The following is a 115,343-nucleotide window of genomic DNA, read 5'->3' on the forward strand; positions in this document are numbered from 1 at the left end:
TAAGTCTTGCTGAGGCTTTCGGACGTTATTGGGTTGCCCGACAAAAAGCTCTGCTTTCACCCGGGAAGGCGGGGCAATGGCTGGACGAGTGTTCAACCTCGATGCTTAACGTGAACGATTTCATGGCGGAAAATTTGCCCCAATTTTCTGAAATGCAACGGTTGTTCGGGCCTTCTGATCCGGTAAATAGTAAAGCTTACCCGATGCTGGCGTTGGGGGATACGCTCGTGAAGAAAATATTAATCCTGATGCAAGGGCAAAACGTGATACAGATAAAAAATCATGCTTTGTTATCGAAAAATCGGGAATTGATGGATTATGCGCTTGCTTTATGGGATAAATTGCCGGAGAAAAACCGGATAGGAGAACGGGAGGTATTCGAGTTGGAGTTTTTATTAGCGATAGATGATACGAAAAAGTACGTGAGTCAAGCGACTCGTTTCCTCGACCGTTTGATGAAGAATGTATCCCGGGAAAGTTTGTTAGAATTGGGGAAACGGGAGACGGGACAGATGGCGGCATGGGGAATTAAAGAGGAGTGGAAGGAGCGTTTCGAGGAAATGTATTGCGATCTTTATTTCAATTACGTGGAAACTATTGTCCGGCAGTGCATGGCGCTTTGCAAAAACAAAAAGCAATTACCGAATATCATGCGTTGGGCTGAATATGGAGAACAATTGAAACCGGGCACAGCCAGTGCGAAACAATTCAGTTCGGACGTGAGAAATTGGAAATGATCATCAAGTTCATATAAAATTAGGCTTTTCTGTAATGGATCGGGAGGGAAGATCGGTGCGTGCTTTCCCCCGATTCTAATTTAAGTAATTGTGAAATAAGATTTAATTAGATATGTATTATATGAAAAGATTGTTTAATTTGTTATTGGCTTGTGTCTGTGTTGTTTCCGTTTCTTGTGGCAACGTTGACACGAAAATTTTTACTTTGTCGGCAGAAATTGAGGGATTGAAAGGAGAGGGGGAGATGTACCTATTTGCCACGGGTGGAGGAGGGCGACTGGAACGAGCTTTCGCTTTTGCCCCGGTAAAAGACGGAAAGTTTGTTTTACGGGATTCGATTGATAGTCCCCGTTATTGTAATATGGAAATTCGTGTTGGGGGAAAAATACTTTCTCGTTCTTTGATTTTGGGTAACGAACTGATCACGATTCGAGGTAAAGTATCTAAAGATGAGAACGCGAATTTTATTTGGGATGAATGTTGTATCGAGGATTCTCGATTGAATCAACTTTTACCAGCCAAATTGGCTTTTTGGACAGATTATCAAGAGAAGTTGAAAAAGGCGAGGAATAAGTATAACGAGATCTTGTTATCATTGAATAATAGGCAGTTGACGAGAGATGAAATCGATTCTGTAACAAGAACTCAGGAATTTGTCCGTGTGGCAGAAGAAATGCGACAAATGGAAAAGGAGTGTGGCGAGAATGTAAATCGTGTGGCAAAGCAAGTCGTGTTGCGAGATAAAGATACATTTTGGGGACCGCTTATTATGGCGATTTGCGGGGATGCCTTTTTATGGGAGGAAAGTTTAGAGATATTCGATCAATTTTCGGAAGAAGCAAAAGCAAGTTATTACGGAAGGCTCTTGCGGGAGCGCTTTTATCCGGATTCTTCCTCCAGGGATATGTTGCCAGATTTTTCGGCAAAGAATCGGGAGGGAGAAATGTACGCGATAGAGGAGGCTCGAAAAGGGAAAAAATGCATTATCATTGATTTTTGGGGAACTCACTGTGCTCCGTGCATTCAGGCTATTCCACACCTGAAATCCCTGTATGCCGAATACGCGTCAAAAGGTCTGGAAATAGTAAGTATCTCGATTGATTTGAAAGAAGCGATGTGGAAAAATTCGTTGGATAAATTGCAAATGCCTTGGATAAATTTGTTGGATACAAGAGCCGTTTTCAACGAAAAATTCAATGGAATGGCTATACCGTACGTTTTAGTCGTGGACGCCAGTGGTAAAATCGTGGCGCGGAATCTGAAAGGGGATGATTTGCGGGACAAAGTAAAGGAAGTGTTGGGGATAGAATAAAATTGTAAGTTATTTTACTTTCAATAGTATAAATACCTGCCGGGAGGCCTGTTTCTCGGGACATAATATGATAATATTATGGAACAGAAACAAAATAATGAAGGAATGGAAAATAGCCTCCCGGCAGGTAATGCCGTAGTGGTAAATGATCGTTACCGTCACGATCGGTTTTTCGTCTGGTACAATGACGCGTACCGGATGGTCTTGTGCTCGAGGATTGCTTGGTTGCAGGCGGATCGTGATTATTGTTTTATTCATTTCAAAGATGGTACTAAAATGATCGTGGTCCACACGTTGAAAGAGGTGCTGCAAGCGCTTCCTCCCGATCAATTTGCCCGGGTTCACCGCAGCTACGCTGTCTGCCTGGATCTTGTGGACCGCTTGGTTGGGAACACGCTCTACATCGGCAAGCAGGATTTTCCGGTGAATCCCGCTTACAGGGAGAACGTTTATTCCCGTTTCCAATTTTTAGGAAAGGTGAAAGGCTTTTATAAATATAAAATTGTGAAAAATAGCAAGTAAACATATATAACCCGTCCTGGGAGACGGTCTTCCGGGCAGGTTTGAATATTTTATGTTGTAGAGCGTTTTATTACCACCCTGCCAATGGGATTTTTCGTGTCGGAGCGGGGAATACCATATCCAAATCATGTAGATCTGCCTCTGTCAAGTCGATGGAAAGACTTCGAAAATTATCTTCCACGTGGGCTATATTGCTGGCTTTGGGAATGGCGATGATTCCGGGTTTGCGAATTGTCCATGCCAATGCGATTTGTGCGGGCGAGGCATTATGCCGTTGGGCGATTTCCACTAATTTATGGTGGCGCAGAAGCCGTCCTTCTCCAATTGGAGAATAGGCCATGAGCGGCATTCTGCGAGTAGCACACCACGGCACGAGATCGAACTCCACGCCACGGTCGCCGAGATTATAGAGTACCTGATCGGTAGCGCAGCCATTCCCACCGGGCAGCGAAACAATTCGTTCCATGTCGGCAGTATCCAGATTACTGACGCCCCACATGCGGATTTTTCCCTCCTGCTGCAATTCAGTCATCGCCCGCACGGTTTCATCGTAGGGATGGCGTCCTTTCCAGTGCAACAGATAAAGGTCGATATACTCTGTACCGAGGCGCTGCAAACTGCGTTCACAAGCGAGCTTCGTGCCCCGATAGCTCGCGTTATTCGGTAAAACTTTGCTCACGAGAAATACCCGTTCTCTGTAAGGACGGACAGCTTCGCCTACCAGTTCTTCATTGTCGTACATTTCTGCCGTATCGACGAGGTTCATGCCCAACTCGATGCCATGTCGTAATGCCTGTATTTCTTCCTGCCGCCGTGCGGCGGATTGTCCCATTTTCCACGTGCCTTGTCCCAACGGGCATACAATCTGCCCATTCGGGAAAGCGGTTGCCGGTCGTTCCGATGTTTTCATATTGACGATATGATGTATTTTTCACGATTCATCAGATTGTTTCTGATGATAATGCTTATAATCCCGATAATAAGGAATATCACGGCTCCTAACGGGGATGAATGTGTACCCCATGCGGTTATGAACACGCCGCATATTGCCGTTCCCAGCGTCGTGCCGAGATTCGCGGCGGTCAGGAATAGACCGTTGGCAAAATCGGGGGCTTCGGTCGCGGAAGTGGAAACCATGAATTGATTACCATTGTTGGCGATACCTGCGAATATTCCCAATACCAGAATGACGATTGTCGTCGGTAGGGTAAATTCCCCAAGGCCGTAAAGAGCGAGATAAAGTATCGTCATAATGATAGGTGCGTATTTCAACGTGGCGAAAGGACGTTGTGCCAACAATTTCCCGGCTGCGATATTGCCGACGATATTTGCCATACCGTAAACGAATAGCAGGATGCTTATCACTTTGAAGGAGACATTCGTGACCGTTATCAGGTAATCGGACAAATAGCTGTAAAAGCCGAACATGGCCGCATTCATCAACAACGCCGCAAGGAAAGAATTCCATAATACAGGCTTTTTCAATACGCCGAGTTGCGTGCCATACGATAACCGTTCCTTAACGGGCATGGACGGTATCAGGAAAAGGGTTGCAAGCAGTACCGCCGCATTGATAACGGTAAAAAATACCATTGCCGCCGAAAACGAAAATTCGCTGGCGATATAACTTGTTACAGGTACTCCGAGCACCATTCCCGCCGATACTCCGGCGAAGATTTTGGAAACGGCTTTCGGGGCATCCTCCCGACTGACGGACGAGGCGGCAGTTGAAAAAGCGATGGATACGTACAGCGGATGAAAGAATGCCGGAACGGCACGGGTTATCAGCAGTACGGTAAAATTTGTCGTGAAGACCGAAACAAGGTTGGATATCACGAATACGGACAAGGCAAGTATCATGACCGTTTTGCGGTTTACCCGTGAAAAAAGCAATGGCACGACGGGAGCCGAGAAGGCGATGATCAGCGCGAAGAGACTGACCGTCCAACCTGCATCCGGAACCGTAACACCGAAAGTGTCCGCTATGATAGGAATAATGCCTACCACACCCATTTCGGTATTCAGAATTCCGAACACTCCGAGCGTGAGGATAAACATTAACAAGCTGTTGTGATTTTTTTTAGTCGATATACTCATATTTTAGTCGATATTTGGAAAAACAGGCAGGGCATTTCACCTGCCTGTTTCCCGATTTCGTATCATCAAATGATTCTTTCAATTCATTCTTGAATCTTTTTTTTCTGTTATTCTTCTTGTGTGCCCTTCGTAAGAGAAATAGGCTATTAATATTTTCTTATCCATTGTTTCTAATTATTGAAGTTTAATTTGAAAAATGTTTCCAGCTTGTCGAATGGGATGACCGTCAAATTGTCGTAAAGGTCTGTATGGCTGGCGCCGGGAATGATCATCAGTTCCTTGTTATCGCCTTTCAGTTTCTTGAACGCATCTTCACCAAAGTAGCGGGAGTGCGCCTTTTCGCCGTGAATGATAAGCACGGCATTCTCGATTTCGTCCGCACGGCTCATAAGCGGGAAGTTGATGAACGGGATGGCTTCAGTTGCATTCCGTCCCTGATTGGAGTTGAGCGAGCGTTTGTGATAACCGCGCGGGGTCTTGTAATAGGCATGGTAATCCTTGAAGAACTGCGGGGCATCGGCTGGCAATTCATCAGGGACACCGCCGCCCGGTTTCGGGAAACCGTTACGGAAATCCTCGGTACGCTGTGCCGCCAATACCTTGCGGAGCGCATTGCGGGTTTCGGCGTTGTCGTTGGCATCGAAATAGCCGTTGGCACTGACACGGCTCATGTCGTACATCGTCGAAGCTACGGTCGCCTTGATGCGCGGGTCGGCAGCTGCGGCATTGATGGCCAGTCCGCCCCAGCCGCAAATGCCGATGATACCGATTCGCTCGGGATCTACCTTGTCATTGGTCGCAAGAAAATCGACGGCTGCCGAAAAATCCTCTGTATTGATGTCGGGCGATACCACGTAGCGAGGTTCTCCGCCGCTCTCTCCGGTGTAGGAGGGGTCGAAAGCGATGGTTAGGAAACCACGCTCGGCCATTGTCTGGGCATAAAGTCCGGCAGCCTGTTCCTTGACAGCACCGAACGGCCCGCAGACGGCAATGGCGGGGAGTGTGCCAGAAACATCTTTCGGCACATACATGTCGGCGGCAAGCGTGATCCCATAACGGTTGGTAAATGTTACTTTGCTGTGGTTCACTTTGTCGCTCTGGGGAAACGTCTTGTCCCATGCTTGCGTAAGATTCAATGTTTTCATATCACTTGTTTTTTGATTTGTTGTACTGTTCGTGCAGCTAGTAAGCAGTCCTATCCCGAATAAGGCTGTAATGGCTGCGGTTTTCAGATTCGTCGTTTTCATTCTATCTATTATTACTTAAATGGTCATTATTTTATAATGCAAAGTTAAAGAGAAAGCCTCTCGGAAAAATTACTGAGAGGCTCAAATAGCTTTATTGGAAAGCTCAAAAAGTTGTGCTTCTAATTTATACGGATGCGGCAGTCGGAGATATGCCGTATTGTTTTTTGAAAGCTGTCGAGAAATGCGACGGATTCTTGAATCCTACCTCCGCGTAAACATCCACGACTTTTTTACCGCCTTCCTTCATTTTGGAATAGGCCACTTCGAGCCGTTTTCGGATAAGCCATTTTTCGGGTGTCAGGTCGCTGATTTTTTTGAAATCCCGTTTGAACGTGGCAAGACTGCGTCCCGTGTAATGCGCCATTTCTTCCATCGTGAACTCGTACATATAATTCTCGTTCATAAATTCCATGATGTCTATTTTCCACGGTTCGTTGAAGTCGAAGAGTGTCGGGGCAAACCGCTTGTCGATATGCAGAAGCGCAAGCAGCCCCTCTTGTAATTTCAGGTTCATGAAATCGTCTCTGGGTTTTACTTCCGGGTCGAAGTAAGGGGTCATGGAAGCAAACAGGCTGGCGAGTTCTACCGTTTTCGGTAGTTTTATTACGCCGGAATCGAGTTTGGGGGTGTTAACTGGTACCTTGCCTTGCTCCAACTTGCCATACATTTCCCGTAAGAAGCGGCGTGTGAACATCAGAAAGATGCCACAGTAGCGTTCCCCGTCCTTTGTTTTCTTATACATCGTGATGTGATGGTCGCGCGGGATGAAGACGCATTCGCCTTTCCCTACATGGATTTGTTCTTTTCCATTGTCGAGAAGCATCTCGCCCGAATAGACATAATTGATGGCATATTCGCGGGAACGATGTATGCAACCACTGAGGTCATCGTAGAAGAAACTGTAAAATACATCGTTGTAATTGAAAATGAGTTTCATTGGACCTAGTTGTTCTTCTGTCATATTTTTATATTTTTGTTTTCGACTACAAATATAGCCAAACTATATTATTTCCGTACGGCTCGTTTTTCTTTTTTTCGGGCGGTTTTTCCGCAAGATAGTTGTTGGGGTTGGGGAAGCTATGAAGAGTATTTTTTGTGTTTTATTATGGAGTTCAACGAAAGAAGGCGTTTGCCGGGAGTGATGATCTCCTGTGCTTGGACAATAAACTTGTGTTTGGCTGTACCGTGCTTTACTTTTGGGGTGTAATTAAAAAATAGAGTTATGAGATTATTGACAAGGCTTCCCGGTGAACAAGTATGTTTGTCGCCGGGAAAAGGAAAAGAAAGGGAAAAGAAGAGGGTGAGAACGGGATACAACTCCAGAGATGCTCCCGAGTGCTATTTGGCCAACACCGGACACGGCTATTGTAAAACGGTTCTTGTAGTGATAGAGTGTCCCTGGCGGATCTTTATTATCGCTCTATTTCCTGCCATGTGCGTGGGAAATGGGATGGAAACCGAGGATTATTCATTTAAAAACGTGGCGTGATGGCAGAAGTAAGTAGTATTTTCAAGATCAGGGGACGAATCGGTAACACGATTTTCGTCGGGTTAAATGGCAAGTGTTATGCCCGCTCGGTGGCGACAAGGGTGACGAACCCGAATACACCGAAGCAACAAATGGTGCGTGCCAGGTTCCGGGTGGCACTTCGTTTTTACCAGCGATTGAAGGATACTCCGCTGGGGGAGATCTGGAGGTTGGCGGGGAAGAAAGCGAAGCTCACGGGGTACACGTTGTTCATGAAGGAGAACTTGAGCGTGTTCGACCACGAGGGAAAGATCGTTGATTTCGACAGGTTGCGTTTGGCGGTGGGAAATCGTTGTGATGCACGTGCTTTCGCGGTATCCCAGGATGGCACGGGGCAAGTGGTGATTCGCTGGGAGAATGATGACGAGGAGGTTTGCCTGGGTGAGAACGACCGGTTGGTGGTGGCTTTGCTTTACGGGGATCGTTTGTTTTCACCAGAGGTGGTGGAGGAGTTGGAAGCCGTGAGGCGTGATGGCGTGGCGACGTTTCGCCTGGCGAGAAGCAAGGACGTGGATGTCCATTTGTATTGTTTTTTTGTTTCTCCCGGGGGAGAGTATATCTCGGATTCACAACATTTGTTGCTATGAATAAGGTGAAGGGTGTTGTTAGCGCGGTCAACGAGTTGGTTGATCGTCTGACCCTCCCGTCGAGGGAGAAGCGGCAGTTGAAAACCGATTTGTTGAAAGTTTTCATGGAGTGGGAACAGCGGGTGATGGAAGCCCGGTCGGTTGTGTTGACGGAAGAAGCCCGGGGAAATTGGCTGCAACGTTCGTGGCGACCGCTGGTGATGTTGGTTTTTACTTCGATCGTGCTTGTCGGGACATTCACGAACTTGCCGATTCTTGCCGACACGTCCCGTTTATGGGATTTGTTGGAAGTCGGGATTGGCGGTTACGTGGTAGGGAGAAGTGGTGAGAAAATCCTGCAACTCTTTGTGCGAAAACGACTTTGACCCAGTGATTCCGGCCGAGTGGTCGACGTTCTCCCGTGATCACAAAATCATGGAACCGGCAATTACAGTATGATTTATTTTAAACTTAAAACTATTAAAATGTCATTTCCAATTTTCAAATCCCCGTCTTTAATTGTAAACCATCGTTTGATGGATGGCGGGGTGGTTCATCTGGTATGCGCAAAGAATACCAGACCGTTAGAGAAACCGGACACGATCGTGTTGCATTACACGGCAGGCAGAAGTGGTGAATCATCGGCGATTTACCTGACCCGACCGGACGTGGGAGCTTCTGCCCACCTGGTGATCGGGCGGGACGGGAAGGTTTTTCAGCTTGTGCCGTTTAATATCGAGGCGTGGCACGCCGGGAGGAGTTTTTACAGGGGGCGTGCCGAGTTTAATCATTTCTCGATCGGTATAGAGCTCGATAATCTCGGGAAACTGGCTCGGGAGGGGAAACGGTTCGTGGCAGAGTGCGGGGTGGAGGTTGACCCGCGGGAGGTTTATGCGGATGAGGCGAGAGGAAAAATCTCTTACTGGCACAAGTACACGGACGGGCAAATACGAGTATTGCGTGACGTGTGTCGGTTGCTGGTATCGGAATACCCGATTTACAACATCCTGCGCCATTCGGATATCACTCCCCGTAAGGTAGATCCGGGACCGGCACTCCCGGAGATCACGTTGGAAAGTTTGTTACTCGCTTCTGGCGAGTAACAAGTTACAGGTTGCAAGTTGCATTTGCTTTTGGCAAGTGACAGGTTTAATATTAGGAAATTTTCAATTTTTCATTTTCAATTATCAAGTTATGGCAGAATTTAATTCTTATTTGTTAGGTAAAGCGAAAAGATCAGTAGGTAACATCACGTTGTGTTACACGAGAAGGAAGAATATCGCGAAGGCGAAGATTTTTTCAAGGAAGGATAACCCGACGCCGGAAATGTTGGCGCAGCGGGCAAGGATGAAGGCGTTGGTGCAATTGTCACGAAGTCTTTTGCCCGTGATTCGAAAGGGATTCCTAGGAATCGGGAACGGGTCGACGTCGAATGCGTTCGTGGTGCGAAACATGAAGGCGGTGACTGTGGACGAGAGGAACGAGGTTACGGTCAATTTTGAACAATTGTTGGTGGCTGCCGGAATATTGAATTCGCCGAAGGTGACGGCAACATACAGCGAGGAAAGCCAGAAGTTTTTGTTCGAGCAGGAGATGCAGGAAGAAGAAGACGGTTATGCTTTTGCCGATGATCAGGTGTATGCCGTGTTGTATGAAACAGAGCGGGGCAGATCGAGATTGGTGGAATTGAGGACGCGTGGAGAGAGTGGTAGCACCACTTACGCCCTTCCCGAGGAATGGGATAACACGAAGGTGAAGGTATATTGTTTTGCCATGTTGAAGAGGGGTAAGGAAGTGTCGAATAGTAGGTTGATCCTCTAGGCGGGAGAGTTGTGGCGTGAAGAATCATTGTGGAGAAAGGGCAAATTCCCTTTCTCCTTTTCTTGTATTTTCCACTAAAATTAGTATCTTTGTAAAGATTGCATTGTTTAACGTGTAAATAGTCATGGTAAATCGAGGCAAGCAAACATGTAAAATCTTGAACGATATTCGTAAACAGATTACGGAAGTGAATGCTTGTGTCAGAAATATAACTTTAAATGCTATGTGGCAGATGAGTGATTTGGAATTATCACCCAAAGTTATCGGAATTGCTCGTCACCGTCTTCAAACGGATGGCGAAGGAGTTTCTACGTTGGTGGCGTTTCACGGCTGCCCGTTGCGTTGTCGGCATTGCTTGAACCCCCAATCGAGGGACAAGGGAAGGCAATGGAAACGGTATGATTGTGCCGCGTTGTATGACGAGGTGAAGGTGGATGCCCTTTATTTTCTGGCAACTCGTGGAGGGGTGACTTTCGGGGGAGGGGAGCCGTGCTTACAGTGTGAATTTATCCGGGAGTTCCGGGAGCTTTGCGGGAGGGAGTGGCTGTTGACCTTGGAAACTTCGTTGAACGTGGAGCGGGAGCGTATAGAGCGTTTGCTTCCGGTGGTAGATCGTTTTATTATTGATATTAAAGATATGAATCCCGTTATTTACAAGCGATACACGGGGATGGATAACGAGGCTGTCATCCGTAATCTCTGTTTATTGATCGAACGGGGACGGGCGGGAGATATGATTGTACGCGTACCCCTTATTCCCGGTTATAATACCGATAGTGACCGGATGGAGAGTTGCCGGCAGTTGGAAGGGATGGGGGTAAAGCATTTTGATCTTTTCACGTATATAATAGACAGGTATGATGACTCCAGGAAAACAAACATGTAGAATCTTGAAAGAGATCCGCAAACAAATTGCTGAGGCGAACGACATAGAGTATATCGTTTCGGGATGCCAGTATAAAGGGGATTGTTTGGGTACTTGTCCCAAATGCGAGGAGGAGGTGCGTTATCTGACGCAAGCCTTGGAACACAGGCGTTTGGCGGGTAAGGTAGTCTCGTTGGTCGGGTTGTCCGTGGGGTTGTTGGGGCTTCCGCAAGCGGTGTGTGCTGCGGGAGAGGGGGATGTTGTCGGGGTGGAAACGGTTCACGTGAGAGCGGGGAAGGTACTCGTGAAAGGTCGGGTCACGGATAGCGTGGGGAATCCGTTGGAGAATGCGCATATCGTGGAAAAAGGAACTGCGAGGGGAACTTGCAGCGATAAGGATGGATATTTCACGCTGTGCGTGTCGGGATCGTTGCCGATATGTGTTTCGTTTGTCGGGTTTCAAACGAAGGAGATTTGGGTGCCGAGAGGGGGTATTCCTGATTTGCGGGTGGTGTTGAGTGATGAGGTTGTTCCATTGAATGAAATCGATGCGATAAGTTTCTTGTATAATATGAATCATTACACAGTTTCTGGTAGTACTACTGTTCTTTGTGGTGGTATTGGAGTAGAACGTCAAGGTGGGTTCTATGTTGATGGTTGTGTTGTGGACGAGAACGGGATTCCCTTGTCGGGGGTCGAGATTTATCGGAAACGGTGTAGAAAGGAGATTCACGTGCAATATGTTTATCACCAAGGATTGTTTAATTTTTGGCAAAAAAGACGTAAAAAACTTTGGTTCTTCAAGGAGGGGTATTTGCCACAAAGGGTGAAAGTCAAGAAAAAGAATGCGAAAGGACTGCAAGTGGTGTTGAAAAGAGAAATCCAAGATAAAAAACGTAGTGTAAAGTAGCGATCAATTTAGAATGATTTCGTATCTTTGCATCATATTTTTCGTAAATAGTGGTATGAAAGTTTTCATGAAATATTGTATTCTGCTCATTTTAGCGGTAGTCTATCTCGGACAACAGATGGATACCTCTCGCTATGTGGAAAAGGCGGTGAGGCAGGAGCGGCTTGTTTCTAATGAAAAGGAGGCTTTCGAACGGTTAGCTATGCTGACGGCGATGAACGGGAACGCATTACCGGTGAACGTGGCACATGACGTTTCAAACGTACAGCCTACTTGCCGTTATTTGCAGAGGAATAGTTTCTCGCTTCAGGTCGAGGAATATAGAAAAATACTTACGCCTTATTTCAGGTATGTCGAAAATGATTATCTCGACTCTTTCGCGTTAAGACAAGACGGGGGATACTATGTCTTTGCCTTACGTGAAATCATTGTATGATTCAATTTTATTTTGTGGGAAAACTTTGCTCGCTCGTGAACGGGTAAAGAATGTTTTCGTGTGTCGCTATCGAATACACGGGACGGGACTGGTCTAAAGGAGTGTTGCCAGTATTCTGAATAAAATAATCATACATAGAATTAATATCATGGAAACTAAATTTGACTATATTGATGATGTCATCCTAAAAGTAGATGAAGGAAAAGTAGAGAAAAAGAAAAAATCACCCGTGAAACCTTTAGGGTTGTTGCTCGTGGGAGCAGCCATTCTTTGGGTTGGCGCAAATCATATTAATACGGCACAGAGCGATACGCTTTCTTCCATCATTATTATGATTGGGTTGGCTGTTGTAGGTTGGGGAATTATGGCATTTATTATCAAGAAAGAACGTTACGTGTACAAGCCGACGGGAAAAGCCATGAAGAAGCACAAAGTGTACGTGGCCGCGAACCAATCTTCTCAGTTGTACAATATTATCGAGCAAAACAAGTTTGATGATCTCCAGTCATTGAGCCGTGCCGACCAATCTAATTTGAGCCTGGAAGTTTTTTGTAGTGAAGACGAACAATACGCTTTATTGCAGGTGATGGAGTTTATTCCTTACAATGATGTGCCGAGGACTGAGGTGAAAGTTTACGAGGGAACTCCAGCAAAACAAATAGCTTACTTCTTAAAATAGAAAATGGGGATAACCCCATTTTCTATTGTTTCTGAATTCCCAATTCGGCAGCTACCTTGAACATATATTCACGGGCTTCCGTGGGATCATTACCTATAATGCCGTCGAGGATAGCTTCCTTGATGGCATTTTTTATATCACCGATAGCTTTGCATGGTGGTAAATTGAAGGTTTCCATGATTTCCTCGCCGCTTACCGGAGGTTGGAAGTTACGAATGGCATCTTTTTCTTCCACCTCTTTCAGTTTCTGGCGAACGATTTGAAAATTCTGCATGAAACGACGGACTTTTACTTCGTTTTTGGAAGTAATATCGGCTTCCGCGAGAGTCATCAGGTCGTCGATGTCGTCCCCGGCGTCAAATAGAAGACGGCGGACAGCCGAGTCAGTTACGATCTCTTCCGATAAAACAATCGGGCGCATATGCAGGGATACGAGTTTTTGCACGTATTTCATCTTCTCGTTCTGGGGAAGTTTAAGCCGATTGAATAGTTTGCCTACCATGCGCTCGCCGACATGGTTGTGCCCGTAGAATGTCCATCCCTGTCCCGGTATAAATTTCTTGGTCACTGGCTTGGCTATATCGTGGAGCAAGGCAGCCCAACGGAGCCACAGGTCGTCGGACACCCGGCTGACGGAGTCCAGTACGGTCAGCGTGTGATAGAAATTGTCTTTATGACCGATCCCGTCCACGGATTCCACGCCTTTGAGAGCCGTTAGCTCGGGAAAGAATACATCCAGCAATCCGGTTTGTTCCAATAACTTCAAGCCTACAGAAGGACGGGGAGATGCCATGATCTTATTGAATTCGTCCATGATACGCTCTTTTGACACGATTTTCAGGCGCTCTTTATTAGCGATGATGCCTTTAAAAGTAATAGCCTCGATCGTGAAATTCAATTGTGAGGCAAAACGTACCGCCCGCATCATACGTAACGGATCGTCCGAAAACGTGATGACGGGATCGAGAGGGGTTCGTAATATCCCGTCTTCCAGGTCTTGCATCCCGCCGAACGGATCGACTAATTGTCCGTAGGTTTCTTGGTTCAGGGAAATAGCCAAAGCGTTTATCGTGAAATCCCTGCGTTTCTGGTCGTCATCGACCGTACCTTCTTCCACGATCGGTTTGCGGGAATCCCTTTGATAAGATTCTTTGCGTGCACCGACGAATTCAATCTCCATTCCTTTGTAACGGAACATAGCTGTCCCGAAATTCTTGAAAACGGAAACATTGAGATTGCCGAGTTGTTTTGCCGCGGTTTCAGCCAATTCAATGCCACTACCCAAAACCACAATATCAATGTCCTTGGAAGGACGTCTTAATATAAGGTCGCGTACATAGCCTCCAATCACGTATATTTCCAACCCCTTTGCTGTCGCTATTTCGGATAAGACTTTAAAAATCGGATGAGTTAATTGCATATTTTATAGATAAACTTTATAAAGTTGTTCGCGTACAAAATTACCAAGTTATCCCTTACAGACCAAATAATTTGGTTTAGATTTACGGGAGGACTACTTTTTCGATATATTCGCGAATATTTTTAAGATTATGATGGGTAGAGAAAGACGATTGGTTGCATTATTTGATATGGATGGGGTGGTGCTTGATACGGAAGGGCAATACGACCTTTTTTGGATAGAACAAGGAAAGCGTTATCACCCCGGAATGTCTGATTTTTACAAGAAGATCAAAGGGATGACGACGGAGAAGATTTTGGAGGATTATTTCGGGGGTGATATGGATTTGCAGCAACAAATTTCTCGGGAATTGGACGAGTTCGAGAAGAAAATGAGTTATCCTTACGTGCCTGGGGTGGAGAATTTTATCCGGGTATTGTTGGATCATGGCGTGAGGATTGCTTTGGTGACTAGTTCCAATAACATGAAAATGTCATACGCTTTGAAGGCTCACCCGGAGTTTACCGGGTATTTCGAACGAATAATTACGGCGGATAAGGTCACGAAATCCAAACCGGATCCGGAATGTTTCTTGTTGGCAGCGAAAGAGTTGCAGATGGAAACGGATGTTTGTTGCGTTTTTGAAGATTCTTTTGCCGGTATTGAAGCCGGACGCAATGCCCGCATGAAAGTTGTCGGATTGGCTACCACGAACCCGGCAGAAAAAATTCAAGGAATGGTGGATTGGGTACTCCCGGATTTCACGGGATACACGTATGATGAATTTGAAGATTTATGGTTATTCAAATAAAAAACGGCAGTTTTCGGGCTGCCGTTTTTTATTTGAATAATCACATCATTTTTATTTTACGATTCCGGAGAATCCCATAAATGCCAGGGCTAATAATCCGGCTGTGACTAATGCGATAGGAGTGCCTTTCATGCCTTTCGGAATAGAGGTCAGTTCCAACTGTTCGCGGATACCGGCAAAGATAGTTAGGGCAAGCCCGAAACCGATAGCGGTAGAGGCAGCGAAAACCACGGATTCCAATAAATTATAGTTCTTTTGAATCACCATGATAGCAACACCCAATACAGCACAGTTTGTGGTGATCAGGGGAAGAAATACCCCTAGAGCCTGATAAAGTGACGGGCTCACTTTTTTCAAGATGATTTCCACCATTTGCACGAGAGCCGCGATAATTAGGATAAACACGATGGTCTGCATGAAGCCTATTTCGAAGGGATCCAGTATTGTTTTTTGCACGATAAAGGTTACCAGCGTGGCTAAAATCATCACGAAAGTCACGGCTCCCGTCATACCGAGTGCCGTGGGAACACTCTTGGAAACCCCGAGGAACGGGCAGATTCCCAAGAACTGTGCCAATACGATATTATTGACAAATACTGCGGCTATGAATATAAATATGTATTCCATAATAATTTACGATTTAAGATGGATGATTTTTTAATTGGTTTTTCTTATTCTGTTGATAAAGGCGATCAGGTAGCCTAGTGCGATGAAAGCCCCAGGGGCTAACACGAAAACGATCATCCCGTAGTTTTCACTGTACAGGGTGATGTTGAAAAGCTTTCCACTACCCAATATTTCACGAATACTGCCTAATATGGTTAATGCCATGGCGAATCCGAGCCCGATACCTAAACCGTCCAACATGGAAGGAATCGCCTTGTTCTTGGAGGCGAATGATTCGGCACGTCCCAACACGATACAGTTTACCACGATCAACGGGATGAATAATCCTAATGATTCGTGCAAGCTGGGCAGATAGGCTGCCATACACATGTCAACCACGGTAACGAATGCCGCGATGATAACGATAAAACCGGGGATACGGATTTTATCGGGGATAGAATTTGCCACGAGTGAAATAGCGAGATTGGATAACACGAGCACGAAAGCGGTAGCCAATCCCATTCCCAATCCGTTGATTGCCGAAGTCGTGACCCCTAGCGTGGGGCACATCCCGAGCAACAGTACAAAGGTCGGATTTTCTTTAAAGAACCCTTTGGTAAAGTTTTGCCAGTTGTTCATATCTTTATTTTTTCGATTGTTCTACTTTTGCTTGGAATCTTTGTCTAGCGCTCGGGCGGCACGGTTTACCGCGTCCAAGAAGGCTCGGGATGAAATGGTTGCTGCCGTGATAGCATCCACGTCACCCCCGTCTTTTGAAACCTGCAATCCTTTTGTTCCCGGGTTTTTACCGATAATGTTGCCTTTCGCGCCTTTCACGAACCAAGAATCCATTTTGGAACCCAATCCCGGTGTTTCCTTGTGACTCAACACGGAATAATTGTAAATCACGCCGTCCGGGGTGAAACCGACCATCAATTCTATTTTTCCACCAAACCCGTCGTTCGTGTAAGTTTTGATGGCGGTACCCACTAATTCTCCATTTTGTTTGGCAGGGTAAAACTCGACCGCTTCTTCGTTGTCAGAAGCTTTCACCATGTATTTGTCTGTCATCGGGTCATTATCGAAAGCCGGAACCACGGCACGTATTGCCTGTGTCTGTTTTTCGATTTGTACCTTTTCTATTAATCTTGCCGTGAGTGAGTTGACAACTCCTACGGCAGCGGAGGATATTAGTGTTACCAGAAATAACACCAGTACCATATTCTTAAAGCTCGATTCTAATTTCTTTCCCATCTGTTAAATCGTTAAATCGTCAATTATGCAAATCTCGCGGGTTTACAATATCTGTTGATTAGCGGCGTGAATCCGTTCATGATCAATATGGCAAATGACATTCCTTCCGGATAGGCTCCGAATACGCGGATAATCACGGTTAATAACCCGATACCTACACCGTAGATAATCATACCTTTATGCGTCATGGGGGATGTCACGTAATCCGTTGCCATAAAGATCGCTCCTAACATCATACCTCCCGTGAAAAGATGGAACAGGGGATCGGCAAAATGCACGGGATTTGCCAAATGCAATATGCCGGCAAACACGATAACCGTGGCGAAGATGGTCACGGGGATATGCCAAGTGATGATCTTGCGGATCAGCATATAGGCAAAACCGAGCAGAAGGCCGATGGCGGCAACTTCTCCCAAGCTACCTCCCATGTTACCGATAATCATGTTACTGGATGAAAGTCCGGTAGAAGCAAGTGCGTCTGTCACGGACTGCCCGTTTTTCACGGCTTCTTTCACAATCGCTAACGGGGTTGCTCCCGTCACCGCATCCACGGTGGAGAATCCATTAGGTACAGGCCATGAAGTCATTTGCACTGGGAACGAAATCAACAGGAATACACGTCCCACGAGTGCCGGGTTGAAGATATTGTTTCCTAATCCCCCGAAACTCATTTTACCGATACCGATAGCGACTAGTGCCCCGATAATCACGATCCACAAGGGAAGAGAGGAGGGGAGGTTAAATGCTAACAATACTCCCGTGATGATTGCCGAACCGTCCCAAACCGTGGGGCGTTGCTTCATCAGGTATTTTTGGATAATAAATTCAAAGATCAGACAGGCTACCACGGAGGTCAGCGTTACCAGTATGGCTCCTATCCCGAAAAACACGATAGAAAAGATGAAAGCGGGGATCAAGGCAATCAATACTCCGTACATATTTTTTTCTATCGAATCCCCGCTATGGATGTGAGGGGAGGGTGATATGGTGAAATTACTCATACTTTATAAATTATTTAATTTTTACGTGCACGTATCATTTGTCCTGTTCTGGCTTTACCCAAGCGAATCACGTCGAGTAACGGGCGATTTGCCGGACAGGTATAGCTACATGAACCACATTCGATGCAGTCCATCACTTTCTCGGCTTCCAGGGCTTCCAGTTTGTTGTGTTCCCCGAGAAGCATCAAATGATAAGGTTCCAGTCCCATCGGACACACGCTGACACATTTAGTGCAACGGATGCAATTGCGATATTCTTTTCGAGAGGATTCTTCCTGGCGCATGAGTAATACACCACTTGTCCCTTTCGTGATAGACACGTTGGTTGTCGTCAAGGCTTTCCCCATCATCGGACCTCCGCCGATCACTTTTCCCGTGTCCTCGGGGAGTCCTCCAGCTGCCTCAATCAATTGAGCAAGTGGGGTCCCGATGCGGCAAAGGTAATTACCCGGTTCTTTCAGTGATTTCCCGGTTACGGTAACCACCCGCTCGAACAGAGGTTTGCGTTTCATGACAGCCTCGTAGACGGCATATACTGTCCCGACATTCTGGACGACAGCTCCCACGGCGATGGGAAGTGCCCCGGAGGGAACAAATTTTCCCGTGGTGGCTTGTATTAATTGTTTTTCACCTCCTTGCGGGTATTGTATTTTTAACGGGCAGATTTCAATGCCGTCAGCTAGTTTCGCGTGTTTCCCGAGTTCCTCGATTGCGTCTTTCTTGTTGTTCTCGATACCCACGATGGTACGTTTCACCCCGAGGGCTTTCATCAGTAACTCGATTCCGGCGATAAGTTCTTTCCCGTGTTCCAGCATTAGGCGATGGTCTGCCGTGAGGTACGGTTCACACTCGACTCCGTTGATGATTAGTACTTCTGCGGTACTTCCGGGAGGCGGGGATAGTTTCACGTGTGTGGGGAAGGTGGCACCACCCATACCTACGATACCGGCGGCGTTGATTGCCGCTATGATTTCTTCTTTCGTGAATGTGTTGGGATGTTGAGAGAGAGGTTCTTTCAATATTTTCTCGTCCCATTCATCCCCTTCAACTTTTATCGTGATGGCAGGTCGGGGATAACCGCTTGCATCAATCACGGGATCGACACTCGTGACGGTTCCAGACACGGAACTGTGAATGTTGGCAGAGATAAATCCTGCCGCCTGACCGATAAGTTGTCCTACTTTTACTGTATCACCTTTTTTCACCGTGGGTGCGGCAGGTGCCCCGATATGTTGAGATAATGGAATAATAACTTGTTCGGGGAGGGGAAGCGTGATGATTTCCCCTTGTGCTGATAATTTATTTTCGGGTGGATGTACACCCCCTATTTTAAATGTCTTTAGCACGGCGTATTAATTTTAGATTTACGATTTTAAATTTAAGATCTTATGGATTCAGTGATTTATAATCACATAATCATTGAATCGACAATCACTGAATGGATTCGTCGTTTTTCGCTTCCGTGGTTGCCGGTTCCGTGATCTTTCGCGGCGGGAAGTTTACCTCGTGGATAGCGTGTGTCGGGCATACGCTCACACACTTGCGGCAAAGTTTGCACTTGCGGAAATCGATGTAGGCCAAGTTGTTTTCCAGGGTGATAGCCTCGAATGGACATTCTTTGACGCATTTTCCACAACCGATGCAAGCGACTGTACAAGCCTTGCGGGCGATATTCCCCTTGTCCTTGTTCACGCAGCACACGAAAACACGGCGGTCTTTCGGACCTTTGTTCCGCAATTCGATGATGTTTCTCGGGCAGGCTTTCACGCAGGCACCGCAGGCAACACATTTCTCGTCGGAAACGACGGGCAGACCGTTGGCATCCATGTGTATGGCATCGAATGCGCAAACGTTGACGCAATCGCCGCAACCAAGACATCCGTAAGTACAATCCGTTTCACCCCGGTAGAGGGAATGCTCGATCGCACATGAACGGTACCCGTCGTAGGTACTCGTGCGTTGACGATGGTCACAAGTGCCGTTACATCTCACGACCGCTATCTGCGGTGTTTGTGCCGATACTTCCATACCTAGCGCGGAGGCGACTTTCGCCATAGTTTCCGCTCCTCCCACCGGACAAAACAGTCCATCCAATGAAGTGGCTTTTACCGTGGCTTCCGCGAAACCCCTACACCCGGGTTTGCCGCATCCCCCGCAATTTGCCCCAGGCAGAATGCTTTCCACGATATCAATTCTCGGGTCTTCCTCGACCTTGAACTTTTGCGCGACAAAATAAAGAATCACTGCCGATGCGATCCCTATGGCGCATAAAAAAATGATGGTGTAAATAATGGTAGTAGTCATCATAAGGTGTTTGTTTTGTCTCCTCTAGTTCTGTTATAACGCCCGTAAAGTTATTATTTTTTTTCTAGGTTATGCTATTTTAACCTTAAATTTTATTTTCCGGGCAAAGCTATTTCTGCAAAAATACAGTATGGTAAAGTAAACTGCGACGGCTAGGAGAACAAGAGAGGCGGCAACGATTTCACTCGTCCCCCATAAAGTTAGCAGGGCGAGTAACGCGATAATCAAGACAGAGGGAAGAATATAGGCGAAAACGACTGATAACGTGGCGTTCCGGGTGCTGGCGGTGACGATGACTTTATCACCGACAGCCACGGGAATGTCAGGTCGTTCCGCCGTGATATTTTTTTGCACGACTTCCGATAGACCACAAGCGCTTTTGGAATGGCAGGATGCACACGCCGATTGATTCTGTATTGCCACGATGATAGAGGATTCCTCTACTTTTATAACAATCCCGTCGTGTTCTATCGTGTCTTTTGCCATCTCTGCCTTCCCTTTCTTATTTTTTACGCATAAACACGTTGATCGGAACCCCGGTGAAATTCCAGTGCTCCCGGATTTTGTTTTCCAGGAAACGCTTGTACGGGTCTTTCACGTATTGCGGTAAGTTGCAGTAGAATGCGAAAGACGGCGTCTTCGTGGGTAATTGCGTTACGTATTTAATGCGGATATATTTTCCTTTTAAACTTGGCGGGGGATAGTTTTCTATCTCTTCCAGCATAATCCGGTTCAATTCCGAGGTCTTGAGTTTCTGTTTCCGGCTTTCGTAAGTTGCTATGGCGGCTTCCAGTGCTTTCAGCAAGCGCTGTTTCGTGAGGGCGGAGGTGAAAATGATCTCCACGTCGTTGAAAGGAGCCATTTTAGCCCGCAGGTCTTTCTCGAAATTGATAGTGGTCTTGTTGTCCTTCTCGATTAAGTCCCACTTGTTCACTAGAACCACGATTCCTTTCTGGTTACGCTCGATCAGGTGAAATATGGTCAAGTCCTGGGCTTCCATGCCCCGGGTGGCATCAATCAATAGCATACACACGTCGCAATCCTCGATGGCACGTACGGAACGCATCACGGAATAGAATTCCACGTCCTCGTTTACTTTGGCTTTCTTGCGCAGTCCGGCTGTATCTACGAGCAGGAAGTCGTGCCCGAAGCGGTTGTAACGGGTGGTCAACGTGTCGCGTGTTGTTCCCGCTATTTCGGTAACGATATTTCGCTCTTCCCCGATCAGGGCGTTGATCGTGGAGGATTTTCCCACGTTGGGGCGTCCCACGATAGCAATTTTCGGCAGCTCGTCTTCTTCTTCCAGCGGTTCGTCGGTAAAGTGGGATACCAGTTTATCAAGCAATTCTCCCGTTCCCGATCCGTTGATGGATGAGATGGGAAATATTTCTTCCCCGACACCTAGTTTGTAGAATTCGTGAACGTCGTAAAGTCGTTCACCGTTATCCACTTTGTTGGCAACAAGGTAGATTGGTTTCGTTACTTTCCGCAACATGCGGGCGAAACTATAATCCAGGTCGGTGATGCCTAGTTCCACGTCGCACACGAACAGGATCACGTCCGCTTCGTCCATGGCTAGTAGCACCTGTTTGTTGATTTCTTCCTCGAAAATATCAGAACTGTTGGAAACGTACCCTCCCGTGTCGATAACGGAAAAGTCTTTTCCGTTCCACACTGATTTACCGTAGTTCCGGTCACGGGTCACACCGCTTTCCTCGTTCACGATGGCTACACGTCCACCGACCAAGCGATTGAAAAGTGTTGATTTTCCCACGTTGGGGCGTCCTACTATGGCAACAATATTACTCATCTTATGAATTGAAAATTGAAAATTGAAAATTGAAAATGATGATTTGCAATCTCAATTTTAGTTATTAATGTTATAATTGTTTGTAACCGAAGCGTTTCAAGTCATTTTCCTTGTTGCGCCAGTCTTTCAGGACTTTGACGTACAGGTTGAGGAAAACTTTTTTACTGAAAAAAGCTTCGATGTCGGCACGGGCTTCCGTTCCGACTTTTTTCAAGGCAGTGCCTTGGTGCCCGATGATGATGCCTTTTTGGGAATCGCGTTCGACGTTGATAACCGCCATGATGTTGATTCGTTTGGCATCTTCTTTGAATTCTTCGATGACCACCTCTACGGAGTAAGGAATTTCTTTGTCATAGTTCAACAAAATCTTTTCCCGGATAATTTCCGTCACGAAGAAACGGGCGGGCATATCCGTCATTTCTTCCTTGTCAAAGTAAGGTTCCCCGACGGGAAGCAATTCCAGAATCCGTTTGTACAGGTTGTCAACGTTGAAGTTCTCGGTTGCCGAGATTGGAAATATCTCCGCTTGCGGAATGATTTCCTTCCATTTCGTGAATAGTGCATCCAGCTTATCCGGCGTGGTCAGATCGATTTTGTTCAATACCAACAGGATGGGAACTTCGCTTTTCTTTACCTTCTCGATAAAGTCGGCATTCTTCTCGAAATTCTCCACCACGTCAGTAACGTAGAGGATGATGTCCGCATCGATGATGGCAGTCTTCGAGAAGTCCAGCATATATTCCTGCATCTTGTAACTTGGCTTCACGACTCCCGGGGTGTCTGAAAACACGATTTGAAAATCCTCTCCGTTCACGATACCTTTGATGCGGTGGCGTGTGGTTTGGGATTTAGACGTGATAATCGATAATTTTTCCCCGACTAATCGATTCATCAAGGTGGATTTTCCCACGTTGGGATTTCCTAAAATATTGACAAAACCTGCTTTATGCTCCATGTACTCAAAAATTTATTGGGTACAAAAGTACAATTAAAAATTGGATTTGAGAAATCAACTCTTATCAATCTCCAATCTATCCTCTATCGGGATAGATTTAGGATAGCCTTTTGTTTGCAATTAGAAAAAAATTGTTATAAATCAACTTGCAGGTATGTTTATTATTGACTTCCGACAGGGGTAGTTCCTCTCCGTTATCTCGGCTTTATCTTTTTAGGAAATGGAACAAGAAAAGTTATTTATGCTATATGACTCGCTTGGCTGGACGAGCAGATTGAAAAATGGTAATACCCCGCCGTTTGCACGTGGCGGGGTAAATGCTTGTATCTGCGGTATGACCGGGATTGGTGGAATTGTTACTTGTATATGTATTCTATCTTTTCCGAGTTGGCGGGATTTTGCGGGTCGGTTTTGACAATCCATGCTCCCGTGTTGTCGTACTCGTACTTGTAACGAGGATCGGTCTGGTTGCCGAATTCATCGTAATGGATGGTCGTGTTGCCCGTGATCTTCTCGTTTTGCAGGTTTTCTTTCTCGTAGGATATGGCGGTGAGGTAACCGTAAGGGTTGTAACCGTAGCGCGACGTTTGTTTTGTGATCGGGTTATGGATGTCCGGTTTCAGGTTTATTTTGATTTCTTGCATCAGGCGTCCTTTGTTGTCATATGTCAGATCGGTCTGGGCGTATATTTGCCCGTTGGCGTATTCTTGTATTTGAATGATTTGTCCTTCGTTGTTATAGGTTTCTATACGGTTCCTGTCGTTATGCCATTTCGTGTTTTTCATGCTGATATGCCCTTGTATGTTGTACTGGCAATTGACTTGGCACAGGATGTTCTTGGAAAGGGAATCCACTGTTTCCTCCTCGAAGCATTTGCCGAGGTCGTTGTATTTGAAGGTCGTGACGACCGTGGACAGGGTGGAATCTTTTACCCGTGTCGTGGTGACGGATTCCAATAAATAGCCGTGATCATTGTATTTATAGCAAACATTGGTAGTGGTATCTCCCGTCACGAGGGTTTCACAAGTGATTTTGTTGCCCCTGTGATATTTCGTGCACGAGGGGGTAGACCATATCATGGAGTCCACGAATTGTTCTCTTAACTGGTATGCCTTGTCCCTGAATGGCTTGTACTTGTGGTTTTGCAGGTATTTTTTCACGAGAGGGAGTCGTGCGGACGAGTCAATTTGGGCGATCAGGATCACGAGATCGACGCTGTCATTCGTGTATTCTACTTCCGGCAGGAAGTTTCTCGGGCAGCCGCTGAGATACGGGCAGTTCAGGTAGGCGTTGATGGCAGTTTTCATTTCTTCCGGGTTGTGGGCGTTCTTGATTTCGCCGTGCAAATGTATGTCGTACATTTTTTCCACGTCTGCTTTATAGGGACGAGGTTCTTTCGTGCCCGAGTAGAATGTTTTCAGCACGGGGTTGTTGAAGAAAGCCAGTATGCTCGAGTCGGTGGTACAAGTACAAGCACCGTCGTAAAGTAGTTTGTTGTAAATGGTGGCTACTGCGGGATAGTTGTACAAGGTGTCGAAATCCGTGAAGTAGGTTTCGCATTTGCCCAAGGTCGGTTGTGATTTCAGATCGGCGAATTGTACCTTTTCTTTCAGTACGATGATCGAGTTGAATATTTTCGGGGTTATCGCGTATTTGTATTTTGCCAGCAGACCGAGCAAGGTGCGCGAATCTTTCAGTTGAGAGTCGGAATACGCCAGAATGGCGTAGATCGTGGAGTCGGCTTTCCAAACGAAAGTTTCGTAGTTCAGCCCAGCATCCCGGCAGATGGAACGGACACGAGCCCCGTCGTCCTGTTGATTTTCTTCCATGCTGGTTTTCAAGTAAGGTTCGACAGCCCCGAGGCTAGAGTCGAAAAGAAGTGTTTCCAGAGCATCGGCAAGAGCGATTTCATGTTTATACGTTTCGGCACTCTTGAGGTCAATCCTCTCTTTTACCCTTGCGTATTTATCCCGTTCCACTCTTGCGATGTGCTCGTATAGTTTTTCAATCCTGTTTTGCTTCTGCGCGAAAAGGTCGTTGGTGAAGCCCCCCGTGAAAAGCGTACAAATGATAATCGTTGGTAATAATTTTTTCATATCGTTCTCAAATTTAGCGTAGTATCTACGTAAAAATAGGGATAAAGTTCGATGTGGATAACAGTTTTAGCTATAATTATCTATCTTTGTTAGGTAATTTTAAATACGAGTTATGATTATTGATGTGATTGGCAATACGGAAAAAATAGAAGGATTAAATCCTTGGTTTAAAGTTGTTTTTGAGTATATAAGAACGCATGATCTCGTGAATATGCCCGTGGGGAGGATCGATGTGGCGGGGGATGATGCTTATATCAAGATCGAGGATGCCCGGGGACGAAGTGTCGGGGAGGCTGTGTATGAACGGCATGATAAATATATCGATATTCAGATGCCTCTGTCCGGGCAGGAATCTTACGGGTGGAAGGCAAAAAGCCGGTTGGGCGAGGAGTCTGCTCCCTATAACAAAGAGGGAGATTATACGTTTTATAAAGATCGGGTGGAGGATGTATTATTTACGCTTTCTCCCGGTGAATTCGTGATCTTCTTCCCGGAGGATGCCCACGCGCCTTGTATTGGCGAGGGAGTAATCCGGAAGATGGTGGCGAAAGTGAAAAATTCTGTAATTTAGTGATTTTCGATTGTCGATTTATGATTGGCTGTCGTGAACCTAGGAGAAAATTATAAATTGAGTTATTATGAAGAAATGGCATAAAATTGTATTGGGGATCGTGGCGGTTTTGGTGATCGCTTATTTTTGTTTGCCTTACTATGCCCGGCAGGCTCTGTTGTACTGGTATCCTTCCATTGACGATTTGTCGATGTTTGACAGGCACACGGTGCGGAAAGCCGATTCTACCTGGAATTGGGCTCAGGCAAGGGATTACAATACTTACGAGATGAGTTCGGAGGATGATGCTTACCTGGATGATTTTCGCACGGTGTCGTTTCTCGTGATTCAGAATGACAGTATCGTGTACGAGGAATATCGTTCCGGGTGGAATGACACAAAGACATCGAATATATTTTCTTCGACGAAGAGTATCGTGGGGTTGTTGGTCGGGGCGGCTTATGACGAGGGGAAGATCGAGAGTTTGGACGATCCCGTGTGGAAATATGTTCCCGAGTTCAAGGAGGGGGAGAAGAAGAAGATCACGATTCGCGATTTGTTGACAATGAGTGGCGGGTTGAACTGGGACGAGGCTTATGCTTCCTTGTTTTCCGTGACGACACACGGGTATTACGGGAATGATTTGTACGAGTTGGTAACCGGGTTGGACGTGATCGAGGAGCCGGGAAAGCGGTTCTCTTACCGGAGTGGCGACACGCAGATATTGGCGTTTGTTGTGGAGAAGGCGACGGGGAAGACGATCAGCGATTACGCGGAGGAGAAGCTGTGGCGACCGATGCAGGCGGGGCAGGATGCTTACTGGTTGCTGGATAAGAAGGACGGGGACGAGAAATCGTTCTGTTGTTTCCATACCACCGCCCGTGAGGTGGCTCGCTTTGCCCGCCTGATGTTGCATCACGGCAATTGGAACGGGAAGCAATTGATCTCGGAAGAGTATATCAACGAGGCTATGAGTCCGGCGAGATACCTGAAAGACGAGTGGGGCAAGGATTCCCTGGATTATTACGGTTTCCAGATTTGGATTATGAATTATCACGGTCAGCGTAACCCGTATTTCCGGGGAATGCTGGGACAGTATATTATTGCCATACCGGAACGGAACGCTATTATTGTCCGGCTGGGACATAAAAAAGATGAAAAACGTATTCGGGAAACTACCCGTGACGTGTACCGCTATATGGATATCGGGATGAAGATTTTGGATAATAGACAATAGAGTGTTTTGTAGATTTTAAAAGAAAAATCTATATTTGTATATTCAACAAGGGTTGATTTACATGGATATGGATGAAATACGTTCAGATGAAATCTTCGAGGCTATAAAGCGGAGGGAGCATGGTGTCTTTAAGCAACTTTTTGAAACTTATTTCAAGAAGATGACGCTTTTTGCCGAATATTTTCTTCTGGACAGGGATGAGGCGGAGGATATTGCGCAGGAGATTTTCGTGGATTTGTGGAATAATGCACCGACGCTTCCGGGAATTGCAAATTTGAAGTCTTATCTTTTCGTGCAAGTCCGGAATAAATGTTTGAATCGGTTGAAGCATCTTCACGTGGAAGACCATTATAAGCAATGGTTAGCGGAAGCACAAGCATATGCGGAGATCCCGGAGGTGGAGATTGACCCGGAATTGTTGCAGCGGGTGTATGAGGTGATCGAGGAGTTGCCCGATCAATCCCGCCTTGTTTTTAAAAGTTGTGTGTTGGAAGGGAAAAAGTATAAGGACGTGGCGGAAGAAATGGGAATTTCAGTCAACACGGTGAATACCCAGATGAAACGGGCGTATAAATATATTCGAACCCGTTTGGGAGTTTCTTTTTTGATTATTCTTGCTGTTGTCTAGGTCGGATAATCAGTGTTTTACAAAAAAAATAAAAATTCTTCGGATTTTTGTCACTGTGTTTTTCCTTGAAGTTGTCTTATATATGATTACAGCAAATAAATGCTATGCAAAAAATAGATTGGTACATATTGAAACGATCGATAAAAGGCGATTTGACGGACGAGGAAAAGCAGACTCTAGGTGTTTGGCTGAATGAATCGGAGGAGAATAGAGGCTATTATCGGAAAATGCAGAGTTTCTTTGCCTACGGAGAGGAGGATAAAGAGATTGATGTTTTGAAGAATTTCAGGCAATTTGAACGGAAAACATATGGTAAACGGCGACGTTTGATTTTTGGTGTATTAAAATATGCTGCTGTGCTGGTTGTGTTGGTCGGGAGTGTTGTCCTGTGGCGAGGATTGGGTACTGATTCCCGGGAAACGGGTACGAGACAATTCGCTTTAGCACCGGGTATGGAGAAAGCTATATTATACACGGGGACGGGAGAGCGGATTGTGCTGGAAGCACAAGTGAGGAGAAATATCGTGGTTGCCGATAGTTTCCGGGTACAGCAAGATAGCAACGTGTTGAATTATGCAGCGATGAATGCGGAAGGAAAGGTCATCAACGAAATGCACATGATGCGGGTGCCCCGGGGCGGAGAGTTCTCCATGAAGTTGAGTGACGGTACGATGGTGTACCTCAACGCGGAAACCGACTTGCGTTATCCCGTGCAGTTTAACGATGACGAAAGACGTGTAGTTCTCATGGGCGAGGCGTATTTCGACGTGACGAAGTCGGGTAAGCCGTTTGTCGTAGAAGTAAACGGATTCGAGGTGAGGGTGTTGGGTACTCGTTTTAATGTGCATGCTTACAAGGGAGAAACTCGTTTTGAAACGACCTTGGAGCAGGGAAGCGTGGAAGTAAAGACCAAAGATCATTTTTTGCTTCTGGAACCGGGAGAACAAGCGGTGTTGACCGACGAGGGTAGATTAAGCAAGCAGAAAGTAGATGTCCATCGCTACACGGCATGGAAGGATGGGCATTTTGTCTTTGATGACGAGCGGCTGGAAGACGTGATGAACACGGTAGCCCGGTGGTATGATATAAAAGTGTTCTATCATAACCAGGACGTGAAAGATGTTCGAATAAACGGGAATATTAGCCGGTACAGGGATTTTTCCGTGTTATTGGAGAAAATAGAAAAATTGGATGTGGCACAATTTGAAATAAAAGAGAATACAATCATAGTGAAAAGTAGATAAAAGGAAGAGGAGTGTCCCCACACTCCCCGTTCCTGATTACAAAATTAGTCTTATTCAAACACTACAAAGTTATGACAAAAAAATGGAAAGATGACTTTCTCTACCCGAGAAAGTGTACTCAAATTATGCGATTTATGAAAATTTATGTATTACTGATGGTGGTGGGTATGCTTTACGCGTATGGAAGTGTACATTCACAGAATCTGACACTTAAGGTGAAAGATGTCACGTTAAAGGAGGTTTTTAAAGAGATCGAGAAAAGCTCGGAGTATCGCTTCTTGTTTAAATCGGACGATGTGGCGAACGTCAAGGGATTGACGCTGTCTGTTTCTATGGCTGACATTGACGAGGTGTTGGCATTGTGCCTGAAAGGGACGAACTTGGTGTACGAGAAAGATGGTTCTTTAATCATAGTAAAGCGAGGAACAGACGAGGAGAAACCCCAGAAAAGACTGATAAAAGGAAAGATATTGGATGAAAACGGGGCAACTCTACCCGGGGCAACGATCGTGTTGAAAGGTACGGCTTTGGGGGGAGTGGCTAACGTGAAGGGTGAGTTTGCTCTTGAGATTCCTTACCGGGATTCCGTCGTGTTGTTGATTACTTTCGTGGGGTACGAGATGCAAGAGGTCGCTTTAGGCAAAGAGGATAATAAGGAGTTGGTTATCCGTTTGAAACCGGATGTGACGGAAATCGAGGAAGTGGTGATCACGGGATACGGGAAAGTGGATAAGCGATTGTCCGCCAGTGCGACCACTACGATAAAGATGGATGACATCCGTATTCCGAACGTGGCTTCGGTTGATGCAATGTTGCAGGGACGTGTGCCGGGATTGATGGTGATGACAAGTTCCGGTAGTCCGAACGCGACGCCTCGCATGAGAATCCGTGGTTCTTCCACTATTCATGGGAATGCTGCCCCGGTATGGGTGGTCGACGGAATTATCCAGGAAGATCCGGTAGAATTGTCTAACGACGAGATCAATAACGTGATCGCCGGTACGGATGCCACGTTGCGGGGACAATTGAACGATAACGCTAGTTTCAGTTTGCTGGGAAACGCTATTTCCGGTTTGAACCCGAGCGATATTGAAACGATGACATTCTTGAAGGATGCTTCCGCCACGGCTATTTACGGAACACGTGCGGCGAACGGGGTAATCGTGGTTACAACTAAAAAAGGACGGGTAGGTAAGCCTTCGGTTAATTTTTCTTCTTCTTTTGGTTTCACGGCTCGCCCGAGATACGAGGATTATAAATTGATGAATTCCAAAGAGCGGGTCGGGGTTTCCCGGGAAGTGGCGGAGAGTGGCTATCTGTATTCGGTAATGCCTTTTTCTACCGGTTACGAGGGGGCGTTGTTTGACTACTATGACGGAAAGATCACTAAAAGTGAATTTGATGCACGTGTGGCTTCACTGGAAACGATGAATACGGACTGGTTCAAAATCTTGTTTCGGAATGCTTTCAATCAGGATTACGCTTTGAGTGTATCCGGGGGAACGGAAAATACCCGTTATTATCTTTCTGTCGGTTTTAATGATAGCAAGGGAAGTACCAAGGGCGACGATTTGCGGCGGTATAACGTGAACATGAATATCAATACTAAAATTGGTCGTTTCGTGGATGTCGAGGGGAAGTTGAGTTTTTCAGACCGGAAATCGGATGGTTTTTACATGGTGAATCCTTTGGATTACGCTTTGAAAGCCTCCCGGGCGATCAGTAAAGACGAGTTTTACACGACACAGTTGACAACGGTAGCGGGAATATCATCCAATTTCCCGTTGACCTATAATATTCTGAACGAGATCAAGCATACAGGCAACGAGGCAAAGGTTCGCCAAACGAACGCGAGCGTGGGTATCAATGCCAAGATTTTACCCGAGTTGACTTTGAATACACTTTTCGGGGTGACTTATGCCAATACCTTGAACTCGAAGTGGGCGGGTGAACGTTCAAATTATATTACTCAGATTCGAGGATATGATTACGGGAGTGTGGCGCCGAATAGTGCGGAGGAGAAGGCTTCCCGCTTGCCCAAGGGTGGTATTTTGATCTACGAGAACAAGAATAACACGACATTCACGGCTCGGGCTTCCATGAATTATAACAAAGTATTTTCCGAGGATCACGTGATTAATGCCATGTTGGGGTACGAGATTCGTTCTATCAAGTATGACGGTTTCAACACGACGGAATGGGGTTATTTCCCGGATCGGGGATTGGGTATCAGCTACGAGTACGACACGGGGACTTCCGGAAGTACATCATTAACCGGTAATTCTTCACTGGAAAAACACACGTCGAAGTTGACGAATACGGTATCTAACACGGTGTCGGGGTATGCGACTTTGGTGTATGCTTTCAAGAATCGCTACGTGCTGAATGCCAATATCCGTATGGATGCTTCCAATCGTTTCGGGCAATACACGAACAACAAGGCTCTGCCCGTGTGGAGCTTGGCGGGACGTTGGAGCGTATCGGAGGAACCCTGGTTCCGGCAGTTGGGCGAACAGGCGGAATTGAGTTTGCGCGCTTCTTTCGGTCGTCAGGGAAACGTGCCGTCTTCCGTGGGACCGAATTTGGTGGTAAAGTACCCGCAGACGGTAATCAATCGTTGGTCTGGAGAGTACGTGTTGAATATTAGTCGTTTGCCTTACCCGAATCTGCGTTGGGAGAAAACGAACACAATCAACTTGGGATTGGATTTCTCTTTCTTGAAAGGACGTATCAGCGGTACGGTGGATTATTATTACAAGAAAGGAAACGATATTATATTTAGCTTGGATGTGCCTGCCGAGTTTGGTGTGGCTAAGACTTATAAAAACGGGGCGGATATCAAAAATACCGGTTTCGAGTTGGCGTTGACTTTCGTGCCCGTGCGGACAAAGGATATCACGTGGACAATATCCCCGATATATTCAAAGAATAGTAACAACGTGGACAATACCGGAAAGAGTGAATACACGTACTTGGACTATTTGGCAGGAAATGCTTTCGAGAGCGGTAAGCCGGTGAATGCCATTTATTCGTGGAAATTCACGGGATTAGACCCGCAATACGGTTATGCTACTTTCGCGAATACTTCGCGAGTACAAAGTGAGGTGGTGAAAATGGATGACCCGAAAGAATATTTGGTGTATTCCGGTCAGAAAGATCCGAAGATCAGCGGAGGTTTTACTACTAGCTTGCGGTACAAAAACTTGACGTTGAATGCGAATTTCGCTTATAGTTTCGGAAACGTGAAACGTTTGAATTTCTTGTATGATGGCAAGTTCATGATGCCGTCGCCGCAGGATAATCTGCATTCCGATTTGCTGAAGCGTTGGAAAAAACCGGGTGACGAGGCGAAGACTAATATTCCGGGATTCGTGCTTGATGGTACCAGCGAGTATAATTTATACGTGCCGATTCCGTCAACCGTATCGTTGAATTCTTATGATATGTACAATTACTCGGATATCCGGGTTGTTAAGGGTGATTTCTTGAGATGTCGTAATTTGTCGTTATCTTACGTGGTCCCCCCGAAGTTTATTCAGGATTTGGGTTTATCCTCGGCGTCCTGCACGTTCAACGTGACGAACCCGTTGACGATTTGCAGCAGCAAGTTCCGCGGACAGGATCCGGAACAGGAAGGAACGGGAGGTACGGCACTACCGATAATCCAGACTTACACGTTTTCTTTAAACATCAGTTTTTAATCTTTCAAAACGAGTGAACTATGATTTCTAAATTGAATATAATCTTATTAACCGTACTCGTTTTCGCGAGTGTTTCTTGCGGGGACTTTCTGAAAGAAGTTTCGCAGGATGAGTTCGAGCCTTCAACAACCACCGCTTACACGGAATTGTTGAATGGAGAAGGGTATAATTATAGCGTGGTGGATGCACTTACTTGGTACATGGACGATGATGTGGACGGATGCGTGTCCTATACGCCTTCCGATGCACAAATGGCTTACAAGGATGTTTTCACGTGGCAATATTATATGGATCAGTCTTTGAAAGAGGCTTATTCGCAAGATCAGAGCACGTACGAGAATTTTTATTCCAAGATCATGGCGTGCAACGTGGTGATCGATAACGTGGAATCTTCTTTGGGAACAGAGTCGGAAATCGCTAACGTGTTGGGAGAGGCATTGACCTTGCGGGCGTACTATTATTTCCACCTGGTGAATATTTTCGCTACCCCGTACAATGATGCTCGCTCGGCTCCCGAGCAGAGATTAGGTGTGTCTTTGGTGACAAAATCCGAGATATTGGACGAAGGATACGCCCGTAATACGGTGGCAGAAGTGTACAAACAGATAACAGAGGATATCGAGAGGGCGATTGTTTTGCTGGAAAAGGATAAGGTCGATAATGGACGTTTCCGGGTGAACTACGTGGCAGCCCATTTGATCGCTTCCCGGATTTACCTTTACATGGAAGAGTGGGACCAAGTGATAGACCATGCCACGAAAGCTATAGCAGGGGCTCCGGGATTGGTGTATTTGCCGGGGTATACGTTTAGTGTACCTAATTATCCGGAGAACTCCACGAATCCGGTTGTTTCATCTAATTTCCCGGAAACGATATTCGTGTATGGTTCGATGCCGTCGACGATGGGATTTGCCGGAACTCCGGTTTGTTTATCCGATGCCGTTGTCAATAGCTATACGGATAATGGTGACAGCCGGGTCGGGGCGTATTTCAAGAGGACAGCAAGTTATCTGAATTATCCTTACATGGAATTGAAGCACGGGAGAGCGGAACGGGGTTATGTGTGGCGTACCGCCGAATTGTACCTGAACAGGGCAGAGGCATATATGCAGAAATACAAGGAAGGGGAATCTTCTGCCGGGCAGTTGGCGGTGGATGATTTGAATGAATTGAGGAGCAACCGGATCACGAATTACACGAACTACCAGTTGAGTACGGCGGAGGATTTGGAAACGCTGTGCAAGCTGGAACGTCGTCGTGAATTGATTTTCGAGGGACACCGTTGGTTTGATTTGCGCCGTTACGGGATGCCACAGATTCAGCACAAGTGGATTGCCGATGAGGGAAGAACTACCACGTACACGTTAAGCGAGAAAGACCCGGGATACACGGTACCTATCCCCCAAGCCGTGTTGGATAGGAATAAGAAGTTGGTGCAAAATGAATTGGCTCCGGATAGACAAGGTTATTAACTGATAAAACACGAGAAAGATGAAAAATATATTATTTCTGTTATTGCTGATGGCTGGTATCATCGTGGCTTGCGATGAGGATAAGTTGACCCCGTCGGAACCTCAGGAGTTTTATGAGTTCCCGCAAGGTGATTCTGATTACGACCGGGAATTTGTAACTTTTTACGAGAAGTATAACACGCAATTCCTGTATAGATATAATGAATCTGATTTCCGCTGGAACGTGACGAGTTATATTCCTTTTTATTCAGTACCGGCGGATGAGGCATACGTGGAGAAAGCTTATCATTTTATAAAAGAGAGATGTTTGGACACGTGGGGAGAGAGCTTTTACAAGAATATATTACCGATGCGAATATTGTTGTCATCCAAAATCTATAGTGTGGCACAGAAATATGGTTCCATCTGGAATGAAGAAACGCAACAGTGGGAGTATAAAAGTTATTATGACACTACTTATCATGCTTCCACTTACGGTCTGAATCATATCGCTTTTGGTTACACGAGCGAGAAGTTTGATGAGTTGACGCCGGCGGAACAATTAAATGCAGTGGGAGAGTTGAATAAATCCTTGATCGGGTATGCGGCTTCCCGGGATAAAATTGTCATACCGGCAGAGTTTGTCGAATGGTATGATAAATATAGAAACAGTGTTTGGGAGGGTGCCGAGAATCGTTACGGTTTCCTTGAGTACTACAAGGATATGGATGTCGCTTATGATTTCGGGCTTTACGTGAAGTACCTGACCACGATGAGTGAAGAAGCGTTCAAGGCATGGGCGTTGTCAGATGATGTCGATACGAGTCAGGATTGGGATCAAGCGTCCGGTACGTACAAGCGGACTTACGCGATTACTAATAAATACAAGATCGTGTTGGAGTATTTCAAGACCGAGTTTAATATCGATCTTCATGCTATCGGAAATCAAGCTAATTAAATGATAGATATTGCCGATGATTACTTCATCGGCAATAAAGAATGATAAAATAATCACTATGAAAAATAAGTTCGTAATTATTGTAATGCTGTTATGTGGTCTTGCCGTCAACGTGTTCGGGCAAGAGGAAAGCGTGGTTCAAGACCAGCAAGAGATTTCACGGTTGACGTTAAATCCGGAAGTTCCCCTGGTCGGGCGATCACTAGAATTGACCTATAACCCGGCGGGGGGACCGTTGGAGGGGAAGACAGATTTGGTCGGGATTGTCTATATGTATAATTTTTATCGTTGGGAGATTGGTGATGTACAACTGAAGCAGGAGGGGAAACTTTGGAAAGGAACGTTTGAAATGCCGGAGAATTGTGCATTTGTGGCTTTTAAATTCCAATCGACTTTTACTTTGCAACCGGATACAACGGATAACAACGGGGATAAAGGATTTATGTTCATTCCGAAAGATGCTACCGGGAATTATCTGCCGGGAAGGTATCTGGCTTGGGGGGTATTTCGTATGCCTTCGTTGGGCGAAGGGACGGGAAGTTATTTCACTGGGAATTACAAAGAGATTTCCGACGACGCGATTATGCTTTGGATAGATCAGGAGGCGAAGCATTATCCCCAGTACGGGCGTCTTTTTTTCGGGGTGATGAAGTCTGCTTTGAGAAAAATTCATGGAGATAATGCTAGTCGGGGGATTGCGCATTTGCTTAAAGTGATGGAGAATCAAGAAAATCTGACGGAAAATGAATACATGGAGATAAGTCATACTTACCGGTATGATTTAAAGAATAAAGAGAAAGCGGACAGTCTGGATCAAGTTATTCTTAAACTGTTCCCGCGTGGCGGATTGGCAAGGTTCAATCGTTCTTTGATCATGAATACAGTTCCGGCTGAAGAATATTTTGTCGCTGCCGATCAGTTTAGAAAAGATTTCCCGATAGCAGAATGGCGGAAGAATCCGGATTCAAGAGGATTCGTGTATGGTAATTTCTACCGGGAGTTAGCCACTAGATATTATAAAGCGGGAGATTACGGCAAATTGGAGGAAATATTACCGGAGATGAGTATGGTTATGCTGAATGATGTTTTTCGGAAAAGCGTGGAATTTGCGATTCGGAAAACTCCCACGCCGGCAGAAACTTTTGTCGATATATCCAAAAAGTTTATCGACCAGATGATCGTGAAAGTGGGTGATGGTTCGTATATGCAGGGAATGCAGTATTCTCCCCGTCAGGCGGAGGATCTGGCTCGTTTGTGGTTATATTATTACATTGGGGTTCATGCCCAGGTGGCAGAGAAGAGCGGTCGTTACGAGGAAGCCGTGAACTCGATGAACTTGATAGAAGAAGACCAACGTTATCTGTTCTATCCGGCGGGGAACGAGGCATATATTACAAGTTTGGAGAAATTGGGACGTCAGGCAGAGGCTTTCGAAGCGATGAAAGGAGCGGCTGGAGCAGGACAGATGACCCCGGTTATCTATGATAAGTTACGGGAGTATTATACGAGTTTGGAGAAGAAACCGGCAACTTTTGAAGCTTGGGTCGCGTCATTAAAACCTCGGAGTGAAGTAGAGAAAATAAAAAATAAACTTCGGGCAAAGATGATCGATATACCTTTTGAATCTTTTGTTTTGGAATCGCATCTTGGTGGTAAGGTGAAATCTGCCGGTTTCAAGAAGAATGAAATTGTGATACTTGATTTTTGGGCGTTGTGGTGTGCCCCGTGTATTGCCGCTTTGGATGGGATGCAGATGGCTGTGGATCTCTATGCGGACGATCCGAGTGTAAAATTCTATTTTATTATCACGCAGGACGAACCTAATAAGGTGAAGATCGATGCCTTGTGGAAAAAGAATAATTTCCATAACATGGAAGTGCTTTATGATGCTAACCGGGATGGAAAAAAATCTCGTGATGCCGTGTATAAATCCATGTTCCCCGGAACCTCGGGTATTCCCCAGAAAGCGATCCTTAAAAACGGTCGTATCCGTTATCTTGCAGAGGGATACGGGGGTAGTCCCAGTGGTTTGATGGATGAAATTTCTTACGTGGTTGAAATGCTAAAAGAAGAGAAATGATGATGTTGAAAAATAGTTTTATTGTCCTGTTGCTTGCGGCAACGGGACTCTTTTGCTCCTGTGGGAACGGGAATAATTACACGCTTACCGGTAGTTTGCCGATACGTTATGATGGTTGCCGTGTCTTCATGTCGCCCGCTACATATTATTTCTCTCCGGAAAAGCCTGCTCCGGTGGATAGTGGTGTGATCCGGAATGGAGAGTTTCAGTTCAGGGGAACGATTCAAGAACCTGCGGTGTTTGTCCTGACAGTCGAGGATGTGCGTGACAATGAAATTCCGGGAATGTATTCCACCCCGGTGATTATCGAACGGGGGAATATTAAAATTCTTTATGACACGGCAGGAATCACTTTATCCGGAACCCCTATCAACGATCGCTATATGGCAACTGTCGGGAAGGGACGGCTGGAGGAAAGGCGTAAACGACAAATATTGTTTCACGAGAGGGATAGTGTGCTGCGTTTATCGGGACACGCCGGCAATGAGGTGAATAATTACTATAATACGCGAAGTCAAATCCTTTTTAGAGAAATCATGATTCCTGCAGCGGAAGAATTTATTCGAACGTATGCCGGAACAAGCGTAGGAGATTATTTCTTCTTTGATTGTTGTGCAAAAGATCTTTATAGTGAAGCTTTTGTCGAGGCTGTCTATCCAACGATCCAGCCGAAACTACGGGATCAGTATGAAACGTTAATTAGGACACGTCAGGAAAAGCAGAATTATTTTTCCAGTTCTCAGAAAGCGACGGAAGAGGGAATGCCTTTTCGTGAGATTGCGGCTCAAACCATCGAGGGGCAGGAAATCCGTTTGTCAGAATGCGTGAAAAAAGGAGGACTCGTGTTGTTGGATTTTTGGGGGTCATGGTGTATTCCCTGCATTCAGGAAATGCCTTTGCTGAAGGAATTACACGAGAAATACAGGAAGAAAGGTTTGGTGATAATAGGTATTTCGCTAGATAAAGATCGGGAAAAATGGCAAAATTCTCTCGAGAAATATAAGCCGACAGGTATTCAGGTTTCCGAGTTGAAGGGATGGGAAAGTGCTTCCCGTAATGATTACGGGGTTCAAGCGATACCGTTTACACTATTGATAGACGGTTCCGGGAAAATTATAGCCCGCAACCCGCATGGTCCGAAATTAGTTGAAGCCATTGAGCAATATTTTGGTCATAAATCAAAATAGGGATTGTAATTAAAACCGTGGCGGCAAAGACTGGATAATTCTAATCTTGCCGCCACGGTTTTAATCATTTGTGTTCTTCACAACTGCCGCATCCTTTGCAATCCTGTTTTTCGTTCTTTACAGCCGGATTGTCTTGCCCGCCTCGTTGACCGTGGTGATTCATGCCTTCCTTGCGGCGTTTTTCCATTTCTTGTTTTCTCTTTTCCAGGTTGGTTTGATAAATTTTATATTGCTCTTCCGTCAAAATTTTCTTTAAGGATAAATTCTGTTGGTCTTCAATTTTCTTGTTGTAGAACATCACGGAATCACGTTGTCCTTGGTATTTTTTCATGAGTTCGCCTCTTTTCTTGAAGTTTTCCGTGAACAACTCTTTCACTTGTTTTTCTTGTTTCTCGTCGAGTTTCAGTTCGGTCTTCATTTGTTCGACCATCTTTTTGACCATTTCTTCGGGATTCATGTGACCTCTTGGTCCGCGGTGTTGTTGCCCACGTTCTTGTGCGTTCAGATTAACAGTCATTAAAATGAATAATGACGAAATGATAAGGGTTAAAGTTTTCATGTTTTTATTCTTTAATTGTTTATAATTGCACGGGATTTAGGGGAAAAGAATATCCGTAAATCTCATGCTCGTTATTAAAATAGTTCTGCTTCTAAGACAAAACGGGAAAGAAAAGGTTTATCTGTATATATTTCATTTTCAAAAAAATCTTTAGGCGTGCGTCCAAAAAGGCTTTGTCTGCTTGCTATACAATTTAGAAATAAAATGAAGTGGAAAAAGTTTTGTTTCTACGGTTTTCTTCATAAGTTTGTGGTGTTTGACACATATGTCAGATTTGATCGTCAATCATAGGTCTATTTGTTATGAATGTTTATAAAGTTGGTCTTGATATTGGTTCTACCACGGCTAAGATAGTCGTATTGGATAAGAACGGAACGGATGTCCTTTTTTATAAGTATGAAAGGCATCAGGCAAAAGTGCAGGAATGTTTGTCCGGCTTTTTCCGGGAATTGGGAGAATTGGTCGGGGATGCCCCGTTGGCTGTTCAGGTTACCGGTTCTGTCGGTATGGGAGTTGCCGAGAAATGTGGCTTGCCATTCGTGCAGGAGGTCGTGGCAGCCACGAACTACATTCGTCAGCATCACCCCGGTGTTGCCAGTATGATTGACATCGGGGGAGAAGACGCCAAGGTCGTGTTCTTTCAGGATCATCAGGCTACCGACTTGCGGATGAACGGGAATTGTGCCGGAGGGACGGGAGCGTTCATCGATCAGATGGCAATACTGCTGGGTGTATCGGTTGAAGAATTGAACGAATTAGGATGCCGGGCGACACAAGTCTACCCGATAGCCTCCCGGTGTGGCGTGTTTAGCAAGACGGACGTGCAGAATTTAATCGCTAAAAACATATCGAAGGAGAATATCGCTGTTTCTATTTTTCACGCGGTAGCCGTGCAGACGGTTGTTACTCTTGCCCGCGGGTGTGATATAACAGCCCCGGTATTGTTTTGTGGCGGACCTTTGACTTTTATTCCGGCTCTTCGGAAAGCCTTTGCCGATTATTTGAATTTGTCTTTGGAAAAGGATTTCGTCCTGCCGGAGAAAGGTAATCTGATCCCGGCTTGGGGTGCCGCTTTAGCCATGACACCCCATGACATAAGTTTGTCCGCTTTACTCCGACTTTTGGAAACCCGCTTGGGCAATATATCATGTTCGGGTAGTAGCCTTCCGCCTATTTTCAAAGATCAATCGGAATATTCACGATGGAAAGAACGATTGGTACGGCACGGGATACAACGTGCAGAATTGAAAGCGGGAGTACAGCAGGTTGTTATCGGGATAGATTCCGGTTCCACCACGACAAAAATCGTGGTACTCGATGCGGATGACCGGATGGTTTATTCCTATTACCACGATAATAACGGAAATCCGATAAAAGCCGTGAAAGACGGGTTGCGGGAATTGTATGAAGAATGCCAAAGAAAAGGAACGACCTTGAAAATCAAGGGTGGTTGCTCTACCGGGTATGGAGAAGAATTAATCAAGGCGGCATTCCAGATGGACGCCGGTATTATCGAAACCATAGCCCACTATACTGCCGCCAAGCATATAGATAAGGACGTGTCTTTTATTTTGGATATTGGCGGGCAGGACATGAAGGCGATTTGCATCCACGACGGGGTAATTAACCGGATAGAAATCAATGAAGCCTGTTCGTCCGGTTGTGGTTCTTTCATCAGTACCTTTGCGCAATCCTTGGATTACGGGATTGACGATTTCGCCAAAGCTGCTTGTCATTCGCGAGCCCCGAGTGATCTGGGTACGCGTTGTACCGTTTTCATGAACTCCAAGGTGAAACAGGTACTCCGGGAAGGTGCTTCCGTGGCGGATATTGCGGCGGGATTGTCGTATTCGGTGGTTAAAAACTGCCTTTACAAGGTCTTGCAATTGAAAAACACGGACGAGCTTGGCGAGCATATCGTTGTGCAAGGGGGTACAATGCGCAATGACTCTATCGTGCGGGGACTGGAAATACTCACGGGACGGGAAGTTGCTCGTGGTGATTGTCCCGAATTGATGGGAGCCTTGGGATGTGCTTTGTATGCGCGACATATTGAACAAGCCCGAGAAATGGATTTGCGGGATATGATACATCTTGCCCGGTTCACTTCCAGCCAGTTGCAATGCCGGGGATGCGAGAATCAATGCGCTGTTACCCGTTACACGTTTGATAACAAGAACAGTTATTTTTCCGGAAACCGGTGCGAGAAGGCGTACACGAACAAGGGAAACATCTCGGGCGAGGGAGTGAACGTGTACGAGAGAAAGATCAAGTTACTGTTCGACCGGGAGGCGCCCGTCGCTCGTCCTTTGCTGACCATCGGTATTCCCCGTTGCCTGAATATGTATGAAGAATATCCTTTTTGGCATACCCTGTTTTCCCGTTGCGGCATTCAGGTCAGCCTGTCATCCCCTTCCACCTTTGACAAGTATGAAACGGCAGCCAATAGGGTGATGTCAGACAACATCTGTTTCCCGGCGAAGTTGGTACACGGTCACGTCCAAGATCTTGTAGAACGTCGTGTCGACCGGATATTCATGCCGTTTGTCGTGTTCGAGAAAATGGACAAGCAACAGCAGAATAGTTACAATTGCCCCATCGTGTCCGGTTACTCGGAAGTGATCAAGAGTGTACAGTCCGAGGATATACCGGTTGATGCCCCAGCTATCACGTTTAAAGACCAAGCCTTGTTGTACAAGCAATGCGCTGAATACCTCGGGGCATTGGGTGTTCCCGGGCACACGTTTCGGGCGGCATTCGAGCGGGCATTGAAAGAACAGGATGCTTTCGAGCGGGAGATTGCCGTCTATGCCCGTGAGGTCATGGAAGAAGGGCGTTGGAAGCATAAGCTGGTGATCCTGCTTGCCGGGCGTCCTTATCATTCCGATCCGCTGATACAGCATAAGGTGTCGAATATGATTGCCGCGATGGGAGTGTACGTGATCACGGATGATATTGTCCGTCAACAAAAAATCTCGTTGGAAGGAGTAAATTTTCTCCCTCAATGGGCGTTCACGAACCGTATCTTGAAAGCGGCGAAATGGGCTGCCGGGCAAGGCAACGAGATACAGTATATGCAATTGACCTCCTTCGGTTGCGGACCGGACGCATTCCTGACCGACGAAGTCCGCGCTTTATTGAAACAGTACGGGAAAAATCTTACCCTGCTGAAAATAGACGACGTTAGCAATATCGGTTCCATCAAATTGCGGGTACGTTCTTTGGTGGAGAGCCTGCATATCAGTCTGCGTCAGTCCGCTGACGGGTCAAAACGGATCGTTTCTACTCGCCCTTTCGTGAAAGAAGACAAAAAGAAGAAGATCATCGTTCCTTTCTTCACGCCTTTTATTTCACCGCTCATCCCGCCGCTCATGAAAGTAGCGGGGTATGATGCCGAGAATCTGCCGATAAGCGATACCCGTTCGTGTGATTGGGGGTTAAAGTATTCCAATAACGAGGTGTGTTACCCGGCTACCCTGATCGTGGGCGACATCGTGAAGGCTTTCAAGGACGGGCTTTATGACCCGGACAACACTTGTGTTGCCATTACCCAGACGGGTGGTCAGTGTCGTGCCAGCAATTACATTTCTCTGATCAAAAAGGCATTGATCGAGAATGGATACGTCAATACCCCGGTCGTGTCGCTTGCCCTCGGAAGCGGGATCAGTAACGATCAACCCGGGTTCAGCATCAATTGGTCTAAGATCGTGCCGATAGCCCTTGCTGCGGTATTGTACAGTGATTGTATCGCGAAATTCTATTACGCCTCTGTCGTTCGGGAGAGGGAGCAAGGGCAAGCAGCCGGGTTTAGGGATCTGTATCTGGAAAAGGCAAAAGCGGCTATTTTACGGAAAAGCATGGGCGATTTGTACCGTGATCTCTCGTTGGCAGCCCGCGATTTCGACAGGATTTGCCAGCAAAAGTCCACACCTAAAGTCGGTGTCGTGGGAGAGATATTCTTGAAATTCAATCCTTTCGCTCAAAAGAACGTCATGTCGTGGCTTGTCGATAAACAGATCGAGGTGATCCCGCCGTTGATGTCCGATTTCTTCATGCAGAGTTTTGTCAATTTGAAAGCGATGCAAGACAGCCATTTGAAACGCAAGTATGTACCGGATGTCGTGATCGACTGGCTGTACGGCAAGGTGCGGAAGCAAATCAACCGGATCAACGAGATCGGGAAAGAGTTTAAATACTTTCTTCCGTTCGAGAGTATTTACGAGAAAGCGGAAAATGCCAAGCGGGTGATCTCCCTGAACGCCCAGTTCGGCGAGGGATGGTTGATTGCCGGGGAGATGGTGTCGTTTGCCGCCCGGGGGATCAATCATGTCATTAGTTTGCAACCTTTCGGCTGTATAGCTAACCATATCGTGGAAAAAGGAATAGAAAAACGGATAAAATCTTTTTATCCGCGAGTGAATATACTATCTTTAGACTTTGATAGTAGTGTCAGTGATGTGAATATTGTCAATCGAATGTTATTGTTCATTGACAACATAAAAAAGTGAAACATGGGAGCATTAGAAAACAACGAGTTAGAGCAACAAATAATAGAAACGGCGAAGCGGCTTTTTGTGGAAAAAGGGTTTGTCGAAACCAGCATGAGTGATATTGCGGCAACCGTCGGGATAAACCGTCCCACGTTACATTACTATTTTAGGACGAAAGACCGGATGTTTCAGGCGGTGTTCAGTTCGATCGTCATGTCCTTGTTGCCGCGGGTACGGGAAATCATGAAACGGGATATCCCGTTTATGGAACGGGTGAGTATGGTACTGGATGAATATTTGGCACGTTTTATCGAGAATCCCTATATTCCTAAATTTATATGCGAGGAAGTACAACGGGATGTGAATCATCTACTTGCGACTGCCAAGGAAATGCAATTTGAGGAAACTTTTGCCATCATCAAGGAGGGATTACAGTCCGAGATGGAGGCGGGACGATTGAAAACCGTGCCCCTGCATATTTTATTCCTGACGTTTTATGGTTTACTTCTTTTCCCACTTTTGTCGAAAAATTTGGTGGTCACCCTGTTCTTGAAAGAGGATTCCGAATTTGAACTTTTGTTGTGGGAGTGGAAACAATATATCCTTCTCCATTTGAAGAATTTGTTGTGTGTCGATGGATAAATGGAAATTAAAAAATTACCCAAAAAGAAATGGGAGTAGTATCTTTTGTCGTATTTTTGCGGGGAAATAGGTGATGAGAGTCAAAGAGGTATTCAAAAAATAACTTTCATAATGGTGGTAATTTGGGAAACGAAGAAGTAGATATTATTCTTGAATTTGCCCGTGGGGAGGAGAAAGCGTTCCGCGTGCTGTATGACAGGTATGCGGTTGCCTTGCGTTATTTTGCGGCGAAGTACGTGAGCGATGAGAATGTGATCGAGGATATCCTGCAGGATGCTTTCGTGGCATTGTGGGAGAAAAGAACGGAATTTCGCGTGGAAAATGCCGTGAAGGCTTATCTTTATAAGGTCGTGCGGCACGATTGCCTGAATCTGATCCGACACAAACAGGTCGAAAATAAGTACGCAGAGAAGATATTGCAAGAGGGGGATGAGGCGGAGTCTTTTCTCGACCAAATACTGGAATCCGAGATATTCCAAGTATTGCTTACCGTGTTCGATGAATTATCTCCCGCCTGTAAAGAGGTTTACCGGATGAGTTTGAATGGGGACAGTCACGAGGAGATTGCCCGAAAGTTGAATATCTCTATCAATACCGTGAAAAAACACAAGAATAACGCTAACCATTATATGAAGGAGCGTTTGAAAAATGTGTTGTCCATCTTGTTGTGGATTTCCTGAAAAAGGGGATGTTTCAAGACAAATTCTAGCGTGTTAAGTGTGAAATAATATCAATGAAAGATATTTTATAGTAATCATTTTCGTATTTTCTTGGTAGCCTCTCCCATTCATCTCCCATTCTTTCCCTATTCATAGCCTATTTTAATAGTAAAAATATAGGATTTTTATATAATTTATATGGTATAAAATTCCTTATTGATATATAAAATATTCGAGATATATAAGGAGCATTGGTATAAATTGTATAGGACTTCGGTGGAAAAATAAAAAAAGTGCGGTTTGCTATTACACCAAATGGTACTTTGCGTGCTTTAGTATAAAACTAAAGAATGAAAGTATGCGAATGCGAGATGATAATAGGATAAAACAGTTGATCGTGGACCACGTGAAAGGAGTGTTGGACGACGTGGGGGAACGGGAGTTGTGGGTTTGGCGGAAAATGAGCGTGGAGCACGAGGAGATGTTTCAGCGGTTGGTATCCATGCAGCGTTTGGAAGAAGGATTCCGTCGGTTCGTGAAGTCGCCGGAGGCGGAGAATCGGGCATGGGAAAGGATATTGAACCGAACGACACGTAAGGGACAGCGTGTAAGGAAATTATCGTGGCTTAAGTATGCGGCGATATTCGCTTTGCCGTTATTGATAGGAGGAATGATTTATTTTGCCTTGAACCGTGAGGACAAGAAGGTGCCGTTGGCTGTCGTGACAGAGATTATGCCGGGTAAGGCAAAGGCTGAACTTGTTTTGCCGGGAGGAGATAAAGTTTTGTTGGCAGACGGGACAAGACGGACGGTACGGGATGGAGTAAGCAATACGGGCGATACATTGCGTTACGAGCGAACGGAAAGTGAACTGTCGGGCGGAGTGGAGGAATATCACTTGTTGCGGGTGCCGCGGGGTGGGGAATACACGCTCGTGTTAGCGGATGGGACGACGGTGTACCTGAATGCCGAATCGGAGTTGAGGTATCCCGTGAAGTTCTCGGGCGAGAGGCGGAAGGTGTACTTGCAGGGGGAGGCTTATTTCGATGTGGCACGTGATGAACGGAAGCCTTTCACGGTGGAGGCGCAAGGGATGGAAGTGCTGGTGTTGGGAACTTCTTTCGGGGTACGGGCATACGGGAGTGAGGAAAACGTGCTGGCTACACTCGTGCAGGGACGAGTAGATATCTTGGTCGATGGGCAACGTGCCGAATTGGTACCCGGGCAACAGGCTGATTTTAACCGGAAGAGCGATCGGTTGACAGTGGCGGAAGTGGATGTCGAGTTGTATGTCGGTTGGAAGGATGGTCGGTTGGTGTTTGATAATCAACCGTTGTCCGTGATCTTGAACGAGCTGGGACGCTGGTATTCGTTCGACGTGGTTTACACGAACAAAGAGTTGAAGCGGATACCCTATTCGTTGAATATCAAGAAGCATGAGGATATAGCCCACGTGTTGAAGTTTATTGAACGGACGGGGAAAGTGAAATTTGAAATTAACAAGAATATGATTATCGTGAAATAAAAATAAAAGAGCAGTGCTGCGAACACTGCCCTTTGTCAAACTTTTCAATCCTGCTGCGAACAGGAGTTGAAATATTGTTCAATCATAAACACAAAGTTATGGAAAAAAGATGTTATGCCTATATGGATAGGCGTAGAAAAGTAATGAAGTTTATTTTAATGATGAAAGCGACGTTTATTTTATCGGTTTTATTCGTGCTGCAAGTGCACGCGGGGGTGTATTCCCAGCAGATTCGGATGAGTATGACGTTGGACAAGGCGTCACTTAAGCAGATTATTGGGGAGATCAAGAAAAACACGGAATTTAGTTTCGTGTATAGTGATGCGGATATTGCCGGGGTGGTGCGAGAGCATGTATCATTTAAGGATGAAACGGTGGAAAAGATTCTGGAGGTTTGCCTGAAAGGGACAGGGTTGCACTTCTCTATCGAGGAAAAAACGATTGTTATCCGGAAGGAGAATCCGTCGGAACAACATGTGGTTGAAAAAAAAGTGGTGAAAGGTTTGGTGACGGACGAGAAGGGGGTGCCGCTTCCTGGCGTGACTGTGTTATTGAAGGGAACGACGATGGGGGTGACGACCGATGTGAAGGGGAAATTTTCTATTTTGATTTCAGATACGACAAAGACCGAATTGGTTTTTCGTTTCGTGGGGATGAAAACCCTGACACTCAAGTATCAGGATCGCCCGAAAAAGGGAGAGTGGACGATACAGATGGAAGAGGATTTAGTGGCAATGGATGAGGTAGTCGTGGTGAGCACCGGTTATGGAGATGTGGATCGTCGTCGTTTGACGAGTGCCGTGACTTCTTTGAAGATGGACGATATCATGGTTGCGGGATTAAATTCCGTGGATCAGATGTTAGAAGGACGTATCCCGGGAATGATTTTCATGCAAAATTCTGGACAAGTGGGTGCTACCCCGAAGGTGAGAATCAGGGGGAATTCCACGGTGATTGGTAATAGGGAACCCTTGTGGGTGGTGGACGGTATCGTGCAGAGTGATCCCGTGAATGTGGATCCTGCACAGTTGAATGACTTGGATTTCGTGAATTTGTTAGGTAACGCGATTGCCGGGTTGAACCCGGAGGATATCGAACGGATCGACGTGTTGAAGGACGCTGCCGCCACGGCAATTTACGGAACCCGGGCGGCTAACGGGGTAATTGTGATTACGACGAAGAAAGGTAAGATGGGACCTCCGACTGTTTCTTATGCTTTCACGGGAACGTTTACTCGTCGTCCCCATTACACGGATGATGCGATCTATATGATGAATTCTAAGCAGCGCGTGGAGGCTTCTAGGGAGTTGTTCGACCGGCAGATTGGTTACGAAAATGTTTACAATTTCGTGGGATTTGAGAAAGCTGTATTGGATTATAATGCCGGACGCATTGATTACAAGGAGCTTTCCCGATTGACCGATTACTACGAGACGTTGAACACGGACTGGTTCGATATCCTTTGCCGGAATTCATTTTCAAACAAGCATACTTTGAGTTTGAACGGAGGGTCCGAGAATATTCACTATTATGCTTCCGTGGGGTATAATGACCAGCAGGGTGTGATTAAAAAGGAAGAGTATAAACAAATGACCGCGAATTTGAAGTTGAACGGGACATTTAATAAGTTGCAATTCCAATTCAGCACGAATTTCAATACTTTGAAGAAACATTATACCCCAAGTGTGGATGGGGTCAGCGTGACACAATATGCTTACGAAACGAACCGGGCATTGCCTGCTTATAATCCTGATGGTAGCCGGGCTTTTTACCAAAAGAGCGAGGTCGGGTTGAACAAGGAGTTGTTGTTCAATATGGAGAACGAGATGGATAAAACCTACCAGAAGATCGAGGGCAATACGGTGAATCTTACCGGATTGGTGAAATACATGTTTTGGGATGTTTTGACCGTGGAGGGGACGGCTTCGTATTCTTCCAGCGTGACGAACCAGGATGATATTTACGAGGAGGGCTCCTATTATATCGGAAAATTGCGAGGAACAACTGATAATAAATATAATCTGTGTCCTGTTGGTGGCGAGTGGAATAATATGAATACGCGGCAAAATTCATGGTTAGCCCGTTTGCAACTAAATTATATAAAGGAATTCGGAGAAAATAATGAGCATTACGTGGTAGGAACTTTAGGAGGGGAGCTTTCGTCTAAAAAGTACAACACGGTAAAGATGACTCAAAGAGGGTATTACCCGGATAGGGGATTGAGTTTCGGGAATGTGGATAGTAAGGATTTGCTTGATAACGGTCTGGACGGGTATACTGAGTTCCGTAATTGGTTGGCCTCTAATGAGCCGAAACTCACGGAAATGAAGACGAATTTAGGTTCATTGTATTTCTCTGCCAGTTACACGTATAATAATTTGTACACGATTAATTTCAATACCCGTATGGATGTTTCGAATCAATTCGGTAGCCGTAGCCGGGAAAAGTTGTTGCCTATCTGGTCCGTGTCCGGGCGTTGGGATATCGGGCGCCAGTTTTGGAAAGATAATGATAACGTGAATGAATTGGCGTTAAAGTTGTCTTATGGGCACCAGGGGAATATGATTGACGGGCAGACTAGTAGAATGATTATTAATAAAGATGCTCCTGATGAGTATTTCGGAAAATTTGTTTCCACGTTAAATGCGTTCCCGAATCCGGATTTGAAATGGGAAACGACTTCTTCTTATAATGCCGAGTTGACGTTTTCGTTGCTGAAGAATAAAATCTCGGGTTCCGTGGGTTATTTCTACAAGAAGACGAGCAATGCTTTCTTGAATAAAACGATTTCTACGGTGAACGGGCGTAAAACTTACGTGGTAAACGAAGGAACTTTGGAGAATCAGGGAGTGGAAGTTACCTTGAGTTTTATGCCGTTTAATCAACAAGTTGGGGCTAACGGTAAGCGGGGATTCGTGTGGCGTTTCGATCCGCAAATCGGTCAGGTCGTGAATAATTTGATCAATAAGGCTATTAATAATGATAATAACGTGTTGCGCAATGACGTGACTTACGAAGATTTCTTAAACGGTGATGCGGAAGTGTCCGGGAAACCGTTGGAAACTTTTTATTCATATCGGTTTAAGGGATTAAGTCCAGAGGATGGTAGTCCCTTGTTTTATGGGCTTGAAGCGGATCGGGCAGAAGAGTTGGCCGAGAAATATAGTAAGATGTCGAACGAGAACGTGATTTTGGAGGTGATGGAGTCTAGTGGAACCCGTGTGCCGGTGTTGCAAGGTGGTTTCTCGAACTATTTCGGGTATCGTCAATTCGGGTTGTCGTTTAATTTTACATACAGTTTGGGAAACAAGATTCGTATGTTGAAGTTGTGCGAAGATTTTAATATTCGTCCTTATCCGCATAAAAATATGCGTCGCGAGTTCGTGAATCGTTGGCGGCGTCCGGGTGATGAGGCAAAAACCAATATCCCGGGATTGGTTACCGGTGATAAAGCGGGTAGAGGTTCTAGCTGGTGGAATAATACAAGTTATACGTTTGAGTTTGCGGATAGAGCTGATTCTTATTACTCTTTATATGATTATTCAGATGTCCGCGTGATAAAAGGTGATTATTTGAAGCTGCAATCCCTTTCGTTACGTTATAACGTGGATGACAGGCTTTGCCAGAAATTGGGGGTGAAGTCTGCTTATGTTAGTTTGTCGGGAACGAACCTTTTCACTTGGCAAAGTAAAAAAGCAAAGGGAATGGACGTGACTTCGCAGTCAGGAAGCGCATCGGTGATTAATTTGTCCGTTCGTCCGAGTTATTCATTATCCTTAAATGTAACTTTTTAATTGAACTATCATGAAGATATTGAAATTGTTGTTTGTCGGAATCATAATCATTCCTACGCTTTGTGCATGTGGTGATTTCTTCGAGGAAGATTCACAAAATCAGGCTTACGTGAGTAGTGTCGCGGATTTGGATGAATTGTTGATGGGGGAGGCATATATTAATGTGCCCGGTTTTGCAATCAGCTTAAAAGCTCATCAAAGTCAATTACTTACTCACACGGATAAATATTTTCCATGGATTCATTTACAAGATGACGATATCACGGAGTTTGCAGAGGGATATGATAGTTCAATCGATAGTTGGATACGTTCGAATACGGCTTCCGCTTACCGGTGGCAGGAGAATCCGTTTTGGAATAAAGAGCATGTGGAGTATAAACCGGATGATTGGGAAAAGGCGTATAAACGAATTGCTATATTGAATTCCATTCTTTCAGAGTTGGATAATGTGCGGGAAGGGGAGTCGGATACGTTAGCTAACCGGGTGGCTGGAGAAGCATATTTCTTGCGGGCGTATAATTATTATTGGCTGGTGAACGTTTATGCCCAACCTTATGCCTTGAACTCGGCGGATAAGGAGTTGGGAGTTCCTTTAAAAATTGTAGGAGAGGTGGAGGACAAACACTTCTCTAGGGCTTCGGTGCAAGCTGTTTATACGCAAATCCGGAGTGATTTGGCAAATAGTGTCGCAGCCTTTCGGGAGATTCCCAAGTACAGTCGTCCGATCAGGGCGGATTACACGGCGGCTTGTATCTTGATGAGTAGGGTGTGTCTTTACATGGAGGATTACGAGGAGGCTGTTGCTTACGCGGACTCCGCTATTCTACGAGAGAGTCATTCTATTTTGGATTTAAATAGTTTAGAAGAAGGGGACAGTTTTACTTACGAGGGGTCGCCGGAAACGGTGTTTACTCAAGGAGGGTATATTATGGCTCAAATACATACGTCTGATGCTTGCTGGTGGAATTCTTCCAGTACGGCTTCTTCTTATAAAACTTCGGATGATTTGTTGAATTGTTACGGGGAGAATGATTTGCGTCGTAAGATTTTTTTCACGCACCCACCATTCTCCACGGATGCTTGGCGTTGTTTGAAGTTTCGTGAAGAATCCGGGCGTATCGGGGATTACATGTTGTTCCGTTTCCCCGAGGCTTATTTGAATAAGGCTGAGGCACAGGCGATACTTGGAGATGAAGCGGGGGCAGAGAGTACTTTGAACGTGTTGCGAGAAAAACGTTTCCTCGTGGGAGAAATGCCCGCGATCGAGGAGGAGATGGCAAGGAGTGGAGAGAATTTAGTGAACTTTATCCGGAGTGAACGCCGCCGAGAGTTCTGTTACGAGGGACAACGTTGGTTTGATTTACGCCGTTATGCGGTAAATAGCAAGTATCCGTTTAGTAAACCGATTCGCCATGAGGTAAGAGAGCGGCAAGGAGGAGAAGGGGTAGAGGGACATTACGTGACGGTCGGATATTACGAGTTGAAACCTTATACCGAGGATCGGGCTGCTTACGTGTTCCCGTTGCCTTCCAGCGAAATTATCTTTAACAAGGGAACTTTGGTGCAAAACGAGGACCGTCCGGCAAGAAAAATGGTTCGTTATTAATTTTTAGAAATGATAGTTATGAGGAATATATATATTATTGGATTATTGATAAGCCTCTTTTTAACAATCGCTTGCGAGAAAGAGGATGCCTTGAGTCCTTCCGGTTACGGGAGAGATTGGAAAATTATTGAAGAGCCGACGACGGATGATCCCGTGGATTGGGTGCGTTATGAAATCTATAAGAATTACGGTATTTCCACGTATTATAATGATACGTTAGGTTTCGAGAAACGGACAGATATGTCGGGTAACGATTATATATTTTACGAAATATTGAAAGTGTATTATATGCCGGGAAGTAGTAAACCGGACGGGATCTTCGATTTACTGGAGGATCATTCCGTTTTGGAACCGATACTTACGTATTTTTCCAAACATGTATTTCCCCGTTTTGGCAATGCTGATTTGTTACCTTCTTTTTTATTCGTGGACAAGATATGGAGTGATAAGTGGCGTGATTCAGAATTGAATGATTATTTCGGCTATAATACAATGGTTTTCAAAGCTGTGAATGGTTTTGCCTCTTTGCCTGCCGAAGAGCAACAAGCATACGCCAATTCTTTCATATCTGCTTATTTTGGTAATATGTTGGCTTCATCCACTCATGCCGCCTGGCGAGATAAGTTTTTAGGAATTAGTAAGGCATTGAATCCTAATAAACCGGATTTGTATTCGACGGAATTAAATTATGGAACACTGTTGAATGCTTATCAGGCTTTTAAAGGGACGAATTTCACGGAAAAGGAACAATTGGGATTTATCGCGTCTGTCAAGAATTCGAGAGGGCAGGATATCACCCCGACAATAGCGCTTGATTTGGGTTCTTATGTTGAAGCCGTGTTGACTTGTACCCAAGCCGAATTTGAGGCTATGTACGGGAAATATGATGGAGTGATGAAGAAATTCAAGATGATGCGGGAGCAGTTGAAGGCATTGAAGTTTGTATTGGAAGATTGATATAGACAATTTAAAAATCATTTAAATTTTTAACAGTAATCATGATGAAAAAGAGTATTGTATTACTAGCACTGATATTGTTTGTTTTACCATTTTTTGAGGTTACGGAAGCGTGTGCAAAAGAAAAAAAGAAAGGGAAAAAAGGAGAGGTTGAAAAGGTGGAGAAGGATAAAACTCAAAGCAAGTATGATAAATTATTGAAAAAGCCGGAAACGCAAACGGTTGCCGGTAAGTTTATCACGTTGCATCGGGTGGGGAATAAATTGTATTTTGAATACCCTGTGAAATTTTTGGGGCGTGAATTGTTGATCGCTTCCACAATTACGGAAACCAGTAATCCTCAACTTTGTACGGTGGGTTACAAACCGTCTGATCCGTTACATGTTCGTTTTGATTTGATTGATAGTAATCTGTATATGCGTTCGGTAAATTCCGTCGTGGATTTTGATAAGGCGGATGCCAATATCGGAGAGGCTGTCCAGTTGAATTATATTGATCCGTATATGAAGAAATATTCAATTGCCGCTTATAATGCGGATAGTTCGGCTGTCGTTTTTGATGTGACACCGTTATTTGCCGCAAATGAGCCGGATTTGGCACCCGTGGGGGAAATGGATATGGGAATGATTTCACTGAGTTCGACTCCTAAAACGGAATTATTCTTTTTAGGAGAGATGAAAGCTTTTGACGATAACGTGTCTATCCAAACTACGATGACCCATAGTGTAAAAGCATCAATACTTTTTTTCTCGATGGATTTGGGAGACGTTTCTAACAAGATGACCCGTACGGTGTTGTTATTGCCTGAGGACAAGGATCGGATGAAACCGAGAATCTCGGATTCGCGTGTCGGTATTTTCTTGACGGGGAAACAATATATTTCCACGGAAGAAGACGGTATTCAAGCGTACACTTACGCGAATCGTTGGAGAGTAGAGCCGAAAGACGCACGGGCTTGGGAACGCGGTGAGTTGGTTGAAGCGGTAAAACCGATCGTATGGTACGTGGATAATACTTTCCCGGAAGATTGGAAAGGTGCGATTCGTAAGGGGATTTTAAGATGGAACCAAGCTTTTGAGAAAATCGGTTTAAAAAATGCCGTTCAGGTACGTGATTTCCCGACGAAAGAGGAGGACCCTGAATTTGATCCGGATAATTTGAAATATTCTTGCGTTCGTTATTCTCCCGTGAGAACGATGAATGCTTTCGGTCCGAGTTGGGTAGACCCGAAAACCGGAGAGATTATTAGTGCTTCCGTGGTTATATATAATGATGTGGTGAAGTTGAATAACATGTGGCGTTTCACGCAAACAGCGCAGATCGATCCTCGCGTAAGAGCTAAAAAGATGCCTAAAGAGGTGATGGATGAATCGTTGGAATATGTTGTCGCTCACGAGATCGGTCACACGTTGGGTTTGATGCATAATATGGCGGCTTCCAGTGCCTTTCCTGTTGACTCTTTACGGTCGGCTTCTTTCACGCAAAAATATGGAACTACAGCTTCTATTATGGATTATGCTCGATTTAATTATGTAGCACAACCCGGGGATAAAAATATTAAATTGACTCCTCCTGTACTTGGTTGTTATGATGAGTATGCTATTAAATGGTTGTATTCTCCGATAGCCGGAAATTTGAGTGTCAAGGAGGAAGCGAAAATCTTGGAATCTTGGGTAGATGAAAAGGCCGGAGATCCGTATTATCGTTACGGGAAACAGCAAATAGCTTCTCGCTACGATCCGAGTTCTGTGGAGGAAGATTTGGGTGATGATCCGTTGAAAGCCGGTGAATATGGTATTAAGAATTTGAAATATATAATGGCTCATTTGAACGAGTGGGTACCGGATGATGCTTCTACCGCTCACCGTCAATTTTTGCACCAGGGGATTATAACACAGTATTACCGCTATTTAATGAACGTGTTATACAATGTGGGTGGTATTTATTTGACAGAGGTAAAAGATGGTACTCCAGGTGCTCGTTTTCAACCTGTAGATGCCAAGTGTCAGAGCGCTTCCTTGAAATGGTTTATAAAGCAATTGAGTGATAATGAATGGTTGGATGATGAAAAGGTGCTTTCTAAATTTGGCTTCTCCGCAACTGGAACGAGTATGAAATTGTATACCAAATTGATTGAGTCGGCATTTAAAGCAGGTGTAAAGGTGAATGTGGCTTCTCAACTTGCCGGTAGCGATTATACACAGAAAGATTTTTATGATGATTTGTATGCTGCGGTATTCGCTAATACAATAAAAGGTAATAAGTTGACGAGAATTGATAAGGCTATGCAGCGTGAGATCGTGAAGCAAGTTGCTCTCCGCATGAAGGCTGCGGGAGCAGACGCAAAGAGCAAATTGACAGATGTTGCTCCTTATACTCCTTCTTTTGATGAAGTATTGGCGTATGGGTTGGATGAAAGTGGTTTTCTTGCTTATTTTAAAGAGCAATTGCAAGAGATTGAAAGTAAAGAGGGAATTGGAACGGTAATGTCTCAAATGAAACAGCAACAGTTTGGTGATGTCTATGGGTATGGTTTCTTGCGTGAAGTGAATGCGGGGTTGTATGATGAAACGGCGACTCATTACGTGTCGATGTATGCTAAAGTACTTTCTTTGTTAAAGTCAAAGATTGATACAGCTCATAAAGACGACCGTTCACATTATCAAGCAATGATTGTTGCTTTGCAAGCAGTGCAGAATAAATAGTATTATATGTTTGTATAAGTAGGGGGAGTCCATGGAGTTCATGGCTCCCTTTTCCTTGACGTCGTCACTCAAAAAATGCTAATTTTATAAATTCCTTATAATTAATTATTTGTAGTTTTGCATACCCTGATTTTGGGGTACGCAAAGTGTTTTCATAAGAAAATTGTTATAGGACACTTGTATACAATGTATCACTAGTACAACTTTCACATAGAAGTTATACCATGTAATCGTTCTAAATAGTGGTCAATCATTGATCGTTATTTGGAACGATTTTATCTTTATTAATTTTCTCGTTACAAATATCAAAATTATAAATAGTAATTTAAATAAATCAAACATTTTTGCCGCAAAGTACTATATAAATACCAAAACTATTGCAAAAGCGCTAGCTTCAAGTGCAGGTCGAGCAAGGAACCGCAAAAACGCAACTCCGTCGTCTTCGGCATGGTGACCGGTATGGAACGCTGGCTACTCAAAATTATCCGCATCGAGTTCCCCGGTCACAACGATTACCCGAAAGGAGCCAATGGCTTCGCCACGAGTGCTTCCGGGAAAGAAGCTTCCGACTCGATATGCTTGCGGGAACCCTGCGGACAACCTGCTTGACCAAGAAACCACCGAACAACAAGCATACAAATATTTAAAATTTCACTTCTTTATTTCCTATTTTTCAAATAGCTTTGCATAGATACAACATATTTTTGTACGGATGTGTGTGAAACGAATGATATGAAAACAGGGAATAAATACAGTAACCCGGAAGAGGAAGAATACCTCTCCGAACCGGAAGAGGAAGAGCATCAAGAGAATAATCGGGATATATCCCGCGACCTTAAACCCGATATCCGCCTCAGGAAGATCGGCAAGAAATACGCGGGCATCCCGGAAGAAGATTTCTATCAATTCATGCTTTACAAGTTCCGTCAGGATGACATGGATTTCATCATGGACATTTTCGAGGGAGCGGATTTCCTCGGACCATCAATATTGAAAGCCTACAAGAAAGATTACCGGGGGGAATTGACGTTCAGGGAACTGATGGATGAACTTTACCTTCACCTGAAAGAAAATGACTGGAAGGCTCTCTCGGATTTCAGGGGGGAATGCAGCCTGGTCATCTGGTTACGCTCGATCGCCTCCAATTTCTTCAAGAGATTTTACAAGCAAAATCACTTGAATCATCCAACTTCCCCGAAAGAACAATTCAACATCGAATCGCCTTATGCCACGGAGTATGACGTGGTCAATCTCATCAACCGGATCAGCGAGGAAAAAGAAAAAAATCTACTTTTTTTGAAATACGTTCAGAGAATTCCCGACGAGGAGACTCTTATAAAAATGAAGCTGAAGGATAACAAGAGCCTCGAACGCCTCCACCGCTTGGCGATCGAACGGGCCGGAAGGATGGCCGCCCAAGACGAATTTCTGAGCGCGATCTTTTTCGAGCAAGTCAACGGGGGAGTGGCAACGGTCCCGTTATCCGCGGTAAATTTAAACCATCACCACGGGTTGCTTGAAGAGCCCGAATGGAGTTATAATTTAACGACAGAGCAAATGAAAGATATTGTAAGAAATACGATTTCAAAATGGAAAACGGAAACCTATCGACGGGTCATCGAACTCCGGCTTTTGGAAGGGAAATCGACCGAGGAAACGGCCGAGGAAATGGGAGTTACACCCGGTAAAGTGTATAATTACCTGAACATCGCTTACAAGCGATTGCTGACGGAGATTCAAAACAATAAAAATAAATACTATGCCTGAAAGATCGAAACAAACGAAGAAAATCACTCTTGACCAGATAGAGAAAATTCTTGACGGCAGTGCCTCGGCGGAAGAATCGCTTGCCGGATTAAGCGCGGCCGTCGCTAACGAAGAGGTGGGAGAACTACTGACCTCGGAGACCCCGGAAAACGACAAGCAAGACATCCGTTTCTTCAACAATATGTTCGCGAAATATGAAGACGAGATCAAACGTTTTATAGAGAAACGAGAAAAGGGTAAAGTCGTTAACGTTGATTTTAAACTGGGTAACATCGGAATAGCCGCGGCCCTGCCCCCAATCCCATCAAAAAAAAAGAAAAAGAAATAAATATTACCGATCATGAATGAATTCAATCAGTTGTGGGACGAAGTCTCGATCATGGTAGATTTCGAGGCCAAAAGAATTAAAAACAGTTCAGGCAAAGTGAACGTGCAACAAATTGAGAACTACTATAAAATCGAGATTATTGATAAACTATGGTTCAATTTCACGTTTCCCAACAAATACAACAAGTGGGTATGTGATTATTACGGAGAAAAACCTGCCGTTCAACAAGCGATCAGGAAAGAGATGGACCATTTTTCTCCCGCCTCCCGGGGGAAACGGGCTATCGGATTACTCGCGACCGGAATCGTGATTCTCATTCTGGGACTTCTATCTTACGCGATCCCGGATATAAAAAACGTTGTCCCGCTCGGCCTGACGTTAATCGGGATCGTTCTCACGATAGGCGGGACGGTCAAAAACGGTAACTCCCGAAAATATTGTGATCTGGCAAGCCTGACCGGAGAATTAAACCGAATAAAGAATCAAGTAAACACCCTCATACATGAGCATGCAAATATTTGACAACACGTATCTTTCCCTTTCCGAATACATGGAGAAAGAGGTACAAGGGTTCAAGAAATTTATCGAACCCCCGTTGTACGTGACCGAACAGGAAAAGGAGTTTCTGGACAGTATCGCCAAGTTTAACGAGGTGGCACCGGGATTTATCAAATACACGTTCAACGAGAGTAATATGCTGCGTATTCAAGTTCTTCGGAGCGTGCTTGACAGACAACCTGTTAACGTGAACAATAATTCTCGTCTTTTTGATATTATCACGACGCTGTGCAAAAATCTGGGCATCCCGATGCCGTTGGTATATGTGTATTCGGACGAGGATATATACCGGATGGAACGGGCTTTGGAGGAAACGAGTCTGAAAGGACAAGAGCTTTTCCAAAGCAACAACGCTTTTACCTGCGGGTCGAAGGAGATGTTGTATGTCTTTATTTCCGAAGAATTGATGGCAAAGACGGAATACACGGACTTGGAGATCATGGCCCTGATCGGACACGAAATCGGACACGCTTTGGCGAATCACCCGATTAAAGGCAGTATCATGGCAACAGATTTGTCAACGATAACCAACCCGCAGGTGATTACCCGGATCAAGCAGTTGCAACAAAATAATCAATATTCCCGGTTGCAGGAGATCACGGCAGACCGGGCGGCGGTGATCGCTTGTCGCGACGCCGCGGCAGCTCAATCCATGATCAAGAAAATGAATAATCTGGACGAGGCTCTTTGGGACTATGATCATTCGGAAGCAAGCCATCCTAACGGAAAGACCCGCGCGCGGGCGATCGAACTTTTCGGGAAATCGCTTCTCTATGCCCGTTGTATCGAGTTGATTGATCACACGACCGTTGACAAGAGTGCTTATCTTTTGTCTGCCCGTGATTTGCAAGCAGAAATCATGAAAATCATCTAAACCTATAAACCCGTTATGAGTGACAAAAATGATATATTGATTCCGGATCTACCCGGAGAGATCGGTTCGAAAGTGCAGGAGATGGTTGATCTCATTCCCTCTTCCGAGAAACAAGTATGTATTGCGTGTAGTCGGGATATTGAAGCCGAGGTCTGCTCGCTGTTCTCGGGGATGCTTCATTCCGGGATGTTTGAAGATTACACGTTTGAATTTTCTTCTATCGGCAACGACGAGGATATTTCCCGAAATGCACCTGTAAACCGGGCGGCACGTAATGTACTCGTGATGGATGCACAACACCTTCTGAAAGGTTCAGATGTAGCCTTACTTGATTACATCGCGGCACACGACGCGCTCCGGGCCGGGCTGGCGATCGTGCTTCTTCACGCTCACTTGCTCCCTTCCGTGACAGAGGCGGTAACCACCGTGGAAAAGGTGTTGGAAGTAAAAGGGATCACGGCTCCCGTACACGTGGAGGGCAAAGGGAATACCGGGGTGTGGCTCGTGCAGCATTTCATATCAAATCCGGTTAACCTGGATGATGTGGCTCGCGAGAAAGCACATGATATAGACGTTTTCGTGCAGACTTCTTTGGAAGAACAGTTAGCCCGGGTGGAGGGCAAGCTGGAAACTCTCGAACAGGCTATCGCTCGTTTCAAAGAGCGGCGGGAATCGTTCGAGGTATACGCGAAACAGCTTGACCTGACGTTATGGGTGAAGATTCAGAATTACTGCTCGACTCATTTTGACGAGGATATCACGAAGTTCGCCCGAGAAGCTCGCTTGCTGATTGACAAGGAATTGCATGCGATAGATGTTCAGAAAATACAATTTTATTTCAGCCCTTATCTCAACTACCTGTGGGGAGAGTTCTTGTGCAACGAGATCAGGAAGACGATGGACGTGGTGCGTGATGACATGGAATACAAATTGGCTTCGTTGACAGCGAAGTACAAGAGCTATTTCGGGAAAGAGATGGATGTTTTGCATCTGGAAGCGGACGGGGTTCGTGTGGGAAATCAACCGATCAGTTTCGACACGGTCGATTTGTATAACAATTCAATCAAGAATGCGGTTGAAGGCGTGATTCGTAACGTGCTCGTGTTCGTGGCTAGTTTTCATGGCGGATTCTGGGGATATTTGCTGGGAGAGGTCGTGACGAATATTCTCATGAAGCTTTTTGGCGGCTTGCTGAAGATTAAACGCAGTAACACGGAACTCGTGCAACTTTACTCGGAGGCATTGACCCAGCAGTTTCAAGAAGGGCTTGAACACATCAAAACGCAACTCAAAGAGACGCTGATGCCCTTGCTGGAGAGAAATTTCAAAAATTCTATTCGCGAGATCAAGGAGATGTTCCTGAAAAATATCGACGAGATCGGACAACAATACGAGGGGGAAAGGACAAACCTTCTGGCTCGTCAGGCGGAGTTGAAGAATTTGTTAAATAAGATGATTTGAGTGTTATAAAAACAGTTGGTTATACAAAAATAATCTTTAAGATTGTATGAACATAAAAGAATTTAACGAGACGGTTAACGTTTGCAACAAGTCTCTTCAAGATGTATTATTTAATATCGGTCATGAAGCACCCGCGTTGCAGTCCGCAGCCACGATCGAATACGCCGAAGCTATAGCGAAAGAATCCGTACGTAATAACATGGGACTTGTACGGGTGCTGTTCTTGGGAGCATCGAATTCGGGTAAGAGTGCGCTGATCAACAATTTGGCACGTAAGATTATTGTCCCGGAGGTGATTCATACCTCGACGCTCATGCCTACCTGGATCGGACGCACGGAGGATTACGCGAACGAGGGGGTTACGGTGAACTATTTTGATATTGACAAGGAAGGACGCCGGAAAGGTAGTTTGAAATCCAAACGGGAGACGATTGATGATTTCCGCTGTTATTATTGTTACACGGAGAAAGATTTGGCCGATCGTGATCGTCTCGTGAAACCCGATCGCTTTAAAAGTATGGAACTGAACGAGGCTTATATCTCGCTTCACGAGGTGGAGGGTGCCTGTAAAGATTACGCCCTCGTGCTTGTCGATACTTTGGGGAACGGGGCTTCAAGCGTGGATGACGAGAAGGCCCAACACAACATGAAGAATTGCGATTTCGCTTTCGTGTTAGTTGATTCCCTTGGGAATCTCACGGATCAGGATATTGACTTTTTCGGTTCCACGCTTTTTAACCCGAAGGTTTCCAATATCAAGCCGGAGCATATTATTTTTGTCATCAACAAGATCGACCTGTCTCCCTCTCGGCATGGTTCAATCGAGAATTGCAAGAACAATATCGCGGCCCTGTTGAAAAAAGCCTATTCCGGCAAGGTACCCGAGAAACTTTATGAACGATTGTGTTCGCAGATCGTGACTTACTCCGCTTTATATAATCGTCTGGCATTTTGCGGCGTGTATCCCTACAAGGAGGATGCCATTAAAATCAATGGCCTGAATCGAAAAGAGTTGGAAACTTCGGGGGAGAAAAAGGTGGAGACCATTCGCACGATCGTGAAGGAGAAGGAAGAATTTGAAGAGGAAAAATCCTATCTGCCCAAGGAAATGTTACTTAAAAAGGGGTATTACGAGGATTTTAACGCCATCTTGGGCAAGGTGATCGGCAACATGTTCGCCGACGGCACGATCTATGATAATCACCTGAACGGCACGAAAGAGATGGCGATGAATATTCGGCTGGCGATTCAGAATAGGATCAACGCCCTCGCGTCAAATGCCGAGGCGATCGAGGCAAAGATAGCGGCATTCCAGAAAGCGAAAGAGACGATCCAGACCCTTTCCGGCAATTACGAACAGGAGAGCGAAACGATCGCCCGCAACTTCCCGTCGGAAGTCGACACGTATATCAAGCATCATTCCCAGCAATTGCTTATTAGCGCAACCGTGGGGATCAACAAGATGATTGACGGGATCAAAATAGATGTCCCTCATGGTAATTACACGCCGAAGTCTTTGAAGGAGCTGACTTCCATCGAGATTGAAAATGACTTTTTACCTTCCCTGCTTAAACCGGTTCCCAAGATTGTCGATTTGATATGCAACACGATTAGTGCAAATATATTCACGCCCGTACAAACAACCCGGCAAACCCCGTATCGCCAGATCGTGGACAAGTTATCACAATCCATGAATAACTATATCACGTCTGTATTGGATGAGATTCGCGCTATCAATTCGGATAACAAATTTAAGGTTACCGTGGTGAACAAATCTATTTTCGAGAAAAAGATCAGCGACAGCCTGTACGAGATGAGCGTGCTTCTGATTATTATCATCCAGAAACAGATTGACGAGATCATCAACACGTCAATTTCTTCGACGGTCAGGAAATCGTTACACGGGTGGTGGACTAGCGTGAAGATATTTTTCGGAGGCGGTAACGTGGATAAGATGTTCGAGAAGATGGAGGAAGCGGCTCGTACAGAGTTGCGGAACAAGATAAATTCGGATATTGCCGGACGTTTGATCCGTTCGGAAGGTTTTCTGGGCAAGGATGCGACCCTGAATTTGTATAGCCTTCTCTCGAAAGCCACCCGCGAATGTGATAATATGGTCAAACTTTATCTCAGCAATATCGAACACGAGCTTAACGCTCTTCGCGATCACCTGCAGGAGAATCAGGGGCGTATAGAGTTCTATCGTGATTTTGCCACGGAGAAGGTAAATAAACCCCTGGATCACGTGATCGAGGAAATTGACCGGTTGCGGGCGGACGTGATCGCTAACGGGATAGATACGATAAATTAGTGCCATGGCAACTCTTGATATAGAAGAAATAACCGAGATTCAGAAGCACCTGCTACTTTGTAAATCTTTATCTTTCCGCCGTAAGTTGGCCCTTGATTTAGGACTGTACAAGGTGGTAGTGGCAGGGACTTCGAATTCCGGGAAAAGTACGCTTGTCAATGCTCTCTCGGGTCGGGAATTACTCCCGGAATCCATGTCTACGAGCACGAAAATCACGACTTATATCGGGCGTTCGTGTCTCGGGGCCAGCTATGATGTTATCGTTATGGGAGGTCAGGACAGGACACGGCAACACATGGAATATGACGCTTTTCTTCGCGAGTATGTTTATGGTTTGAAAGAAATTTATCAGGGGGAGCAAAGTGCCGAGAATTTAATGTCGGGATTCGTCAATTGTTCCCATGATTTGGCGGATCACGGGGTGTGCCTGATTGACACGATCGGTATCGGGATTAATGACTACGACGTGAAACGCACGGCTGAGATTATGCGGGAGGCTGATGTTGTCGTGTTCCTTTATGACGGTTCCAAGCATGGAAATCTCACCAGTGACGAGATCGATTTTCTCAAAGCAACGTTGTTCAAAGACAAGAAACGGCCGTTGTTGCCTTACGAGCGAGTAATTTTCGCCCCTAACAAGATGGATTGTGTCGCCTCGACGGCTCAGATCAAACAGATATTAAGTTATGATCTTGGTAATTTCGTCCCGTCGGGTTCCGGGGAATGGCAGCAACTCGTGAAGAATATTTTCCCGATTTCAGCCCGCTATCACCGTTTGGCTCAAGTGGGAATCGCGAATTACTCGGCCGTGAAGGATTCAATGACCAGAGCCGAATTGATGAACAATGATTTTGAAATTATACAAAACGCCAGTTTTCGAAGCGGTGATTATAAAAATTACCTGAAAGAACGGTCGGGAGTGAACCTTTTAGTTGATCGTATCGTTGATATATTAGGAGATATCGACATAGACGATATTATAGATAAATATATTTAAATGCAACTTGTTATGGAAGCGTATTTAGTAGATCAGTTCAAGACTCTATGGGACGAGGTAAAGGTCATGGTGGATTTCGAGACCAAACGGTTGGTAGGGATGCACGATCAGAATATCGTGAAAAAACTCAACGGGTATTACGTTTATGAAATTCTTCGCGGCTTGTGGTTCTCCGAATCATTTCCCAACAAGTATAATGCCTGGTATGCCGCTCTCGCCGAGGCTGACCATCTCCGTGCGGAGAAAGTTGAAAAGATTTTGATGAAAAATAATGCTCTTCTGGATGATAATGATGAAGATCGGCTTGTGCGTAACGTGATCACGGGAGGATTGACGGGAACCGGATTGTTCGCCGCTCTTGCCAAGAAGCCCAAATTGGCATTGTTTATGCTTGGAGCAGCTTTGATTACCTTCTTTTTCACGGGCAATGAAAACAAGATTATCGCCGAAGCCCAGTCGCTCGTATCCAAACGATTATCCGAGATTGAAAACGAGATTCTCTCTATTCTCGTGGAACCGTAAATCCTACGTTATAGACCGATAGAAAGCAAGTGCGACAAAAAAATGTCGCACTTGCTTTTTTATTTCAGAGATTTTCTTCGAGGATGTCTCTATTGTATTTAGAAAGCGAATAATAATACAAATAACATGAACGATTTTGTAAATACATTTGTACATCCGGAAGATGCCGCTGCCCTTAAATTGATGAAATCAATTCCCGGCTTTGATCTGGTGGTGAAGAAGGTTCTCGACCTGAGCTACGAAACTCTCTTGTACGGGATCAACATGGCCTCGAAAATCAGGCTCTCGGAAAAGCAAATGCCCAAGTTATATTATCGCCTTGTCATCATATGCAAACGACTGGGCATTGATGTTCCCGAGTTCTACCTCGAAATGAATCCCTGTCCCAACGCCTACACATTCGGAGATACCCGGATATTTCTGGTTATCACCTCCGGCTTGCTTCAATACCTCAAAGAAGATGAGGTCGATTCCGTGTTAGCCCACGAATGCGGACACATTCTATGCCGTCACGTGCTATATACCACGATGGCCAACCTGCTGAAAACAGGCGGGGATGCCTTGGGACTTCTCGGACCTTTCCTAGTCCCGCTTCAATACGCCATGCTATACTGGTCACGCAAGAGCGAGCTATCGGCAGACCGTGTGGGAGCGATTATCAGCGGCAAGGATACGATCGTGAAAACTCAATTGCGACTGGCCGGCGGACCGGAAGAGGTTACCGGCGAGGTTAACGTGGAAGAGTGGGCGAAACAGGCCGACAGTTACGAGGAAATCCGGGACGGGAAGACATGGGACAAATTCCTCCAGATCGTGGCAACCGCAAATCTTGATCACCCGTTCGCCGCCGTCCGGGTGAGAGAAATCATGAAATGGTGTGACACTCCCGATTTTCAGGATGCCCGAAAATATATTCATGAACATTACGCGATCAAAAATCGCTGTCCCCGTTGCGGGGCCAAAGTCGAGGAAAACTGGACCCATTGTATCTATTGTAACACGAAACTTTAAACGCTCTTGTTTCATAAGTTCTAATCCAATAAATCATTTATCATGAAAAAAGAAAAGACAATCAAGCATTCCTCCCTCCGGGAGAAACTGTTAGAATATTCGAGAAAAGTGGGAAGGGCAAGCGCTCGCCCGGTACTACTCATGTACCAAGTCATGAAAAGTCCGAAAACCCCGAAGGGCGACAAACTTCTGATCTTTGCCGCGCTCTCCTACCTGTTACTACCCATGGACATTATCCCGGTAAAACGGTTGCCCCTTCTCGGCTGGTTCGACGAGATATTCTCGCTAACCGTAGTTTACCAAAAAGTCTGCAAGTATATCACCCCGGAAATAGAATACAAGGTTAATTGTACCCTGGACAAGTGGTTCCCGGAATACTCCAAATACGAGGTATTAACCCAATAACAAAGAACACCCGCATGAACAGAGAATTACGATATGCTTTACAGGGGACAGCCCGACACACTATCTTCGAGGGTGAAACATGGGTCTGTGATCTATTGGCCGACCTCACGGAAGAAAACGCGCGACACCAGATCTCCCAAAGATTTGACGACCGTTTTTCATACACCTGGTTCGGGATTTTGTTCCAGCGAGGCCGAGCAAGCTGGGCCGAGAAATACGGGCTATTGTCGTTATTCAACAAGGGAAGTCACTTCATGTACATGCCGATTCACAAGAAACAATTCCGAGATCCCATCTGGGATAACTATCTGCCGGAACGTCTGAAAATGCTAAAGAAAGGGCATGTTCTGGCAGAACTCTCCTGGATTTCGGAAGACGAGATCGAACTCAACAAATGCATCCGAAAATATACCGATTGCGACAACGAGGAGTACGATGAACTGGAAATCCGGATGAAAGGATTTTATAACAGGAACGGTCATTTGAAAGCCCCGTTTACTATTGAAAAAGTTGAAATATATTAAATTAAAATACAAGACCATGAAATATTACGAAGTATGGGGACAGGACACATTTGCCGGAGAAGACTACTTTTGCGGGCGGTATCTTACCCGTCAGGAAGCTGTTGAAGCACTCCTGCAAAAAGAGAAAGAAGTCGAGAAAACACAAGACGAAGAAATACGAGATACATATTCCATTACTGTCATTACCGAAAACGAAATCGAAGAACGGGAAAAAGAACAAAACCGGATTAATATCGAGAAAGCAGCCGAAGCGTCCTTCAACGTAAAACACTTGACCCTCCACATTCGCGAACTTTTAAGGCTATTCAAGAATGCATGGGAAAAAACCGATCCAATAGATTTATTAAGAAAAAACGAAGAAGAAAACAAGTTAATCCAAGAAGTAACATGCAATAATGAAGAAGATTGTTTCTCTCAAATAGGATTCAGCACATTTCACAGCAACGGGTGGCTCATCGTCAGCATTAATGTCACGGTACGAAGCGGAAAATATTTCCACGGAGGCCGCATCACGTCCAACCACGTGTTTATAAACTCCCGACGGGCTATGTTGGAATGGGCCGATACGAAGGAAGCCCTGGACGATTGCACGAACAAGATAAAAGAATTAATAAAAACTTTTTACAAAGACTAGTCTGAATAAAAAAAAGAAAGCTATGAAAAGATTGAAAAACATGACCATATTCTGGAAAATCATTGCCGGGAGCCTAACCGCTTGTATTTTGATTTTCACGCTGGCATTCTGCTATTTTTTCTACGAGAAAGAAATAAAAGATGACTTGTTTTATACATCCGAGTATTATGATACACAAATATCAAGGCATATATGGTACCACAAAAGCAGTTATGACGGCAAGGGATATATTTTCAACTGTGAAACCGGGAAGAAAACATTGAAAGATGTTAGCTGGATTACCCTCTCGGAAGAAGGAGATCCTCTTGCTGTCTTCTCCACGGGAGAGAAAAGAGGATATTTCAATATCCACACCGGGAAAGTATCCTTACCCGCCCAGTATTCCAAAGCCTGGATATTCTCGGAAGGTGTTGCAGCCGTGTCAACGAATGACAGCCTATTTTTTATAGACCACACGGGAGAGAAAATATTCGAGCATGGTTTCATCCTCCCGCAAGAAACAAGGGATTACTGTTTCCACAACGGTTATTGTCTGTTGGCAAACGAGAAAGGACAAATGGGATTGATTGACAAAAGCGGTAATTGGGCTCTTGCTCCAGAATACGATAACCTGATACGTGAAGGACGCAATTACTGGTCCGCTTGCAAGGATGGACGTTGGGGTGTTTATTCTGATTCTCTGGTAGAGATTCTCGCTTGTGAATATGAAATGGTTACCGTGTCGGAAGACCGTGGGATTTACATCTCCCAAAGCGATCACATCCAAAAACGTTGCGACTACGACGGAACGATCCTCGACGATTTTATTTGCGGAAGTATCTATCAACTCAGTTACGACACGGGAATATATAACGAAAACGGAGAGACCATGATGGCCACGGCTCAATGCTGGATGTATGCGGTGGAAACCGGATATTACGGGTTAATAAGTCCCGAGGGTAAACTTATCACCCCTCCTCGTTATAAAAACATCGAGGCTCTTGGCAACGATATTTATCTCTGTTCATACGATTATAACGGAATATTCAGCCTTCTCCTTGACAGCAAGGGAAATATTATTCATCCACAATCGAGCAACCATTAACCGGAACATGATGAAATTCAAAATTCATAAAGCGACAATCTACCAAGATGCTTTCGACAAAGAAATCGGGACCAGTATCACCGCATATATCGAAAATGGGATTCTCTCGATCATTCAAGTCGATTGGGGCGGCATTACCCACGAATACTCTCGCGACGGCGAGATCGAAAGCTTTCTGATCTTCGATCTACCGAACATGAAGAAATTTGCCGGTACCTTACATGCCAAAGGAGATGAAATGCTTGCAAAGAAAATCGCAGAACATTTCGGACGACACAAGAGTTTTGCCAAGTACGAGATCCAAAAATACTGTGACAAACGGGAGATCATGTATAAAACTCACGTGTATTACTAGCGGATAATTTCTCCCGTTCTTTCTTGGTAAGGCCGTTGACTACAATATCGTAAGATTTTTTCACAAGTTCCCGGATCTTGTTATCCGGGACATCCTGGTTGAAATGGACGCTAATCCAATATTTCTTGTTCATGTGCCAGCCGGGGGGTATCCCGACGTACCGGGCCCGTAATTCTACCGATTCGTCGGGATCACACTTGATACAACAAAAATCGAACACCTCGATATTCATTTTATCTGACTTTTTCCGATTCCGGTTTTACCCGCACCCAAATATAAAGAATTCTAAAGAGTATGATTGTGTACAAAATAAAGAGAATGAGTTATATGTTCAAAGTCCGTCTTGTATTTATGAATTACTAAAAAAAGAATATCTCATGGCTATCTTGTAACGTATTTCAATAAAAACTTGTCCTGTGTTTACTTTATTTTAATCTTTTTCCCTTTCGACTCGTTGTGGAAGCGGTCGATGGCGGTAATCACGTAACGGTATTTTGTTCGGGAGACGGGGAGATAACATTCCGTGTAACGCGTGATGGCGGCGATTTTGGTAGGATCGTTGAGGTTGATCTTTTCTTTCGGGGCAAAGCGGTAGATCACGAAATATTGGGGATTGCGCGGATCTTCGCGGTCGCCGATAGAGAACCATTTCACGGTGTAGCCTTTGTCCGTGCGTTCGGTTCGGGGTTTGGCGATTTTCTTGGGGTGTCCGTTGTGCATATGCGTGTATGCGGGAATCAATGCCGGGTAGCGGTGGTAATGTTCCCGGAGGCTGTCGGCGACGCCCTTGTTATTCCACAATATCTCGTTGGCAGGCCAAAAGCAATTGCCTTTCACGTGGCGTAGGGAACGGGCGGTTTCCATTTTGGTCGTCAGGTCGCCGGCTTTCATCGTTCGAGCCACGTCTTGCCCGAGGTAAAGGTGGATGTCGTGAGCGTTTTTGTTCCACCATTGGGCAAGGGTGATATAGTCTGCTGCCGGGTGTCCGATTTCCCAGTATACCTGGGGGATGTTGTAATCGATCCATTTCTTTTTAACCCACAGCGTCACGTCTGCGTACAGGTTGTCGTAGTTCTGCAACCCGTTGGTATTGCTGCCGCTACCGTCCGGGGTGCTTTGTTTGTTGCGGTATATCCCGAAGGGGCTGATACCGAAACGTACCCAAGGCTTGGTTTGCACGATTGTTCGTTTCAGATCCCGGATGAGTTGGTTCACGTTCTCTCGGCGCCAGTCATCCCGCTCGTCGGGTGAATATCCTTTCGCCTGCCCGTAAGTATGGAAACTATTGTCGTCGGGGAAAGGCATCCCGTTCATGGGATACGGGTAAAAGTAGTCGTCCATGTGAATGGCGTCCACGTCATAGCGGCTTACGATGTCTTCCACTACCCGACAGATGTATTCCCGGCAGGCGGGGATGCCCGGGTCAAAAAGCAATTGCTTGTTATAGGTGACGAACCACTCTGGATGCTCATGATAGACGTGGGAATCCGACAAGGTGGCGGTTCCCGAGGTACACGCCCGGAAGGGGTTCAACCAGGCGTGAAATTCCATGTTCCGGCGGTGGCATTCTCGGATGAGGAAAGCCATCGGGTCAAAGAACGGCTCCGGGGCAACTCCTTGTTTGCCGGTGCAGAAACGGCTCCACGGTTCGATCTCCGAGTGATACCATGCGTCGGCTTCCGGTCGTACCTGGAAGACGATAGCGTTTATCCCGCATTCCTGCAAATAATTCAATTTGCGGATAAAGTCAGCTTTCATCTCGTCCGGTGACATCTTGGCGTATTCGCTCTGGAACACGGTTTGTATCCATGCCCCGCGAAATTCGTGTTTCGGGTATTCCTGTGCCGAGAGGTGTGCCGTGCCGAGAAGTGCTAGAAAAATGAACGATAGAATATATTTCATGTTTTGGGTCTTTGATTTTGATTGTCGCGAATATACGGATTTATAGGTATAAAAGAAAAGGGAGACTTAGAATGTCTCCCCAAAGTGATGGATTTAGATGTACTATGGTGTGAATGGACCAGGACGGTCCTAGGTGGGCTTTTTTAATGGATACTTCTGATGAGTGACTCCATTTGCTTTTTCATTTCCTGTGTTTCTTTTGATTCTTTTTTCGTTTTTTGCGTGATTACTTGTTGGGCGCATTGCAGGGTTTCGTCGTGCAGTCCCATTTCGTGGTAAAGGTTTGCCAGCAAATAATTGGAGTACACGAGGCTGGGGGTCATGTAATGAGCCCTTCGGAAATTCTGTTCGGCAAGCTTGTACTCACCCATGGCCTGATAATTTTTCCCGATAATATTGTATATCATCGGGTCGGATACAGATTGTGACACTTCTTGGAGAACAGTGATACTATCTTCATATCGACCTATTTGGGAGAGTGCTTGCCCGTATTCAAACAAGAAATTAGGATGTTTCAATGTTTTCGTCAACGGGGTATATATATTGACCGCCACCGCGTATATTTTCATGTCGTAATAGCGTTTGCCGTTAGCCCACGAGCGATAGGTTTTGTATTCTTCCAATCGGGGGTACGTGCACATGATGGCAATTCCTGCCAGCACGAGGTAGATCAGGTTGAAACTTAGTTTGGTTTTTTCGTTGCGGACAGCCCGGGGAGTGCATAAGACTAGTAAAAGTGTCAGAACGATAGCCAATGGTAACGATTTGAGAGGGGATGATAAGATCCCTGCCAACGAGAACGTGACCAAAGCCCCGAGGATAGCCAGTTTCTCCGGATGTCCTTTTAAATCCCGGAAGCCTTTCACGAGAATGGTACCGATAAGCCCAAGGATGAGCAGGAGCCCGAGGAACCCGGTTGCGGCAGTAATCCGGATAATATCACTGATAGGGTGTTTGGGCGTGTTTGCTAACGAGAGTTCCCGCTCGTCGTGATCGCCGTGTGCAAAATAGTCGGATTGGGCGTCACCGAATGCTTTTTGGAAGTTTCCGATGCCAATGCCGAATAACGGGTTTTCGGACAGCACGTTCATGGATATTTTCCACGACAGCAATTGTTCGTCCACGGCGTCTTTCCGGAGTTTATAATAGCCTCCCAATGAGCAACAAGCGATCAGAAAAACGATTAATGGGAAAATGATTCTTTGTTTTCGAGTTTGCAGGTAACGACTTTTGATTCTCGTGTAAATATTCAATTTGAAGTACAGGATAAGCCCGCACCCGCAAGCGGCAGTGAACCAGGCAATCCATTTCCCGGTGAAGGGGAGAATGGTGGCAATCCCGATAAGCCCGAGAGCGGATAGCAAAAATAACATGATCTCGTCGATGGTTTCAGACCTGCTTTGCTCGGAATAGGAGGGTGTCGCAAGTTTTTGGATTAATCCCTGGTAAAGCGTGATTGTCCAGTAGAGGGCAATGGGGGCGACTGTTGCCAAGAATAGGGCATAAGCGTATGCGCTGTTGAACGATCCCCGGAGTCGGAAATCCGTTTGCAATTCCGGGATATAGACGTACAATTGACAATAGCCCCAAATGACTTCTAGCAGGGCGAAGCCGACCAGTATGAAGTGAAATCTATTGATAGCCTTTATGTTGTGATGGAAATAGATGTCGAAGAAAAAAAAGGAAATGACTACTAGCAGAAATATTTCCGCGTTCATCATTTCCCATCTGGAGTTGCGGGATATGCCAATAATCACTACAGTCAGTATCCCTAGTATGATAGTTTTGATCTCATCGACACGTGTTGTCGACGTCTTATAAAAAGCCAAAATGATAGACAGAACGCCTGTCACGCACATGAAAATATAGAACCAGAAACGTTTGGCAACAGCAATCCCGTTCATGCTCTCGGCATCGATCACCACGATCGTGGCAAGGAGCAGGAGAAGTCCTATGAAGGACACGGAATTTACTATGTTACTGATCCATTTTGTCATGTGTCGTTTTTTCAATTTGTTGTTTGTATAGTTTCCACAACGAGTTGTTTCTCGCCGGATTACCAATTAACACGACCTTTTGCTCCCGATCGAGGAGGAATGCTTGCAATTCGGGGCAGTCCGGCAGGTTCGGGTTTGCCTTCCATAGGGCATTGTCCGTGTCGTAGAATATCAAGTGGTCGAACTTGTTCTTCACGGCAAATGCCGATACCGCCTCATAGTTTTTAGCGTGGACGACAAAGATGAAGTTGACTTTATCTTGTTGCCCGGCTATATCTTTTACGCGTAGGTGCCAATCATGCAATTTCATGTTGCACTCCGTACACCCGGTTGAATCAAAAAAAGCAAGAACGCAATATTCTTTATCCAGTAGTTCCGTGATCGTGACGGTGGTATCTCTCCCGAGGATTTTTGCCTCCGGCGAGTCGGGGAACGTGACCGTTTTCCCGTACCACTCTTCGATTGCTTTTCGGGCTTTGTAATCCTTGGAATGACATCCCCCGAGGAGGATGAACATCCCAAGGCACAAAACTCTCACACGGAAATTAATCCAATGCATATTTAATCAACACTGAATTCGGATGGTTTGTCAAGCCATAAATGGCATTTTCTTTTTTACAAAAGGAGATAGAGGTGAACGGATTGCCTAACAAGTAGGTGTGAACGTGATTGCCCTCCCAGTCGAACACAACAATCCGCTCACCGTAACCTATCTGATCTTTGTATTTGCTGTAGCTTCTTCCTGAATACAAAGCGTATATGTATTCGTCGGAAACTTCAACATCCAAGAATCCTAAAAGGTTGTCTGTGGAATACGCGACGGGCTTTCTCCTGGTACTCTTGACCGTGGCTTTTGGAGAATAGAGATTTTGCTCGGTGATGCGAGTGATGGTGTTGCAAGGTATGAGAGAGCAAACATCTATTACACCGCTCTGCATATTCGCACAGACAAATTTCGTTCCATCTGGTTTTATCTTTATTATATTACTTGCAAATAAAATGCTTTGTTCCGTGGTTTTATTGTCGCGGAAAGACGGAATCTTCGGGTAATCGAGGAAGAATTCTTCTTTGCCGTTTTCCAATAGTCCGTAACGTTTGTCGAACATTCCCGTGGACACGATTGTGTTGCCCGATTTAGCCGCACACAAGTGCCTTTTGTCTGTGGGGACGGGCGTAAAGGTCGGACCAAATCCGGCTTGTCCCAATTGTTTCAAGTCAAACTCTACCATCCGGTTGTTTCCGAAATCATAAGCAGACAGGATATCCTTTTCGTCAAGATGCATGGTCAGGATATATAGACCATTGTTTTCTCCTAATCCCGTCGGGAGATACTTCCCGATCTGAGTTCCATCCTTTTTGTAGAAAGAAATTTTGTTTAAACCATCCCGGTCAAGTACGATAAGTAAGGAATCTTTTTTGATTACTTTGGTCGGGTTGTAAATTCCGATTTCCTTCAAATTGATTTTTGTATCCAATTTGTTTAATGAAACGGCACGACTCATGCTAAACAATGGATTTTGCTCTTTCGGTTTTGTATTACGAACTTCATCAGAACAACTGTAACCGAATGCGATAACGAGTAATATGGATAGTATCTTTTTCATAGTCATATTTTTTATATATCAAGGGCTAGTCCCGGGCAAAATATAGGGTTACCTTGGGTGTCGTAATATATACAAAGAGTGCCGATTACGTAACACTGATCCGGACCACCCGGTTCATTTTCTCCTAACGCTTCGATATTTTTTAATTTTATATCTATATTCGTGTCATCTTTCCTAAGGGTAACATTAACTAATGTTAGCCCAAGGGTGATAGTTATGAACAGAATACTAAAAATTATTTTCTTCATAATTGTTATGAGTTTTGATGTGCTACAAAAATATAATGAAAAGTTGAGACAAATTGTACCACAATTGTACCGATTTGTCTTAAATTTTTCTTAAAATTGCAGTACGAGGGAATGGGGTAAAATGATGAAATTATTATATATTTATGTGTGATTTTTAATTGATGTTTATGAGTATAAGAATCCATGTAGCCTCCGCTATTTCTATGTTTGCGATAGCCTGTCTGTTGACATTTCAGGCGTTTTGGTTGTATCGTACAGTCAAATATAAAGAGGCTGAATTCATAACTAATGTTAATGAAATTTTGGCAATGGCAGTGGAGACAGGTTTCGAGGAATATTTGGTCGGAAATCAAACTTTACGACAAAATTATCCTCGGGTGAGTTTTAATATAGACCAGGAATTGGTCACGTTTGTAAATAGAGGTGACACAACTGCTTTAGACTTTAATAAAGGTGGAGGTTATTCGGGGCTATTTAGAAAAATCTGCTATGATGTGATTAATCGACAATCGGCAGAAAATATGCTTGCGCTAGATAGTATTTGTCAAACCTATTTTAAACGTAATGGCATTACAGATAATTTTATCCTCGAATTAATTGATATAGAAAGTGGTCAGATTATAGCGACCACGGAAAATGGTTCTTCTCGTGTTGATAAGCGTATTATTTCCAATGTGATAGAACTTGGTCTGAAAAGTCATCACGGATTGATGGCTTATTTTGATATGCCTTATAAGATGTTCTTTTTCCAGATGGCAGGTGCAATTGCAAGCTCGTTTCTTATGTTGATATTTATAGTTGTTTGTTTCATATACCAATGGAAAACAATATCCTTCCAATTTGATGTGGCGAAGATCAGGGAAGAGTTTATGACGAGTATGGTGCATGAGTTGAAGTTGCCTTTGGCGATTATTCAAAAGGGTTTTCTTGATTTGAAGTTGGAAAATGTTGAGGGATTGAAGAAAGAGCAGCTGGAACAATTGAATGCCGTTTCGTTCCGGGTGCAGAGATTGGCTAATTTTGTGCATAAATTATTAAATGTTTGGAAGCAGGGGTTCAAAATAACGTGGAAAAAGCTAAATTTGCGTGCTACAATTGATGAACTTGTCCAACAGTTTGATTCCGTCTTCGACGAGAAAAAGGTTTCGATCAAGGTTGATTATCAATTGGGAGTTGACGTTGTTGAAGCCGATACGCTCCATTTTCCCAACGCAATCAGTAATTTGATCGAGAATGCGATCAAGTATTCTGGAGATACGCCGGAAATTGAAGTTTTGTGCAGGAGAGAGGGGAAAATGCTACTCGTGGCGGTGAAAGACCACGGGATTGGTATCCCGGAAAAACTTAGAGAGAAGATATTCGATCGTTATTTCCGGATTTCAAAAGGTCGTTCCGCTGACGTGCACGGTTTCGGTATCGGGTTAAGTTACGTGAAACAGGTAATAGAAGGACATAATGGCGTGATTCGGGTAGAGGACACGGAAGGAGGCGGAACCACGTTTATCGTGATGATTCCTTTAATAGTAGATGAAAACGATTAATATTTGACAAAACGGGAATGGCTAAGATTTTGTATGCTGAAGACGAGGCAGAATGGTGGGTAGGTTGTATTGATTTCTTGAAAAAGAAAGGTTACACGGTTTATCATGCCGAGGATGGCGAGCAGGCTCTGAAAATGTACAAGCAGGTGAAGCCGGATTTGGTGTTGCTTGATATGATGATGCCGAAGATGACCGGCTTGGAAGTGGCACAAGCTATCCGAAAGGACGACCTTTTGATTCCGATCCTATTTTTGAGTACACTCGGCGAAACGATGAACGTGGTAATCGGGTTGAAGACTGGTGCGAACGATTATATCCGGAAAGAAGTTAGCAACGAGGAATTGGCTGCCCGCATCGAAGTGGGATTGAGGTTAGTCGGTTTTCGAGAACGCAGCGAAAAAGTCATTGAAATAAACGATAAGGATTATCTTGATTTAGTAAATCGTGAACTTGTCGTGAACAACCAAGTGATTCCGCTTACCCCGTTAGAAATTAAGATTATGATCGAATTGTGCATGAACAAAAATTGCTATATACCAAAGAAAGCACTGGTGGAAGCGGTGTGGGGCAACAAGTTCAAGGAAACAGTCCGTTATCTGGACAGGCATCTGGTGAATTTGAGAAAAGCGATCCCGAAAGGTTGCTCTATCTCTATTGCCTCCTCGTGGGGTACGGGAGTTGGATTGATGGTGAAGGAGAAATAAAGGTTTACTTCCGTTTGGAATGATATTGAAAGTCTTGTATCAAGCCCTCGCTAATCCAATTTGCCAAGGCTTGGCGGTTGTCGTTGAGAAGAAAACGTTGTTGATCCCGGCTGTTTTGGATGTTTCCCAGTTCAAGGAAAACGGCGACGGGCAGGGTTTGTTTGATGACGTATAGGTCACGGGTATTTACGGTGCCGGAGAATCCCCTGTTGGGTTGGTGTTTATCGTATTTTTTGTTGAATACTTCTTGTAGCGTGTTGGCTAGGTGTTGCCCCTTGGCGCTTCCCTCGTAATGGTAGAAAAAGACGTCGATCTGTTTGCTCTCGCTTCGGCTGTCCAGGTGGATAAAGATTGCCCGGCGGTAGGCTTCTTTGTCTTTGCGGAAGAGGGTGTTGATCTTATCGCAGCGTTGTTTGAGGCGTTGTACCTGATTCAAGGGAATCGGGTCGTCCATACAGGTTTCCCGATCACTGGTGGCAAGGAATTTATCGTCCCGGATGCCATCCACGGCGTCTTGAATGATGATGTGTACTTTGGCGCCCTTCGATAGGAGAACACGAGCCAGTCGAAGCGTGATGTCATAGGCATACTCGTCCTCGTGTAACTGGTGTCCCCGTAATACCCCGATGGCGCCGGGATCGGGTCCGCCATGACCGGAAACCAGATAAAAACAGGCTCCGTTGAGTTCGTCGGATTCTATTGTGTATTTTTCTAGCGGGCTACCGAACAAAGGTTCGACTCCCTCCCGGTTCATCGGGGGAAGGGTGTATTTTACTCCCAGGCGAAGCCCGTTATTTTTATCTAATTTGCTTTTGTTCAGTTCTAGAAATTGTGCGTGATGCTCCGGTTTCGTACGATCGAAACGTTTCAGGAATTGAAGCACGCCTTCCCCTTTTCTCGGGGTGGCGGTTTCTTGTGCGAAACCGGGAGTGGCGAAAAGGATAAATACAATGCCCGTGTATATAATAAGTATATATTTCATGGTTGATTTCTGCCTGAGTTTAAAATGTCATTGCAAATATAGTTTTTTTCGTTAGTACCCGAAAGATATTGTTACAAAGAAGGATATAACAGGTAAAATAGCGGTGGGAAAATAATAAATTTAGACAAACGAAAATTAAAAAATACAATAATTCAACCACTTGACGCAACGAAAGGGAAATAATGGCATCTTATAAGTAAACGTTAAAAAAACAGCTATGAAAAGTAAGACATGGAAAATTGCATTAATGTTGTCGTTATTTGTTGCCGTGTTTGCGGCGTGTGACGACGATGACGAGTATTATTACGTGAGCGGTGGAAGCTCGTGGATCAGTTACGGGAATCTCGAGAAGATAGATAACGGCACATGTTCTAAATTCGCGATCCGTCGGGATGACGGTAGTCGCCTGATCGTATCCGAGGGAGCGGCGATTAATTCTTCCGATGCAGAGGAAGGTTTGCGGGTATTCGCCAATTACTCTATCCTGGGAAGCGAGAGAGATGAAACCGGATTGGAGGGGAATATGAATTATTATATCCGTTTGTACCGTGCAACCGAGGTGTTGACGAAAGATCCCGTGAAGCTTTCTTTTATCAAAGAAAACGAGGAAGTACGTCAAGACAGTATCGGTAATGACCCGATCAACGTGTCGGAAGCATGGTTCGGTGGGAAATACCTGAACGTGGAATTTAGAATTCCCGTGAAGTCCGGTTCTTCGACCAAGCATTTTATTAACCTGGTAGAGGACGACGTGGAGGTTCACCATGACACCGTGTACGTTACCTTGCGTCACAATGCTTACGGGGAAGCTCCTAAAGAAGGCGACCGGGGTACGGGTTCTCACGTGTGGAGCCGTGGCAGAGTGTCGTTTGACTTGACTTCTATTGTCCCCGAGGGACAGAAATCCGTACCGGTGAAACTAATCTGGACGGAATACAAGAAAGATTCATCCGAAACCGTTACCCGTGAAGATAGCGGAACCTTCACTTTGTCCGAAACCAACGAGCCGGAAGTAACCAACGGTTTGAATCAAAACAATAACGAGCGGAAATTGGTTACCAGCGAGGATGTTGTAGGGGAGATTAACTAAGATATTAAATTCAAGTAATAAAACTACTCTGATAAAAATATTTTCTACCAAATGGTATTATACCTTTGGGTGAAGAATTGAAATGAGAATCCCGTGGAGCTTTAGATTTGGGCTCCACGGGATATTAAGGAAGGTAATCTTGATCTGTTTTTTAGAATATACCAAATTTAATTCCGGCGAAATAGGTTCTCGGGAGACCGGGACCGTAGATGTAACCGGAATCCCGGAATTCACCCTTGTCGAAATCGTTCTGGTAGCTGTCGAACACGTTTTGCACGCCACCATTGACTTGTATCGTGTAGCCGCTGCCGATCTTGATGTCATAAGCCAGTTTCAGGGTTCCGTCAAAGAAAGAGGATGTTTTCTTCAATACGTCTTTCTCGATATATCCGGCGAAATGCCCCACGTACATGGAACCCGTGTAGGTTCCCGATAGGGCGGCAGAGAAATTCTTGAAGGGGAGCAAGCTCAACGTGATGTAGCCGTATTCGTCCGGGGAACGTAGTAATTTACGGCAGGGTGCCACCTCCGGGTCATTGCTCCAAGCCACGGGATCGGCGTATTTGCTGCTTTGCAGGGTGGCGCCGAATTGGATCTGTGCGGATTTGTGCGGGGCGATTCTTCCCTCGATGTTGATGCCTTTTACTTTGGCATCCGAACCGTTCCGGCGTTCCAGTATTTTGTTTTCCTCATCTTCGGTTTCAATTTCTTCCAGTACAAAAGGATTTCTTAATCGGGTGTAGAATCCCTCCACGAGCAAATTGATCTGCACGGGACCCAGCGTGGTGTAATAATCGACGGAAGCACTGTAACTGCGGGACTTTTCTGTTTTCAGGTCTTCGGCAACTTGGATCAGGGTAACTTCTCCACCGACGGCTGCGACGTGTAAGTCCTCGTCGTAAGTCTGGGGAGCCCGGAATCCTTCCGAGTAGCTGGCCCGGAAACTAAGGTCTGTGACCGGGTTGTAGCGGATGTTTACGCGGGGGCTGAATATCGGGGCGTCCACGTTGCTGTTCTTGTCAAGTCGTCCGCCTAACAAGAAACTGAAACGGGCTGTTTTCCATTCATTTTGCAGGTAAGCGCTGTAAACGTTTACTTCCTGGTTGATCTCCCGGTTGTAACCGAGCATCTTGTCATGTAACTTATTGTGCGAAAATTCAATCCCCATGGTTAGCACGGAAGGCATGAATAGCAAATTGTCGAAATCATAAGCGTATTGCGCTCCGCCCACGACGGTGAAGTCCTTGGTTCGCCCGTAAGCGTTCGGGTCTTGTCCGGCGCCGTAATAAGATTTCCGCTCAATGTTTTGCAAGGAGGTGTACGCGTTGAAACGATGCTTGTAGTCTTTGGACGATAGCGTGTAATTTAGTCCTCCCCCGTGGATATTATGGTCGGCTTGTTCCGCCACGTCTGCCTCATGAGGGGGAAGGTCTAAATTGTTTCCTCCCCGGCGGAATTCCTTGATGTGGTGGTATTCCATCGAGAGCTTGCTGAAATGCGTGGGTTTGTAGTAAGTGCGAAACCCTAGCGTGGTGCTGTTGATTTCTCCCAATTCGGAGTATCCGTCGCTGTCATGGTCGTAAGGTTGACGGTCACGTACCATGCCGAAAAGATGAATCCCGGCGTTGCGTTGCTCGCTGACGATAGCCCCGTTGAATGAGGTCACGTTGTCGAAACTATCGCCGTTAATGGCAGAGATGGTGTGTCCTATCTGAAAATAATTGTATAACGGTTCTTTGGTGATGATGTTGATCGTTCCGGCGATTGCGTTTGCCCCGAATAACGCGGAACCGCCCCCTCGAAGGATTTCTACCCGTTCGATCATGTTTGCCGGGATTTGTTCCAGACCGTAAACTCCGGCGAGGGAGCTGCACATGGGGCGGCTGTCAATCAATATTTGCGAGTACGGACCGTCCAATCCGTTAATGCGTACTTGTTGAAATCCACAGTTCTGGCAATTGTTCTCTACCCGTAAGCCCGGTTGGAAATTCAAACCTTGCGATAGGCATACCGAATTTGTGTTCTCGAATATTTTGGGTGACAGGACATTTACCACCACGGGTGCTTCCCGGCGATCCGTTTCATTTCGGTTGGCGGTAATCACGGCTCCTTCAAGCATGACAACGTCTTCCTCTAGTTCGAAGTTAACCTCTAGTGTTTTGCCTTTTACAATATTGATTTCTTTCTCGATGCTTTTGTAGCCTACACCCTGCACCCGTAGTGTGTATTTTCCGAGAGGAAGGTTTTTCAGGAAGTAGTGTCCGCTTTCGTCGGTGGCGGTACCGATGTTTGTTCCTTTTAGCAATATCGTGAGAAAGGGGAGGTGTTCTCCGGTTTCTTTAAGGATAACATGCCCATTGATGTTCGCATCGGTCGTTTTTTTGATTTTTTCTTCTTCCTCGGCGCGACAATAAAGAACGGGAAGGAGAAGTATAATAAGTGTAAGTAAGTTTTTCATAATCCATATTTTTTACGGGTGTACCTATGTTATATGGGTACAACCTCGAGTGCTGTTTCAAAATGAAATAACATATATACCCGTGATAGATTTTTTGTTTTATTTCACGGGATACTGACCGAAGGAATACTTCGGTAGAAAAATAATTTACACGGCGAAGGGTGGAGCCCGGAGGAGGCTTAGCGTGAATGTTTGTTTATCAGGTTCTTTTGCCTGGTTGAAAATATAGTGATGTACTTTGTGAATAAGATGAGGGGTCACAATAGCGAGAGCTACGCTAATCAGCGTGATGAAGTTGCTCAAGTGAGCTATTAAAGTAAGCTCTTTAGCCGTGTGGGTATGATCGGCACCCCCGTCCGAATTGAAATTACCGCAGAAAAAGTGCGAGTGCACGATGGTAACTCCGTTGACCACGTGGTAGTGCGAGAAAAACGTGATACTCCCGTAGTAGCTCAGGAAAAGAACTAACAGGAACAGGTGTATAAGTTTATTTACATTTTTTCTGTGCATACCTTGTGTACATTGCAAGACAAATGTAGAGCATTTCTAAATAATAATAAGGAATTTGTTTCTTAAAAATATATTAAATAAATGGAGGGGAAAAGGAAATCCGTAAAGTTCCGGGATGTTCCCGAACTTTACGGATTGTATTGAAAGGGAGATAAATCTATTCTCCCCGGGAGATCGTGATCTTGTTACCCGGTAGGGTGGCGGTGATTGAGTTATCATACATCGCCGCACAAGTGACAGCCGGAAGTAAATAAGTGCCTGGATAGGCAGCGTTGAAACGCAACCTAAAAGTCTTCGAGTTCCCTTGTTGGAGCGAGAAGTAGAGGTGCACCCGGTCGTCGCGGATGTCCACGTTATCGGCTCCCTTGAACGGGTTCTCGTTCGTGGTAAGGCGTTCATTTAGGAATTCAAAGCCGGAGGGGAACATGAACGTCAAAGCCAGTTCCTCGTAAAGTCCAATGTTCCCGGTATTTTGAATCGTGATTTCAGCCACGATATCCTCTCCTTGGCGGTAGTTGGTTTGGTTGTTGAGAACTCCGTCACGGTAGTAATTGACGGTCATTTTCAAACCGGACATTTCGCTCTCCGTGATGATTCCCAGCGGGGTCGAACTGTTGATCGTGCGCACGTGAAGGGTGCCGGAAGTGTTATTCTTTACGGTTACCTCCGAACGGTTGTCTTTTACAGCAAGTTCTTTCTGCAACACAGTCTTCGTGGTTTTGAAGTTTTCTTTGCCGATTTGTACGTCAATGCCGTTGCCATCCTTGAAGTAGCGACCCACGTAATTGCCGATAGCGCAAAGCCCGAAGGCGCTTTCCTGGGTACTTAGCCACTCGTTGGACGCGAATTTGCGAGCTATCTTTTGCAATAACTTGTAGGCTTCATCCTTCTTGTCCATATCTATCATACTTTGCATGATGATGGCGTTGTCCCGTAAGTCTGAACCGTAGCATCTGCCCAATTGGCGGTAAAGTTTGGCTTCCGCCGGAAGGTTGGCAACGAGGCTGTTGGCTATCTTGTCATGTTTGCCGAGGGCGTAAGCACCTGCCAATTGCCAACGGGCGACCGGGTTGTTGTAGGTGTCCTCCTTCATCCGGTTCATGGCTGCCATATTGGGCTTGCCTGCCAGCGCCAACACGTAGAGGCGGTATGATTGTTCCAATTCGGAGTAATAATCTCCCCGACGCCAGGAATTGGCTTGTTTTGACAGGTAATCAAGAGCCGACGTCTTCATGGAAGCCGGAATCCGATAGCCCAGTTTCTCGGCTTGCGTCAGGAAGTCCGTGATGTAGGTCGAAACCCAGTCGGACACGTAGTTTGAGTTAGTCCAATAACTGAATCCTCCGTTGCTTAGCTGGTAATTCCGCAAGCGGTTGATAACGTCCTTCACGTGCAATTCCGCCGTGACTTTTTGAGCCTCGTTGAGATCCATCAGTCGGTCGAGCATCAATTGTGGGAAGACGGCAGAGGTGATCTGTTCGCCGCATCCGTGAGGATAGCGGATCAGGTATTGAAGGCGTTCTTCCAGATTTAATGGCGGGATGGACGTGATCTCCAGGAAGGAGGTCGGTTCCAGCCCGTCCAGGGTATTGTTGAAGGTGATTGATTCGCCGCTTGCCATCTCTCGGGCATCTACACGGGTAACTCTGGGGTTGGGTACCCGGATGTCCACGTCGCAACTGAAATGCGCTTTCTCCGATCCGCTTTGAGCGGTGAAGGTAAGCGTGGATTTGCCGATAACTTCTTTGATCTTCGCTTTCAGGAATACGATTTGTTCGCCTGTCCCGGAGAATTTAATCTCTTGGCTTGCCGGGGCAATGACTTCTATTTTGTTGTCTGTTTTGAGGTTCACGGTAACGTCCTTGATGTTGTCCTTCATGGCGAACACGGTGACGGGGATCTCAATGATGTCCCCGGGCGTGAACAAACGAGGCATCGTGACGTTGAGCATCAACGGTTTGTTGACTTTCGTGTTACGGGATGCCGAACCGTAGCGACCGTTGTCCTCGGCTACGACCATCGTGCGTACTTCACCGATGTACTCGGGCATATTGAAATGATGAGTTTTCTTTTCTCCTTTCTTGAGGGTAAACGGACCTTTGAAGATCACGACAGGGGTGAATCGGTCACTCTTGCGGGTGTCTTCCGGGTCTAGGGATTCGTCACCTCCCACGGCAAAGGCTTTTTCCAGGCGTCCGCCGAAGGCTCCGACTACGTCGTCATAGAAGTCCCAAGTCTTCACGCCGAGAGCTTCCCGGGCATAGAAAGCGGGGAAAGGATTCGGGGTCTTGAAAGAGGTAATGGCAAGCAATCCCTCATCAACGATAGCGATGGAGTAAGTCATCGGTTTACCCTCGCTTTCGCTCACGGTGACCGAGAAGTCTTGTGACGGACGGAGTTCTTCCGCCATATCGATTTTGGGCGTGAGGCGTAGATTTGGGTCGTCGATGTCTATATTCAATATTCCGTAAAGGCGTATCGGTTTATCGTTATTCCGGTTTTTATGAGGTTGGATGAGCGATACGTTGACATAGATGTTGGGGCACATTTCGCTCGTGGCGGGAATCTCGAAAGAGGTCGACCCGGCAGTTGTCGGCACCCGGAAAATATCTCTCACGGTCTTGCCGTTCTCGATGCTCACGAGAGCCACGCTACCTTCCGATGAAGGGAAGGTGATTTTGATTTTTTCTCCGGCACGGTAAGATTTCTTGTCGCTGGTCAGCGTGAGCAAGTTTGCCATTCCCGGAATATTCATGTCGTTAGCCCAAGAACTGATGTAGAACGTGGAACCGCTGGAATGTCCGGATGCTTTGTCCCGGGCGATCGCGTAATAGCGTCCCCATTGGTCGCAAGTCACGTTGACGTTGAATTTACCGTCCTGGCTCTTTACCGTTTTGTTGAATACCGGACGACGGTAAGAGCGATTCACGTATGAACCGATGTAGTCTTCCTCCGAATCCCACCACCAGCGCCATTCCAGCGTGTAGACCTCTACTTCAATTTCACTGTTGCTGACGGGTTTACCTTCCGGGGTAAGTACGGCTCCGCTGATAGCGATCGGTTTGCCTGCCTTGTACCAGTTGTCGTCTGATTCCGGTAGTTTTATCCCGACATATTCCTTGTAAGGGGAGTATTTGAACCCGGAAGTGACAATGCTGAAGTCGCCGCCCGGCTCGAATACCCGCATCGTGAGCAGGGCGTTGAGCATACCGGGGGCATTCTCCGATTTGATATTGTCTGCCGACAGGGTGAAGTTCCCGTTCGCGTCGGTCGTGCCGTCAAAGAACGTTTCGGTGGTTGTGTTGAAATAGCGGGAGCGGTCGTCGAAGTTATACCCGTTGTACCCGGGGAACGTCGTGTTGCCCTTGGATAGCCGCAGTTCGGTGATGACTTTCAGGTTACTGGTCTTTGCGCCATGCATCCATCTGGTTTGCACGGGTATAGAGTTGTTTGTCACGCCTATCCCGAGTATGTTATTCGGAAGGTCGGTGATGATATTCAAGCGATTGGGTTTAATACTCTCGATACGGACGGTTTTTCTGAAAGAAACACCCCCGATGCGTACTACTGCTTGCCAGTACCCGGTGACGGCTTGCTCGTCGGTGCTGAACGTGAAACAATATAACCCGTGTTCGTTGCGTCCCGTTTTGCGGGTCTGTGTCACGTTGCCGTTCGGGTCGTAGAGTTCGGCGATGATCGGGTGACCCACGGGGATCACGTTTTCCTTGTCTTCCAGCATGAAAGAGAGGTGAATGTCATTTCCCGGACGCCATACGCCTCGTTCACCGTATATGAAACCTTTAATACCTTGTTGCACGACTTCGCCGCTGACGTCAAAATTACTCAACGAGAGAGATTGCGCATCATTTACTTTGAGGTAAGCCTTGTCGCTGCCTTTGGCTGCCACGATGACAAAAGGTTTGCCGGGTACCCGCAACGTGGCGATACCTGCCGAGTTCGTAACCGTGGAGTCTATCTTCTGGTTTTGGAAATTATAGAAGAATATTCTGCAACTTTCCACGGGAGCCGCCGTGAGCAGGTCGTTGACGACAACCACGTACTTCCCGTCGGTTCCGGCTTTTGCCGTGATACCCAGGGAGGTCACGATTAAATTCTTTTTCGGGAAGCGGTCTGACACGTAATAATAGGAATTAGAGTTAGGATCGTCCCGTTCTTCCCACGAATAGTCGGAAGGGTAACTGTAATAATAGTCGTCATCGTCGTAATATTCGTCTCCGGAAGAAGCGTTATCCCAGTCTTCTTCGGTAATGCCATCTTGTGCTTCCTTCGCGCAATCGAGCGAGGTATAAGATTTTTGGAACCGGAGTTGTACCCGGTAAATCACTCCTTTTTCTAGTTGGATATGGTCTGCCAGGTTGATGGTGTAATCCTGCCATTTATTAAAGTCTTGGGGTTGTCCTTCTTTCACGAGGGAAATTTTCTTGTCGAGAATGACACGCCCAACCCGGCGTAACTGGTAGTCGCTACTATAATTATAGTTCCCTTCCTGAAGGTAAAAATTCATGTTTTGGTTGAATACTTTTACTACCCGCAACTGTACGGCTTTCAGGGCAACTGCCGAGAAGGGGATAAGCACGTTGCCTTCTGCCGGGGTAAATGTTCCCTCGCCGATAAATGCCACTTCAGGTTTGGCAGATTGGAAACTCACTGTGAAGGTTGCATCTGATTGGAGTTTCTCGCCTGTGGTATTTTTAATCCCTTTGAAGAGGTTTACTTGAACCACGCCTTGCATTTTATCCCGGTCGTTTGAATATGCCCGGATAATATTGCCTTGCACGTTAAAATTCAAGTTGCTGACGCCGTCCACGGTGATTAATCCCTGGAGATCCTGGCTGATGTCCACGTTGTCCGACATCGTGATGTCTATGGTGCGGGAGTTTTCGCTGCTTGCTTTCACTTCCAGCACGGAGAATACTTTGCTGCCCGGAATTTCTACGATCAAGTCATTCCCGTTCTTCACCTTTTTGTCAAAAGAGAGTTCGAGAGCCTGGCTGTCGTTTGCCCGGGTGATATTGGCTATCTTGAAATAATGGATGTACGGGGTATGTTCCCATTCCAGCGTCGGGGTTTGCCCGTTGAGCTTGGCTTTCACGAGTAGTTCTACTTCGTTTGGGGTAACCGCGTCCGAATTGGAGATGGAGGCCCGGTACGAGAATTTGTCATTGTCAGAGGGATCGACGCTAAGGCTGCCTTCCTGAAAAACGTAAGTCAGGGGCAATACTTTCACGTCAAAACGGAACGTCGAGAGATCCGAGGGCACGTTGCACAGTTTGTCCAGCTCGAGCGTGACTTCATAAGTCTGTCCGTTTTTCATGCGTTGTGTCGGGGAAAATTCTATCGTGTTGCCGTCCCGAAAAGAAACCGTCCCCTCGATTTTCGGACTGATCTTTAGTAACTTCCCGGGTTGTGCCAGAGCATCGTTGTCTGTTTTCAAGGCTTTTCCTTCCAACCGGATATAAATGGGATCGGTGGATTTTATCATTCCCTGCGTGAAACCTGAAATGTATTTATTGTACTCTAGTTTGCTTTGCTCTTTGGGTTTATCCTTACACGAGAATAAACCAATCATTAGAAACAGGATGGAAATGAGGGAAATACCTTTTTTCATATTCGCCAATATTTGTATTGTGTGTATTATATCATCGTGTTTACAAAATTAGATAAAAAAACGGTATAGTTCGTTTTTAATTTATATTTTTGCGAATATAAAACAAGGCAAAAAAAAGCGGAGAATTTATTATGAGAATAGCTGTTGTTGGAACCGGTTACGTGGGACTTGTGTCCGGAACGTGTTTAGCAGAAACGGGGGTGACCGTTACTTGCGTCGATGTGAATCGTGCCAAGATCGATTTATTGAATAACGGGGGAATGCCGATATACGAGCCGGGGCTGGCGGAATTGGTCACCCGGAACCGGGAAGACGGACGACTCTTTTTTACAACTTCATTGCGGGAAGGGCTGAAGGATGCGGATGCCGTGTTTATTGCCGTGGGTACGCCGCCCGACGAGGACGGAAGTGCCGATTTGCATTACGTGTTGGATGTTGCCCGTGAAATAGGGGAGATAATCAACGACTATATCGTGGTCGTGACCAAATCCACCGTGCCCGTGGGTACGAATTATAAGGTGAAGGCGACAATCAAGGCTGCTTTGGACAAGAGAGGGGTGGACGTGCCGTTTGATGTGGCTTCCAATCCCGAGTTCCTGAAAGAAGGCGATGCCGTGAACGATTTTATCTCACCGGACAGAGTGGTGATCGGGGTCGAGAGCGATCGGGCAAAACACGTGATGGAGCGCTTGTATCATGCGTTTATTTTGAATAATACGCCTATTTATTTCATGGATATATTGTCGGCAGAGATGACGAAATATGCCGCCAATTCAATGCTTGCTACCCGCATCTCTTTCATGAATGACATTGCAAACCTGTGCGAGATTGTCGGGGCTGACGTGGAAGCCGTGAAGAAAGGCATCGGCAGCGATAGCCGTATCGGGAAGAAATTCCTGAATGCCGGTTGCGGTTACGGCGGTTCCTGTTTCCCGAAAGACGTGAAAGCATTGATCCGCACGGGCGACGAGCACGGGCATAGCTTGGAATTGCTGAAAGCCGTGGAACGGGTGAACGAGAATCAGAAAAGCGTACTATTCCAGAAGATAACTTCCCATTTCGGGAAAGATTTGCAGGGAAAGCGTTTTGCTATGTGGGGATTGGCTTTCAAGCCCGGAACGGACGACATGAGGGAAGCCCCTTCATTGGTTTTGATAGACAAATTGCTGGAAGCGGGTGCCGTGGTTCGGGCTTTTGATCCCGTTGCCGTGGAAGAATGTAAAAGACGGATTGGCGACCGGATAGAGTATGCCGAAACAATGTATGATGCCCTGGAAGGTGCGGATGCTTTGATTGTTGTGACGGAGTGGGCGGAATTCAAGATACCAAAGTTTACCTTTATCGAGAAAGCCTTGAAACACAAGATTATATTTGATGGAAGAAACATCTACAGTCCCGACCAGATGCGTGAATTCGGATACGTGTATTACGGGATAGGAAGAAAGACGAAATAAATGGCTCATTATCGAATATTATTTATCGTGAACCCGATTTCGGGATTTGGCTTGGGGTGGGAGATCCCTTACCGCATTCGGCATATTGCTGCCTACAAGCATATCGAGTATAATATTCGATTCACGGAATATGCCGGGCATGCCAAGGAAATCGTGGAGCAGGCTAAGAGTCAGAATTATACGCATATCGTTGCGGCGGGCGGTGACGGTACGGTGAATGAGATCGGCACGGCGCTCATGGGAACGGGTATTGCTTTCGGGGTGATTTCCTTGGGTAGCGGTAACGGTTTTGCCCGCCATTTGGGGTTCTCCCAGATGATGACAAAGGCGCTGAAGCAGATATTGAAAAGCGAAACGACGAATATCGACGTGGTCGAGATAAACGGGCATTATTCATTGAACGTGAGCGGATTCGGCTTTGATGCCGAGGTGGCTCATTTCTTTAGTACGATGAAAATTAGAGGGATATTCTCGTATATCTATTCTATCGTGCGGATGTGGTTCCGGTATCCCGGTAAACGTTATCGTTTCCATGTGAACGGGAAAACGTGGGAGGAAGAATGTTTCGTGTTGAGCGTGGCGAACAGTTCCCAGTACGGGAATAATGCGTCCATTGCCCCGAAAGCCTCACTACGTGACGGGTTGGTGGATATATGTATATTGAAACGTCCCAAGTATTACCAGATTCCCCGGTTTCTGTATTGTTTCATGAATTCTAAGATTGCCCGCCTTTCTTATTTTCGTGAAATACAATGCACGGAAGCATTGATTGAAGGAGAGTTGTCAAAAGCCCATATCGACGGCGATCCTTATACTCTCGAGCCTCCCGTGACTGTGAAAGTACATCCGGGAGTGCTGAAAGTAATAGCCCCGAAATTATCTTATAAGAAAAGTAAGGGGACGGTTTAGGAATTTATTCTGATGCTCTCGAGGATGCCACTGTGATTTGCCGGTCAATCAGTTCATCGAGTGAAATGAAAGTTTCGGTTTTAGCTATACCCGGAATATTCTGAAGCGTATTGATTAGAATGTCCATCAAATGTTGGTGATCGTTACATCTCAATTTAAGCAGGAAAGTAAAGCCTCCCGTGATAAAATGGCACTCCATGACTTCCGGTATGCTCTCTATTTCTTTCACGACGGTTTTGTACGTGTGGGCGTGATCAAGGACTACCCCGATGAAAGCGCATACGCCGAAGCCTAGGGCAGCCGGTTTCACGATGAAGCGCGAGCCTTCGATGATCCCTGCGTCTTCCATTTTCTTCACCCGTTGGTGGATTGCCGCACCGGAAATGCCGCATTCCCGTGCTATTTCAAGGAAAGGGACCCTGGCATTTTCCACCAAGTGGGATAATATTTTTCGATCTACATCGTCTATTTGATATTTTACGCTCATGTTTTTCTTTTTTACCTGTTAAAACTCAACACGCTATACAATTGTTTCCTTTGCTTGTAATATTGCCATCCGTCTTCATTCGTGATCGTGCGGATGACTCCGTCGATCAGATTGTTGAAGATCGTTCCGAAGTCGAATACTTCCGGGGGATATATTTCCCGGTTATGAATATCGTTGAGTTTGGCGATGTACATACGGGCAACCATTTCGCTGGACACGTCATTCTTGTACATTCCTTGTTGCATTCCTTTCTCGATATTGATCTTTATCTTCTCGAAAATAAAGTCTGAACGCCGTTGTTTGTGTTGTTCAAAGATATCCGGAAATTTCTCGGCTAGTTTGAACGAAACAGAAGGCGACACGTTAAAATAACGGTCATGAATCTCGTTTCCTACCAGTAACAGAATATCTATCGCGTTCCACCCGTCAAAATCGTATTCCTCGAATATTTTCTCGAATGCAACACGTTCTTGTTCAAAGATGCAGTTGGCGATGTCTTCCATTCCAGAGAAATTCTCATTGATCTCTTCCAGAGAAGTTCCCATTTCCTTCAATTTTTCGTCCGAGAGTTCCGTTCCGTAACGAAAAACGTAATTCCTCAATTTGTCTGTTAATAGACACTTCTTCTCAGTCATAATGGGTATGGTTGTTTATAGTTTCTTGCCGTAAAGATACGAAACAATTAAGAATTGAAAGAATTTTAGATTGTAAATTATCATATTCTGATTATTTTTGCAGGAATACTGAAAATTTGAAACTTCGATAGATAATGAAAATAATTGCCGTGAAAAAGTTGATATTGATAGGATTTGCGCTTTTTGCTATGCAGGGAGCGTTTGCCGAAGGGAATAAGCCGAAATTGGTCGTGGGGATTGTGGTAAGCCATTTCTACCCCGAGTGGTTGGACATGTATGGGGACGAGTTGTCCGATAACGGGTTGAAACGGCTGATAGAACAAGGTACGCGGGTGGAAGCGAATTATAATTATATGTACACGCAGACGGGCGTGGACCACGCTTCGATTTACACGGGAATGTTGCCCGCGGAACACGGCATCGTGTCACGTGCGTGGTATGACCGCTTGCGGCGGAAACGGCAGTTCGCCACACGTTCCGAGCGATATACCGAGACCGGGGAACAACAGGCGGATAGCATCAAAAGCCTGGCGCCCGATTATTTGCAGGCAATGAGCCTGGGAAGTGCCATGAAGATGGCCAATTCTTTGTCCCGGGTGTTTAGCATCGCGATGAACGGCGACGAGGCGGTGTTAAGCGGGGGCTCAAGTGCGGATATGGCGATCTGGTTTAGCGAGAAAACGGGCAAATGGGTATCGTCAACTTATTATAAACCCGAATTACCCGACTGGTTGCGGGCTTATAACACGTGGGGAGATAGCGAAACTTTCGTGAATAAAGGATGGATGATGCTTTCCGACGAGGATAAATCTTCGGCACGAATTCGATTACGCAACCATTTTTATTACGATATTGCCCGGGCGAAAAGGGAATACAATACTTACCGGGTGTTGAAGGCCACGCCGTACGGTAACACGCTCGTGCGGACGTTAGCCGAGAGGTTGATAGATGCGGAACGCCTGGGTGAAGATAGCGATCCCGATCTGCTGGCGTTAAATTTCTCTTGTCTGGATTATATGTATCGTGACTTTACTATTGATTCGGAGGAGGAGAAAGATATGCTGGTCCGTTTGGATTTAGATATTGCCGTTCTGATGAAAAAATTGGATGCTAAAGTGGGGAAGGGTAATTACACGGTGTTCCTGACTTTTTCCGAGATGAGGGAGTTGATGCCGGAGGATTTGCAGAAGATAAAAGTTAATTCCGATTATTTCAGTATTTTCCGGGCTGTAGCCTTGTTGAAATCTTATCTGGCATTGGTATATGGTCCCGGCGACTGGATTGTTGATTACGACCAGGGACAAATTTATTTGAACCGGGAATTGATTGAAGAACGGAAGCTGGACGTGAAGGAGATGCAGGATAAGGTTGCCGATTTTATGATCGAGTTCGAGGGCGTGGCGAAGGTCATGACAGCCTATTCGTTGACACACACGTCTTTCCCGGAGGGAATGAACCGGTTGGTGCAAAATTCTTTTTCGCGTAAACGTAGCGGGGATGTCCTTTTTTGTATTCACCCGACCTGGGTGTCCGAGTTGAAAGAGATAGAGGATATGTATTTCCGTTATAGCAGGCGTTCAGTCGTACCGCTTTACCTGTACGGGGCGGGAGTGAAACCGGGCGTGCAAGAAAACGGCATGATGATGTCCGACTTGTTGCCCACGTTGTGTGAGATACTGGGTATCCCGGTTCCTTACACGGCACACGGGAAGCCTGTAAAGTGAAGGTGTGTCAAAACACACCTTCTGGTCCATAAGGTCCATAAAGTCGAACCTTCGGTTCTGAAAGTTTATAAAGTCAAATATTACGCAAGATATTGTTTGTCAATACAATTCATTTGCAATTTTGTAATATTTCGACCTTACGACTTTACGGACTTTTCGATTTTATGGACTAGAAGGTGTCAAAACACACCTTCGGTGTTCTTGTACTGAATTTTCTTGATCCGGCGGTTGTCGACTTCAAGGATTTTGAATTGATGATCCCTGTAAGCAATCACTTCGTCCTTTTTGGGTAGTTCGCCTTTCAACTCGAGAATGAGCCCGGCTAGCGTGTCGGCGTCTCCTTCCACTTCCTGGAAGGTGTCCTCGGCGATGTCCGTGATCTTGTAGAAATCGTTCAACAGGGTGGAAGCTTCGAAAATGTATGCCCCGTTCTTGTCGCGAGTGTAGACGATTTCCTGTTCGTCGTACTCGTCGTTAATGTCGCCCACGATTTCCTCTATAATATCTTCCATGGTGACAATTCCGGTCGTCCCTCCGTACTCGTCCACGACAATAGCTAAGTGAACTTTCTTCACCTGAAATTCTTCCAGAAGGTCATTGATTTTTTTGGTTTCGGGCACGAAGTATGCTTGGCGTATCAAGGTCTGCCATTTGAACTCGTCGGTTTCATCCAAGTGTTGCAGCAAGTCCTTCACGTAGAGAATACCGATGATGTTATCCAGGTTTTCCTCGTACACGGGCATTCGTGAATAGCCATGTTCCGCGATGATCTCTTTTACCTGTTTGTAAGTGGATTGCGAGTCAATGGCGATTACGTTGATGCGGGGACGGATGATGTCCACCGCATCGATGTTGCCGAAGCGGACAATGCCTTCCAGGATATCTTTTTCCTCGTTGATAGCTGTATCTTTGGTTAATTCGAGAGCTTTGGAAAGTTGGTCGATGGAGATTCCGTCTTTTTTGTCCAGGCGTTTCCGGATGATCGAGGTCGAACCGATCAAAAGGGCGGATAACGGGCGGAATACATGGGACAGGAATGTCAAGGGACCTGCCATGAAAATCACCATGTTGAGGCGTGAGCGGTTGGCGTAGAGTTTAGGGATGATTTCCCCCACAAGCAAGATCACGAAGGTGACCACGATGACCTGAATGACGAAACCGAGTACCGGGTAGGTCGAGAAGTCAAACAGGGAATTGACCAGGTAGGTGGAGATCACCACGATTGCCACGTTGACAAAATTGTTGGATATCAATATCGTCGCAAGCAATCTCTCCGGCTTCTCGTGTAGGTTACGGGCTTTCGTGTAACCTTTGTCTTCCAGATATTTTAATTGCGAGGGAGAGAGCGAGAAGTATGCTACCTCCGACCCAGAAACCAGTGCAGAGCACAATAGTAAGAACAATAATATAATACAAAAAATTAAATCAATGAGGGTGAAGTCACCCGTGAATATCTGTCCCGCTAGGGGAATATAATCTGCGTCCAAAATTTAAATAATTGGTTAAACTTAAATCGCCGAAAGGTACGTATAAAAACTAAAAGTAACAACGAATGGGTTCATAAAGTTTATAAAGTTCATCATTTGCTTTATAAACTTTATGAACGTAACGAACTTTATAAATTAAAACGGTAGATCGTCATTGTCATCGTTGCTTGGACTCAAGTCCGGGGCTTGTGGCATGGGGGAGTCTTGGGGACGTTCGTTGCTATCTTGTTTGCGGGACAGCATTTGGAGGTTATCCCCGTAAATCTCGGTCGTGTAGCGTTTCACTCCGTTTTGGTCGTCCCACGAGCGGGTTCTGATGCGTCCCTCTATGTATAGCATCATGCCTTTTTTCACGTATTTTTCCGCGATTTGGGCTAGATTGCGCCAAAGGACGATATTGTGCCATTCGGTTTGCGTCACGCGTTCCCCGTTCTTGTTATTGTACACTTCCGACGTGGCAAGGCTGAATCGAGCCACGGCAACGCCCCCGTCGAGGTATCTTACATCGGGATCTCCCCCGACATTTCCGATTAGAATGACTTTGTTTACCATATATCAATGAGCATGGGTTAAAATTTTTCACAAATTACGGAATATTTTCGGAGAATCAAAAATAAATTTCGTGAATTATATTCTGGTATGTCACTTCCCCTCTTGTTTATCTTTTCTTCATCCCAAGCCTGCCGTTACGCTACCCCATGAACCAATCACGAACCAATCATGAACGTAGCATAGACGTCCGTTTGCGTTCATGTTACGTTCATGATTGGTTTATATTTGGTTTTTGGGGGCGAGCAGGGGGAAAGAAAGGGTGATGTAAAGTGAGATTAGGGGTGTGAAATGAAGCTTCCTTTTTGTTGAGATGTTTTCTTGATAAAATCGTTTTTTTTGTTATAATCAAAAATTCTTTTGTAATTTCGCGTAACAATGGATGGCGGCTCTTTGCGCCGTGATTCGTGTTTTACAGTTTAATTATTTCATTTTTTAATATGAAGCATCTACATCCTACTGGAAAATCTTTCGGCGGTGCGGCTCTCCCGGGCAGCATGAAGATGTGGTGCGCATAGTTTCCCACTGACGATTTTCGACCGCGGCTAGAAAATGGCAGCCACAGGTGCGTTCTCACGTGCCCGCTAGGTTTGCTGTCGGAGAGTTCTTTGACATATTGGTAGTGATTCCAGGGGGAGATTTTTAGATTATGAAATGAATTGTATAACTTAAACTGTAAAATATGAATAGAACAAACCCATTAATATTATCTGTACTCCAGTTATGGGCTTATGGCCCTGATAGTGAAGTCGCAAACGAATACCCGGCAATCGAGTTGTTTGATATGCGCCATGATTTCCCGATGGCCCTGACTCAATCGGGGATGGCCGTGTTGCTTACATTCTTAAACGGGCGTAATCATTCTTTAGATTCATTTGTCGGCATTAGGCGTTCGGTTGCGATTGTTATTGTAGATGCTACCGAAGAATGCGTGATGAGTGCGACTCAAATTCGCGTTAATATTCCGCGGAACAGGCTCGCGGGTGTATTTCGAGCCGACCTTCCTTTTGCTTATCCTAATATTAAAACCGATCACACCTACAAGGTGATGGTGCGTGACGTCTCGAGCGGACAGATGCTAGGAGAATCCTTTTTTCACATGTATGATCCTCTAGTCTTGGGCAAGGAGCCGCACCTTTGGTATACGGCAGACGAGGGTGGAGTTGTCCCCCAGTTCGACTATGGCATGTGTAAATCTGTCAATAGCGAGGATATGGAGCTTGTCTGGGTAAGGTTCAACCTTGTATCTCATTTCAAGGACGAGCCTTGCCTTGTCCCCGAGGTGGAGGTCAGGGTTTACTTGCCGAATGGAAAAATTGAATCCAGATTTTTTCGTCCGGAATGTGACGACTATGATATGCGCGAGTATCATGTCACAATGCCTGTCCACGTGAACTGCGATAATCGAGGTATTTGCTACGCAGAACTTTTATGCATGGATTACGCTATTGCTGGATTTGTGTTCAGCACGAATGGCCCCACCGAATCCGGAGCATGGGAGGGTAAGGAACTTGCTTGTCTTGACGAGTACACGCTCGAGGAATGTGTAAATCGTTTCCGGTTATGTCTCCAGGACGAAGTTGTTGATGCTGGCGAGGAGGACAATGATAACGAGGATCGCGTGGAGGTCGATGATGAAGAGGCCGAGAGCGGTTGTCTCCCCGGGCTGGTGCAACCTGCGGACGAATCGTTGTTGGCTCCCCTGGAAGATCTGATCGGTCTTAAGACGGTAAAAGAGAAATTGTTCGTTTACGAGAAAGTGGTGCGTTTTAATAAAATGCGCGAAGAGTGCGGTTTGCCTGTAATATCAACATCGCTTCACGCTATGTTTCTCGGTTCCCCGGGAACGGGAAAAACAACCGTCGCGAAGATGATGGGAGCCATGCTCGCGAAGGCGGGGATGCTTTCCCGTGGCCATGTTATCACGAGGGAACGGGCAACACTCCTGGGACCTAACTATAGCATGGAGGAAACCAATACTCTGAAAGCCATAGAAGAAGCCCAAGGAGGAGTCCTGCTGATCGATGAGGCGTATCAATTATTTCAGCAGAGTGACCCGCACGATCCGGGAAAATTTGTTATCGAGACACTGATGACGGCGCTTGCAGATGAAGCGCGGCGAGATTGGATGTTGATTCTTGCCGGTTATCCTGACGAGATGAAGCGGATGTTTGACATGAATCCGGGGCTTAAATCCCGGATCCCAGATTCTAATATTTATGTTTTTGACGATTTTTCGGAGTCGGAACTTATGGAAATCGCAGAACGTTACTTCGAACGCCATCAATATTCGCTCTCGCCTGACGCCCGTGTAGCTTTGGCTCAAAGACTCGGTTTTGACTATTCTCAACGGGATAAGGGTTTTGGCAACGCCCGTTATGTCGTGAACATGATACAGACAGAGATTCTTCCGGCTATGGCTGTCCGTGTCGTTTCTGCGGGTTCGGGTGAGGCTCAGGCATTACACGAGATTCAGTCCCGTGATATTCCACTGCCGGTAAGTCCGGTACGTGCGACCCGCCCTCGGATAGGTTTTTGTGCTTGATAATTGTTTATCGCAAATCTTTCTTGAGCATTTTTTCATTTCTCAAAATTAAGCGATTACAACTTTGTGGATATAAGACTTAAGATAATTTTCGTTCATATCAATAAACGATCGTTTATTGCGCTACAAATATACAGCATTTTTGTTTATCGCAAATCTTTCAAACAATAATTTTTGTTTCTCGCAACTAGATATTTAGTTTTTTTAAGCAAGCACTTGCGAGTACTCCTTTTGGCCATATCATAAAACGATCGTTTTTTGGATATATGAGATGTTGTTTATTGTAACAGTTTTGACATGAGCGAGGAGAAGAAAATACACCGATATGTTGTTTACATGCGAATGGGTGGAATTGTCCTGCACAAGCCTCCTGGCAAAAAAAACTTGGAAGGATAAAAGGTTGTATGAACAGTTTTTCCTTGATGAGTGGGTCTTTTGTGAAGCGTGTGTTGCAACAGCCGATCTGGAAATTGGTAGGAAAGGAATATGAGAAAACGGTGGATAATTACTTCTCACCCGGGAAATAGGTGTGTTCCCCGGGTGAAGAGAATGATAAGACAAATGTATTGTAACGGATAAAAGATATGAAACTTAGATTAATTATCACGGTGGTTTTGTTGGCGCTGTTCTCGGGCGCCAAGGCCCAGAAGGTGGCGGTCAAGACCAACTTGGTTTCGGATGTTCTCCTTTCGCCCAGTTTAGGGGTGGAGGTAGGGCTGGCGCCGCGTTGGACCGTTGATGTCAAGGGGCAGCTTAATGCCTGGACATTGTCGCACGACAGGAGATGGAGGCATTGGCTTTTGCAACCCGAGATGCGGTATTGGTTCTGTGACCGATTTACAGGTCATTTCCTTGGTGCACACGTGCACGGCGGACAGTATAACATCGGGGGATTCAACGGGCGTCTTCATTTTCTGGGCACCGATGCGCGGAAGTTGCAGGGAGTCCGCTATCAAGGCTGGTTCGCCGGGTTCGGGGTGGCTTACGGTTACGCCTGGATCCTGGGGCGGCACTGGAACCTGGAAGCGGAGTTCGGTTTCGGCTATTCCTACACCCGCTATGACAAATTCCCGTGTGCCGTGTGCGGGGAGAAGATCGCGAGGGGCAAGTCGCATCATTATGTGGGGCCCACCAGAGTGGCGGTCAATTTAGTTTACCTGTTTTAAAGCGCGATGAAGATGAAAAGGATGATATTCATAGTGGCAACCCTGCTGGGGTTGGGAAGCCTGCTGGGGGCAGAGGCCCAGGAGGTAAAAGAGAGCACGCCCGGGGTATCCGTCAGCCGTTTCAAGGTGGAACGGAACGGCAAGTACCTCACGGTGGAGATGGAGATGGACCTGACGGGACTCGAGGTGGAATCGAACCGGGCAGTATTGCTCACGCCCCGTCTGGTCAAGGGAACGGATTCGCTCGACCTGCCGTCGGTGGGGATTTACGGGCGCCGTCGGTATTTTTATTACGTGAGAAATGGCGTGAGCACGATCTCGGGCGAGAGTGAAACGGCTTTCCGGGCATCCGGGAAACCGGACAATATAGATTACAACCGCTCCGTCCTGTACGAGGAGTGGATGGACGGGGCGATGCTCAAACTGCATCGCGGCGACTGGGGATGTTGCCACGAGATCGTGGCGGAACACGACGATACGCTGGGACGGCACGACGAGGCGTTCTTCCCGGAACTGGTGTTCGTGCGCCCGGAAGCCGAAGTGATGAAAAGCCGCTCGCTGTCGGGTTCGGCGTTTATTGACTTCCCGGTAGACAAGACGGAGATTTACCCCGACTACCGCCGCAACACGGAGGAGTTGGGCAAGATCGAGGCAAGCATCGATTCGGTGCGGGGGGACAAGGACGTGACCATCGTGTCGGTGTGGCTCAAGGGGTACGCTTCGCCCGAGAGCCCGTATGCGCACAACCGGGACTTGGCGATAGGGCGTACCCGGTCGCTCAAGGAGCATATCCGGAAACTGTATGATTTCCCCGAAGAGATCATTACCACGGCGCACGAGCCGGAGGATTGGGAAGGGTTGCGGCGGTACGTGGAGAACTCCAATCTTGACCACCGGGCGGAGATCCTCGCGATGATCGACAGCGACATGGATCCGGACGCGAAGGAGGCGAAAATCAAGCGGACGTACCCGGAAGAGTACCGCTTCCTGTTGCAACATTGCTACCCGGCGTTGCGCCACACGGATTACCGTATCGACTATAACATACGCCGCTACAGCGACGTGGAGGAGATCAAACGCGTGCTGGCGGAACGGCCTCGGAATCTGAGCCTGAACGAGTTCTATCTCGTGGCGAGGATGTACGAACCGGGCTCGCCGGAGTTTACCGACGTGTTTGAAACGGCGGTGCGGATGTTCCCGGACGACGAGATCGCCAACCTGAACGCCGCGAATGCCGCCATGCGCCACGGTGACCACGAGTCTACCCGCCGCTATCTCGAGAAAGCGGGCGATTCGCCGGAAGCCGTTTATGCGCGGGGTGCCCTCGCCATACGCGAGAAGGATTACAAGCGTGCGGTGACGTTCCTGGAAAAAGCCCGGGAGATGGGGCTCGAGAAGGCTGCCACCACCTTGAAGGAGTTGAAGGAAAGAAAATTCATGGAATAAATACAAGGAGTAATTAAATAAATTTTAAATGTCCACATTATGAAAAAAGGAAAATTATTTCAATTTGTTGCAACCGCACTTGCATTGGCGTTTGCTGGTTGCAGCCATGATACCTTGACCGGTGACGATCCGGAGGGGGATCAGAATGGCTCAAAAGACGCCGTTTACATGAACGTGACGGTACAACTGCCCGTGGCTGGAGGAATGGGGTCGAGGAGTAAAACCAATACCGGTACTAATGGTGACTATGGAACGAGTACAAGCGGTACTGAAATCGGTCAGGATCACGAAAATGTCGTGAATACCGTTCTGCTGGTACTGGCTGAAAAAGGGACGAATAAATTTATCGCCTGCGGTACACAAAACGGATTTGCTACTCCGAGTGACGGCAAAATCAATACGGTTCAATCTATTGAGAAAACAGCACTGGCAAGCTATTATACAGCTAATGGCACAAATGGTACATTAAATGAAGGCAAAGAAAAAATTAACGTGTACGTGTTCTGTAATCCCACACAACGGTTACAAAAGAAACTTACTGACTTGAAATATGGTGTTGATTGGATTGATGAAAAGGGACAAGTTATAGAGAATGCAGATGGTACGTATCCCAATTCTAGTACGCAAGATGGAGGAGCTGTCTGGGGTGGTTCTGACCACAAGCAAGGTTTTTTGATGGCTACCGCCAAATCAAATGATATCGAGAAAGGAATACCCAAAACATTGTCCGGATGGGATAACCACAATACGGCAGAAAAAGCCTTTGATTTAACTGGAAAGAATTACTCGGGGGCTTCGGATGAGATTGATAATGGCACGTTTAATAGTGTTTCCGTGGGTGCCATCGACGTGGAACGTACCGTGGCTCGTTTCGATTTCAAAGACGGAAGTCCTTTAGCTCCGACAACTCCCCGCACCTACAATGTGGTGAAATATAAGGATGCGAGTGATGCGGAGCAAACCCTTATCCAAATTGAATTGACGAAAATGGCTTTGGTAAACATGAGTAAGGAGTTCTATTATCTTCGTCGCGTGTCAGATAACGGTTTGGATAAAGATGAAGGTTTTCCAGAAAATAATACAAACCATTTCGCTTATTGCGGAGTTGAGACGTCTTCCAATTACGTGGTAGATACCGATCTGGATTTTAAAAAGACAGCAAATTTGAAAACTCTTTCGAATAGTAATTTTGCTGATCATTTCAATTTCTGTTTGGGTGATGCTACGGGTGACAAGTGGACTATTAATGAAACGGCACGCGGGCAATGGTACACGTCAAAAATTTCAGATGTACTTAACGGTTTAGATGATAAAGATGAGAATTGGAATGCTCCTAATAAAGAAGGGTATAAAATCTGGCGTTATGCAATCGAGAATACCATTCCGACTCCTACTGGCAATCAACGGCATGGAATTACTACAGGTGTTGTGTTTAAAGGTAAAATGAAAGTTCCGGAGGCATTAAAAGATAACGAAAAATACGGGGAGTTGTATAAAACTATAAATAATGTAGGCGATGTACTTGAGGGAAATCCAGATAAAGACCCGATTTTATACGCTCATAGTGGTAATTTGTATTTAACTTGGAAAGAAGTACGTGCAACTGCCATCGAGAATAAAGAGTCGTATCCGGCGTTCTATACTGCAGTATTCGGTACGGTCAATGAGGATGAGAGTAAGCAGCCTAAAGCGGAAAAAGGAAAAAAAGGAGAAGAGGGTTATGAGGCTCCTGTTTATAGTGATGATGAGGAGAGTGCTGATTATTGGTGGGCAAAATGGCAGGATGCTTCGGAGCTTACATCTGAAGAAAAAGAAGATGCTCGTGTGAAGTTCAAAAAAATTGCAACGAGCGAGAGTGTTGAGTTTACCCTTTACCAGTCCAGTGTGGAAAAAGATGATAAGGGGACTGTAATAGATAAGGGGTACTATTGTTATTACTACTATTGGAATCGTCACAACGATAACGATAATGCAACCACCATGGGAGCCATGGAATTTGCTGTAGTACGTAATAACGTGTATAAATTGGCTGTTACTGATATTAGCCAACTGGGGCATCCTCGTATCTCGGAGAATGATCCGGATCCGGAAGATCCTAATAATCCGGACGAAGAAGGCAAGATCTATTTTAAACTCTCTGTCGAGGTATTGCCTTGGGTAGTTCGCGTGAATAATATTGAATTCTAAGAGGAGACCCATGCGAAGTAGCAAACGAAATATTATATCAAGACTCGTGGGTGCGGCGTTGTGCGTCGCATCCATGGGGCTTGCTTTTTCGTCGTGCGAACTCATCAATGAAGACCTTGACCCGTGCCCGCACGGCGTATCGCTGCGATTTATCTACGAGTACAATATGGAGTATGCCAACGCGTTCCACAAGCAAGTGGATTGTCTGACACTCTATATCTATGACGAAGATGACAACCTCGTGGACACGCGGGTGGTGACTGGGGCGGAACTACAGGACGAGAATTACCGGATGGTGCTGGACCTCGAGGAGGGGAATTACCATTTCGCGGCATACGGGGGTATGGCGTGCGAACGGAGTTCTTTCTCGCCGGTGGAAACTCCCGTGAAGGGCAGCAAGCGGACCGACTTGAAAGTCATGCTGGATGCCGACTGCCTTACCAAGCCCGAACGGCGAGAGCTGCACGATATGTTCTGGGGTGAACTTGCCCTCGGGACCACCGACCTTTACAACGAGGGAACGGTGAAGATGATGAAGAATACCAACAGCATACGCGTCGTGCTGCAACAAGAGAACGGGGGAACGGTCAACGCTGACGACTTCGACTTCGAGATTATTGACGATAACGTCCTGTTCGGGTATGACAACGACCTGATACACGATGCCGTTTTGTTCCCCGAGGGGGAAACCGTAACCTACATTCCCTGGGCGAAGGGACAGGCACAGACGGGAGTCGCTATCGTGGGTCCCGACGAGGTGGTGCCCCAACCCGTGGAAGTGGCGTACGCCGAACTGAGTACCTCGCGGTTGATGATGAAGAACAACCCGCGCCTGCTGGTGAAAAACCACGAGACCGGGAAGACGGTGATAGATTTCCCGCTGAAGCGCTACTTGTTGTTGCTCCGTGGCGAGCGTTACAAGATGGGCGACCAGGAGTACCTGGACCGCGAAAGCCGTTGGACGTTGTTTTTCTTCTTGAGGAGTAACGATATTTGGTTGAATACGCGCATCGTGGTGAACGACTGGGTGGTGCGTATTAATGACGTAGAATGGTGACAGACTGAAAAATGAAACTGAAGCATCGACATATCATCAGCATAATTCTTCTGCTTTGCGGTTTGCTGGGATTCACCTCGTGCAACAAGGAGTCCTTCAAACTGTCTCGTGAAGAGGGAGAAGAAAAGGATAACAGCGTGTTTCTCACGTTCCATGCTGACGTGGCGGGAGGTTTTTCCCGCGCGGGTGAGGGTGAAGAGGGCGCTGACGAGAAGATCAGGCAGTTGCTGATCGTGATCGTGTCGAAAGAACCGGGGAATGACGGCAAGTGGGTGGTGGAACACAACCGCCTGGTAAAAGGTGCTTCAACCGGGATCCCGTTGACTGACGGGTACGCCTTCAAGGTGGAAGCCGGTCGCCAAAAGAGAATTTACCTGATTGCCAACCACAGGAACTTGAAAGACACGGGTGGAAATCCGTTTGACTTCACTAACCCGGCGTTCCTCCCGGATGAATCCGGAAAAGTACCAGTGGAGGCATACGTCTTCAAGCCCGATTACAAGCCCGGTGATGACGGCATACCCATGACCGCCGTGTACGATATCACGGTACCGGACAGGGAAAATATCACAAACGATGAATATGAATTAGGATACACGCTGTACGTGGTGCGGGCTGCCACCAAATTCTCGTTCAATTTCATCAACAAGTCGGCACAGAGGACGATTTCCGTGACCGGCATTGACATCGAGAGCGTGATAACCGACCCAATGTACTTGATGCCCCACGTGAACAAGAATGCCGGGGGGCACTATTGGGTGGTCGATCATGAAGAAGCATCCAACCTCACGGGCAAAGACTGGATAGATTGGATGGTAGAGGAAGCGGAAAAAACGGAAACAGCCCAATATCAATGGCTGACCGACTACGAGGTGCCAACGGAAGCTACTCCTGAAAAAGTTTCTCACGAGTTTGCTCCCTCGCTGGAGATGGCGGCAATGACAGGCAACATGCCTTCTGTGGCAGCTGCCGACGCTATTTACCTGCCGGAGAGCAAGACCGTGAAAAGCGGAGCAGACAACACCTTGGGATTACAGGAATACAACGTGACTATTCACACGACAGAAAATTCGGGTTACCAAAGCACGAAAGCAATATATACTTCCACGTTGCCACGTCTTGGTTCGCTTTTCCGTAACACGCACGTGAAGGTAAATATTGTGTTTAACGACTACACCCTTGAGTGGCAAGTTGACGTGGAACCGTACTGGGGTGTAACATTGGATCCTATATTCGGTTTGGACGACCCTAAAGAAGAAACGAACGAATCCGAGAAATCGCAACAGATATGAAACGTAAGATAACCATATATACCCTCTTGTGTCTGCTGTTTGTCGGCACATTTTCTTGCAGGGACGATTTGTACATTGACGATGAAAGAATAGGTGAAGGAGAGTGCGTGATCAGTGGAACCATGAAGTTCAAACCTTTTACTCCCACCTTGAACGGGAACTCGCGTTCTGCCGGGGATGCCATAAAGGCAATTGAAAGTTTATGCGTGTTATTATATGATGAAGGGGAAAATTTGGTAAATAAATATCTGATTAATGACTATACTATTTCAGATCCAGATCCCGAGAGAACAGGAGAGAATGTTGCGGAATCCAGTACACCGCGTGCTACATTCCAGTTGACGATACCTTACGGGAAGTATTATATCTATGCGGTGGCCAACATGGGGGACTTATCCGATTATCGAGATAGTATTCAAACCGTGAAAGGATTGAAAAATATTCCTTTACAATGGGACGAGAAAAATGTAAGTGCCAATAACCAGATGTTTGGTCACTTCTTCTCGGAAGCTGAAACCGCGAGTGACGATAACAAGGCTCCGTTAGTGACTATTAACAAAAATGGCTTAAAACTGCAAGCGTGGGTACGCCGGGCGGCATCAAAGGTGACCGTGGCGTATGACGGCACGAACCTAAAAGACGGTGTTTCCATATATATTATGGCTGTATCTATAAAGGATATACCCAGATCATGCTTGTTGGGGACAAAGAACACACCCGATCACGTTGATTCGCTGATACGCGATGGTGAAATAATAAAATATTTCGAGGGTGATGTTCAGCCTGGTTTGGACAATTTCATAACCGATTATAAGGCTGTTGTTTCTAAAAAAGAACCAATATATGGGTCAGATCATTCAGAAACTGCTGAAGCTCTTTTCTTTTACGAGAATATGCAGGGAGCAGGAGAAGATATGCCCGACAAGCAGCAGGATGCAAACAATGATGGGAAACTTGATTATCCCGGACTGCCGGGCGACGATACTTACCGGTTGAAAGATGATGTACCCTGTGGCACATACATCGAGGTTGATGCGATTTACCGCTCAGAGAATACGGAGCGTCCGGGAGTCGGGATTATAAAATACCGTTTCATGCTTGGCAAGAATATAACTACTGACTACAATGCGGAGCGCAACCACCACTACAAACTGACCTTGAAATTCAACAATTTTGCCAATGATTATGATTGGCACATAGAATACAAGGAGCAAGTCCTTGAAGTGACCGAACCTAAAGTGATGAATTACCAGGGAAAGGTTTTCATTCCGGAATACCGCCCGGGAACTGCCAATTATAATTATGGACATCATTTCGAGGATAACACCATCATGGTCACCAGTTATATAGAGAATAGCGAAGGCAAAATGGTGAACTGGGAGATAGAATATGATGAAGATGGCGACGGGGTTTATACCAAGGAGTGCAGTTGGCTTGAGCCTGTCATTACAGATGGTTACCTCCCTTATATAAAGAATATTTCGTTTAAAGTTACCCCTAATAAGGAGGAAATAGATATAGACAAGTTGCTTCAAGATGCACCACAGAAGGGTACGGAGGCTGCTCCTTACAATCTGGCAAACCCAGGAGAAACAGTTGCTCCTGCCAATGCAAAGATAAAATGCACGGCCAACTGCTATATAGTAGATGCTCCGGGTTACTATATTTTACCGTTGGTGTATGGTAACGCCTATCATAACTTTCAGCCAAACGAAAATGCCTATACATACACCGGCAGTTACACGGGAGATCAAATCCTTCCGAAATTTAAGGATTATTTGGGAAGAGAAATAACAAATCCTTTCATTAAAGGTACCACAGCGGAATATACTCCCCTAAGTGCGTTCTTGATATGGCAGGACGAGAATAATTTGATTCCATATACTGTTTGGAACCCGACCGCAGACATAAAATATCTTCCTGATGCCTACGAAGGCAAAGGTGGAATCTTGTTTCGCATTGAAAAAAGTAATATAAAGCAAGGAAACGCCGTGATAGGAGTTAGTACCGGTACGAAAGAGGTCGGTACCACAACTATTCCTTCTGTCATGTGGAGCTGGCACATCTGGGTGACTAATTTCAGTTACCTTGAAGAGGATGATAAAAACATCGAAGTCACCAGTCATGACCCTTCCCAAAAGTTTAAACTTCTACCGGTGAATCTGGGCTGGTGTTCCGGCCACGGCGATAAAATAAAATATTATAAGGCACGAAAGTGTAAGGTGAAGGTTACTGCCGGTGCGAAAGAAAAGGTTATAGAACTTGAACAGAAATCGCACATAGCCTTTACACGTGGCGACAATCCATATTACCAATGGGGACGTAAAGATCCTTTCGTCGGTGCGACAGGAAATGTACAAAATAAGCGACGGTATTATTCTGTTGATTGGCCTGATGATGCGAATCCTCCTATGCTCTCTGCAACTACCACACCCGATGGAGAGCGCTATACCACCCGAGGTGCTATAGATGCGGGTGTGCTCATACAAAATCCGCATAAGTGGCATAATCCACGGCGTAAAGTGAACACTGGTACGGGTTATCCTTACTTGAGCGACAATGAGATATACCGCAATTTATGGCAAGGTCGAATCGAAGTTCAACCCGGTTCGCCCAGCCTCAAGACTATCTATGACCCATGTCCGGTTGGCTATCAGGTACCTCACTATACTGCAGTTTCCGGCTTTACCACTACGGGAGATAACACCAACACACCTTTCGAGTGGTATGACGTGCGGGTTGAAAATATTGCGGATTATGATGCGGCTACCGGGACATGCGGGGAAAACGGGATATATTCAAAAGGTTTGTACGAATTTTATACCAATCCCGACAAACTTCAGTCAATCATATTCCCGGAGACAGGCTATCGTGACTGGGATGATAATGTATGTGCATATCAAGTTGACATAAATGCTCCTATCGGCTATATATGGACAGCGGGAAATAAGCAGGGTGATGATAATAACTCGTATAACTTCGAGTTTGCGCGTAAAGACAATGGAGGTGCAAGTTATATTCGCCCGAGAAACTTCTTCTATCCCTGTGACGGTTTTCCGATACGTCCCTGTGTTTATGATACACATAGTACAAGTACGCCTTAATTCTTGTACTATGCAGGACGTCCAATCACGCTATCACTCTGCTCTGGAACTATACCGCACCACCGACATGACGGTGAAGAAGATCTGCGAGCAGACCGGCACGCCGCTGACAGCGTTCAAGGCATACGTGTGGCGCTATCACCGGGAGCTGATGTTTGCCCGCCATGGCGTCGAGATTTCTCCCAGGGAGGCTGCCAAGACCCGGTTGCGGAAGAAGAGCGGGCAGACCGCTGCCGCCCATGCCAAGTACAAGGATGCCATCCGGGCGTGCGATGACGCTGCGTATATCGAGTTCAACGTGTCGCAGATAGCCCGCCTGTTCGGGCTGAATCCGACAGCCCTCGGCAACCAGTTGCGGAACCATTATCCCGATATTGTGGAACGGCGGGAGCGGGAACGTCACCGCCTAGGGGTGAACGACAACCTGCACCGGGGCGTGAAACCGTGGTGCAAGGAGCAATATGCCGATGCCGTGGAGCACCTGCGTGCCACGGAGGATACCATCTGGCAGACTGCCGACTTGTACGGACTTTCGCGCTCGGGACTACGGGAACATTTGATGTATTATTACAAGGATTTGATCCGGGCACGGGCGGGTAAACGCGAACGGGCGAAAACGAACAAGACCCGGGGAGAATTGACCGGGAACGGCAGGAAGCATGAGCCCATGCCCCAGAGCGAGGAAAAGTACCGCGAGGCGATACGGCTGTACCGGACTACTGCCATGACCCAGGAGGAGATCTGCGCGGCAACCGGAGTCACGGTCACGGGATTGCGCCATCATTTGCGGGCGTGGAACAAGGAGTTGATGGAGGAACGCCACGATGTCGATGGGCGCGGAGAGGATGCCCGTCCTGCCGGTACAAAATGTTACCTGAAATCGACAGCCGCGAAGTACGCCGGGGCTATCGAACGGTTGAAGGTAACCGGGCGCCCCACGGCGGAAGTGGCGAAAGAGTTCGGGTTGAATCCCGATATATTTAGGAAGTACCTGCACGAGCACGAACCGGAGCTTGCAGTCACTCTTGGCAGGACGAAGTTATCGAACGGCAGGTCGGTCTTGGCACGTAGCGCGGAGAAGTATGATGAAGCGGTGCGCCTGTATGCAACGACAACCGAAACGCTAAAGTCTATCGCCCTGCGGCTGGGGCTGCAATACAAGAGCGTGGGCGGCTTTGTACGGCGCAATCATCCCGAGGCGATAGCGGCCCACGAGCGTCTGCTTGAACAGGAAAAGAGATTGCAGGAACAGGAAGAGTGCCGGAGGCGCGAAAAGGAACAGGCGGAAGCAACTGTTTCCGTGCAAGAAGAGGAAAACAAGGAGAGAGAACGCATCCTGCAGGCCTTGAAACAGACCGGCGGTCATAAAAGAAACGCGGCAAAATTATTGGGTATCAGTAAATCCGCACTATATAATAAACTGAGAATATTTAATCTTTCCGAATAATGAGGGGGTGCCAAAACACCCCCTCTAGTTTGTAAGGTTCATAAAGTCGAACCTTCGGTTCTGAAAGTTTTAAAGTCAAATTATTTTTCCAAATTTAGCCCTATTTCCAGTTTCGTGGTTTTTTGTAAAATGGCGGGAACTCCTTGAAGCAATCCTTTGATCATGTTGCCCATGCCTCCCATGGCGCTGGCGTCAACGTTGTCGAGTCCCGAGAGAATAAGCGGGAATATATTTTCAATAAATGGTTTGTCGATGAATAATTTTGCCGTGTTGCCCTCGAGTTTGTAGTTTACCGGGATGCCGTTTTTTAGCATCTCGACTGCTTTTTGCAAAGCGGGGTCGTTTTTCAGGCTGTCAGACGGAATGGAAGATAGCAGGTTGTCAACGTTGGGGAAAAAGAGAATCTGGTTGTCTTTTATCTTGTAGGTGACCATACCGGGTTCTGATTTTTTCCATTGTGGGTCAGCTTGCGCTTGGCCGTCTTGGTTCGGTTCGGCATAGGTTACGATCACGTTGCCGTCTTTTTGGAACGTGATGTCTTTCAGTTGTTGTGCCAATTTGCTGCTTCCCATAGGAACAACCATATTGGGGATTCCCGTTACCCTAAAGAAACCTAAAACGGCGTCATCAGGAGCTTCCCAGGTCATGAACAAGGGACCGGATATGAATTTGGGTTTTCCTCCCGGCACGTCTTCGGTTTTTATTTTACTAAGATTCCAGGTTCTGGCAATCCCGTCGTCACAGGAAGAGAATAGATTTAATGCACAGAGCATTATTAACACACATACAATAGATTTTCTCATACTTCTTTAAATTAGATTGTGAATTTTTACTATTAAAACGACGAGTTAGCTGTTATCGGGTACAAATGTATGAAAAAAGATTAGATAATTGTATTATCACGGGTGTGATTATTGGGTTTATCCTTTGCTTGAATGACATAGGTATCAAAAAATATTGACAAAAATGCTGAAGTTTGTTTCATTGTTTGTGGAAAAGATATATATTTGCAGACTGAAATCTAGGATAAACGAAATATAATATTGAATATTAAATACTTAAAGAAAATGACAAAGGCGGACATTGTGAATGAAATTTCCAGAACCACTGGTATTGAAAAAGTTGCAGTGCAGACAACTGTTGAGGCTTTCATGGAAGCGATTAAGGGTTCTGTAATTGATGGAAAAAATGTTTATTTAAGAGGTTTTGGAAGCTTTGTAGTGAAAAAGAGAGCTGAAAAAACTGCTCGTAATATTTCTAAGAATGTAACGATCAAAATCCCGGCACATAATATCCCTTCGTTTAAGCCTTCGAAGAGTTTTGTGAACCAGGTTAAAGATCAAGTAAAATAAAGAAAGGAGTGAGATTATGCCAAGCGGAAAAAAAAGAAAAAGACATAAGATGGCTACTCACAAACGGAAGAAGAGACTAAGAAAGAACAGACACAAGAAGAAATAGTCATCGTTTGTGAGTTGAAATTATAAACCTAAGGGCTGTGCCTTTAGGTTTATTTTGATTAATAGATTAATTATCGGGTAGTGAATACTGAGTTAGTCATAGATGTAAAAGCGGAAGAAATTGTGATCGCTTTGTTAAAGGACAAGCGATTGGTAGAGTTGACGACGGAGAAGACTAGCGTAAAGTTTGCGGTGGGGGACATTTATTACGGGAAAGTCAAGAAGATTATGCCCGGATTGAATGCAGCTTTCGTCAATGTAGGTTACGAGAAAGACGCCTTTTTACATTACCTTGATCTCAGCCCCCAGTTTTATTCTTTAGAGAGTTATATCAAGCAATGTATCGCCCGCAAGGGGATGCCCGTTGCTAAATTGAAGCTGGAGCCGGAAATCAATAAGAATGGAAAGATCGGGGACGTGCTTACCGTGGGGCAATATGTTGCCGTACAGGTTGCGAAAGAGCCTATATCCACGAAAGGACCGCGCTTAACGTCAGAGTTGAGTATTGCCGGTCGTCATCTGGTTTTGATGCCTTTTTCAGAAAAGGTGTCTGTGTCACAAAAGATCAAGTCGGTAGAGGAACGCAAGCGTTTGAAACGACTGATAGAGAGTATACGCCCCAAGAATTACGGGGTGATTGTCAGAACTGTCGCGGAGGGCAAGAATGCAGAGTTGTTTGACAGTGAACTTACTGAGCTTGTCGAGCGTTTCGAAACCGCCTTCAAGCATCTTCGGGATATCGAGCCTCCCAAGTTGATACTGGGAGAGATTGACCGAACCAGTGTTATTCTCCGGGATATTTTGAATCCCTCTTTTGAAAATATATACGTGAATGATTTAGCCGTGAGCAAGGAGATAAAACGTTATATCAGTACAATAGCCCCGGAGAAAGAAGATATCGTGAAATTCGTGTCAACCGACGTGCCGATTTTTGACCACTTCGGGGTAGACAAACAGATCAAGTCTTCGCTGGGACGTACCGTTTCATTCAAGAACGGTGCATATCTTATTATAGAACATACCGAGGCTTTCCACGTGATCGACGTGAATAGCGGTAACCGCGTGAAGCTTGGGGATGACCAGGAATCCAATGCCCTGGAGGTAAATTTGGCAGCTGCCGACGAGGTTGCCCGCCAGTTGCAATTGCGCGACATGGGGGGAATCATCGTGATTGACTTCATTGATATGCAGCTCGCCGAGAATCGCCAGAAATTGTTTGACAAGATGCGTTCGGCGATGGAACTCGACCGAGCCAAACACACCATACTTCCTTTAAGTAAATTCGGTTTGATGCAGATTACCCGCCAGCGGGTGCGACCGGAAATGACAGTGACGACCACGGAAACTTGTCCTGTCTGCCACGGGAGCGGAAAAGCGGACGCCGCGGTTCTGGTGATCGACAAGATCGAGGATCAACTGGAATATTTGGTGGAAGAAAGGAAAATAAAGAATCTCGTGCTAAAGGTGCACCCTTTTATCGAGGCATATCTTAAAAAAGGTTTCTGGTCACTGCGTCGGAAGTGGGCTTTTAAGCATCATATACATTTGAAAGTGCTTGGAGTGCCTTCTTTTTATATTTACGAATATAAGTTTTTCAATCGTTTTAATAGAGAAATAGAAGCTGAATAGCTGTTTTACTTACGAATTTACTTTCTCGTATTAAATCGATGTTAAAATAGTACCATCAATTTGTGGGAGCACAAATTAATGGTACTTTTGTGTCCGCTGTGTGATAACGCATACGATTTCGAGAAGCATGCAAATTGATGTTTTATTAAATAATTTTTTATGAAAAAAAGACTATTGACGTTGATCTTTACGTTGTTCGTAGGTGCATTCTCGGCTTTTGCCCAGATATCCGATCCGACAAGTTGGACATTCTCGCAGGAGAAGACCGGGGATAACGAATACACTTTGACTTTTAAAGCAACTATTCAACCCGGGTGGACGGTTTATTCCATCAACACCCCGGATGGTGGTCCTATGCCGACATCAATTACGATAGAGGAAGTAGGTAAAGGCGTGGAGTTGGTCGGTGAACCGGAAGAGAGTGAACCACACAAGAAACACGATGATGTCTTTGGAGTAGACGTGTTGTATTTCACGGACACGTATACTGTAAAGCAAAAGGTCAAGGTTACCGATTCGGGAATTACTTCCGTGAACGGTAGTGTTGAATTCCAGGCTTGCCAAGAAGGTGCTTGTGTGCCGGGAACAAAAGATTTTACAATTAAACTAGAGGACAAGGACGCTAAAGCTGAAAAGAGCGCCACGGAAGACGATTCCCTGTGGATCTTCTTTTGGGTAGCATTCGGTAGCGGTTTGCTTGCCGTCGTGATGCCTTGCGTGTTCCCGATGATTCCGATGACGGTGTCATTCTTTATGCACGGGGATGCCAATAAAGCAAAAGCGAAAGCGAAAGCGGTTTTCTTTGCCTTGTCGATTGTGGCTATTTATACAGCCTTGGGATTGCTTATTTCTTTCCTGCTGGGACCGGGATTTATCAACTGGTTGAGTACGAACTGGCTGCCTAATATCTGCTTCTTTATTATATTTATGATTTTCGCCGCTTCTTTCTTCGGGGCGTTCGAGATCGTGTTGCCGTCTTGGATTGTAAACAAGTCAGATAAGCAAGCAGACAAGGGCGGATATATTGGAGCCTTCTTTATGGCGTTCACGTTGGTTTTGGTGTCATTCTCTTGTACCGCACCGATCGTGGGTACCGTGTTGGTTGAGGCTGCCCGGGGATCTGTATTACGTCCGATTATCGGTATGTTAGGATTCTCTATCGCCGTGGCTTTGCCTTTCGGTTTCTTCTCCTTCTTCCCTTCAAAATTGAGCAATCTTCCGAAATCAGGAGGTTGGTTGAATGCCGTGAAGGTCGTATTAGGATTTGTCGAGGTTGCTTTAGGTTTCAAATTCTTGATGGTAGCCGACCAGACTTACCATTGGGGATTGTTAGACCGTGAGGTTTATATCGCTATCTGGGTAGCCGTATTTACTTTGCAAGCATTGTACTTAATGGGTAAAATCAAATTCGCTCACGATAGTGACTTGCCTTATATTGGAGTTCCTCGTTTAGTAATGATTATTATAACGATGTCTTTCGTGATTTATTTGATTCCGGGTATGTTCGGTGCACCGTTGAAGGCTCTTGCCGGATATTTCCCGCCACAAGAAACGATAGACTTCGATATCAACCGTATCGTTCGCGATAATGCCAAGGAGATCATGAAGAGTGGTGTCCAGGTTGGAAACCAATCATCTAGTGCGGCTTCTAACGAGCCGGTGAAGTATTCTGACTTCTTGCATTTGCCTCATGGTTTGGACGGGTACTTTGATTACGATCAGGCTTTGAAAGTCGCTCAAGCCCAGAATAAGCCGTTGTTTATCGACTTCACGGGTCACGGTTGCGTGAATTGCCGCGAGATGGAGCAAAGTGTATGGTCTGATCCTCGTGTATTGGAGATGTTGAAGAACGACTATATTGTAGTAGCGCTTTACGTGGATGATAAGACTAAATTGCCGGCAGAAGAGGTTTATGTATCTGATTATGACGGCAAGAAAAAGAATACGCTTGGAAAGAAGAATACCGATTTCCAAATCAAGCAATTCGAATCAAACGCTCAGCCGAACTATATCTTGTTAGATAGCCGTGGCGGGAAGGATGCAGATTTGAAGAAGCACGTGTTACAACCTGCCAGAGGTCATAACAAAGACCGGGATGCTTTCGTGAAGTTCTTGCAGGACGGATTGAAAGAGTATAAAGCTCGGGGCAACAAATAAGATGTGATAGATTATGCAAATGAAAAAGCCACCCCGAAGGGTGGCTTTTTAGCACTAAACTAATTCTATATATTCTTGGTTTCATCCCCGACCGTCAATCGTCCTACTTGAAAAAGCGAGGGGATAAAGAATGATATTACACCGATAGCGCAAACCACGAGTCCTCCGATCACGAAGGTGTTCGTGATTCCTATATTGTCGGCGATAAATCCGGTACCCATGAGTCCAAGAATGGAGGGAAGCATACTAACGCTCATGAATATAGAGAATACCCGACCCAATACCGCCGGGTTTATTTTTGTCTGAATCACGGTCATGAAAGAGGCGTAGTACACGGAACCCGATACACCTTCAATCGCTGTCAACACGACAAACCACACGAAAGCCGATGCCGGTAAGAGTCCGGAGAAGACAAAGGCTGTTCCCAACAAGATGTACATGGCGTTTATCAATATGATTTTGTTGACCTTGTATTGACGGGCGCTTAGGGCGAGTCCCCCGGCAAGCGAACCGACGCTCCATATCGCTTCGACAAGGCTCATTTGGTAGGCACTGCCGGAGAAGTGATTGAGCGTCATGAGCGGAAACAACACGCTAATCGGCATAATGAAAAGTGTCGCCAAGATGGAGAGCAGGAAAAGAGGTGTCATTCCTTTATGGCTTGTGACTTCCCGTTGTGCTTCCCGTAAATCTCGTAAGAGATTCAATTTATTCTTGGTTTCGCTAGGTTTGGGATTGGGGATCGTGACAAACAATAATGACGTACAAGCGAGCAATGCGCCCACGACATCAAGCATAAGCACATAAGTCATGTCGAGCATGGAGATCGCTAAGGCTCCGAGAGCAGGTCCCGCGATATTACTGACGGATTGAATCATCTGGTTGATCCCGGCAATGCGCAATAGTTGGGGTTCCGGAGCCAGCAACGGAATGGATGCCTGCATGGAGGGCATATGGAAAGCCGATCCGACGGAACGTAATGCTAGCAACGTGTAAATCTGCCATATTTCTGCTTGTTCGAAATAGAACAGAATGGCAAGAATCAGTGTGCAAAAGGCAATAAAACTATCGGATAGAATCATAATTAACTTCCTGCTCCATCGGTCGATAAGAATTCCGGAGAATAGCCCTAGTATAGCTTGTGGAAGCAAGGCTGCAATGGTAGCAAATGCCAGTGTTTCGGCAGACTTAGTTTCAAAAGTCAGCCATAATATGATGGCAAAATTAACAAGAGAACTGGTCAGAATAGAGAAAAACTGTCCGGTCCATATAATAGCGAATACTTTTTTCCAGTTATTCATGGTTGTTTTGTATGAGTTTTAAACATTAAAACGCATCTCTCCCAGGAGATGTGCTATTTTTTCTTGAAATAATAATACACGAGAAAAACCTTTCTCGAAAATAGAAAGTTTTTAAGATCTCCGGCAAACAGTTCCGGGGTTGGTTAGCCTCTCACCCTATAATTTCTTGCCATAAAGAAATGATAAATCTTCATAGATGGTATTTCGTTGTAAATTTTCACGAAAATAAATATATAAAATGAATATTCCTAATAAAATGAGGGAATGATAGGGATTATTTTGCATATCTTTGCATGGAAGGGCGTCTGTAATGACCTGGATATGTAATAATTCACATAAAGTGTTGATTCATGGAAAGTAATCCACAATTGGAGTTGGCATATGATTTTTTGGAATATACCGGGGTGAACGTGTTCCTGACGGGGAAGGCGGGTACGGGAAAAACCACGTTTTTGCGGAACTTGAAAGAGCGTTCGCCGAAACGGATGATCGTGGTGGCACCGACAGGTGTAGCGGCGATTAATGCGGGAGGTGTCACGATTCACTCGTTTTTCCAGTTACCGTTCGGTCCTTATATACCGGGAGTCACGGATGTCGTGACTCAGGACGGCAAGGCTCGTTTCACGAATAAGTTTAGCCGGGAGAAAATCAATATAATCAAGACCATCGATTTGTTGGTGATCGACGAGGTGAGTATGGTGCGAGCGGATTTGTTGGATGCCATAGATGATGTGTTACGGCGTTACCGGAATCGCAATGAGGCTTTCGGGGGAGTGCAATTACTGTTGATCGGTGATTTGCAACAGTTGGCACCTGTGGTGAAAGAGGATGAATGGGCGTTATTGAAACAACATTACGAGTCTGCTTATTTTTTCCATAGCAAGG

94 protein-coding genes and 1 pseudogene (2 of these 95 cut by a window edge) are annotated in these 115,343 nt (G+C 45.8%); 63 read left to right on the forward strand and 32 right to left on the reverse strand.

All coding sequences use genetic code 11. From position 1 onward, the window contains the following. The 3 genes from BN8899_RS00295 to BN8899_RS00305 all read left to right on the forward strand — a co-directional run. Positions 1–737, forward strand: the 3' portion of a protein-coding gene (locus BN8899_RS00295; protein WP_065217836.1) for a thioredoxin family protein. Its footprint begins 511 nt before the window's first position; the window shows 737 of its 1,248 coding nt (coding positions 512–1,248); its start codon lies beyond the left edge, outside the window; the stop codon is at positions 735–737. A gap of 121 nt (positions 738–858) precedes the next feature. After that, positions 859–2,049, forward strand: a complete 1,191-nt coding sequence (locus BN8899_RS00300) for a TlpA disulfide reductase family protein (protein WP_187376696.1) — start codon at positions 859–861, stop codon at positions 2,047–2,049. Positions 2,050–2,127: 78 nt separating this feature from the next. After that, the gene (locus BN8899_RS00305) at positions 2,128–2,571 is read left to right on the forward strand and encodes a LytR/AlgR family response regulator transcription factor (protein ID WP_065217838.1); all 444 of its coding nucleotides are present in this window, start codon (positions 2,128–2,130) and stop codon (positions 2,569–2,571) included. A 70-nt stretch (positions 2,572–2,641) separates the two neighbouring features. Here the strand turns inward: BN8899_RS00305 and BN8899_RS00310 are convergent, their stop codons facing one another. The 4 genes from BN8899_RS00310 to BN8899_RS00325 form a co-directional block, all read right to left on the reverse strand. Continuing rightward, positions 2,642–3,481, reverse strand: a complete 840-nt coding sequence (locus BN8899_RS00310) for an aldo/keto reductase (protein WP_065217839.1) — start codon at positions 3,479–3,481, stop codon at positions 2,642–2,644. After that, positions 3,478–4,668, reverse strand: coding sequence for an MFS transporter (locus tag BN8899_RS00315; protein WP_065217840.1), 1,191 nt, complete (start codon positions 4,666–4,668; stop codon positions 3,478–3,480). The genes BN8899_RS00310 and BN8899_RS00315 overlap by 4 nt, the downstream gene beginning before the upstream one ends. A gap of 170 nt (positions 4,669–4,838) precedes the next feature. Then, on the reverse strand, positions 4,839–5,915 hold the full coding sequence (locus BN8899_RS00320; protein WP_065217841.1) for an alpha/beta hydrolase: 1,077 nt from the start codon (positions 5,913–5,915) through the stop codon (positions 4,839–4,841). 124 nt (positions 5,916–6,039) lie between these two features. Next, positions 6,040–6,876 carry a helix-turn-helix domain-containing protein gene (locus BN8899_RS00325; protein ID WP_065217842.1) on the reverse strand — a complete coding sequence of 279 codons (837 nt, stop codon included), beginning with the start codon at positions 6,874–6,876 and terminating at the stop codon, positions 6,040–6,042. 261 nt (positions 6,877–7,137) lie between these two features. Between BN8899_RS00325 and BN8899_RS00330 the strand changes: the two genes are divergently transcribed. The 9 genes from BN8899_RS00330 to BN8899_RS00370 all read left to right on the forward strand — a co-directional run bounded on the left by BN8899_RS00330 (position 7,138) and on the right by BN8899_RS00370 (position 12,720). Next, on the forward strand, positions 7,138–7,404 hold the full coding sequence (locus BN8899_RS00330) for a hypothetical protein (protein WP_065217843.1): 267 nt from the start codon (positions 7,138–7,140) through the stop codon (positions 7,402–7,404). Beyond that, a complete protein-coding gene (locus BN8899_RS00335) occupies positions 7,404–8,030 on the forward strand; it encodes a DUF6266 family protein (RefSeq protein ID WP_065217844.1) in 627 nt (208 codons plus the stop codon). The genes BN8899_RS00330 and BN8899_RS00335 overlap by 1 nt, the downstream gene beginning before the upstream one ends. Further along, entirely contained in the window at positions 8,027–8,395 is a 369-nt protein-coding gene (locus BN8899_RS00340; protein WP_065217845.1) for a 3TM-type holin, read from the forward strand. The genes BN8899_RS00335 and BN8899_RS00340 overlap by 4 nt, the downstream gene beginning before the upstream one ends. Positions 8,396–8,494: 99 nt before the next feature. Further along, the gene (locus tag BN8899_RS00345; protein WP_082986838.1) at positions 8,495–9,112 is read left to right on the forward strand and encodes an N-acetylmuramoyl-L-alanine amidase; all 618 of its coding nucleotides are present in this window, start codon (positions 8,495–8,497) and stop codon (positions 9,110–9,112) included. 91 nt (positions 9,113–9,203) lie between these two features. Further along, positions 9,204–9,830: a DUF6266 family protein gene (locus BN8899_RS00350; RefSeq protein WP_065217846.1), complete on the forward strand. Its 627-nt coding sequence runs from the start codon at positions 9,204–9,206 to the stop codon at positions 9,828–9,830. A 232-nt stretch (positions 9,831–10,062) separates the two neighbouring features. Next, positions 10,063–10,716 carry a radical SAM protein gene (locus tag BN8899_RS00355; protein WP_065217993.1) on the forward strand — a complete coding sequence of 218 codons (654 nt, stop codon included), beginning with the start codon at positions 10,063–10,065 and terminating at the stop codon, positions 10,714–10,716. Beyond that, entirely contained in the window at positions 10,688–11,605 is a 918-nt protein-coding gene (locus BN8899_RS00360) for a carboxypeptidase-like regulatory domain-containing protein (RefSeq protein WP_231932222.1), read from the forward strand. Before BN8899_RS00355 ends, BN8899_RS00360 begins: the two co-directional genes overlap by 29 nt. 67 nt (positions 11,606–11,672) lie before the next feature. Continuing rightward, positions 11,673–12,041 carry a hypothetical protein gene (locus tag BN8899_RS00365; protein ID WP_148375196.1) on the forward strand — a complete coding sequence of 123 codons (369 nt, stop codon included), beginning with the start codon at positions 11,673–11,675 and terminating at the stop codon, positions 12,039–12,041. Positions 12,042–12,189: 148 nt separating this feature from the next. After that, the gene (locus BN8899_RS00370; RefSeq protein WP_065217849.1) at positions 12,190–12,720 is read left to right on the forward strand and encodes a hypothetical protein; all 531 of its coding nucleotides are present in this window, start codon (positions 12,190–12,192) and stop codon (positions 12,718–12,720) included. 22 nt (positions 12,721–12,742) lie between these two features. Here BN8899_RS00370 and BN8899_RS00375 read toward each other — a convergent pair whose 3' ends face one another. Then, positions 12,743–14,140 (reverse strand): CCA tRNA nucleotidyltransferase, encoded by a 1,398-nt coding sequence (locus tag BN8899_RS00375; RefSeq protein ID WP_065217850.1) that lies wholly within the window; start codon positions 14,138–14,140, stop codon positions 12,743–12,745. A 130-nt stretch (positions 14,141–14,270) separates the two neighbouring features. Between BN8899_RS00375 and BN8899_RS00380 the strand changes: the two genes are divergently transcribed. Continuing rightward, on the forward strand, positions 14,271–14,930 hold the full coding sequence (locus BN8899_RS00380) for an HAD family hydrolase (protein WP_316244984.1): 660 nt from the start codon (positions 14,271–14,273) through the stop codon (positions 14,928–14,930). A 51-nt stretch (positions 14,931–14,981) separates the two neighbouring features. Here BN8899_RS00380 and rsxA read toward each other — a convergent pair whose 3' ends face one another. From rsxA to BN8899_RS00430, 10 genes are all read right to left on the reverse strand, one after another. Beyond that, positions 14,982–15,557 (reverse strand): electron transport complex subunit RsxA, encoded by a 576-nt coding sequence (gene rsxA / locus BN8899_RS00385; RefSeq protein ID WP_018338641.1) that lies wholly within the window; start codon positions 15,555–15,557, stop codon positions 14,982–14,984. Positions 15,558–15,587: 30 nt separating this feature from the next. Further along, positions 15,588–16,175 carry an RnfABCDGE type electron transport complex subunit E gene (locus tag BN8899_RS00390; RefSeq protein WP_065217851.1) on the reverse strand — a complete coding sequence of 196 codons (588 nt, stop codon included), beginning with the start codon at positions 16,173–16,175 and terminating at the stop codon, positions 15,588–15,590. A gap of 21 nt (positions 16,176–16,196) precedes the next feature. Beyond that, positions 16,197–16,790, reverse strand: coding sequence for an RnfABCDGE type electron transport complex subunit G (locus BN8899_RS00395; protein ID WP_065217852.1), 594 nt, complete (start codon positions 16,788–16,790; stop codon positions 16,197–16,199). Positions 16,791–16,813: 23 nt separating this feature from the next. After that, positions 16,814–17,791, reverse strand: coding sequence for an RnfABCDGE type electron transport complex subunit D (locus BN8899_RS00400; RefSeq protein WP_065217853.1), 978 nt, complete (start codon positions 17,789–17,791; stop codon positions 16,814–16,816). Between the two features lie 14 nt (positions 17,792–17,805). Then, positions 17,806–19,137, reverse strand: a complete 1,332-nt coding sequence (gene rsxC / locus BN8899_RS00405) for an electron transport complex subunit RsxC (RefSeq protein WP_065217854.1) — start codon at positions 19,135–19,137, stop codon at positions 17,806–17,808. Positions 19,138–19,222: 85 nt separating this feature from the next. Beyond that, positions 19,223–20,098, reverse strand: a complete 876-nt coding sequence (locus BN8899_RS00410) for a Fe-S cluster domain-containing protein (RefSeq protein WP_065217855.1) — start codon at positions 20,096–20,098, stop codon at positions 19,223–19,225. 66 nt (positions 20,099–20,164) lie between these two features. Continuing rightward, positions 20,165–20,581, reverse strand: coding sequence for a SoxR reducing system RseC family protein (locus tag BN8899_RS00415; protein ID WP_065217856.1), 417 nt, complete (start codon positions 20,579–20,581; stop codon positions 20,165–20,167). Between the two features lie 16 nt (positions 20,582–20,597). Beyond that, positions 20,598–21,905 carry a ribosome biogenesis GTPase Der gene (gene der / locus BN8899_RS00420; RefSeq protein ID WP_026207701.1) on the reverse strand — a complete coding sequence of 436 codons (1,308 nt, stop codon included), beginning with the start codon at positions 21,903–21,905 and terminating at the stop codon, positions 20,598–20,600. Positions 21,906–21,975: 70 nt separating this feature from the next. Then, the gene (gene era / locus BN8899_RS00425; protein WP_065217857.1) at positions 21,976–22,860 is read right to left on the reverse strand and encodes a GTPase Era; all 885 of its coding nucleotides are present in this window, start codon (positions 22,858–22,860) and stop codon (positions 21,976–21,978) included. Positions 22,861–23,216: 356 nt separating this feature from the next. Beyond that, the gene (locus BN8899_RS00430) at positions 23,217–24,956 is read right to left on the reverse strand and encodes a hypothetical protein (RefSeq protein ID WP_065217858.1); all 1,740 of its coding nucleotides are present in this window, start codon (positions 24,954–24,956) and stop codon (positions 23,217–23,219) included. Between the two features lie 112 nt (positions 24,957–25,068). On the opposite strand from BN8899_RS00430, the gene BN8899_RS00435 reads away from it, so the two are divergent. From BN8899_RS00435 to BN8899_RS00475, 9 genes are all read left to right on the forward strand, one after another. Further along, positions 25,069–25,527: a NanQ anomerase/TabA/YiaL family protein gene (locus tag BN8899_RS00435; RefSeq protein WP_018338651.1), complete on the forward strand. Its 459-nt coding sequence runs from the start codon at positions 25,069–25,071 to the stop codon at positions 25,525–25,527. Between the two features lie 67 nt (positions 25,528–25,594). Then, a complete protein-coding gene (locus BN8899_RS00440; protein WP_065217859.1) occupies positions 25,595–26,743 on the forward strand; it encodes a serine hydrolase domain-containing protein in 1,149 nt (382 codons plus the stop codon). A 67-nt stretch (positions 26,744–26,810) separates the two neighbouring features. Beyond that, entirely contained in the window at positions 26,811–27,371 is a 561-nt protein-coding gene (locus tag BN8899_RS00445; protein WP_169503671.1) for an RNA polymerase sigma-70 factor, read from the forward strand. A 104-nt stretch (positions 27,372–27,475) separates the two neighbouring features. After that, positions 27,476–28,615 carry a FecR family protein gene (locus BN8899_RS00450; RefSeq protein WP_065217860.1) on the forward strand — a complete coding sequence of 380 codons (1,140 nt, stop codon included), beginning with the start codon at positions 27,476–27,478 and terminating at the stop codon, positions 28,613–28,615. Positions 28,616–28,749: 134 nt separating this feature from the next. Next, positions 28,750–32,316, forward strand: a complete 3,567-nt coding sequence (locus BN8899_RS00455; protein WP_065217861.1) for a SusC/RagA family TonB-linked outer membrane protein — start codon at positions 28,750–28,752, stop codon at positions 32,314–32,316. Between the two features lie 20 nt (positions 32,317–32,336). Continuing rightward, a complete protein-coding gene (locus tag BN8899_RS00460) occupies positions 32,337–33,788 on the forward strand; it encodes a RagB/SusD family nutrient uptake outer membrane protein (RefSeq protein ID WP_065217862.1) in 1,452 nt (483 codons plus the stop codon). Between the two features lie 19 nt (positions 33,789–33,807). Further along, on the forward strand, positions 33,808–34,725 hold the full coding sequence (locus BN8899_RS00465) for a zinc-binding metallopeptidase (protein ID WP_065217863.1): 918 nt from the start codon (positions 33,808–33,810) through the stop codon (positions 34,723–34,725). Between the two features lie 58 nt (positions 34,726–34,783). Continuing rightward, the gene (locus BN8899_RS00470) at positions 34,784–36,805 is read left to right on the forward strand and encodes a TlpA family protein disulfide reductase (protein ID WP_018338658.1); all 2,022 of its coding nucleotides are present in this window, start codon (positions 34,784–34,786) and stop codon (positions 36,803–36,805) included. Continuing rightward, complete coding sequence (locus BN8899_RS00475) at positions 36,802–37,992, forward strand: TlpA disulfide reductase family protein (protein WP_018338659.1); 1,191 nt, start codon at positions 36,802–36,804, stop codon at positions 37,990–37,992. Before BN8899_RS00470 ends, BN8899_RS00475 begins: the two co-directional genes overlap by 4 nt. A gap of 64 nt (positions 37,993–38,056) precedes the next feature. Here the strand turns inward: BN8899_RS00475 and BN8899_RS00480 are convergent, their stop codons facing one another. Next, positions 38,057–38,551, reverse strand: coding sequence for a hypothetical protein (locus tag BN8899_RS00480; RefSeq protein WP_018338660.1), 495 nt, complete (start codon positions 38,549–38,551; stop codon positions 38,057–38,059). A gap of 302 nt (positions 38,552–38,853) precedes the next feature. Here BN8899_RS00480 and BN8899_RS00485 point away from each other — a divergent pair, with 302 nt between their 5' ends. The 23 genes from BN8899_RS00485 (at position 38,854) to BN8899_RS00590 (ending at position 67,760) form a co-directional block, all read left to right on the forward strand. Next, positions 38,854–43,059 (forward strand): acyl-CoA dehydratase activase, encoded by a 4,206-nt coding sequence (locus tag BN8899_RS00485; protein ID WP_065217864.1) that lies wholly within the window; start codon positions 38,854–38,856, stop codon positions 43,057–43,059. A gap of 3 nt (positions 43,060–43,062) precedes the next feature. Further along, the gene (locus BN8899_RS00490; RefSeq protein ID WP_065217865.1) at positions 43,063–43,683 is read left to right on the forward strand and encodes a TetR/AcrR family transcriptional regulator; all 621 of its coding nucleotides are present in this window, start codon (positions 43,063–43,065) and stop codon (positions 43,681–43,683) included. A 122-nt stretch (positions 43,684–43,805) separates the two neighbouring features. Next, positions 43,806–44,363, forward strand: a complete 558-nt coding sequence (locus BN8899_RS00495; protein ID WP_065217866.1) for an RNA polymerase sigma-70 factor — start codon at positions 43,806–43,808, stop codon at positions 44,361–44,363. 337 nt (positions 44,364–44,700) lie between these two features. Beyond that, positions 44,701–45,867 (forward strand): FecR family protein, encoded by a 1,167-nt coding sequence (locus BN8899_RS00500; RefSeq protein ID WP_082986841.1) that lies wholly within the window; start codon positions 44,701–44,703, stop codon positions 45,865–45,867. Between the two features lie 98 nt (positions 45,868–45,965). Next, complete coding sequence (locus tag BN8899_RS00505) at positions 45,966–49,661, forward strand: SusC/RagA family TonB-linked outer membrane protein (protein WP_065217868.1); 3,696 nt, start codon at positions 45,966–45,968, stop codon at positions 49,659–49,661. Between the two features lie 10 nt (positions 49,662–49,671). After that, on the forward strand, positions 49,672–51,267 hold the full coding sequence (locus tag BN8899_RS00510; protein WP_065217869.1) for a RagB/SusD family nutrient uptake outer membrane protein: 1,596 nt from the start codon (positions 49,672–49,674) through the stop codon (positions 51,265–51,267). 18 nt (positions 51,268–51,285) lie between these two features. After that, positions 51,286–52,224, forward strand: coding sequence for a hypothetical protein (locus tag BN8899_RS00515; protein ID WP_065217870.1), 939 nt, complete (start codon positions 51,286–51,288; stop codon positions 52,222–52,224). Positions 52,225–52,265: 41 nt separating this feature from the next. Next, entirely contained in the window at positions 52,266–54,929 is a 2,664-nt protein-coding gene (locus BN8899_RS00520) for a zinc-dependent metalloprotease (RefSeq protein WP_082986842.1), read from the forward strand. Between the two features lie 447 nt (positions 54,930–55,376). Beyond that, positions 55,377–55,538 carry a hypothetical protein gene (locus tag BN8899_RS20555; RefSeq protein ID WP_018338669.1) on the forward strand — a complete coding sequence of 54 codons (162 nt, stop codon included), beginning with the start codon at positions 55,377–55,379 and terminating at the stop codon, positions 55,536–55,538. A gap of 123 nt (positions 55,539–55,661) precedes the next feature. Continuing rightward, positions 55,662–56,696, forward strand: a complete 1,035-nt coding sequence (locus tag BN8899_RS00525) for a sigma factor-like helix-turn-helix DNA-binding protein (protein WP_065217871.1) — start codon at positions 55,662–55,664, stop codon at positions 56,694–56,696. Further along, positions 56,689–57,024, forward strand: a complete 336-nt coding sequence (locus tag BN8899_RS00530; protein WP_065217872.1) for a hypothetical protein — start codon at positions 56,689–56,691, stop codon at positions 57,022–57,024. The genes BN8899_RS00525 and BN8899_RS00530 overlap by 8 nt, the downstream gene beginning before the upstream one ends. A gap of 12 nt (positions 57,025–57,036) precedes the next feature. Further along, positions 57,037–57,546, forward strand: coding sequence for a hypothetical protein (locus BN8899_RS00535; RefSeq protein WP_065217873.1), 510 nt, complete (start codon positions 57,037–57,039; stop codon positions 57,544–57,546). Beyond that, on the forward strand, positions 57,527–58,456 hold the full coding sequence (locus tag BN8899_RS00540) for a M48 family metalloprotease (RefSeq protein ID WP_065217874.1): 930 nt from the start codon (positions 57,527–57,529) through the stop codon (positions 58,454–58,456). Before BN8899_RS00535 ends, BN8899_RS00540 begins: the two co-directional genes overlap by 20 nt. Before the next feature lie 15 nt (positions 58,457–58,471). Further along, positions 58,472–59,917: a hypothetical protein gene (locus BN8899_RS00545; protein ID WP_065217875.1), complete on the forward strand. Its 1,446-nt coding sequence runs from the start codon at positions 58,472–58,474 to the stop codon at positions 59,915–59,917. Positions 59,918–59,963: 46 nt separating this feature from the next. Next, on the forward strand, positions 59,964–62,228 hold the full coding sequence (locus tag BN8899_RS00550; protein ID WP_065217876.1) for a dynamin family protein: 2,265 nt from the start codon (positions 59,964–59,966) through the stop codon (positions 62,226–62,228). A 4-nt stretch (positions 62,229–62,232) separates the two neighbouring features. Further along, on the forward strand, positions 62,233–63,225 hold the full coding sequence (locus tag BN8899_RS00555) for a dynamin family protein (RefSeq protein ID WP_065217877.1): 993 nt from the start codon (positions 62,233–62,235) through the stop codon (positions 63,223–63,225). Between the two features lie 12 nt (positions 63,226–63,237). After that, on the forward strand, positions 63,238–63,747 hold the full coding sequence (locus tag BN8899_RS00560) for a hypothetical protein (protein ID WP_148375198.1): 510 nt from the start codon (positions 63,238–63,240) through the stop codon (positions 63,745–63,747). Between the two features lie 126 nt (positions 63,748–63,873). Next, a complete protein-coding gene (locus tag BN8899_RS00565) occupies positions 63,874–64,758 on the forward strand; it encodes a M48 family metallopeptidase (RefSeq protein WP_065217878.1) in 885 nt (294 codons plus the stop codon). A gap of 42 nt (positions 64,759–64,800) precedes the next feature. Then, positions 64,801–65,163, forward strand: a complete 363-nt coding sequence (locus tag BN8899_RS00570) for a YkvA family protein (RefSeq protein ID WP_018338679.1) — start codon at positions 64,801–64,803, stop codon at positions 65,161–65,163. A 14-nt stretch (positions 65,164–65,177) separates the two neighbouring features. Further along, positions 65,178–65,687: a hypothetical protein gene (locus BN8899_RS00575; protein ID WP_065217879.1), complete on the forward strand. Its 510-nt coding sequence runs from the start codon at positions 65,178–65,180 to the stop codon at positions 65,685–65,687. 16 nt (positions 65,688–65,703) lie between these two features. After that, a complete protein-coding gene (locus BN8899_RS00580) occupies positions 65,704–66,321 on the forward strand; it encodes a hypothetical protein (RefSeq protein ID WP_148375200.1) in 618 nt (205 codons plus the stop codon). Between the two features lie 22 nt (positions 66,322–66,343). After that, on the forward strand, positions 66,344–67,405 hold the full coding sequence (locus BN8899_RS00585; protein WP_065217881.1) for a WG repeat-containing protein: 1,062 nt from the start codon (positions 66,344–66,346) through the stop codon (positions 67,403–67,405). A gap of 7 nt (positions 67,406–67,412) precedes the next feature. Further along, a complete protein-coding gene (locus BN8899_RS00590) occupies positions 67,413–67,760 on the forward strand; it encodes a hypothetical protein (protein WP_065217882.1) in 348 nt (115 codons plus the stop codon). Here the strand turns inward: BN8899_RS00590 and BN8899_RS00595 are convergent. From BN8899_RS00595 to BN8899_RS21010, 6 genes and pseudogenes are all read right to left on the reverse strand, one after another. Further along, a pseudogene (locus BN8899_RS00595) lies at positions 67,732–67,992 on the reverse strand (MmcQ/YjbR family DNA-binding protein); the annotation flags it as partial. The gene BN8899_RS00590 and the pseudogene BN8899_RS00595 sit on opposite strands and share 29 nt — an antisense overlap. Before the next feature lie 188 nt (positions 67,993–68,180). After that, on the reverse strand, positions 68,181–69,662 hold the full coding sequence (locus tag BN8899_RS00600; protein WP_065217884.1) for a glycoside hydrolase family 10-like protein: 1,482 nt from the start codon (positions 69,660–69,662) through the stop codon (positions 68,181–68,183). A 143-nt stretch (positions 69,663–69,805) separates the two neighbouring features. Then, the gene (locus BN8899_RS00605; protein WP_065217885.1) at positions 69,806–71,659 is read right to left on the reverse strand and encodes a tetratricopeptide repeat protein; all 1,854 of its coding nucleotides are present in this window, start codon (positions 71,657–71,659) and stop codon (positions 69,806–69,808) included. Then, positions 71,640–72,197 (reverse strand): redoxin domain-containing protein, encoded by a 558-nt coding sequence (locus BN8899_RS00610; protein ID WP_222860550.1) that lies wholly within the window; start codon positions 72,195–72,197, stop codon positions 71,640–71,642. Before BN8899_RS00610 ends, BN8899_RS00605 begins: the two co-directional genes overlap by 20 nt. Positions 72,198–72,204: 7 nt before the next feature. Then, entirely contained in the window at positions 72,205–73,263 is a 1,059-nt protein-coding gene (locus BN8899_RS00615; RefSeq protein ID WP_065217887.1) for a BF3164 family lipoprotein, read from the reverse strand. Between the two features lie 11 nt (positions 73,264–73,274). Beyond that, the gene (locus tag BN8899_RS21010; RefSeq protein WP_018338689.1) at positions 73,275–73,511 is read right to left on the reverse strand and encodes an NVEALA domain-containing protein; all 237 of its coding nucleotides are present in this window, start codon (positions 73,509–73,511) and stop codon (positions 73,275–73,277) included. A gap of 167 nt (positions 73,512–73,678) precedes the next feature. Between BN8899_RS21010 and BN8899_RS00625 the strand changes: the two genes are divergently transcribed. Beyond that, positions 73,679–75,052, forward strand: a complete 1,374-nt coding sequence (locus BN8899_RS00625) for a sensor histidine kinase (protein ID WP_187376699.1) — start codon at positions 73,679–73,681, stop codon at positions 75,050–75,052. Positions 75,053–75,069: 17 nt separating this feature from the next. Continuing rightward, the gene (locus BN8899_RS00630; protein ID WP_065217889.1) at positions 75,070–75,756 is read left to right on the forward strand and encodes a response regulator transcription factor; all 687 of its coding nucleotides are present in this window, start codon (positions 75,070–75,072) and stop codon (positions 75,754–75,756) included. 4 nt (positions 75,757–75,760) lie between these two features. Here BN8899_RS00630 and BN8899_RS00635 read toward each other — a convergent pair whose 3' ends face one another. Next, the gene (locus BN8899_RS00635; RefSeq protein WP_065217890.1) at positions 75,761–76,738 is read right to left on the reverse strand and encodes an N-acetylmuramoyl-L-alanine amidase family protein; all 978 of its coding nucleotides are present in this window, start codon (positions 76,736–76,738) and stop codon (positions 75,761–75,763) included. A gap of 217 nt (positions 76,739–76,955) precedes the next feature. Here BN8899_RS00635 and BN8899_RS00640 point away from each other — a divergent pair, with 217 nt between their 5' ends. Further along, the gene (locus tag BN8899_RS00640) at positions 76,956–77,828 is read left to right on the forward strand and encodes a NigD1/NigD2 family lipoprotein (RefSeq protein WP_065217891.1); all 873 of its coding nucleotides are present in this window, start codon (positions 76,956–76,958) and stop codon (positions 77,826–77,828) included. 151 nt (positions 77,829–77,979) lie between these two features. Here the strand turns inward: BN8899_RS00640 and BN8899_RS00645 are convergent, their stop codons facing one another. The 3 genes from BN8899_RS00645 to BN8899_RS00655 form a co-directional block, all read right to left on the reverse strand. Continuing rightward, positions 77,980–80,286: a TonB-dependent receptor gene (locus BN8899_RS00645; protein WP_065217892.1), complete on the reverse strand. Its 2,307-nt coding sequence runs from the start codon at positions 80,284–80,286 to the stop codon at positions 77,980–77,982. Between the two features lie 147 nt (positions 80,287–80,433). After that, the gene (locus tag BN8899_RS00650) at positions 80,434–80,796 is read right to left on the reverse strand and encodes a hypothetical protein (protein ID WP_065217893.1); all 363 of its coding nucleotides are present in this window, start codon (positions 80,794–80,796) and stop codon (positions 80,434–80,436) included. A 157-nt stretch (positions 80,797–80,953) separates the two neighbouring features. Then, positions 80,954–86,425 carry an alpha-2-macroglobulin family protein gene (locus BN8899_RS00655; protein WP_231932223.1) on the reverse strand — a complete coding sequence of 1,824 codons (5,472 nt, stop codon included), beginning with the start codon at positions 86,423–86,425 and terminating at the stop codon, positions 80,954–80,956. A 131-nt stretch (positions 86,426–86,556) separates the two neighbouring features. On the opposite strand from BN8899_RS00655, the gene BN8899_RS00660 reads away from it, so the two are divergent. Together BN8899_RS00660 and BN8899_RS00665 are read left to right on the forward strand one after the other, a co-directional pair. Beyond that, positions 86,557–87,879, forward strand: coding sequence for a UDP-glucose dehydrogenase family protein (locus tag BN8899_RS00660; RefSeq protein ID WP_018338697.1), 1,323 nt, complete (start codon positions 86,557–86,559; stop codon positions 87,877–87,879). Continuing rightward, positions 87,880–88,788: a diacylglycerol/lipid kinase family protein gene (locus BN8899_RS00665; RefSeq protein WP_018338698.1), complete on the forward strand. Its 909-nt coding sequence runs from the start codon at positions 87,880–87,882 to the stop codon at positions 88,786–88,788. 4 nt (positions 88,789–88,792) lie between these two features. On the opposite strand, the gene BN8899_RS00670 is transcribed toward BN8899_RS00665, so the two are convergent. Together BN8899_RS00670 and BN8899_RS00675 are read right to left on the reverse strand one after the other, a co-directional pair. Further along, positions 88,793–89,275: an Lrp/AsnC ligand binding domain-containing protein gene (locus BN8899_RS00670; protein WP_018338699.1), complete on the reverse strand. Its 483-nt coding sequence runs from the start codon at positions 89,273–89,275 to the stop codon at positions 88,793–88,795. 11 nt (positions 89,276–89,286) lie between these two features. After that, on the reverse strand, positions 89,287–89,910 hold the full coding sequence (locus BN8899_RS00675; RefSeq protein ID WP_018338700.1) for a hypothetical protein: 624 nt from the start codon (positions 89,908–89,910) through the stop codon (positions 89,287–89,289). 149 nt (positions 89,911–90,059) lie between these two features. On the opposite strand from BN8899_RS00675, the gene BN8899_RS00680 reads away from it, so the two are divergent. Then, positions 90,060–91,634, forward strand: coding sequence for an alkaline phosphatase family protein (locus BN8899_RS00680; RefSeq protein ID WP_231932224.1), 1,575 nt, complete (start codon positions 90,060–90,062; stop codon positions 91,632–91,634). 179 nt (positions 91,635–91,813) lie between these two features. On the opposite strand, the gene gldE is transcribed toward BN8899_RS00680, so the two are convergent. Together gldE and BN8899_RS00690 are read right to left on the reverse strand one after the other, a co-directional pair. Further along, positions 91,814–93,121, reverse strand: coding sequence for a gliding motility-associated protein GldE (gene gldE / locus BN8899_RS00685; RefSeq protein WP_065217896.1), 1,308 nt, complete (start codon positions 93,119–93,121; stop codon positions 91,814–91,816). Between the two features lie 135 nt (positions 93,122–93,256). Next, positions 93,257–93,673, reverse strand: coding sequence for a single-stranded DNA-binding protein (locus BN8899_RS00690; RefSeq protein WP_018338703.1), 417 nt, complete (start codon positions 93,671–93,673; stop codon positions 93,257–93,259). Positions 93,674–94,352: 679 nt separating this feature from the next. On the opposite strand from BN8899_RS00690, the gene BN8899_RS00695 reads away from it, so the two are divergent. From BN8899_RS00695 to BN8899_RS00730, 8 genes are all read left to right on the forward strand, one after another. After that, entirely contained in the window at positions 94,353–96,215 is a 1,863-nt protein-coding gene (locus BN8899_RS00695; protein ID WP_065217897.1) for an AAA family ATPase, read from the forward strand. A gap of 584 nt (positions 96,216–96,799) precedes the next feature. Continuing rightward, entirely contained in the window at positions 96,800–97,381 is a 582-nt protein-coding gene (locus tag BN8899_RS00700) for a DUF3575 domain-containing protein (protein ID WP_065217898.1), read from the forward strand. Positions 97,382–97,393: 12 nt separating this feature from the next. Next, complete coding sequence (locus BN8899_RS00705) at positions 97,394–98,827, forward strand: DUF3868 domain-containing protein (protein WP_082986860.1); 1,434 nt, start codon at positions 97,394–97,396, stop codon at positions 98,825–98,827. A gap of 39 nt (positions 98,828–98,866) precedes the next feature. Then, the gene (locus BN8899_RS00710; RefSeq protein WP_065217899.1) at positions 98,867–101,014 is read left to right on the forward strand and encodes an Mfa1 family fimbria major subunit; all 2,148 of its coding nucleotides are present in this window, start codon (positions 98,867–98,869) and stop codon (positions 101,012–101,014) included. 10 nt (positions 101,015–101,024) lie between these two features. Next, complete coding sequence (locus BN8899_RS00715; RefSeq protein WP_065217900.1) at positions 101,025–102,071, forward strand: FimB/Mfa2 family fimbrial subunit; 1,047 nt, start codon at positions 101,025–101,027, stop codon at positions 102,069–102,071. A gap of 11 nt (positions 102,072–102,082) precedes the next feature. Further along, complete coding sequence (locus BN8899_RS00720) at positions 102,083–103,363, forward strand: hypothetical protein (protein ID WP_065217901.1); 1,281 nt, start codon at positions 102,083–102,085, stop codon at positions 103,361–103,363. After that, positions 103,360–106,467 (forward strand): DUF4906 domain-containing protein, encoded by a 3,108-nt coding sequence (locus tag BN8899_RS00725; protein ID WP_065217902.1) that lies wholly within the window; start codon positions 103,360–103,362, stop codon positions 106,465–106,467. Before BN8899_RS00720 ends, BN8899_RS00725 begins: the two co-directional genes overlap by 4 nt. A 10-nt stretch (positions 106,468–106,477) precedes the next feature. Further along, complete coding sequence (locus BN8899_RS00730; protein ID WP_065217903.1) at positions 106,478–107,914, forward strand: helix-turn-helix domain-containing protein; 1,437 nt, start codon at positions 106,478–106,480, stop codon at positions 107,912–107,914. Between the two features lie 80 nt (positions 107,915–107,994). Here the strand turns inward: BN8899_RS00730 and BN8899_RS00735 are convergent, their stop codons facing one another. Then, positions 107,995–108,717, reverse strand: a complete 723-nt coding sequence (locus BN8899_RS00735) for a hypothetical protein (protein WP_148375204.1) — start codon at positions 108,715–108,717, stop codon at positions 107,995–107,997. A 240-nt stretch (positions 108,718–108,957) separates the two neighbouring features. Here BN8899_RS00735 and BN8899_RS00740 point away from each other — a divergent pair, with 240 nt between their 5' ends. The 3 genes from BN8899_RS00740 to BN8899_RS00750 all read left to right on the forward strand — a co-directional run bounded on the left by BN8899_RS00740 (position 108,958) and on the right by BN8899_RS00750 (position 113,157). Next, positions 108,958–109,266, forward strand: coding sequence for an HU family DNA-binding protein (locus BN8899_RS00740; protein ID WP_018338712.1), 309 nt, complete (start codon positions 108,958–108,960; stop codon positions 109,264–109,266). A 186-nt stretch (positions 109,267–109,452) separates the two neighbouring features. Continuing rightward, complete coding sequence (locus BN8899_RS00745; protein ID WP_026207715.1) at positions 109,453–111,000, forward strand: Rne/Rng family ribonuclease; 1,548 nt, start codon at positions 109,453–109,455, stop codon at positions 110,998–111,000. Between the two features lie 159 nt (positions 111,001–111,159). Then, positions 111,160–113,157, forward strand: coding sequence for a protein-disulfide reductase DsbD family protein (locus BN8899_RS00750; RefSeq protein ID WP_065217905.1), 1,998 nt, complete (start codon positions 111,160–111,162; stop codon positions 113,155–113,157). Positions 113,158–113,222: 65 nt separating this feature from the next. On the opposite strand, the gene BN8899_RS00755 is transcribed toward BN8899_RS00750, so the two are convergent. Then, positions 113,223–114,458, reverse strand: coding sequence for an MFS transporter (locus BN8899_RS00755; RefSeq protein WP_065217906.1), 1,236 nt, complete (start codon positions 114,456–114,458; stop codon positions 113,223–113,225). A gap of 350 nt (positions 114,459–114,808) precedes the next feature. Here BN8899_RS00755 and BN8899_RS00760 point away from each other — a divergent pair, with 350 nt between their 5' ends. Continuing rightward, positions 114,809–115,343: the 5' end (the start) of an HRDC domain-containing protein gene (locus tag BN8899_RS00760; RefSeq protein ID WP_065217907.1), read on the forward strand. 1,586 nt of this gene lie beyond the right edge of the window; only the first 535 of its 2,121 coding nucleotides appear in the window; its start codon is at positions 114,809–114,811; the stop codon falls past the right edge of the window.

The sequence above is a fragment of the Butyricimonas sp. Marseille-P2440 genome (assembly GCF_900091675.1).
In the GTDB taxonomy this organism is placed as follows: Bacteria; Bacteroidota; Bacteroidia; order Bacteroidales; family Marinifilaceae; genus Butyricimonas; species Butyricimonas synergistica.

Excerpts from the sequence above, each read along its gene's own strand:
- BN8899_RS00300 (WP_187376696.1), top strand. The coding sequence starts at position 859 with ATGAAAAGATTGTTTAATTTGTTATTGGCTTGTGTCTGTGTTGTTTCC.
- BN8899_RS00305 (WP_065217838.1), top strand. The coding sequence starts at position 2,128 with ATGGAACAGAAACAAAATAATGAAGGAATGGAAAATAGCCTCCCGGCA.
- BN8899_RS00310 (WP_065217839.1), bottom strand. The coding sequence starts at position 3,481 with ATGAAAACATCGGAACGACCGGCAACCGCTTTCCCGAATGGGCAGATT.
- BN8899_RS00315 (WP_065217840.1), bottom strand. The coding sequence starts at position 4,668 with ATGAGTATATCGACTAAAAAAAATCACAACAGCTTGTTAATGTTTATC.
- BN8899_RS00320 (WP_065217841.1), bottom strand. The coding sequence starts at position 5,915 with ATGAAAACGACGAATCTGAAAACCGCAGCCATTACAGCCTTATTCGGG.
- BN8899_RS00325 (WP_065217842.1), bottom strand. The coding sequence starts at position 6,876 with ATGACAGAAGAACAACTAGGTCCAATGAAACTCATTTTCAATTACAAC.
- BN8899_RS00330 (WP_065217843.1), top strand. The coding sequence starts at position 7,138 with ATGAGATTATTGACAAGGCTTCCCGGTGAACAAGTATGTTTGTCGCCG.
- BN8899_RS00335 (WP_065217844.1), top strand. The coding sequence starts at position 7,404 with ATGGCAGAAGTAAGTAGTATTTTCAAGATCAGGGGACGAATCGGTAAC.
- BN8899_RS00340 (WP_065217845.1), top strand. The coding sequence starts at position 8,027 with ATGAATAAGGTGAAGGGTGTTGTTAGCGCGGTCAACGAGTTGGTTGAT.
- BN8899_RS00345 (WP_082986838.1), top strand. The coding sequence starts at position 8,495 with ATGTCATTTCCAATTTTCAAATCCCCGTCTTTAATTGTAAACCATCGT.
- BN8899_RS00350 (WP_065217846.1), top strand. The coding sequence starts at position 9,204 with ATGGCAGAATTTAATTCTTATTTGTTAGGTAAAGCGAAAAGATCAGTA.
- BN8899_RS00355 (WP_065217993.1), top strand. The coding sequence starts at position 10,063 with ATGAGTGATTTGGAATTATCACCCAAAGTTATCGGAATTGCTCGTCAC.
- BN8899_RS00360 (WP_231932222.1), top strand. The coding sequence starts at position 10,688 with ATGATGACTCCAGGAAAACAAACATGTAGAATCTTGAAAGAGATCCGC.
- BN8899_RS00365 (WP_148375196.1), top strand. The coding sequence starts at position 11,673 with ATGAAATATTGTATTCTGCTCATTTTAGCGGTAGTCTATCTCGGACAA.
- BN8899_RS00370 (WP_065217849.1), top strand. The coding sequence starts at position 12,190 with ATGGAAACTAAATTTGACTATATTGATGATGTCATCCTAAAAGTAGAT.
- BN8899_RS00375 (WP_065217850.1), bottom strand. The coding sequence starts at position 14,140 with ATGCAATTAACTCATCCGATTTTTAAAGTCTTATCCGAAATAGCGACA.
- BN8899_RS00380 (WP_316244984.1), top strand. The coding sequence starts at position 14,271 with ATGATGGGTAGAGAAAGACGATTGGTTGCATTATTTGATATGGATGGG.
- rsxA (WP_018338641.1), bottom strand. The coding sequence starts at position 15,557 with ATGGAATACATATTTATATTCATAGCCGCAGTATTTGTCAATAATATC.
- BN8899_RS00390 (WP_065217851.1), bottom strand. The coding sequence starts at position 16,175 with ATGAACAACTGGCAAAACTTTACCAAAGGGTTCTTTAAAGAAAATCCG.
- BN8899_RS00395 (WP_065217852.1), bottom strand. The coding sequence starts at position 16,790 with ATGGGAAAGAAATTAGAATCGAGCTTTAAGAATATGGTACTGGTGTTA.
- BN8899_RS00400 (WP_065217853.1), bottom strand. The coding sequence starts at position 17,791 with ATGAGTAATTTCACCATATCACCCTCCCCTCACATCCATAGCGGGGAT.
- BN8899_RS00410 (WP_065217855.1), bottom strand. The coding sequence starts at position 20,098 with ATGATGACTACTACCATTATTTACACCATCATTTTTTTATGCGCCATA.
- BN8899_RS00415 (WP_065217856.1), bottom strand. The coding sequence starts at position 20,581 with ATGGCAAAAGACACGATAGAACACGACGGGATTGTTATAAAAGTAGAG.
- der (WP_026207701.1), bottom strand. The coding sequence starts at position 21,905 with ATGAGTAATATTGTTGCCATAGTAGGACGCCCCAACGTGGGAAAATCA.
- era (WP_065217857.1), bottom strand. The coding sequence starts at position 22,860 with ATGGAGCATAAAGCAGGTTTTGTCAATATTTTAGGAAATCCCAACGTG.
- BN8899_RS00430 (WP_065217858.1), bottom strand. The coding sequence starts at position 24,956 with ATGAAAAAATTATTACCAACGATTATCATTTGTACGCTTTTCACGGGG.
- BN8899_RS00435 (WP_018338651.1), top strand. The coding sequence starts at position 25,069 with ATGATTATTGATGTGATTGGCAATACGGAAAAAATAGAAGGATTAAAT.
- BN8899_RS00440 (WP_065217859.1), top strand. The coding sequence starts at position 25,595 with ATGAAGAAATGGCATAAAATTGTATTGGGGATCGTGGCGGTTTTGGTG.
- BN8899_RS00445 (WP_169503671.1), top strand. The coding sequence starts at position 26,811 with ATGGATGAAATACGTTCAGATGAAATCTTCGAGGCTATAAAGCGGAGG.
- BN8899_RS00450 (WP_065217860.1), top strand. The coding sequence starts at position 27,476 with ATGCAAAAAATAGATTGGTACATATTGAAACGATCGATAAAAGGCGAT.
- BN8899_RS00455 (WP_065217861.1), top strand. The coding sequence starts at position 28,750 with ATGAAAATTTATGTATTACTGATGGTGGTGGGTATGCTTTACGCGTAT.
- BN8899_RS00460 (WP_065217862.1), top strand. The coding sequence starts at position 32,337 with ATGATTTCTAAATTGAATATAATCTTATTAACCGTACTCGTTTTCGCG.
- BN8899_RS00465 (WP_065217863.1), top strand. The coding sequence starts at position 33,808 with ATGAAAAATATATTATTTCTGTTATTGCTGATGGCTGGTATCATCGTG.
- BN8899_RS00470 (WP_018338658.1), top strand. The coding sequence starts at position 34,784 with ATGAAAAATAAGTTCGTAATTATTGTAATGCTGTTATGTGGTCTTGCC.
- BN8899_RS00475 (WP_018338659.1), top strand. The coding sequence starts at position 36,802 with ATGATGATGTTGAAAAATAGTTTTATTGTCCTGTTGCTTGCGGCAACG.
- BN8899_RS00480 (WP_018338660.1), bottom strand. The coding sequence starts at position 38,551 with ATGAAAACTTTAACCCTTATCATTTCGTCATTATTCATTTTAATGACT.
- BN8899_RS00485 (WP_065217864.1), top strand. The coding sequence starts at position 38,854 with ATGAATGTTTATAAAGTTGGTCTTGATATTGGTTCTACCACGGCTAAG.
- BN8899_RS00490 (WP_065217865.1), top strand. The coding sequence starts at position 43,063 with ATGGGAGCATTAGAAAACAACGAGTTAGAGCAACAAATAATAGAAACG.
- BN8899_RS00500 (WP_082986841.1), top strand. The coding sequence starts at position 44,701 with ATGCGAATGCGAGATGATAATAGGATAAAACAGTTGATCGTGGACCAC.
- BN8899_RS00505 (WP_065217868.1), top strand. The coding sequence starts at position 45,966 with ATGGAAAAAAGATGTTATGCCTATATGGATAGGCGTAGAAAAGTAATG.
- BN8899_RS00510 (WP_065217869.1), top strand. The coding sequence starts at position 49,672 with ATGAAGATATTGAAATTGTTGTTTGTCGGAATCATAATCATTCCTACG.
- BN8899_RS00515 (WP_065217870.1), top strand. The coding sequence starts at position 51,286 with ATGAGGAATATATATATTATTGGATTATTGATAAGCCTCTTTTTAACA.
- BN8899_RS00520 (WP_082986842.1), top strand. The coding sequence starts at position 52,266 with ATGATGAAAAAGAGTATTGTATTACTAGCACTGATATTGTTTGTTTTA.
- BN8899_RS20555 (WP_018338669.1), top strand. The coding sequence starts at position 55,377 with ATGGTGACCGGTATGGAACGCTGGCTACTCAAAATTATCCGCATCGAG.
- BN8899_RS00525 (WP_065217871.1), top strand. The coding sequence starts at position 55,662 with ATGAAAACAGGGAATAAATACAGTAACCCGGAAGAGGAAGAATACCTC.
- BN8899_RS00530 (WP_065217872.1), top strand. The coding sequence starts at position 56,689 with ATGCCTGAAAGATCGAAACAAACGAAGAAAATCACTCTTGACCAGATA.
- BN8899_RS00535 (WP_065217873.1), top strand. The coding sequence starts at position 57,037 with ATGAATGAATTCAATCAGTTGTGGGACGAAGTCTCGATCATGGTAGAT.
- BN8899_RS00540 (WP_065217874.1), top strand. The coding sequence starts at position 57,527 with ATGAGCATGCAAATATTTGACAACACGTATCTTTCCCTTTCCGAATAC.
- BN8899_RS00545 (WP_065217875.1), top strand. The coding sequence starts at position 58,472 with ATGAGTGACAAAAATGATATATTGATTCCGGATCTACCCGGAGAGATC.
- BN8899_RS00550 (WP_065217876.1), top strand. The coding sequence starts at position 59,964 with ATGAACATAAAAGAATTTAACGAGACGGTTAACGTTTGCAACAAGTCT.
- BN8899_RS00555 (WP_065217877.1), top strand. The coding sequence starts at position 62,233 with ATGGCAACTCTTGATATAGAAGAAATAACCGAGATTCAGAAGCACCTG.
- BN8899_RS00560 (WP_148375198.1), top strand. The coding sequence starts at position 63,238 with ATGGAAGCGTATTTAGTAGATCAGTTCAAGACTCTATGGGACGAGGTA.
- BN8899_RS00565 (WP_065217878.1), top strand. The coding sequence starts at position 63,874 with ATGAACGATTTTGTAAATACATTTGTACATCCGGAAGATGCCGCTGCC.
- BN8899_RS00570 (WP_018338679.1), top strand. The coding sequence starts at position 64,801 with ATGAAAAAAGAAAAGACAATCAAGCATTCCTCCCTCCGGGAGAAACTG.
- BN8899_RS00575 (WP_065217879.1), top strand. The coding sequence starts at position 65,178 with ATGAACAGAGAATTACGATATGCTTTACAGGGGACAGCCCGACACACT.
- BN8899_RS00580 (WP_148375200.1), top strand. The coding sequence starts at position 65,704 with ATGAAATATTACGAAGTATGGGGACAGGACACATTTGCCGGAGAAGAC.
- BN8899_RS00585 (WP_065217881.1), top strand. The coding sequence starts at position 66,344 with ATGAAAAGATTGAAAAACATGACCATATTCTGGAAAATCATTGCCGGG.
- BN8899_RS00590 (WP_065217882.1), top strand. The coding sequence starts at position 67,413 with ATGATGAAATTCAAAATTCATAAAGCGACAATCTACCAAGATGCTTTC.
- BN8899_RS00600 (WP_065217884.1), bottom strand. The coding sequence starts at position 69,662 with ATGAAATATATTCTATCGTTCATTTTTCTAGCACTTCTCGGCACGGCA.
- BN8899_RS00605 (WP_065217885.1), bottom strand. The coding sequence starts at position 71,659 with ATGACAAAATGGATCAGTAACATAGTAAATTCCGTGTCCTTCATAGGA.
- BN8899_RS00615 (WP_065217887.1), bottom strand. The coding sequence starts at position 73,263 with ATGAAAAAGATACTATCCATATTACTCGTTATCGCATTCGGTTACAGT.
- BN8899_RS21010 (WP_018338689.1), bottom strand. The coding sequence starts at position 73,511 with ATGAAGAAAATAATTTTTAGTATTCTGTTCATAACTATCACCCTTGGG.
- BN8899_RS00625 (WP_187376699.1), top strand. The coding sequence starts at position 73,679 with ATGAGTATAAGAATCCATGTAGCCTCCGCTATTTCTATGTTTGCGATA.
- BN8899_RS00630 (WP_065217889.1), top strand. The coding sequence starts at position 75,070 with ATGGCTAAGATTTTGTATGCTGAAGACGAGGCAGAATGGTGGGTAGGT.
- BN8899_RS00635 (WP_065217890.1), bottom strand. The coding sequence starts at position 76,738 with ATGAAATATATACTTATTATATACACGGGCATTGTATTTATCCTTTTC.
- BN8899_RS00640 (WP_065217891.1), top strand. The coding sequence starts at position 76,956 with ATGAAAAGTAAGACATGGAAAATTGCATTAATGTTGTCGTTATTTGTT.
- BN8899_RS00645 (WP_065217892.1), bottom strand. The coding sequence starts at position 80,286 with ATGAAAAACTTACTTACACTTATTATACTTCTCCTTCCCGTTCTTTAT.
- BN8899_RS00650 (WP_065217893.1), bottom strand. The coding sequence starts at position 80,796 with ATGCACAGAAAAAATGTAAATAAACTTATACACCTGTTCCTGTTAGTT.
- BN8899_RS00655 (WP_231932223.1), bottom strand. The coding sequence starts at position 86,425 with ATGAAAAAAGGTATTTCCCTCATTTCCATCCTGTTTCTAATGATTGGT.
- BN8899_RS00660 (WP_018338697.1), top strand. The coding sequence starts at position 86,557 with ATGAGAATAGCTGTTGTTGGAACCGGTTACGTGGGACTTGTGTCCGGA.
- BN8899_RS00665 (WP_018338698.1), top strand. The coding sequence starts at position 87,880 with ATGGCTCATTATCGAATATTATTTATCGTGAACCCGATTTCGGGATTT.
- BN8899_RS00670 (WP_018338699.1), bottom strand. The coding sequence starts at position 89,275 with ATGAGCGTAAAATATCAAATAGACGATGTAGATCGAAAAATATTATCC.
- BN8899_RS00675 (WP_018338700.1), bottom strand. The coding sequence starts at position 89,910 with ATGACTGAGAAGAAGTGTCTATTAACAGACAAATTGAGGAATTACGTT.
- BN8899_RS00690 (WP_018338703.1), bottom strand. The coding sequence starts at position 93,673 with ATGGTAAACAAAGTCATTCTAATCGGAAATGTCGGGGGAGATCCCGAT.
- BN8899_RS00695 (WP_065217897.1), top strand. The coding sequence starts at position 94,353 with ATGAATAGAACAAACCCATTAATATTATCTGTACTCCAGTTATGGGCT.
- BN8899_RS00700 (WP_065217898.1), top strand. The coding sequence starts at position 96,800 with ATGAAACTTAGATTAATTATCACGGTGGTTTTGTTGGCGCTGTTCTCG.
- BN8899_RS00705 (WP_082986860.1), top strand. The coding sequence starts at position 97,394 with ATGAAAAGGATGATATTCATAGTGGCAACCCTGCTGGGGTTGGGAAGC.
- BN8899_RS00710 (WP_065217899.1), top strand. The coding sequence starts at position 98,867 with ATGAAAAAAGGAAAATTATTTCAATTTGTTGCAACCGCACTTGCATTG.
- BN8899_RS00715 (WP_065217900.1), top strand. The coding sequence starts at position 101,025 with ATGCGAAGTAGCAAACGAAATATTATATCAAGACTCGTGGGTGCGGCG.
- BN8899_RS00720 (WP_065217901.1), top strand. The coding sequence starts at position 102,083 with ATGAAACTGAAGCATCGACATATCATCAGCATAATTCTTCTGCTTTGC.
- BN8899_RS00725 (WP_065217902.1), top strand. The coding sequence starts at position 103,360 with ATGAAACGTAAGATAACCATATATACCCTCTTGTGTCTGCTGTTTGTC.
- BN8899_RS00730 (WP_065217903.1), top strand. The coding sequence starts at position 106,478 with ATGCAGGACGTCCAATCACGCTATCACTCTGCTCTGGAACTATACCGC.
- BN8899_RS00735 (WP_148375204.1), bottom strand. The coding sequence starts at position 108,717 with ATGAGAAAATCTATTGTATGTGTGTTAATAATGCTCTGTGCATTAAAT.
- BN8899_RS00750 (WP_065217905.1), top strand. The coding sequence starts at position 111,160 with ATGAAAAAAAGACTATTGACGTTGATCTTTACGTTGTTCGTAGGTGCA.
- BN8899_RS00755 (WP_065217906.1), bottom strand. The coding sequence starts at position 114,458 with ATGAATAACTGGAAAAAAGTATTCGCTATTATATGGACCGGACAGTTT.